This is a genomic window from Massilimicrobiota sp. mt181 (genome assembly GCF_055420065.1).
This window is the reverse complement of sequence record NZ_JBVAYN010000010.1, coordinates 1-90,472: the sequence shown is the minus strand read 5'-3', so window position 1 is coordinate 90,472 and position 90,472 is coordinate 1. Positions and strand designations below refer to the sequence as shown.

Here is a 90,472-nt window from a genome sequence, read left to right as displayed (position 1 = left end):
TAGCTGCTTTTTTCATATCAATCATCTTCCTTTCGCCTTATACAATAAATCATTTTGTATAAATATCCAATCGATTCCCTAAATCAGGAAATCGAAAATCAATTATTAAAAAATAAAAAAGTTGTACCGACATAGACTCATATTTTGATGTCTATTCGATACAACCTGAAATATTATTTATAGTGACTTACCTCTTTAATTAAATCTAATAAATTCTGATCTGTAGTAAGAACAAGATTCAATAGATTATATTGATCTTCAATTGTTAATCCTGATTCCAATAACAAATTGATAAATGATTTTAAATCATCTGTCACAGTCAATTCATAAGATATCTGAAAATCATATTGATGATTATCGATGGTATGAACTTCAAGAGTGATTTGCGCAGAATCAAAACGAACGCCCGTAGAAATTCCATAACACACCTTGATTGATTCTATGTCAGAATATTTTATAATTATCTCAGAATCTTTCTTTTTTAACTTTTCATATAAACTTAAGTGATCATAATAGATGATGACCTGTTTATGATTATCAATCAAGCAACCATGTTTTTTATTACCTACTAATGCGAAATCTGCCATATTCTCTCCTCCTCACTTTATGGCATATTCTATACTTTTAGTATAGCATAATATAGATAAAATGATGGCTTTTATAGGCTGATTTTTTAAAATATTTATATAAAGAAAAACCAAAGGTTGCCCCTTGATTAGTCTTTAAAAGGTTTTACATCTTTAACAGCTTCCTGTAATGATATTTCCTGATCATCATGATCAATATCGATAAGTTTGTATTTATCATTTCCCATAGATAATTCTTTCATATAAGTTAATTGACGTAATCCATGACGTGTTTCCATTCTTTCTACAAGATCATGATGATCTTCTTCTTTCATAGCATAAACAAGATCGACTGAAGCCTGATCAATTGCCAGAATATCTAATGAAGCCAAAATACCAACATTTGGTGTCACAACTGGTGCTGCAGCTGTTCCTTCACAATCACAAGACACAGACATATTACGCATCACATTGATAAAGACAATCTGATCTCCAAAATGATCAACAACAGCCTTTGCTGATTCTGTCATACGTTCCATAAATTCCTCTTTCGCAATATCCCACATATCATCAGAACCAGGCGTTGTATGTATCATAGCTTTACCAATACGCCCATCAGCACATCCAATACCAATATTCTTATTAGATCCACCAAATCCACCTTGTGTATGTCCTTTAAAATGTGTTAAAACAAGCATAGAATCATAATTCATGATGTTCTTTCCCATCGTCATATGGTCGAACCATTTTCCATTTTTCACTGGTAAATCAACAGTTCCATCAGCATCCATAATATCTACTGGACAGAATGTCCATCCATTGACTTTTAAGGTTTCAAGATGCTTGTCTGTTGTATAACGATCTCCTTCATAATACGTATTTGTTTCCACAATCGTCGCTTCTGGTAATTTTTCATCAACAAGTTTTTTGACCCATGGACGTGGAATAATATTAGGTCCATGTTGTTCACCAGTATGTAATTTAATGGCCACTTTTCCTTTGACATGTTCCTGAATACGTTCATAAATTTTCACAAGTCCTTCTGCTGAAAGATCTCTTGTGAAATAAACAATAGATTCTTTTCCACTTCTTTCTTTGTAAGGAACATAATGATCTCCATTTGTTCCGGGAATAGGTTTTTGATTTGACATTTTCTGTCCTCCTTTCAATATTTCATTAATAAAATTATATCACTCATAAAAAAGAGAAACAAGATACGAAAAAAGTTCTAAATAATTCTTATTAACTTATTAGGCAACTCTTTGTCAATTTAAACCCAAGTTCATTTTTATTAATATCTTTAAACCAGATTTTGTAAAATCAACTCAGATCTTCACCATTCGTTTCTATAACCTTTTTATACCAATAAAAAGATTTTTTCTTGATTCTTTTAAATGTACCATTTCCTAAATTATCTCTATCCACATATATAAACCCATATCTTTTTTCCATTTCACCTGTTCCATTAGAAATTAAATCTATACAACCCCATGTCGTATAACCAAGAATGTCAACCCCATCATCTTCAATTGCTTCTTTCATTGCTTGAATATGTTTTCTTAGATAATCAATACGATAATCATCTTGAATTGTTCCATCTTCTTCAATAATGTCTTTTGCACCTATTCCATTTTCTACAACAAATAGTGGTTTTTGATAACGATCATAAAGTTCATTGATTGTAATTCTAAATCCCAATGGATCAATTTGCCATCCCCATTCACTAGATTCTAAATAAGGATTGAATACCGAAGCAAATATATTACTTTCTGTTTGCTTTCCTTTTTCTGGAGAAGCACTGCTTACACGTGAAGAATAGTAAGAAAAACTAATAAAATCAACAGTATTTTTTCTTAATATTTCTTTGTCTCCCTCAACAAAAGGAACACTTGCATTTTTACTTTCTATCCATTTTAAAGCATATGCAGGATAATATCCTCTTGATTGGACATCAATGAACATGTAGCTTTCTCTATTATCACACAAAGCTTTCCAATAATCTTCTGGTCTACACGTTTCAGGATAATACGATCCAGCAGCCAACATACATCCTATTTGATTTTCTGGATTAATTTGATGGGCCATCTTCGTTACTAGAGCACTAGCAACTAATTCATGATGAGCAGCGGTTATCATTGCCTGATATTGATTTTCACCTTCTTCAAATCTTAATCCCGCAGCTACGAAAGGAAAATGTAATATCATATTAATTTCATTAAACGTCAACCAATATCTTACAAGTTCTTTATATCTCCTAAATAAAACTTGAACCAATTTCATATAACAATCTATCATTTTTCTACTGCGCCAACCACCAAACTTATTGATAAGATACATAGGACAATCAAAATGATTAATTGTCACCAATGGCTCTATACCATATTTTTTACATTCTTTAAAAATATTTTCATAAAATTTCAATCCTGCTTCATTAGGCTTTTCTTCATCTCCATTAGGAAATATTCTTGTCCAGGCAATGGATAAACGAAATGTCTTAAACCCCATTTCTGCCATTAAAGCAATATCTTCTTTATAGTGATAATAAAAATCTACTGCTTGATGACTAGGATAATACACATCTTTTTCAATACAATTACTTATTTTCTTTCCAGTTCCAACTAAATAACGCTCTTTACCATATGGCATCAAATCAACATTTGCCAATCCTCTTCCATCTTCAAATACTCCACCTTCAACTTGATTAGCAGCTGTTGCACCGCCCCATAAGAATCCTTCTTTAAATCCCATTTTTTCTTCCTCCAGTATCTTATATTAATTGTTGACTTAATTGATAAAAACATGGTTTAAAATCAAATACGTAATCGAGACTATTTTTGAAAAAATTAATAATTGCTCCATTTAATAATGTCATGATTATTGTTCCTACACCAATACCAATAAATCGTTGAAACAACAACCCTGATAACAATAATGCTAATAATAGAAATAATAAATCAAATAATGTTTTTACTTTTTTTATTGGTAGATGATATTTTTCAACAATTCCTTTAACAAAGAAATCATAAACCTGTGGACATAAATAAGTTTGATAAAATAATGCTATAGCAAACGCTGATAAAAGCATTCCAACCACATAGAATAATATTCTAGTTATAATACTTGTAACAACTATATTTTGAAATAATATCTTTTCCCACAAATCTAATATAAACCCATATAATATGCCAGTAACAAAAGACATTAAATAAATCATTTTAAATTTTTTTACTATCAAACAAAATATAACTAATAAAATAGCTTGAATGATATATTCTACCTGTCCAAAAACTGGTATTTTTTGACTTATTGTATATGCTAGAAGCACAATCACTGACATCCCATAATCAGCAACTTCCATCATATTGATAGATAATGATAATATAATAATAGCCAAAACATATACAAATTCACTTTTTACTTCAATTTTTTTCATGTTTTTACCTCCTACCGTTACAGAATAAAAAAAACATGAAAAGAAATCAAAAAAGTTTCCATAATGGAAACCTAGACACTTATTTGTAAATTCATAATTAATATATTTAAAATATATGTCATGATCAATTCATTGTATTGAATGTTATTTGATGGAATATACAATTGTTGTTTGCAAAACACAAGAGAATCATGACAAGTAATCAGCCATTTGTTAACATTCATTTCTTTTAATTTTTTTATTTTTCGTCTTTCATATCTAAATAATTGCCCATTTGTACTCAAAACAATAAGTATATCATTTTCATGGAATTCATAATTTTTAGAAAGTTTTTCGTCAAGTATTATAACAGAAATATCCAAATACTTTAATTCTCTTTGAATGTCATAACAATTACCTCTAACATCGCCATGCCCATACAAATACATATAATGACAAGATAACATATCTTGTGTGAGTTGCTCTAATTTCAAATAATCTATTTTTTTTATAGTATAATTTAAGCATTGTTCATAATTTTCTGTTACTGTATAAATATTTTGAGTTAGATTTTTTCTTTTGTTAAACAATGGAATTTTACGTATTAGAGAATCTTTATATGACTTACAATCAGTTTTAAATTCAGCAAAACTATCATACCCCAATTGTCTAACATATTTGGATATTTGCCCTTTTGATACATAACAACCTTCTGCAATTTGATTAATATTCATGTTACTTATTTCACTTATGTTATCTTTTACATAAATGCAGAAATCTTTTAATGAATGATTCTCACCATAGCTATTGATTATATCATTTAATTTATCAACAATCATAATTATCTCCTGTCTTTTTCATCATTATACATTGTAAAATACAGTGTTATAAAGATTAAAAATCTAATCTCCCAAAATTTTCATATAAACACAAATAATTATCTCATGAAGAAAATTAATTGACAATATAAATCAAAAGTGTAATTTTTCTTTAAGACGAAAAAAGTCCGAAATGATCGGACCTATTTTCTCACAACACTGATTCTTTGTTGAATATGATTTCCTTTTTCGATTTCATCTACCATCGCAATAGCATAATCAGCATATGAAATAATGCTTTCTCCTTTTTCATTCAATGTCAATTCTTCTCCACCTAAAATATATTGACCTGTTCTTTCTCCTTCTGCTTGGAAATCTCCAGCTGGACTGATATATGTCCATGTGACATCATTTCTTTGTCTTAATTCACCTAACGCTTTGGCCATAGCGGCTGCTAATGGTTTAAACATTTCTGGGAAATCGGCTCCATCTGATACACATAAGGTATGTTCCTTATTGACATATAAACTTCCTGCTCCACCAACAATACATAATCTGATATCTGTTCCTGATAAAATATCACATAAATGTTTTAATGATGTACTATGTCCTGGAAGTTCTTCAGGAGCCCATGCACCAAAGGCATCCACAACAACATCAAAACCTGCTAAATCTTCTTTTGTGAGATCATATAAATCTTTCTTAATGACATGAGGAGCTACACTCTGATTGTCTTCTCTAACAACAGCTGTCACATTCATTCCTCTTTCTACAGCTTCCCTAACAATAAGCTGTCCTGCTTTTCCATTTGCACAAACAACCGCAATTTTCATATTCTTTTCCTCCTTTATTTTGTTGTAACTTTTCTTATTACAACTTCATTATATATTTCTTAAGTTGTAATGTAAATAGTTACAATAAAATAATTTTATTATTTTTCCTATCAAAAAAACATGAAATGTATTACATCCCATGTTCTTCCTTTTTATCTAAACTTTTTAAAGCATGATAAATACCATCATGATTATAATCCTGAGTGACTCTTCCGATTTTCTTTTGAATATCTACGGGGGCATTTCCCATCGCCCAGCCATATCCAACTTCCATCAACATATCTAAATCATTATACTGATCGCCAAATGCTACAACATTTTTTAATGGTATATGCCATAATTGACAAAGCTTTTGAACTGCTTTAGCTTTATTGATCCCTAAATCTACAATTTCAATCAAAATATCAGAAGAGCGAACAATTGTACATTGAGGAAAAGCATGTTGGAGATGTTTTTCGATGGTGAAAATCTCAGATGAATGACAAATGCAAAGAATTTTATGAACTGTTGATAATGTCTGTAAGTCTTCTAGAGTCGCTTCTAAAGATTGTGCTTTCACAATGCTTTCTTCTCTTAAAATACGCTCATCATGACGACTTTTAACAAACCATTGATCAAAAGAATAAACACACCAGGCAACATCAAATGCTTCTAGTTCTTTTAAAACTTGTAATGCTGTTGTCGTGGCCATACCTTTTTCAGCTAAAATATGTCGCTGCTGATCCATAATTAAAGCTCCATTATAGGCAATAATTGATGCTTTCAATTGATAATCTTTAAGTATAGGGAAAATACCTGATGGACTACGTGCTGAAACCACAACAAAAGGAATATTTCTTTCCATCAATTGATGAAGAGCTTTTTGTGTCAATGGTGTGACTTGATGATTTTGATTTAAAAGTGTTCCATCAACATCACTAAAAACAACCTGATACATAATATTTCTCCTTTATACAAAAAGGGATTGTTTAATAACAATCCACTATTTGATCTGATTAATGATTTTTTGAACGTTATCATATCCGTTTTTATAGCCAAGTCCTACAAGAACACAAGAGAGGATGCTGATAATCAAAAGTATAACTCCTAGAACTTGTATAAATGGATGAATGGATGAACCAAATAGAACAAGAACGAAAGAAATTGAGGAAAATATAATAAGATTTCTTAACCATTTTTTTAAATGATTTAACATTTTTGTTTGATATTGTACTTCTGCTATATATGCTTTTTTCAGTTTGGCATCCATGATATCGTCTCCTTTGATTAATATTGTAAACCTGGATTAAAGAATCCAACTAATACACCAACAAATGCAATCACAACAAGTAATAACATAACTTTGATTGGTGACATTTTTCTTTTAGCAAGTAAATACCAGCAAAGCATAACAAATGCTGCCGTTAAAAATCCTGGATAAACACTATCCAAAGTTTTTTGTAAATTCAAGTATGGTTCTGTGGCCCCTTCAGCTGTCAAAGTAAAACTTGTTGAAACTGATACCCAAGTTGCTGCTACAGCCCCAATAACAATACCACCTAACATTGTAATTGACTCTCTTAAAGCCTCTCCTTGAGGTCCAACTAAGAAATCAACGGCTTTCCCACCTAATTCATATCCTTTGAAATATAAGAATTTCATTCCAAAGTAAGCAAATAAGTTCCAAACAATGATATAGAAGATAGCTCCTAAAGGTGATCCCCCATCAGACATTCCTAATGCAACGCCTAATAAAATAGGAATGACTGTACCAACAACTAATGAATCTCCAATTCCGGCTAAAGGTCCCATTAACCCAGCACGTAAACCATTAATTGTTTCATCATCTACATCATCACCATTGGCACGCGCTTCTTCCAAACCAGCTGTCATACCAACAATGACTGAACCAATTTGTGGTTCTGTATTAAAGAAAGCTGTATAAGTTTGCATAGCTTTGGCTTTATCTTCCTGTTTGTCATACAATTCATTAACAACAGGAAGCATTGAACATAAATATCCAAAAGTTTGCATATGTTCCTGAGAGAAACATGTTAAGTTTCCATAATACCAATTATGAAATGACTTTGTCAGAGTCTTTTTTGTTAATTTCTTTTCCATCTTAAATATCCTCCTCGTCATCATCATCAGTTTCTGATGCAGCTGCTGGCTTATTGATTGCTAACATTTTAATACGATAGTTAATTAAAGCAAACATTCCGGCAATCACTGTTGCAGATACAAGGTTAATACCTAATGCTGCTGCTAGAGTAAATCCAAAGAAGAATGGAATAAAGTCAACTGCTTTTGTTGCAATCTGTTTCAATAAAATCGCAATTCCAACACATGGAAGTAATGATCCAACAGTAAATAATGTCATCATTGCAATACCATCCATTGGTAAATAATTTTTAATTAATTCTACCATTGGAGCTCCCATCTTACACATAATCAAAGTTGGGATAAATGAACAAAGAATATGTGAAATCCAAGGTAATCCCATATTGACAACATATAATTTATTGAAATCACCTTTTTCTACAGCACGCCATCCAATATGTTGCCATACAAGATTGATTGTTGCTGTTCCATAAAACAAAACAGTTCCTAAAGTTCCAACCATTGTTCCAAATGAAGTTGCCATAGCTTGTCCATCTGCACTTCCGGCATCTAAACCATAGCTCTTTAATGCAATCATAGCTAGTGGAATTCCAATGTAACTTACAGCACGAACGTCAGCTGAAACAGTTCCTCCAGGTGTAACTAAAGCAATATAAACGACTTGCATCGCTACCCCAACTAAAATACCTGAATAAATATCTCCTAAAATAATACCACATACCAATCCACCAATTAATGGTCTACCTAAAGTGTAGTTACCAATTGATGTTCCACCTAAACCTGGCATACTTGATAAACAGGCAAAGAGTCCAAGTAAGGCAGCTTGAATCCAACTAATTTCCATAATAATGAAACCTCCCCTTTATTTTTTAATATCCAAATTTTCCTTTAAAATCATCCCATGTTCCAATAGAAACATCTGGTAATAAGGCAAATTTGATTTTATAACCAGCTTTAGCAATTTTCTCGAAAGCATCTGCTTCTTCTTGTGTAATAGACTGGTTATTTCCTAATTTGACTGCCCCTTCTCGATCATTACATGGTCCAACAATGACTGTATCAATACCACATTTGAACCCTTGATCCACTAAAATTTTACACATATCAACTGGGTTTTTAGTAATCAAGAAATATCTTGTATCACTATCTAAAACCTTTTGTGCCTTTTTTTGAAAGTCATCCAATGTCCAGACAAATGTTTTCTTTCCACTGGCAGCTTTATAAGCAGCTTTTAACACATCATTTTTAGCTGCTTTATCATTCACAGCAATCAATCCATCACATGGATATTCACGAGCCCAACGTGTACATGTTTGCCCATGAATCATACGATCATCAATACGAATAAATGAAACTGACATATTATTCTCCTCCTTTAAATATCATCTTCATCATCATTAACAACTTTAAATTCTTTTAAAGCACTTTGTGCTTCATTTAAAACTTGTACAACAAGGTCATCACGTGCCATTGTATCTTTCATCAATACTGTTGTTAAAGCAAGTGGTAAATTCATTCCACCTATTGTTGTACAATGTTCACTTAATCCTTTTTCAGCGATTACATTCATAGCTGTTGTCAGTGGAGATCCACCAATCAAATCACCTAATAAAATGATTTCATCATCTTGATGAATACCCTCAATAACATGTGAAAATTCTTCAGCGAATTCATCAGCACTTTTTCCATTTTTTAAACCAGCTGATAAAACATCATCACGTTCTCCTGCTAACATGGAAAGTGCATCTTTTAATCCATCAGCAAATTGTCCATGACTTACCAAGACTAAGTATTTCATTTCTTTTTTCCCCTCCTCTTTTTGACACCATTATTGTATCAATTAAGCCCTTTCATTCCATCTGTCTATTGTCACATTTTTATCATGACAGATGATAGAAACAAATATGACATTTGTCATGCTTTTTTAATAAATTGCTTTTCTTAACAATTAACTCTTGTACTCAATAAAAACATATAGCAAAATTATCCATAAGAAGAATGAATTGTTATTATAGAATGGGATATTTTATCAATATAAATCTCATCATGAAATATTCAAAGTAATTAACAAGAAAGATGAGAAAACACTTATATTTATACAACAAGATGGAGCTATGTTATTGCTGTCATAAATGACTTTCCACATAGATAAGTTTTCAGTATAGTTTTATTATTATTAACTCAGTTGAAAAGAAAGGAACAGATCATATGACGAAAATTATTTTATATCATGGAAGTCCTCATAAAATGATTAAACCTACTTATGGCTATAGAGAAGATAAGCATGATTATGGTAGAGGATTTTTTACCTAACTGATAATTTAGAATTAGCTAAAGAATGGGCTGTATGTAGGCCAAATGACAATAATGGCTGGGTTCATACATTTGAACTTGATACTACTGGATTAGATATTATCAATTTTCAAAATATAAATGTATTATCATGGTTGGCTGAACTAATGAAACATAGAGATGCCGATAAATCTAGAAGATATTCATTGCTATCAAAAAAATTTATTAAAAAATATGGTATTGAAACAAATCATTGTGATGTTATCGTTGGTTATAGGGCTAACGCTTCATATTTTTATATTGCTAAAGCTTTTGTAAGAGATGAAATAGATATTGATCTATTGGAAAATCTTCTATCATTAGGGGGATTAGGTATCCAGTATTGTATCAAATCACAAAAAGCCTACTTGCAACTTGTAGAAAATGAAAATAAACTTATAAGCGTTGAATATAATCAATATAATGAAAAATATAATCAAAGAGATGTTAATGCAAGAATGAAAATGAAAGAACTTATCAATTCTGATAAAAATAAACTTAACAATGTTTTTAGTGACTTAATAAGAGGTGATGAATAATGCATGCATATTCGGAAGCTTATGTAGATGATGTTGTTGAAAATCAAGGAAGATTATTTGACTACTTCGCTCAAACATATCCAAATAAAAGTACAGAAGATTTTATAGTCACTTATATGAAAAGTAAAACAAGAAAAAGTATTGACGATTCAAAAGCATATGTTATGACTATGGATTTTGAAGAATTGTGGAATTATTTTTATACTACAGAAGATGTTGACATAAAAGATGGTGAAACTATCCCAGGATTTATTCCTGATTGGATTGGCGAGTTTTATGCCTATTATCAATGGTTTTATAATATCCCTAGTTCTTTAATCGTAGAAAAGATTCCCGTAAATTATCTCATTCACGCATATCCTGGTCTTCATGATTTAGATTTAGAATTAGCAGTCAAGAAAGTGGGTGAATACTAATATGGATTTTGTTTTCTTTCATAACCCAGATGAAGAAAATGGATATTTAAGCAATTGGTACATATCACAGTTTACTATACATGATATGTCCTTTTCTTCTATGGAACAATACATGATGTATATGAAAGCTAAATATTTTCATGATCATGAAATAGCTGAAAAAATACTATCTACTGATAATCCTGCCACTATCAAAGCGTTAGGAAGAGAAGTTTCCAATTATAATGAATCTTATTGGAATGGTATCAGGCAAATTATTATTTATGAAGGTTTATTAGCTAAATTTTCACAAAATGAACAATTAAAAATAGAATTATTAAACACACAAGAAACTATATTGGCTGAATGCGCTGTTGGCGATAAAATCTGGGGTATTGGTTTGTCAATGAATGATAAAAAAAGATATGATATGTCTTATTGGAAGGGTAAAAATTTACTAGGATATAGTCTTATGATGGTGAGAAACAAAATAAGAGAAAGCCTCTAATTACAGATACAAAAGAATATAATAATGAAATATAAAAAGAGATTTCTTAAATGATAGCGTAAAATCATTGTTGAAATCTCTTATTTTTTCATGACTCATTATAAATCATAAACAAGTTAGAAAAATATACAATTTTTGATGCTTTATTCTCTTAAATATTCATTAACTTCATTTTGTAAAGACATTAATGATAAATCTAAATCTTCATTATTTTGTATCATCTGTTGTATCTGTGTATCCATCATTGTTAGAGTGGCATTATATTTTCGAAATTGATTTTGATTCATAGCATTTTCCATAACATCATTCAACAAGCTTAAATCAACTTGCGTATCTCCTAAGGATTCTTCGTTGAGTAGACTTAATGCTTCAGTTGATTGAATAACAGTTTTTAAAGATGATATTCCCTGTGAATAGCGAAAAAGACTTTCTTGCGTTTCTTGATCATATGTTAGTAGTTTTAAAAAATCCCAGGCCCGCTGTCCATAAGATGTACGAGCAGAAATACCCATCAATAATGAAGACACTTCACTACGACTTTCTGTCATCCCAGGCATAGGAACACAATCCCATTCAAACTGAGAATATTTTTGAACACGATAAGGATAAGGCTTATAAGTACGATATTGTGCAAAAGGCATCGGAGAAAATGCCACCTTCCCTGTATCAAAATCCTGAGAAGTCACTGTATAGCCTTTATTCAATTGATTCAATCTCTGAATGAAAGCAATCGCATTTTTTACAGGTTCCTGGTTTAAATAACATGTCTGACCTGTTTCATCAAACAAACTAACTTCATGACTATAAACAGAGTCTAACCAATCATAATTATAACAACCATATTGGTCAATCTGTCCATCATTATTCGTATCTTTTGTTACTTGTTGACAGATATTATAAAAATCATCTAAAGTCCAGTCATTACTTGGAAGATCTATATTTTCTTTTTGCAGTAATGTTTGATTCACAAACATTAATGTTGGATTACTTTCATAAGGCAAAGCATACTGATGATGCTGATATTGCCCTGCAAGCAAGGCGTTTTCATAGTAATCATCACTATGAAACTGACTATCTTTTTGCATAAAATCATCTAAGTTCTTTAATGCACCTAGCGCACTTAAAGTATTAAAATCTTCACTTAAGACCATAAAGATGTCTGGTTCTTCTCCTTTTAAATATTGAGCAGATAACCATTCTGAATAATCATCTTTTAAAATACCACTTTCATATTCAATATGAATATCAGGATTTTCCTCTTCATATCTTTCAATAGCCTGATCAATAATTTTATAACAATCACCATTAGGTACATCCCAGTTACTTCCAGCAAAAATACCAACTTTTAAAGTTATGCGTTGAGGGCGCCAAACAACACATAAAAGACATCCCAATACAACCAGTATACAGACTATCTTTTTTCTACTCATCGCTAAAATCCTTTGTCGTAATACCTGTTTGTACCGCCCATATTGCCAGTTGTGTACGATCTCTTAAATTTAATTTAGATAAAATCGAACTTAAATAATTTCTTACTGTTCCTTCTGATAGAAAAAGCTTTTGTGCTATTTCTTTATTGGATAATCCAAATGCAACTTGTTGAATCACTCGCCATTCAGGATGACTAATATCTTGAATAGCCTCTTCATCAACCTGAATTGCATAATTATTTTGTGTCATTTTAGAAAACATGCTGAAAACTTTCGTGGCAATATCGGGATTAATCATAGCTCCACCACTATTCACAGTGACAATAGCCTGATAAAGCTCATCCATTCCTACACCTTTCAATAAATAACCACTCGCTCCATATTTAAGCGCACTAAATACGAAATCGTCATCATCAAATGTTGTCAAAATAATAATTTTTGTTTGAGGATATTTTTCCTTCACAATTTTTGTACAGTGAACACCATCCATTCCTGGCATACGAATATCCATCAAAATGACATCAGCTGTTTCTTGTTCAAGAATATGAATCACTTCAAACCCATCCGATGCAACATCTACAACCTGGATATCTTCATGTGTCCCTAATACAATTTTTAAAGATTCTCTAATCAATTCCTGATCATCTGCAATAATCACTTTAATCATTATCTGTCCTCTCCTCTTACTTATACTGGTATTTTAGCGATTGTCAAAAAGCCATGATGACCATCAAACTCTACCTGACCATTAATAACCGCAAGACGTTCTCTCATTTGTGTTAAGCCAAATCCATAATGGACATGATCACAACCAATTCCATTATCTTGTATTTTGAGATATAAGAAATGATTTTCCTGATAAAGATGAATATGAACTTCTGTCGCATGTCCATGACGCAAAGCATTCGTAATAGATTCCTGTATAATTCTAAATAAAATATCTTCTTTTGTTTTTTCCAGATCTATATTTTCTAGTTCATACTCTAATGCAATCGTCAGATCACTTACACTGGAAAATTCTCCTATCATACGTTCTATAGCTTCTTTTAAACTATGTTCTTCTAAAGCTCCTGGTCTCAACTTATTTAAAGAATTACGAACATCTTTAATGCCCTGCCTGACAACTTTTGAAATAACTTGTAGCTGCGCTTTCGTTGCTTTAGGATTTTGATCAATCATCGCAATACAAGCATCCACTCCTGCTGCTATTCCCGTCAAGGCATGACCTAAAGTATCATGAATTTCTCTAGCCAGACGTTTTCTTTCATTGTTTTCTCCAATTTTTTCGGTAATGGCTGCATAATTTTCTAATTCTTTATTCACCTGATGCACCATATCCAATTCTTGAGAAATATACTGATTCTTTTGTATTTCATCTACCAGATAAACAATCATAAAAGCAATAAACAATATCATATTGAGCGTTTCTAAACATGACTTACTCATCATAAAGATACCATTAATTTGTGATCCATAGATTTGAAAATATTCATTTATACTTGTCAATGGAAAAATAGCCGAAAAAACATCATAACTAGATATTAAATAAGCCACAACCAAAACCCAAATAAACCACTTAGAATATCTTCCATCTCTTAAATGAAATATACAATCACAAAAAACAAGCAACAAGATACCATTATATTCCATATACAGAAAATATATTAAAGTAAAACTAACAATCATTTCAATAAAGCTATAAACAAAATTAAGTCCTTTATGTGCAGTCACTTTCTCACTACGACTATACATGATAAAGATAAAGATACCATACAATATCAATGAACCAAAAAATGCAGCAATAGGCTGATGTGGTAAGTGAGTAATACGATCTAAAAAATCTCTAGATAAACGTGAGGAAACAATATATTGTGTTGTCAAAAGGATAACTGTACCATAAAAAACAATAATCAGCATATTCAAAATCGTCATTGCATTTCTTAAAAATGATAATAAACGCTGATAAGAATATTGCATTATTGCCACCCCGTTTCATCATACATTTGAATATTATTTTCATTAATCAGTTGAACAGGTATGACAACTTCATTTTCAATATCTTTTCCTGCTAAGTATTCATACATTTTTTCTGCTGCCAGATGCCCAATAGAAATAGGTGATTGAGCGACTGTTCCAGCTATCATTGCATGACTACCTATAAGTGTTTTCATATCAGGTGTTCCATCAACTCCATAAACAACTGTATTTTCCTGATGATGTGCTTCCAATGCAGCCAAAGCTCCTAAAGCACTTGGATCATTCAATGCCATGACAACATCAATATTTGATTGACGCTGTAATATATCTTCCATTAAAGGCATCGCCAGTTCTACCTGGCCTTCACACTCACCTTCATCTACAACTTGATATTGTGATAATCCATCTATTGTATCTAAAAAACCATCTATGCGATCTTTCGCAGATTTGACATTTGTATGTTTCAACAAAACAATGCGCGCAGAATCAAATCTTTTCATCATATCATTGGCACATTGTACCCCTGCATCATAATTATCTGAAACAATTGTACAATTCACAAGTTCTTCATTTTTAACAGGTGCATCCACAACAATAACAGGTATTCCAGCTTGATGAGCCGCTTCTAATGCTGGTGTAATTTTCTCAGAATCAATGGGATTAATAAAAATACCATCTACATGATAATCAATAAATGAGTATATCTGTTCTATTTGTTTATCCACATCTAAAGCAGGATCTCTGACAAGAAGCTGATCGCCATTGTCTTCTATTGCTTTCAATAACTCATTGTTGATAACTTCATAAAAAGGATTATTCATTGTCATGTATGTCACACCAAATATGCGATTTTGTGTATTAGGATATTGATAATGATAATAAATAATTCCTATCATCAACGCACCAATGATGCCTAAAATCACTATTAATGATTTTAAATTGTTTTTAACCATGATTTCACCACTTTTCCCATAATTCTATCTTATCTATTTTTTCAAATATTCTCAATAATAAATATTTTCAAGTCTATGATTTTTTACAAAAAAAGCTCCAAGAAAATCTTGGAACCTCTTTTTAATATTGTATTCTCTTTTTGATTAATCTAAATCTTCACCATTAGAAGCAATGACTTTCTTATACCATTCATAAGAATCTTTTTTGCTTCTTTCTAATGTTCCATGTCCTTCATTATCTCTATCTACATAAATAAATCCATAGCGTTTTTTCATTTCTCCTGTTGTAAATGAAATACAGTCAATACATCCCCATGGTGTATATCCCATTAAGTCTACTCCATCTTCTTCTACTGCTTTCTTCATTTCTTCAATATGTGCTCTTAGATAATCAATACGGTATGGATCATGGCATGAACCATCTGCTTCTTTAACATCTATTGCGCCAAATCCATTTTCTACAATGAATAATGGTTTTTCATATCTTTCATAGAAAATATTCAAGGCATATCTTAATCCTTCTGGATCAATAGCCCATCCCCAGTCAGAAACTTTGACATATGGATTTTCTACACTGTATTCACTAGAACCATCTGTTGCCTTAGAAACATCTTTATGCGCTGTTGAATCTACAGTGTTTGTCATATAATAACTGAATCCAATATAATCCACTGTTCCCTCTGCTAAGATTTTTTTATCCTCTTCTGTAATATCAATATCAAATCCTTTTCTTTCAAACATCTTTAAAGCATAAGCTGGATAATGTCCTCGACATTGGACATCACAGAATAACCAGCGATCATGCATCATTTGTACTGATAACACCATATCCGCAGGACGACAAGAGTATGGATAAATAGGAACCATGGCTATCATGTTTCCAATCTTGAAATCAGGATTGATTTCCTTACCTGCTTTGATAGCTAGAGCACTGGCAACTAGGGTATGATGAGCGCATTTATACATGGCTTCCTCTGGATTATCATAATCTCCAAAATGAGCTCCACTGTTTGTCCATCCGAAGATATCATTCTTATAATTCATCTGATTGTTGATTTCATTGAAAGTCATCCAATATTTGACTTTATCTTTATATCTTTCAAAGCAGACCTTTGCGAATTTCACAAAGAAATCAATTGTCTTTCTGTTCATGAATCCACCATATTCTTTGGCTAAATGATATGGCATTTCAAAATGAGATAAAGTAATGACTGGTTCAATACCATATTTTAATAATTCATCAAAAACATCATCATAGAACTGTAATCCTTCTTCATTAGGTTCTTCTTCATCACCCAATGGAAAGATACGTGTCCAGGCAATAGATGTTCTAAAACATTTAAAGCCCATATCAGCAAACAGGGCAATATCTTCTTTATAATGATGATAGAAATCAATCCCAACATGATTAGGATAGTATTTTCCTTCAATCACACCATCCGTAATTTCTCTAGGTACGCCATGTGCTCCTGCTGTCATGACATCTGCCACACTTAAACCTTTTGATGTTTCTAAAACACCACCTTCAAATTGATGGGCAGCTAAAGCTCCACCCCATAAAAAATCCTTACTTAATACCATCTTCTTTCTCCTTTCCTCATATAAAATATAAGCTTATAATTTTATTATAAGTATATTTCTATTGATATCAATGTCTTTTCATCTTATTGGTTTTTTAAGCCCAACAAAACCATCTTTAATGGAAATATTTGATAAGATGAACACATAATTTTAACAAAATAACAGAAGAAAATCATATAAACATATATTAAATTATGATTATTACGCATCGTTAAAAACATCTATACAAAAATACTTTCTAAAGTATGATTAACATTTCCTGTCGCAAAATCCATAGCTTCTACTTCCATAACCTTTTTGCCAAACTTTCTTTTTAAACTTGGATACATATAAGCCACTTGAGGTGCTAATAAAATGATATCATAATCATTTGCTACCTCTTCTACATTCATTATTGGATAAGCATCCACAATGATATTTTGTTGAGTCTGTTGCATTAAAGAAGCATAATAATGACTTGTTAAACCTGATGTACAACAGATTAATATTTTTAAAGAAGAAAGTTTTAAAGAGGAATTTACTTTATTGTGATGATTCTCATCTTTTAGAAATTGGAAGAAAGAGAGAATGTTTTTTCTGGTTGATAAAATATCCATCATTTCAAAATGTAAATAAAACACATTCTTTTCAGTCCATTTATCCTCAATAGATAATTCCATCATGTTAAACTCTTTATAAAATATGATATGAGCATGATACTTATCATTACAAAAACACACAATATTCTTGTCATGACAGATATGTGCATTTTTCATTGTGCTCACCCAGCGATAAAAATAACGAAATAAATAATCACGACTCATGATTCCATCTCCTTTTCTATGAATCAAAAACTTCTGATACTTCTTTGAGTAAAGATATAATCTCTAAGTGCTGTGGACAGACACTTTCACATTGTCCACATGCAATGCAAGCTTTAGCGGGTTGATAATCTCCTGTGCTATGATCTTTATAGTATGTATCATAACGTCTATTTTCGCCATACATTTTGGCACTGTTATAAGCTGTAAATAAATCCGGTATTTGAATATGCATTGGACAGCCTGGTGTACAGTAACGACATTTTGTACATGGAATAGTTGGATATGATAAGACTTGATCTGTAACTTGCTTGATCAATTTGGCTTCTTCATTATTGATTTTTTCAAAATGAGTCATCGTATCCAGATTATCATTCATCTGTTGTGCATTCGACATACCTGATAAAATTGTCATAACACCATCTAAGGATGCAACATAACGCAAAGCCCATGATGCTATAGATTTTTGAGGAGCGTAATCTTTATATATTCTTTCAATATCATCAGAAAAGCTTGCCAGTGTTCCACCTTTTACAGGTTCCATCACAACAATGGGTTTATGATGTTTTCTAGCTACTTCATAATTTCTTCTTGATTGAATCACTCCATTTTCCCAATCTAAATAGTTAAGTTGTAACTGTACAAAATCTATTTCAGGATGCTCTGTTAAAACTTTGTCTAAAAAATCAGCATCATCATGAAATGAGAATCCCATATATTTGATTTTTCCCTGCTTTTTCATTTCTTGAATAAAATCAAAACATTGATATTTTTCATATGTTGGATAATGACTCTTTTCAACACTATGCAATAGATAGAAATCAAAATAATCAACACCCGTTCTATTTAATGATTCCTGAAAAATCCTTTCAACATCTTCCTGACAAGTTAATTTCCATGCAGGAAGCTTATCTGCTAATGTATAAACATCTCTAGGATACTTTTCAACTAAAGTTTGACGAATAGCTTCTTCACTTCCTTCATACACATAAGCCGTATCAAAATAGTTAAATCCTCTTTCCATATAAGAATCAACCATTCTCTGGACTTCATCTAACTTGATTTGACCTTGCTTGTCTTTTGGTAATCTCATTAACCCAAAACCTAATTTTGACTTTGATAACATACGATTCCTCCTTATCATTTTTATAAGCACTTTTATCATATTGATTTTAGATTCATTAAACAATGGTATTTCATTGAAATAAAACTCCATTTACAAATAAGTTGTTTTTAATACGCAATTCTGTAAATTCATTTTGAATCTTTGGGTGATTCTAGAGTCCTTAAAAAAATTATGCTATGATAAAAATGAGGTGATATCCATGTTAATTAGAGAACGATTAGAAAGATGTGACTTTTCTCATAGCGAAAGAGTCATTATTGATTTTATTTTAAAAGAAAAAATGAAAATTAAGGATATGACAACCAAGGATATAGCAAACGCTACATATACTTCACCTTCTACTTTAATCAGAATTGCACATAAGATGAAATTCAAAGGATGGAATGAATTAAAAGAAGCTTATTTAAAAGAGGAAGAATATCTGGAAACACATTTTTTAGATGTAGATGCAAACTTTCCATTTACCAATGATGATACAATTATGTCTATTGCTTCCAAACTTGCGACTTTAAAGAAAGAAGCCATTGATGATACATTATCACTTGTGACTCATGATGATTTACAAAAAGCTGTTCAAATCATTCGTAAAGCGTCTTCTATTTATGTTTTTGCAGTCAGTAACAATGGTCTGATTTCACAGGAGTTTGCACATAATATGTCTAGAATCCAAAAGAAAGTCACTATCTGTCATCTGCAAGGAGAACTGGTTTATAGTGCTATGAATGCTGAACCTCAATCTTGTGCTATTATTGTTTCTTATTCAGGTGAAACACCCATTCTTTCAAGAGTCATTCAAGCTTTAAAAGCCAATGGCATTCCCATCATCGCTTTAACAAACATCGGTGAAAACACTGTTTCTAAACATGCAGATGTGGTTTTAAGAATTTGTACAAGAGAAAAGCTTTATTCAAAGATTGCGACTTTTTCTACTGATATTTCTTTTGAATATATATTAGATTTACTTTATTCCTGCATCTTTGCATTAAACTATGATCAAAACGTAGAAAGAAAAACAAAGATTTCTTCAATGATTGAAAAAGGACGTTTTTCAACCATTGATATTATGAAAGAAGATGAATTTTAAAAAAAGATATAGCCATTGCGCTATATCTTTTCTATCCCTTATATTCCCATCCATGTTCTCCATGATAAATCATCTGTTTTGTCATACCACCATCAATACAGATGTTTTCACCTGTGATAAAACTGGCTTTATCGCTACATAAAAATAAAACCATATGAGCAATATCTTCAACTTTGCCAATACGTTTAACAGGATGTTGTAAAACATCTGCTCCCTGATAAACTGTCTGGTCTGATTCTGTTTGAATCCATCCAGGTGAAATAGAATTCACACGCACTTTTCCAGCTAAGGACATGGCTAAACTATGCGTTAAGGCATGAATACCACCTTTAGCCGCACTATAGCTTTCACTTTGAGGCTGACTCATCCCATCTCTTGATGAAGAAATATTGATAATACAACCTCCTTTATGAAAATCATCTTGAAACAATTTCGTCAAATAAAACGGACCAGTGACACCAACAGATAAAGCATATTGAAATTCATCATAACTACATTCTTCAATTCCTTTAAACAGTGGTTTTGCATTATGAATCAAATAATCTATATGTCCATAATCATCAATCACTTTTTGATGAAACTGTTCTAAAATATCTTGACTGCCAACATCACCCTGAAAATAATCATTCTTTTCAGTATCAATAATGCAAACATGTGCTCCTTCTTTTTGAAACATTTCAGCAATGCATTTCCCAATACCTTTAGCGCCACCTGTCACAACCACAACCTTATCTTGAAATTCCATAAAAAACCTCCTAATCAAATAAATGTTGATGATTTCCACTTGGTATTCTATAAAAGATACAAATCACCATACCCACTATAGATAATAAACATAGAATTAAATAAAATATATCATATGAATAAAAATCAATCAAATATCCAGCAACAAACTGAAATACAATAGAGCCAAAATTACGACATGTCTGAACAAGGGCTAAGGCACTCATCTGATGTTTCATATCCACAATCGTTGCGACAATTTTTAAATTCAACATGATAAATAACATTGTGGAAACTGCTTTTGTACATATTGATACAATGATTACAATCATTGCCTGTTTTATAAAGGAATAAGTAAAAAACTGTATTGTTAATAATAAAAATATACCGATAAGTAATTGTTTATTGGTTAATCTGTTCATATAATACTGTGAAAAATAAATAATCGGTAGTTCAGAAAGAGTCAAAATAAAAATCACTGTTGATATTGTATTCATTGATAATCCCAAATTTTGAAACATAGCTGGTAAATAGGTTGTATTGGTATTTGTTATAGCATAGAACAGACATACAATGATTAAATAAATGATAAAGTTTTTTTGAAATAAACCTGTTGTTTTTTCTTTCTTTAGGGTTTTGATCTGTTTTACATTTTGTGTGCCATAAATACCTATGACACATAAAATCAATCCTATCGTAAAGAATGCATACATAGCTTCTGGTGAAACATCATCATAAATAACACCTGATATCTTAGATGCAACCGCATAACCAATCGTTCCCCAAATTCTAATCTTTCCATAGGAAAAACGTGATAATGTTGCCATATTCTCAATAACAGGATTAGCCGCATTAAATAATCCTAAAGCTAAACTATAAATCAAAGCAATCATATAAATATTTTGAGCATAAATAAATATGATTCCTAAAACTGCTGCTAATAATAAAATCAACATATTTAATCTTTTTTGAGAATAATGATCATTGAAATAACCGACAATAGGTTGAATAATCATGGATAAAATAAATGAACATGAGACAACCATAGAAACTTGTGAAGCATGATAACCTTTATCCATCAAATAAACAGATATATATCCAGAAAAAACAGCTAATGAAAAGAAATAAAAGAAATACATGAGTAAATAACTGAAATAACTATTTTTATAATGTATACGCATAGACATTCTTCCTTAAAAATCAAAATGGTCTGGATCAGGTCCGGTTCTTTTATTTTGATTCAGTGCATTCATGATCTCCATTTCTTCTTTCGTTAATTCAAAATCAAACAAATCAATATTTTCTTCAATACGTTCTTTATGAACTGATTTAGGTAATACAACAATATGTCTTTGTAGCAACCATCTTAAAATAATCTGTGCTGTTGATTTATGATATTTATCAGCAATCATTTGAATAGCAGGCATATGTAAACAGGCTCCACTTCCTAGTGGTGACCAGGCTTCCAAAACAATTTTATTGTCCTGACAAAACTGTATAGTTTCTTCATCCTGCATTTGTGGATTGATTTCTATTTGGTTCACTGCTGGAATCTTATGAACCTGAGATAATAAATTTTGTAAATGTGATTTTCTAAAATTAGATACACCTATACTTTTGACAAGTCCTTCTTCTTTCAGTTTTTCCATTTCTAAATAAGCTTCAACATAACCTTCTACAGGCCAATGAATTAAATATAAATCTACATAATCCATCTGTAATTTCTGTAAACTTGTTAATAAAGCCTTGCGTGTATTTCCAGCTCTGATATCATCATTCCATAATTTCGTCGTGATAAAGATATCTTCTCTTGGTATTCCACTTTCTTTGACAGCCTCTCCAAGAGCTTCTTCATTACCATAACAGGCTGCAGTATCAATATGACGATAACCCGCTTTTAAAGCATCTAAAACAGCCTGTTTTGTATCTTTTCCACTTTGCCATACACCTAAAGCAATAATAGGCATCTTTTGACAACAACATAATTTGACTTTTGTATTCTGATTCATTTTCATCTCTCCTTATTCTTCTCTTATTTCCAATTTCTAACTAAATAATCTTTTTTCATTTCCTCGATCAATCTTAAAGGAAATAACTAATAATAAACTGATCACCATGCAAATCAGACAAATCATATAAAGATAAGAATATGAGCTCATGTCCAGTATGTATCCAGCTGCATTTTGAAATATAATCGAAACTAGATTTTTTAATGTCGCAACAATGGCTAAAGCAGTTATTTGATGTTTTTCATCAATTAATGTGTTCACAACTTTAAGATTAATCATTATAAATAACATTCCAGCAGGATGCTTGACTAAAAAAGTGACAATCACAGTCATCCACATAGGCATGTCTAATCCATATACACCACATTGAACACAGACCATTGTCGTCGCAATCATCAATAATGTCTTATTAGATAAACGATCCATAAAATGAGCGGATAATAAAACAATAGGTGCTTCACAAAATACAGCAATAGACAAGACTGTTGAAGCTGTTCCAACATCTAATCCTTTGTCTGTTAACATAGATGGAATAAATGTATTAGACATATAAGTCACACCATAAAACAGACCGCAAATCAATAAATAATATAAGAATTTTTTATTTTTTAATATATCTCTTGTTTTGACTTTCTCTACATTTTGAGATTGTTTTTGCATTTGAGGTTGTGTTCCTAACAAACCAAGAATACATAAAAACATAGTCAAAACAAAAACAATAAAAATAGCCTGTGGAGAAATACGCTCATAAAGAAGGCCTGCTAATTGTGATCCTAAAGCATAACCTATTGTTCCCCAAATTCTAATTTTTCCATATTGATAAGGCGAAGCTGTCGCAATTTTTTCCATGATAGGATTCACACCATTAATCATCATCAATACGACACTATAACTCATCATAATCATGATCAGACTTCGTGATATCATAAAAATAAGGCCACCCACAATTGCAATGATAAATAAAATGGTATTGACTTTTTTAAGATTGTATTGGTCATTCCATTTTCCAATAATCGGTTGTGTTATTAATGATGTTAAAAATGAAGCTGAGACAACCAATGAAACTTCACTGGCTTTAAATCCCATCCCCATCAAATAAACAGAAATCAAGGCACTGAATAATGCCCATGATAAATAATAAAAATTATACATGAGAAAGTAACTTAAATAACTATTCTGATAACGTTGCCAGAGACTTTCCATTTTATAATTTCTGATACTTTCCATATTTTCTCTCCTTTCTGCTTCTAATTTAGCAAAAAGGATTTCGTGATAAAATACTTGAAGGAAAATTTCAAAACCTGTTTGAAAAAATAAAATAGATTGATTGATATTTTGTAAATAAAATTTACAAATACTTTTCCTGAGATATAGAAAATATTTTTCCACAAAATAGAAAATATCTTGTTTTATGGAAAAATATTTGTCATATCTATGATTTTCACTTTTTATTTCATATTTTTTTGATAAACTAGACATAAAGACAGGAGGGATTTTATGCTTTGTGATTATCATGTACATACTCACTATAGTGATGACAGTGAATATCTTATGGAAGATGTTGTGAAAGATGCTATCAAGAAAAATTTATCAGAAATTTGTTTTACTGATCATGTAGATTATGGAATCAAATATGACTGGGATGATCCAAGAGCTTTTCAAACAAGAGATGGCATGTCTTTTGCGAATGTTAACTATCCAGAATATGAAAAAGAAATTCTTGATTTGAAAGACAAGTATAAAGATCAAATCACATTAAAAATGGGATTGGAGTTTGGTATTCAGACACATACAATAGAAAAATATCAGAAATTATTTCATCAATATCCATTTGATTTTATTATTCTTTCTATTCATCAGGTAGAAGACAAAGAATTTTGGACACAGGATTTTCAAAAAGGCAAAACACAGCTAGAATATAATTTACGTTATTATCAGGAAATGCTTGAAGTCGTCAAAGCATATAAAGATTATAGTGTTTTAGGACATATGGATTTAATTACTCGCTATGATTTGAATGGTGCTATTGACTTCACTTATATACAAGATATTGTGAAAGATATTTTACAGATTGTTATCAAAGATGGTAAAGGCATTGAAATCAATACTTCATATCATCGTTATGGCTTAAAAGATATGACCCCATCTCGAAATATTTTAAAGCTTTATAAAGAACTGGGTGGTCAAATTATTACAATTGGTAGTGATTCACATCAACCCGATCATCTCGGTGCTTATATTGAAGAAGCCAGAGAAGAACTTAAAAAATTAGGCTTTGAATATTATTGTACTTTTGATAAGATGCAACCTATATTTCATGAACTTTAAAAGCTAACCCCAGGGTTAGCTTTTAAAATAACTATTTGATATCAATTTTTAAATCTTTAAAGAAGGCTTCTGTTCCAATATCTACAAAAAATCCAACTGAACCTTTCAAATCTTTCCCATGTTTCATATCTTCTACAACAAGAATCAGCTTATCATTGATATAAAATGAAGCATGTTCATCTTCAATAACTGCTTTTAATTGAATCCATTCATTCAAATCAATATCAACAGGTGCTTCATATTGTGCAATCTGATGATTTCTAAAATATTCAAAAGTATATTTTGGATATGAAAAATACTGACATCCATGCGTTTTTCTCATAGGATCTTGACATTGTTTACCATTTGTTGGTCGTACATAAAATGACTCAAATTGCTTGTCATCATCTGTAATACGATAAGCAATACCTATAAATCCTCTTGCGAAATCTGGTGCATCAGGTAATAGACGACTTAACATTTTCACTTCGATTGTTCCATTATGAAATGAAAAATCTTTTAGTTTTGCATAAGTATTTTCATCAAATTCCATTATCTTTTCTGCTTTAACAACTCTCAGCACTTTTTCTCCATCTAAAATCACATTCTCAATATTTGTATGGACTGGTATTAAAGTCTCTTTGTTTAAATTCATTTGTTTTTCCATTGTTCTTCTCTCCTCTATCATAATATACTATAAAATCCATTGGTTTGTCAGTAGGCACCTTTTGGTAAGAAATAAAAAAATCCCATACAAAATTGTATGAGAGATTATTGTGATGAAGTTTTCATCACCTTATGTAATTGTTTTTTTCCACGTATAATCATAAAAAGTGCAATACAAATCACAACAAAGAAAACAACAAACCCTGTCGTCATATTCATTAATCTTTGTTGCATATAGTCATTCCCAAAGGCTGCAAACATTGATGTCTGCAAAGAATAAACAGAAATCAATGCAGTAGATAATGTAATCATTTTGCTGGCATGATACATTGGATTTGATGATTGACGATATTTGACACTGTTTATAATTGCTGAAATAAAACTATAAAAGGTATATCCAGCAGCGGCATATATGATATGACCTGGATATGTGGAAGCCTCTCCCTCATGAATCATATATACACTCATACCAATAATGGCTATGGTTAATGTGAAAAGCAAATATCCACATAAACAATATTTCTTTAATAATGTGATTTCATCATTATCTTTTTTTCTTACATGATGTAAAAGAAGAAAACGTTCCACACTTAAAATAATATAATAAAAAGCAACTGTTCCAAACCATAATGAATGATAATAGATTCCAGCAAATGCTTTATATACTGAATAAATGATGTTAATTCCTAAAGACAGATATAAAGATACTTCTGCTTTAAATGCTAGATCTGTATTGTAACGATGATATAAGCTATTCTGATCCAATATGTTTTTAAGTTTATTGATTTTTGTAGAGACAGCTAATATATCAATAATCAAAGAATATGCAGAAAAAAGATAAATAACATAGGCAATGATGGTATGATTCATATGATGAGAAAATATTATAAATAATAAAAGGAAAGTCAACCCATTTAACAAAACTAAATATTTCTTTTGAGGATAGAATATATTTTTAATGATTGTCTTGAGATTATTCATTGTCGTCAAATTTAATAACAACATTCAATGATGAATAAACATCTCCAGCAGTCTGAAGTGCTTTTTCTAATTCGTTCAATGAGAACTCATGTGTAATGATAGATTCAATATCCCAATGATGACTTGCCATGATTTTCATAACGTCTTCAACATCTTCAGGAAAATATCCTCCACTTCCAATAAGTGCCTGCTGAGCATAAGTCATATGAAGAATGTCCACTGGTCTTTCTCCTGCTTTTACTGCAACCACGACAATACGACTGAGTATTTTCCCCATTTCATGATATGTTTCTAAAATAGAATCAACTCCTGCAGCATCAATATAAATATCCACATCTGCAGTTGCTCCCTGTAATGAAGGTGCTGTTCCAAAATATGCCATAGCTTTTGTTTTCAAATCTTCTGAAGCTGTATTGCAAACTTCAAACCCCAATTTCTTAACAATATTCAATCGATAATCTGAAATATCGCATACCATAACTTGCTTGCATCCAAAATATTTTAACGTAATCGCTGCCGCAATACCAATAGTCCCCGCACCAAATACAATTGCCTTTTCATCTTTCTTCGGTTCACTTCGACGTGCTGCTCGACATCCAACAGTAAATGGCTCAATCAAACAAGCTACTTTATCAGAAATCTTTTCATCTACACTATACAATGAATGATTGCGTTTTGCATTAGGAATTTTTATATATTCTGAAAATCCACCAATTGTTCCAGCTCTTTTTGTATCACCTGTCGCAAAAAGGGGATATGGATAAACACGTTCTCCTACTTTAAAATCTGTCACTTGATCACCAACTGCAACAACACGTGAAACTGTTTCATGTCCAAATTCCTCACCAATCGTTACTTTATGTCCAGTATTGGGTCCATGATGATAAACAGCAACATCTGTACCACAGATGCTAGAATAAATATTTTTGATTAAGACATCATGTGCTCCAATTGAAGGTATAGGGACTTCCTGAATTTCAATATTTTTTTGTCCCATATATATTGCAGATTTCATTTCTATTTCACCCCTTTACATAATGGAATAAGACAAAGAAGTAAGACAATTCCTATCATTCCAACAATGATTCCTGGAATCATCAATCCTTCCCATACCATTGTCATACACATTCCAACACCCAAAACCAATGCCCCAACAATTCCAAATATAATAGTTCCTATAGCTTTAGCATTCCATTGAATGGCTGGTTTTCCTTGCATTTTTCTACGTACAACCATCATGATCATCAAGATAACAATTCCGATAGCTCCTACCACAATACCTTGTTGAAAAGCATTCCATTCAGTAATTAAACACATACACATACCAATCGCAAATAAAATCATTCCTATAGTTCCTAAAATCAAAGATATAAAATTTTCTTTTTTCATTTTCATGCCTCCTATTTGATACAAAAGGTTGATTTCCCTTCTTGCAGTATTTATTATGAGTCGATATAATAGAAGAATCAATCATCAATATTCCAATATGTGTTGGAATAATAAAGGAGTATCGATTATGAACAAGAAAAATAATCAAAGATTTAAAGATACGGAAATTTCTATGGAAGTTGCGATGTTGAATTTAATGAAAACAACGGAATTTAAAAAGATAACAGTTAAAAAAATTTGTGAAAAAGCAATGGTCAATCGTTCAACATTTTATGCACACTTTATAGACATCTATGATATGTTAGATAAAATGGAAATAGAACTCAGAAAAGAACTCTTAAATAGTTATGATCATTCTCAAAACAACATCGCTTTTTCTGAACAATCTTTTATTCAATTTTTAGAGCATATCAAAAAACATCAATATTTCTATAAAATCAATTTACAGACAAGAAAATCATTTCCTTTAAAACAGGGTTATGAAGAGCTTTGGAAAATTATTCAAACACGTTGTCAAAAAGCAGGAATTGATAGTGATGAAGAAATTATGTATTACTTCATTAATTTTCAAGCTGGTTTTACAATGACGTTAAAACACTGGGTCGACAATAATTGTCAATTGCCAACGCAGGAAATTGCCCGTATTATTAAAAACTGTATTCCTCAAATTTGGCAAACAAAATAGATATGAATAAGATTGCTTTTTAAAAATAGACATTTTATAATATGTAAAGTTAATAAAAATATATAGCCCTATCAATATGGGAGGATAGCTTATGATTAAAAAAGAAAATTTACCTGAATGTCCTGTTGCTACAACTGTTCAACTCATTGGCAGCAAATGGAAGCTCCTCATTTTACGAGATTTAATGACAGGAAAGAAACGTTATAATGAGCTTAGAAAATCGTTAGATGGAATTTCACAAAAAGTTTTAACTGCTACATTGAAATCTATGGTAGAAGATGGTATTGTCATCAGAACTGCTTATCCTGAGGTTCCACCTAGAGTCGAATATAGCTTAAGTGAGATAGGAGAATCACTTCGTCCTATTATCGATATTATGGGGCAATGGGGAACTCAATATAAAAAAACAATACAAAACTAAAAAAAGGACAAAATAAATTTTGTCCATGGCGATTAATCATCTTTGATGATTATCGCTTTTTTGTATTGTATAATCACCTTAGATGGTGTTCTTATGATTGATCTCTCTACTCCTGATACTCTTTTATACGATTCTGCTGTCTTATCTTCTTATATAAGAAAGAATACTAAAGAATCTTTTGGTTATATTTTTTTTGATAATATCGATTATATTACTAAGCTTTACAATGACAATAGAATGCGTGATGTGACTTATAAGAATATTCTCGATACTATCCTCTGTGGTTCCGTCTATCTTGGTTTTGATACGTATGAATGTCCTGACTGCGGTTTTGAAACGACCATCCCTCATACCTGCAAATCCAGGTTCTGCTCTAAGTGTGCCGCTAAATCAGCTAAACAGCGTTCCATTTCCATCTCTGCCATGACTTTCTCCTGCAAGCATCGCCATATCGTTTTTACTGTCGCCCAAGAGCTCCGTGATTATTTCATCAGAGATCGTTCTCTCCTCGACCTTTTATTCATCGCTTCCAGAAATACCATCAGCGCTCTCGCCAACGATGCTAAATTCAGAAAAAACAAAAGACTCGAAAAACACAGAAAGCTCCAAAAATCCTCTTCCCCCTATCTCTATAAGGATACAAAGGATAATGTTGTTTTTGGTGCCATCTCTACCCTTCATACTTTTGGCAGACCACTTGAATTTAATCCTCATATCCACATGCTTGTCTGTCAGGATGCCCTCAATCTCAGGAAGGACTGCATTAAAAGCCTTGCCTATATGGATTTCAATAAGCTCAGAAAAACCTGGATGTATCAAATCCTTGACCTTCTTGACAGGAAAATCAACACAAGACAATTCCATGCACTTAAAAATTACCTTTATAAAAACTATCCCGACGGTTTCTATGTCTATGCCAAAGAGCCAAAAAAAGACCAGAGCGAAGATGATGTTGATGATACCGTCGCATATATAACACGCTATACCAACAGACCTGTCATGGCAGAAAGCAGAATTGTAGAATATAATGACACGATCAAAATGATTCATTGGTTCTATAATCGTCATGAGGACGACAAAAAAATCGATGTCACTGAAAGAGTTGAGAGATTCATCCAAAAAGTCATCAGACACTGTCCGGATGAAAACTTCAAGATGACTCGCTACTATGGATTCTATTCCAACAGGTCGACCAGACATTACAATAGAATGGCTGAGCTTCTGGCTCATAAGCAGAAAAAGGAAACACAGTACAAGAAGGAAAGACAGGCCATCGCAAAAATTCAAATCCAGAAGACACATTTCCGTTATTTTATGATACAATCATTTCAGAGGGATCCCATCAAATGCAGATGTGGAATGATCATGAATTATGCTGAAACATATAATCCCTTTGAAGGAGGACGGAAGAATGACATCCCGTACAAAGAAAGATGCATCTACACATCAAAATATCTCAGAAGTCAAACCATTAACGCCAGAAGAAGTTGATGAAATGCTTCTCCATGATGACACATATGAATCAGATAAGGTACTTATGAAATGTGACAGATGCGGATGTGAAATGGAACTTGACGGATACATATTAAGTGAAATAGCGGAGGCTGATGGAGATGATGAACTGTCATGCATCTGCATGAAATGCGGAAAAGGAACAATGCACCAGGTCAAGAAATGATATATCTGGTTACGTTTTTGCATGCAGAAAAATAGAGTAATGATGGTGCATTACTTTTTATTTTGCTCATTGTTAATGTTTGCTTTAAGCATTTATCAACCAAACGAAACCAAATTCCTATAATACTAAAAAAGAATCGTATAATTTCAATTTACAGAAATCATATTTATCAATGCAATGAATATTAAGCCTTTGTTTGACTCCAATTTTCATTTACTGATCAATATATTCTGTATCAAAGATTATCTTATCATCCTTTTCAGGTATGATGAAATAATAGAGTTCCAATATGTTCCTCTAACAAATTGATTTGTTTCATAACAGCATTTATCAATATATATAATTGTCCAGCTGTTTTGGAAATCTTCCCACTTCAGCAACTTTAATAAAAGTATCTCATTGATGGTTATACATGCTTGATCATCTTTCCATTGTATATCAAATCATATAGCGAGATAGAAAATGATACAAAATATCATTAGTTGTATGGTTAATCTTTTGATCCTCTACCAACTGATTTAATGGTTCCTGTAAATTACATTCTCCACAAATATCTACACCTATGACTTCTTGATTTTGAAAAACTTCTTTTAAAAGCATTTCTAAAGTACGAATAGACATATGTCCCTGATTCCAGTTTGTTCTTGCCCAGTAGCGATCAAGAACATCTTTATCAATAGAAATATAAGCAGGAACTGACATATCTATTTTTTGAATTTCTTTTTGAGCAGAATCTTCTTCAATTTCATTGATGCTGATACATACCAGTTTCTTTTGAAAATCTTCAGGAATTTCTTTGATAGTTTTAGGACTTGGTCCAATCAATATCAACTGTTTTAAATAAGTGTTCTCTTGTAGCATTTCAGCTGCCCAACTCCCACAACTTGTTAAATCATGTATTAAAGGTTGCTGCATATCATTATGATGATCAAATAATACAAGAGAAAAAGGATAATGAATCTTTTCTGTAAATATTTTTGTCATATAATGATAGTTTCCATTATCTAAGAAATGAATCCCATGTGGTCCATAATGAGCAAGCCTTTTTTCTATTTCCTGCTTTGCTTCTGGTGAACAATACATTGTTGTTCCAGTTAAATCACTTAAATCTATTCTTTTGAGATTTTCAATATTTTTTTCAATACCCTGAGGATAGGTATGAGAAAAATCTAATAATAAATTTTCTACTTTTTCTTTCATGATGATCACCACCTATATTTGATTTGTTTCTTCTAATATTTTCTGAAATCCTTCAACGAAATTCAATATTTTTTGTGATGGATATAAAGGATACATTAACCCATAGGGAACATAATACTTTGTTTTTAAAGGAATGTTTACTAGTAATGGGTGTACATTTTTCCATAAATCAACTGACAACATTAAGCCATTCATCTGGTTGCATAAGTTAAATGTATCAATATCGTAAGCAGAAACATTCATGATTTCAATACCTGGATACTCATTTTCTATTTCATTACGTAACTCATCAATATAATCTGTATCTCCTCTTTCAACAATCATGACCTTATATCCATTCAAATCTTCTAAAGTTAAACTTTCTTTAATGGCGAGAGGATGGTTAATAGAGGCACTGATACACAATGGATAATTTCTTATATGTAGAATATGTGCACGCTGTTTAAAATGAGATGAAGGATAAATTCCAAAAAAGCAATCAATATCATCACCCAAATGATCTAACAAGTTATCAAAATGTTCTCTTTAATCACTAAATGAAACAATATTCATATTGAAATCCTGATATTGAGATTTCAATGCTTTAATCGTTTGAATATAAGGTGTGAAATGACGTAAAGGTGATGTTCCTATCACAATATCTTCAATACGATGCTTTTTCAATTCTTTAGCTTGTTTCATCACTTCATCACAAAATTGCATTAAATATTGAGCTTTTTCATAAATATATTTTCCTTCTTCTGTTAAAGTTAGTCCTCGATGACTCCTATCAAATAAAACAATATCCAAGTCTTCTTCTAAATGATTTATTTGTTTCATAACAGCATTTGGTGAAATATAAAGCTTTTCAGCTGCTTTAGAAAAACTTCCACAATTCGCCACAATAATAAAAATAGATAGATACTTATTGTACATATTGATTCTCCTCTTTTAACTAAAAGGTTAATACTATTATAGCATATTTGTACTTCTATGAATTCATAATTCCATATATAATTTTATTGAAAACAAGGAATAAAACATGGAAAAAAGAATGATTGGACAATTAGAAGTATCACCGATTGGTATGGGCTGTATGGGATTTTCTCATGGTTATGGTCAAATTCCAGATCGAGAATACAGTATTGAAGCCATTAGAAAGGCTTATGAATTTGGTTGTACATTCTTTGATACTGCTGAAACATATGGTCGTGATTTATATTGGGAAGGTCATAACGAAGACATTTTAGGTGAAGCTGTAGAGCCATTTAGAAATAAGATTATTTTGGCTACAAAATTACACATTCATGATGAAGAAGTTTCTGAAAATATAAATCTTTATGATTTGATTAAGGGGCATTTATTAAAATCATTAAAAAGATTAAGAACGTATTATGTTGATTTGTATTATTTACATCGTATTAATGAACTCGTTCCTATTGAAGATGTCGCTGTGGTGATGGGAAAACTCATTAATGAAGGTCTGATCAAAGGATGGGGATTATCACAGGTGGATGTGGATACTTTGGATAAAGCGCATAAGGTAACATCAGTGACTGCTGTACAAAATCTTTATAATATTTTAGAAAGAGACTGTGAAGAGAAAATCTTTCCTTATTGTTTAGAAAACAATATTGGTGTTGTACCTTTTTCTCCTATTGCATCAGGATTTTTAAGCGGCAAGATTACAACACAAACAGAGTTTGAAAAAACGGATGATGTGAGAAACTTTGTTCCTCAGTTATCAAAAGAAAACATTATTGGCAATCAACCTATATTAGATATATTAAATAAGTTTGCAAATGTAAAGAATGCAACTCCAGCCCAGATTTCTTTAGCATGGATGTTAAAAAAATATCCAAATGTAGTACCAATTCCTGGTTCTAAAAATCAGGAAAGAATTATCGAAAACTTAAGTGCATGGAATGTAGAATTAACTGATGAAGAATTTAATGAATTACAGAGTGCACTAGATCAATGCGAAATTCATGGACATAGAGGTATTGTAGAAACACAGCATCAAACTTTTTCAAATAACTGGAGAAAAGAATAATGAAGAGTATGTAAAAAACAGCAGTGATGCTGTTTTTTAATCATGTATTTTTCTATCAAGTACAGTTTTCACAAACTCCGGATCAAAATGTTTTGTTCTGGGACCTGAATATCCCATGTCTAATGATGCAATTTGTTTCATTTCATCGTCATTTAATTGAAAATCAAAAATATCAATATTTTCAATAATTCTTTCAATATGTGTTGACTTAGGAATCACAACAACACCTCTTTGAACATTCCATCTAAGTAATACTTGTCCAACAGATTTTTGATATTTTTTCGCAATCCCTAATAACATTTCATTTTCAAATGGGTTATATCTTCCTCCACCTCGTGGTGCCCAAGCTTTAGGAATGACATCATAATGTTTCATTGTTTCTAAAGCTTTTTCCTGTGTAAAGTAAGGATGTAATTCAACTTGATTGACCATTGGTTTGATTTTGACTGTTTCGCAGAAGTTTGTTAAAACATGGGGATAAAAATCAGAAACACCAATAGCCTTTAATTTTCCTTCTTTATAAGCATCTTCCATTGCTCTCCATGCTGAAAAATAATCACCCATAGCCTGATGCAATAAATATAAATCGATATATTCTAAACCACTCTTTTTTAATGAAGCATCAATTCCATAACGGGCTACATCATAGTTCTTCATATCTTGAACCCATAATTTAGAAGTAATAAACAAATCTTCTCTTTGACAGATGCCTTCATCAATAGCCTGTCTGACGGCTTGTCCTACGGCATCTTCATTTGTATAAGAAGCTTGCTGTATCTATTAAACGATATCCTACCTTAATTGCCTGATATACTGATTCCTGACATTCTTTTTTATCAGGAACTCTAAAAACACCAAAACCAACCATAGGCATTTTTAATCTGTTTGTTAGTGTGACATATTCCATTATTTCCACCTCTATTCTTCAAAATTACATTTTGTAGTTGCTAATCTGTGCAAAGATTCTAGTGTCACTTTATAGAATGGCTCATGCTTATTCACTTGCGCAATTTCAGCCATATTTTCATCAGTTAAAGTAAAGTCAAAAATATCAGCATTATCTTTGATATGTTCCTGTGAGCGACTTCCAGGTACTAATCCAAAGCCCATTTGTGTATGCCATCTTAAAATAATTTGAGCTGGTGTTTTATGATATTTGTTTGCTAGATCAACAAAAACTTTATCATTCAACATATCTGTATTTCCATGTCCTAAAGGATACCATGACTGTAAGGCTATATTGTGTTGATCACAAAACTCTTTTACAGCTTCAGCTGGATAATAAGGATGACATTCTACCTGCATAAGTGCTGGTACAATTTCACATTGATCTAATATTTCCTGGATTTTTGTTAGAAATTCCAATAGCTTTCATTTTTCCCTCTTTATATGCTTTTTCTAGCATTTTATAAGCATAGATATAATTATTCACTGGGTGATGCAATAACATAACATCAATATAATCCACACCTAATCTTTTTAAAGTCTCATCAATAGCTTGATCATTTTCATATAATGTTGGACCTAATTTTGTTTCTATAAAATAGTCTTCACGTTTTTTACCAGATTTTTTAATCCTAATCCAACTTCAACTTCATTGCCATATCTATTCGCTGTATCAATAAGCTGATAGCCATGATTTAAAGCAAAGCTTACATTATCAATAATTTGTTCTCCTGATTGATTAATTGTTCCAAAACCTAGTTTTGGTAACTTCATGTTGTTATTTAAAGTTAAATATTCCACTTTTACACCACATTTCTATTTCTTTAAATATATTTTAAGAAATTCATTGTGAAAAGTACAATATCAAAATTTAATACTGTTATTCTATAAACGCATAGTCAACATGAAAACAGGTTTTCTAAGGAAATATAGCCTAATTAATATAAAATAGGATAAAATAAATTTTGTTCACAGCGATTAATCAACTTACGTTACGTAATGTAAGTTGTTTTATATTATAATTCCCTTAATTTTATTAAACTTATTAAATAAAAAGTTATAACTTAAAAATTTCTGTTCAAATATAATTTTTTATTATTCTATCATCTTATTAAAATATTTCTAATAACTCACTAATATTCTTAATAACAAAATCAGCTTTGATTTTTTCATTTCCTTTAACGCCCGATTCTCCTCTATTAACTCAAATTGCTTTCAAGCCATAACTTATCGGTACTACAACTTCCCATAAATAGTGATCCCCTATCATACAGGCTTCACTAGGTTGAACATGAAACATATTCAAAACATTCTCATATGCTTCTTTTTCAGGTTTTCCTACACCTTGTTCTCCATCAATAAAAATACCATCAAACAACAATTCCATATCAAATCTTTTTAATTTTTCTCTTTGGAAGGCACTATCTCCATTAGTCAGCAATGCTAACAAATACCCTCTTTTCTTTAATTCCTTTAATGTATCAAAAACATCTTCAAACACATAAATAGCTTTATGCTTATAATGGGAATAATTTGAAACAAGCCATTCAACTATCTCATTATTATTGATTTCAAAATGCTTTAGTGCTTCACTTACAATCGACTTTCTTAATTCGTGAAAGGAAAAATTACCTTTTGGTCTTTTCTTTTCATCTTCCCATATAGAATTATTAACTTTGATAATTTCATCTGACATTTTTATAGCATTTATATTAATTTTATATTCTTCTATGCATTTTTGACATGTTAATTGCCATGCTTTTTCTGTAACACCACCATAATTAATCAATGTATTATCTAAATCAAATATTAATAATTTTACATCATTCATTTTGCCTGTTCTCCTTTTCTTGCTTTAAACATTCCTGCATGTGTTGTTAAATAAAATTTTTTGTTTTTGTTGAAATAGTCCTTTAAATATTCATAAAACTGTAATTTCTTTTTATAAAGTGGTTCTAAATTAGGACTTAAGCCTTTTCCACTCAATATAAACTGATAAAACAAATCTACATCTGTAATTTCATAAATTTCTTTTCTATCAAATAATTCTATGTTACAAAAATATTGACCAAGCTTTTCTTTACCATTTTCATATCCAAAACGGTTATACAATATTTTCTGATCAAATGATATTTTAGAGTCAAAATGTCCTATCATTTCATCTCTTTCTTTCATCATATCCTTCGCAATGGTTGAGCAATACAAAGTTCCATTCTTTTTAAGTACTCTATATATTTCTTTTAATGCTTGTTCTAAATTTTCAAAATACATTAAGACATGGTTAATGATAATAATATCAAAACTTTCATCTTTATAAGGTAAATGAAAACAATCAGCCAATTCATAAGATTTTATTTGTGAAATATTGTTTAGTTTTAAATAGCTTTCATCTACCATTTTTTGTGATATATCACTTAAAGTTATTTCAATATCTTCAGGAATTTTACTTTGATTACACTGCCATAATGTTCCATCTCCACATCCTATTTCTAATACTTTATCACCTGTATGAAACAAATAATGATTAAACATCCACTCATGAAAGTTTTCATCAAAATGAGTATGTTTATGATGAAACAAAACTCTTGTCTTTAATCCTTCTGGTGTTTCAAATTGAAGCTGTAAATTCTTTCTATTTTGGATTTGTAAAAATTTGCTATATATATCTGAAATATTTGTAATATCTCCATCTTGCAGTTCATCTATAAGTGATAACATTGTTTTGATATTCGTTAATTGAATATTTAACAAATCTTTTTGCATAACAATCTGTTCTTCAATGTTTTTATCCCTTATAATATGTTTTATTTCTTCTAATGTATAACCTGCCTTCTTTAAAAGTACCATTGTTTGCAGTTGAATAAAATAACTTTCATCAATATATTTTTGACCATTTTCAATAACAGGATGAATGATGTCGATTCTTTCGTAATATCTTAAAATTCTTATTGTTGTATGACTTCTATCAGCAAATTCTCTAAAACTATATTTTTTCATTTTCTTCATCTCCTGATAAAATTATAGTTTGAAACGTAACGTTACTGTCAACAAAAATTTTTTGATAAAAATAAAAAAGAAGCTAAGTCTTGTATGAGAATCATGCAAAGCTCCTTATGGTTTTGTATTGACTATTATTTATCTTTAATATTGTAGTATTTCTCTATATATTTGCTTTGATTGATATATAACTGTTCAATAATGGGTTTACCATCTATATAGTTCCATCTTTGAATAAATGTTGGTTTAACAACAAATAACTTTTCAGACTCTAATGATGAATATGATTCAAAAGATGAAATGAAATATTTCTTAAAATCATTTATAAATATTTGATTATCCAAAGGATGTCCTATTTCTTCACATAATCCTTCTATTTGAATGTTATCAATGCACAAAGCAACATAATTATTTTTCTTAATATCTTGATATTTACGAGAAGTATCATCTGTCTGAAAATAAAAATATTGATCATTTATAATAAAACTCATTTTTCTAGCAGAGACTTTATTGTTGTAACAAGTTGCAAGAACAATTTTAGCATGATTGCCTATTTGTTTATAGACTTGCTTTAACTTTAATTCGAATTGATTTTCCATACTATCTTATTATTCCCCCATGAAACAAACACTCATATATTTTTTGTGACTGATAATATATTTTCTCATTGCCACTAAAAGAAGTTATATCTCTCTCAATATCAGAAACATAAATGTATTCTCCTCTTTTATAAATTTCCGGTCCTCTATAAGGTCTTTTCTCACTCACCAGCAACAATGCTTCTTTTAAAAAATCACCATTAAAACGATTAGCTAAAACCTTTCCGTAATAATTCATTGACCAACATACCTTGTCCTTATTATAAACAATTTCTTGACCACTAAAAGATGATACTCCAAAGAAAGAATCACAATACCTATACTCGCCTTCTTCAAAAATGTAATCATGAGCTCCTTTTCTTAATGACTCTATCTTATTTTTCTTACCAGCATATGTTAATTTCTTTGCTTTAACAATAAAATGAGTTAGTGAATCAGAAGTCAAACTCTCATGTGCTTCACTTATACAATCATCTTCTTTAATTAACGTATCAATTGTTATGCCAAAAATATCTGATAAATCAATAAGATATTCCAAGCTAGGTGAAATAATTCCAGCCTCCCATTTTGTGATAGTTTGTCTTGAAACACAAATCTTTTCAGCTAGCTCCTCTTGAGTTAACATATTCTTTTTTCTGTAATAAGCTATCTTTTCATTATACATTTTTTATGACCTCCTTTTTGAAAATTTTATTATGATTTACATAAAGATACTAGCACTTATAGTTTACTTTTCTGCTACTTTGAGGTATTTTTTTTATCTTTCGATAAACTTTATTTTCATATACATTTTATAATCATAACCTTTTCAATTTTATTCTGTACCATTATAAGATAATATGAAGTCATCCCCCCCAAGTTGTTAAATCGTTAGTTTCACTTCATAATATTTCATTATTTATAATTCCAATATTCAAAATGATCATTTGTTATCGATAATCTTCGCAGTGACTCTTAAGGCACTCTATAAAATAACTTTATCAACTTTACAATAGAATTTATATTTCTCACAAATCATCACTATAACAACAAGGCGAAAAAACTTTATAAAAATTTCTTTATATTGCAAAAATCAAAAAGCATAACGAATTTGATTAAACAAAGGTTATGCTTTTTTGAGTATTATTATTTATTTATACTGTAATAGTAACAAAAAATCAAAATCATTTCATTTGGAGTTGTTAAGTGTACTGTAAGAGTTATTACTTCATGATGCTTTCAATTCCATTTGCGTTCCACGTGTTCCATTTGTGTTCCATTTGCGTTCCAATAATGAATTAATTTATTTTTTTATACTTAGTTGCAGTACTTTTTCCTATCATTTCAAGAACTCCTTCATCTCTCATTTTTTTGTAAAAGTAGATGCTTGCTTTCGTGTACATCTACATAAGTCTCTTATAGTTTCATTATTAATAGTCTCGTGATTCTCTAAATATTCTAAAATTAAGCTTTTCGATTTTAGGTAAGTGATGGCTTGATCTTGTGTATATTTAACATCAGATTTGACTTGTTGATAAGAGATTGATGTTAACATATATACTCGACCAGATAGCTCAATGAGATTATATTTTTTCAAATGATTAAAAGCACGCTTAACTTCGTTCTCAGATTGTTGTGTGATTTTCTTAGCAGTAGATAAATTAATTGTTTTATTTTCAAACAAATATCGTAATATCATAAGCTCAGCCAACGAAAAAGTTTTCATTAATTTATCTTGTGTTTTTGTTATAAATTTTACGAAACCTTCATCTTCTAATACACTATATAACGTTAAACAAATAGCATCATCATAGACAGTATACTCAGGGTATGGTTTCCCCATCGTGACCATTTCTCGATACATGATATCAATACCTTGACCCGATCTTTGAACATAATGTAATTGTTGCAAAGTTTCTGCTATTAATTTGTTTCTTGGTAATGATGGATGAGTAATTATATTGTCAGATGTAATATCAGCCATAAAGCCACCCGGACTTTCGATAACTAATTTATCAGTATAATGTTTAACATAAATTGACGCAGGACTATCATAACGACGATGAGTATACGCATTCAAGATTGCCTCTTGAAAAACTCTTTCAGATATAGAATTCACTTTAGATAGTGTGGGAGTTAGAAAGTCAATAATAATATGTTATAAGAAATGAAAAAAGCACAAAAAAGTCTAAAAATACTGAATAATCAAGTATTTAATAGACTTGTATTTATTTCAAGCTATTTCAATTATTCACCAATGCATGATAAGCTTTATTTTATAAGTATTATTTTTGCTGATTTTTAACTTATTTATTATACTTTTTTATTAAATTTATAGCTATTATTATTTACAACATTTTTGAGTGTCAAAACGATGTCATCATATAAATTAATATTTCTCATATAATCTCGACTAAATCTCGACTAAATCTCGACTAAATCTCGACTAACTTACTTATTTAAAATCCAAGAAGTTCTATCTTCGGAATCTGTCTTTATATCACCATTCTTTCTCAAAGAAGCTAATAAATTTCCAATTTTTCTTTCTTTTTGATTATCGTTTAATACATCTGGTAACTTATCCCAAAGCAATACTCTTAAATCTTTCTTCTTTGCTTTTTGATATTCTTTTAAATAATTAATAATCAAATCTTTATAATACTGATCATTAAATGCTTTATTCTTTATATACTCAGCTTCATGATCTATATTCTTTGATATTGAAGCAGATAAATATAAATTAGATATTCTTCCCTCAACTAATTTTAGTTTTCTAAGATACGATGCACTTTCTTTTGAAATTTCTAATCCTTTTTGAACTCTATCTAATAAAAATACTGTTTCCAAATCTAATTCAGGATGTTCATATAATATATGCATGTATTCATCATTTAAGATTTTTCCGTATACCGTTACAGATACTTGATTATAAGTATTGAAATCATAATCAGGTAAGGGAAAATATTTATCTTTTTGTATCTTAAATACTTTTCTTATTCCCATAGTTGCAGTATCTATCATATGAAATTTTACCATAGTTTCAGCTAATAGTTGATTTCTATAAAATGGCGGATTATAACTAATCTGTAAAACTGTTTCTATATTTTGAGGTATAAAATCGCCCGGATTTGTTATTTTGATTTGATCTTCAAATTCATTAATATATATTCTTCCTCCTAATTGAAAATTAGAATGTGCTAAGCAGTTATTGAGTAATTCTCTTAAAAGCCAAGTATCATACTGTTGTGTTTCTATTGGAAATAATGTAAGTTGATTCGGTATATAACGATATGTTAAATTTCTTATTTTTGAAAATATTTTATCAATAACATTTATAAAGGGAATTGTAAAAATTTCGTAATCTTTCACTTCTCCCTGACTTCCATAAAGACGCCACATAAGTGTAGGAGGTCTAGATATCAAATAATCATAATCTGAATGACCTAATAATAACATAGCAGCATTTGTAACTTTCCCATCATATAATAATTTCATTTTTGTTAAAAATTCTAAATCATCCATATTGTCTATTTCTTCAACAATATGTTTTTTATCCATTTTTTCTTTATATTTTGTTCTTGCAATTTGAATAGCATCTTTATCTAAGTGGCTAATAGAGGCACCTTTGACAATTTGTTTAGACCAATCTAATCGTTCTTGTGAACGAATTTCATCAATTTTGTATTGTTGCAAAGGTATAAGGCTTTCACCAGATCTTGCATAATACTGATTTTTCCAACTGGTAGGAAACCCTGTTACTGCTGCAGGAATTTTAAACATGAGAACTCTATATTCTTTTTCATTAACAATTGGTTTTAATTCAATGATTTCAATGAAACTAATATTATCATTGGTACTTTTAGATATTTCATACTTAAATTTTTCTAATAAACCTGATCCATTTTTAAAATTTGTACCAACTATTCTCTTGTTATGATTTTCACTAATTCCAAAAATTAATCAGCCATATTGTTGTCTTTTCAAATTAGCTTCATTACTTATTGCTGAAAAATATTGTCCAATTTTATTAGTATCATATTGTCCTTTTGCTTCTTTAAATTATACAATTTCATTTTCCCAATGATTCATTAATTCCATAAGAATCTCATAATACTGTGCTAATAAACCAGATTTGTCATAATTAAAAATTTCCACGATTTTGCCTCCTTTCCTAGATTAATATATTATACCAAATAAAAAAATAAGTTAAAACTGCTTTATCAATTTTACAATAAATTCTTTATTTCTCATAAATTATAAAAAACGATGACAACAAAAAAACCTTGAATTCATCAAGGTTCTTTAATCGTTATTATTCACCAACGTATGATAAGCTTTAAAATATTTTAGTTTTATTAAGTATTTTTATGGCTGTATTTAGTGTAATTTTATCTTAGTTTCTGCAGATTATTTTTATTTACAGAACATCTTAGTACCAAAATAGTACCATTAATTAATATAGTATTAGTTGCTAGATATATCATTAATTCTTTAGACCAGAAATTACCCAATAACTAATACAACTTTAAAACTTTTTATCTTATCCGAACTCAACTTTTGCAAATCGTTCCTTCTTATATCATATTGCATTTTGTTAATTTTATCCAATATTAGCAGATTATACCCATTTTTGATTTTTTAAATTACATAATGTACTCAAAATATACTCAGATCGAGTATATAATTCAGCATCCATTATAAAGTTAATAATGATAACATTAAAACAACACTCTAAAATCTTACGATGTGTAAAAATTGTACAATCAAATTTTTCAACTGTTTTTGAGAAAAGAATTTCCAGTAGATTTACAATAACACGCTATCTTTTCACATTTATTTTTAAAGAAAAATTTAAATTGGAAATACAGTTATGTGTCTTACAGTTGTATATAGTGTTACTATATACATAAACTATATTTTCATACATCTTCGATTAATATAATATCTGTACAGTCTTGTACATCCGAGGAATTATCTGTTATTCTATAACCCAAAATTAACATTTTACCCAATACTTCTTCCGTATATTTTATTGGATTGTCAGTTGAAATTATTTTTCTCGTTAACTCGCTAAAAATATTTATTAAATCATGACCATTACAAATATATTCGCTGGCATATTTTTTTTCAAGTAACAATTTAACTTTTGAATAAATATCTTCTCTTTCTTTATTAAGATTCATTCTTGCCACAAAATACTCCAAAAACTTTTCATCATCATTATTTAACAATTTCTTATAATCGAGGCCTTCAAAACAAAAATTATATTTTTCAATATCATTTAGTAATCTTAGAATTCCTAAAATATACGCTTTTTTATATAAAATATTTTTTAATACATCATCTTCTAATTTCTTATTTTCAGAAGAAATTAACGTATTCACCTCAGAAAATACAGAGGATTGAATCAAAACATTTTCTAAATCAATATATTTATAATAGTACAAATTATCAATGCTCTCTATTTTATCCCTGACAAAATCATAATCTAAATCTATCACACCAACTACATTATTTTTCTGCCTTCCATTCATTATAGAAATAACTTGCTTTACATACTCCTTATTTCCTGAACATTGTTTTTTATTTGCTACTCTAACCAGTCTTTTTTTTAACCCACCACAATGTAAATGTTCCCAAAAATATTTATCACTTTGTCCTTCAACAATTAAATACTCTTTGCTTATCATAGAAAGCTCGGTTGCCAATTCATCAGGAGACAAACTCATTTTTTCTTTAGTACTTTCTTTCATTTATTCATAATCTCCTAAAGTATCCACTAACTCCCAATTATCATTGATTATCTGTGGAGAATGAGTTGCAATTAAAATAGAAAATCCATTCATTTGAACAATTTTTTTCATATCATCCAAGAATTCTCTTTGCCAACAAACATTCAATGAAATTTCTGGTTCATCAATTAAAATTAATTTTTCTTTTTCACCCTTAAAAATAAGATTATATAGTAGAACTAATTCCTGTTGTTCCCCTGAAGATAACAATCTCAACTCTAAATTTTTATTTGACTGTTTTTGTAATACGACAATTCCATTATCTTTACTAATAAAAATCTCCTTATTAATGCCAAATTTATTGGTTATCATATTTTTAAATAATACAATCCTATCCGATATACTATTAAGTGATTCGAGTTTTATTTTCGTATCTTGATAATATACTGATAAAATTGCAGCTGTACTTTCATCCAAACTTTTAGGATTTACATTAACATTGAGAATTTTGTCATTACTCTCTTCCAATACCCCTGCCTCTACATGCTTTTTTCTTAACTCATCTATTTTCTGCATATTATTTTTTAATTCTTCTACTGAAAATTGTTTGTGTTTCTCTATTGCCTTTAAAATCTTGGATGGAAATTGTTCGTCAAGTTTTTGGGAAGTATTGGCATACTCTGACAAAATGTTTTTAATATTATTACGCAATTCTTCAGAACAATACTCTACTGCAAATTTCTGTACAAATTCACTTCTTCTATCTTCATCATATGGATAAATTCTTTTCAATCGTTCAGTTGTTATTAACTCTATCTGTATATCAGAAATTAATTCTTGCACTTCATGAGGTATTGTAACAAGGTCATTCTTTACTTCTTCTGGTAGTTCATCAAAATATGTATCTATTACTTCAGATAAAGTTAGCACTTCTCCCCCTCTCATATCGTAAATCATATTTCCTGGTCTTCTTCTTAATGAAGGAATGGCTCTTATCCAAAATATAGGGGAATTTATTTTACTATTTTCTCTATAACATTTTTCTAATACTTGTGAATCCACATGATATTTCAAACTTTTTATTGTTATTTCTTCATCTTCAAGATATTCATTAATTACTTCGATTTTTAATACATGACTTGATATTATTAATTCGATATAATCAAATTGATATTGAAAAAGATGGCTATGATTCTTGGAAAAAATTGCATTTAGAATATTCAACATTGTAGTTTTCCCACAACCATTTTGTCCAACAACAACCGTAATTCCACCATCTCTGAAATTTATCTCATTATCAAATAAACCAAACAGTTTCTTTACAAAAAGTTTTTCTAACATAACAATCTCCTTTAATTTATATATTTTCAAACTATTTCAAAACATCAACAATCATTTCTAACTTCGCTGATTCCCTATGTTTCAATTCTTCTACCGTATTAAAAACAACATACATCGATAAATCAAATTATCTCGTTACTGATTCTATATATGCAGTATATGTACCCTAAAATCATATTTTTCTTCTCTTTAATTCATAATCATCATATATAAGTCACTCTTTTAACTTGTAACATTCCACTCTCTTCATAATCTTATCTGACAAAATTTCATCTTAATATTCTCTAAAATCACCTTTTGTATTGTTGTATCCATCTAGTTTTCGGCGAAAAAAACACTGCCGTCTCCATATGTCTTGTTTAACAAAAAATATAACTTTTTTATATGTGTGATGTAAGTATAATTCATTGAATGACACCTACTAATTGCCTGATACTATTCGAACTCCGAAATAAAATGATTATAGTGAACATATTTGTTAACATTAAAAGCGTAAAATCTCATTTTTCTATCAGATTATTTCAATTTTTACAATAAACACTTTATGTTGGTAGCATAACGGTATCAGGTTTTTTATACTCCATCCTTTTTAGAGAGTAATTCCAGCAAATCAGTGTCGTTTCTCAAGCTTTCTATCAATTCAACTAATGTTGATCTATATAATTCTAACGAACTATCAGAACAATTAATTTGATATTCAAAATCATCTTTCATATCAACTATTTTCTCTGACAAAGTAACTAAATTATCAAAATTCATTAGTTGATTTTCTGATCCATCTACATTAAAGAAAACATTCTCTTTTTCTTTTAAAATATTAATCTCCATATTTCAAAATACCTCCATAAATTTGATATCTCTTCTCAATATTTTGTTTTCCTCCATCCAATATTCGTGCAACTTCATCAGTTCCTACTTTATTGCATTCTGTATATTCTAATGGATATGACATATAACTAATTTTATTATCTTCATCAACATCTGCTTGTATTATCATATTCGCATCTGCATTCACTGTTAATATTGCATCATGTGAAGTAATAAAAATCTGTGATACCATTTTCTTATCTATTAAAAATTTAGCTAATGTTTGGGTTAAAAATTCTTTATCTACATCATTTTCAGGTTGATCAATGAAAATAATATCTGGTTGCTCAGTTTTTATAATATCGTTAAAATAATGTTCCATAGATACTTTTGCTATTGTTCCTTGATTAATTGCTGTAGCTTCTTTCCAATTCCCATTTACATTTAATTCAAGAGATAATGGCAACTCATTTTTGATGATATTATTAATATCCAAATTTACTTTTTTAAGTTCATTTATAAACAATTTAATTGATTGATCATCTAAAAAGTCAATATATTTTATTGGTAATTTTCGTAACTTTGTAGAAACATTTTTTGTTTCAATAAAATCACTATCATCAGTTAAAACATGTTTTAAACTTTCTTTATCAAAAGATAATGTAAATCTAGCCAATTCATTTGCATTCTTTGTTTCAATTGTATTTTTTATTTTATCAAAAGGATATTTCAAATGAACACTTTCAAGTTCTTTATTAATTTTCAAAACATTTTTTATACAATTAATCAAAGTTGACTGATTATTAGATAATAATTCTTCTCTCTCTTTGAAGATTTTTTCTTTTTGACCTAGTTTGGTTGAAGAGTTGCGGATAGCTATATTTAATAAATTTTGTATCTGCTCCAGTACTTTTTCTTTAATCTCTCTTTCTTCAAAAGCATCAATTTTATCATTTATCCTATCTAATAAAAACAAATATTTATTAATAATTTCTTCTACTATTTCTTTAAATTCAAAATCCAGCGTTTTATCAATGTCATTAAAATATTTTAAAATTTCATCTTTTTTTAAAATTATTTTTCTATCATTTTCTATAATTAAATGTGTTTTTAATGAATTTGGATTCGTCATATTCTTGGGTTTTAATTTAAACATGCTCTTTTTAACTGGATTAGCATTTAAAAATTCAATACTTGTGAAAATATTTCTTAAACTTTCGCTTCCTAATTTTTTCTCATCTTCCAAATCAGACATTAATTCACTATATTTATTACAATCTAAAATGAAGTCACTAATCAATGAATTCACATAAGATCTATTAGAGATTTTGAACACATCTCCTAATTTCTCATGATTATTTACATATTTCATTATTTCAGTATAAATATTTGGTATTTCTACAACTTTGAATTCTTTATAATTATTGGGAACTGATTTAATTTCTAAAAGAGCCCCCTTCCCAACTTTAGAAAAATATGCACTTTCTCCCTTTTTCTTGCTGTTATTTTTGACATCTTTTAAATCATTTCCTGTAATGCTCCTGAATATTTCATTAAGTAATAATGTTTTTCCAGATCCTGATCCACCAATAATAACATTTAATGCTGGAGATAACTCTAATGTCATATCGTTTCTAAAATTCTTATTATTATGTATCTTAATTGATTCTAAATATTTACCTCTGGATATTAGTTCAGATTCATGCGCCATTCTTGTTTTATGATTTCTAACAGAAATCTCTAACCCTCTATATGTTGGCTCCGAAAAAATATAATGTTTAACTCTATCAATAGCAACTTTTCTTCGTTGCACATCATTATCAAACTTATAATCTGACCCAACATAACAAGCGGGATACTGATAATCATCTAATAAAAGTTCTTCGATTTTACCATAAATTGAATATTTATTATAATTCTGTGTGTTCTCAAATATGACTGGAACAGAAATTCCATTTTTTATCATATTAATCACCCAGTCTTCCGCTTCTTCCACTGGTTCTATATCTTTTGACGGATAAATCCCTTTGTTTTTCATTACATGAGGAATAAAAATAAATTCCATATTTTCATGTAATCTCGCAAACTCATCTTTATCTAAAAATTTTTTTTGAGATTTATTAGTAATAATTTCATTTAGTCTATATGAAAAACATACTATATCATTTTGTGGATTCAAGATTGTAATTGCATGCACATCTTTTGTATCAAATAAATAATCTATTTCCACTCCTGGTAAATAGTTAACATTGTTTTTCTTACATATTAATGCATGTTTAATGTGATCAACAATATTCAAAGTATTATGATTAGTCACCGCTTTTAACTCAACACCTTCTTCTATCAAAACATTTTCAAATTTTTCATGAGTATACAAACTTTTAGGTTCTTTACCATCATATGTAATCTCATGTAGTGTATGTTGATGTAAATCTATTTTGTGCCATCCTTTCATTTTTTCACCCCTTAAAAACATTATCATTTTTAATTATGAAATTCATTTTCTAATAATATAACGGTATATCACCATTCTGTATTATTTCCTTCAAATAATAAATTAATCTATTGTACAAACTTCATGGAATGTTTCTTATATTATCAAAACAGTACATCATTGTTATAAAAACAAACCGCTATCTAATCCGTTTGTTAAGAAACACTCTCATTTTAACAAATTTCATTAATTACTTTTTTAATATTTCCAATCCAATAATTTATGTTTTTTTATCTCATCAAAATCTATTCTATATATTGTTAATCCTATGCCGAGAAGTTCAGTAATTTTTTGTAATTTAATCGACAAAGATACCTTAGAGTTAGTTCGTTCATCCAATCACTCATTAATATCTTTTAAAGATATACCAGAGTCATTTTTCCAATCGATATTCCCGTTACTTGTACGGCCAAGAATCACTGCAGAGGCGGCTGAAGGTGCATTAAATTCATAATCTTTTTCAAAAATATCATTTACAATAATTCCATCATCCACTAATTTATTCCTTAAATTGAAATAAGATCTTCCTCTTAATTCAAACGAAGAAACCATGTGATCAGATACTTTCGATCCTTTTAAAACTGTAAATCCACCAGAACTAACAAATCCTTTAGCATTTGCTCCACTTCCTTTACAATACAAATACACTGTTTTTTCGTCTGCATGTGGAACTGGTTCAAGAACTTTATATCCTAATGTATTAATAATTATCTTTACATTATCAATAAACTCTTCCATAGAAGCAATCTGAGATTCTTTCATCACTGTATTCTTATATGTATTTTTAGTTAATATCTGATAACGACCACATTCTCTTGCTATCTCAACAAATCTATTTTCTAAATAACGTATCAAAGCTTTATTTAAATCCCTTCCTGTAAAAACAACAGCTGAATTCCAATAGTATTTTTCTTTATCAGAATTATAATCTCTTAAATGTTGATTTAGTCTATCCAACACATTTTCAGCTTCTCCTATGTAAACAGAATCTATATCAGAATCTTCCTTACAAAATAAGAAATATACTCCCGCATTTCTAAGATCCTCACGATTACATTGTTGAACTTCTGTTCTAGGGATTTTAATTGCTTTACCATTCCAATTTGATAATTCAGCAGTTACTAAACTCTCTGCGGTCCCATTTACTAAAAATAACTCTATTGCTTTTCCATGAACCATAATATTACACTCCTATCAATCATTGGTTATCAGCCCACATCTCACATTGCATCATGACAGTTTGAACTGCATCATCCATTCCATCAGGTGGATATCTATGTATCTTTAATAATCTCTTAATCTTCATCCTCATATTTGCTCTTGCTGATTCTCTCTTCTGCCAATCAATAGTACTGTTTTTACGAAGTGTATCTGCTAGTTCCTTAGTTATTGCAATTAACTCTTCATTCTCATAAAAATCTTTAATTGCTTGTGGCTTTGTTAATGCATCATAAAAAGCTAATTCATCAGCTGTAAGACCTAACTTATTACCTTCATTTTGTGCATCAGTAATTTGTTTTGCTAATGTTAAAAGTTCTTGTATTACTTCCTCATTTGTAATCATTCCGTTAATATAACGATTAAGTGTCGCTTTTATAATTTCGCTAAATTTTGCAGATTTTACAACATTGGTTCTCTTATATACAGCTACTTGATCTGCTATTAATCGTTTTAACAACTCAATAGCTAGATTTTTTTCTTTCATTTTTGCGACATCTTCAAGAAATTTAGGATCAAACAATGAGAACTCTTCCTTGATCGATGAAAAAAGATTGATTACTCCATCACTTTTAATGCTTTGCTTTAATAATTCATTTATTCTTTCATTAATATCTGGCAAGGATAGCTTCTGACCATTACCATTATTCATTAATCGATTTACCATGACACGAATTGTTTCAAAAAAGGCTGCCTCAAAACGATTTTCTTCATTCACAATAGATGAACACAATGATAATGCTTGATGCATTAATAATGCTTCCTTCACAAAAATATCTTTATCTTCTTCTCTTACTGGATCAATAATGAAGTTTACTGCACCAGAAATTACTTTTGCTCTTTGTAATTCTGTTCCAGTTTTAAATAAACTATAATCATAACCATAGAACAAATCTTGGCAAACTGATAATTTTTCCAAGAATTTAGGATATGCTATATCTACGATATTCATATCTCCATAATTCTTTTTATCTCTTGTTGTATAATCATTCATTGCTTGTTTTAAAGCTCCTGCAATACCAATATAATCAACAACAAGTCCACCTTCTTTATCTCCAAAGACACGATTAACTCGTGCAATGGCCTGCATCAAATTATGTCCACGCATTGGTTTATAAACATACATTGTTGCTAATGATGGTACATCAAATCCTGTCAGCCACATATCCACAACAATTGCAATTTTCAAAGAACTACTATTATCTTTAAATTTCTTAGCTAGTTCTTCTTTATGCGCTTTATTTCCAATAATTTCATGCCATTCTTCAGGATCTTTATTCCCAGAAGTCATTACTACAGCAACCTTTTCTTCTTGTTTCCAACGAGGTCTTAATTCAAGTATTTTTTCATAAATCTTCATTGCAATCGGTCTAGAATATGCAACAATCATGGCTTTACCTGTTAATAAGTGTTCACGATTTTCTTCATAATGATAAATGATATCATTTACCAAAGAATCTATCGTACTATCATTACCAAGAATAGCTTCCATTTGTCCTAGTTTTTTCTTACTCTTTTCAATAACCACTTCATCAGCATTACTAGCCATTAAATCATATTCATCATCTATAATTTTTAAAGTATCTTCATCCAAATTTAATTTTACAACACGGCTTTCATAATACACTGGTCTTGTTGCTCCATCTTCTACCGCCTGTGTCATGTCATATATATCAATATATTTACCAAAAACTTCCGTAGTATTACGGTCTGCTGAAGAAATAGGAGTTCCAGTAAATCCAATAAAAGTCGCATTAGGTAAACTGTCACGAATAATTCTAGCAATTCCTACTGTACGTTTTGCTATTTCTTCGCCTTGTTCATTTTTAGTCATTTTTATTTTTTCAGTTAATCCATATTGCCCACGATGTGCTTCATCTGCCATTACAACAATATTTCTTCTATCAGACAATGCAACACCATATTCTTCAAACTTTTGCATTGTTGTAAAGATGATTCCATTAGCTTGTCTACCTTCTAATAATTGCTTTAAATGATCTCTGCTTTCTGCTTGAATAGGAGTCTGTCTTAAAAAGTCTTTACATTTACTAAATTGTCCATATAGCTGATCATCTAAATCATTTCTATCAGTAATAACAACAATAGTTGGACTATTTAATGCTCTTTGTAATAAATGGGCATAGAATACCATGGATAATGATTTTCCACTTCCTTGTGTATGCCAAAATACTCCTGCTTTTCCATCGGTTTGTGTTGCATTTTGTGTCGAAACAATGGCTTTTTTTACTGCGAAATATTGATGATATCCAGCTAATATTTTAAAAGTTTTAATTCCTTCATTTGAAAAACAAATAAAATTTTTAATAATATCTAACAATCTTTCTTTTTCAAAAATTCCTTCAAAAAAAGTATCGAATTGAGCAAACTTATCATTTACTCGATTTCCATCTTTGCTCTTCCATTCCATAAAACGATCTTCACCCGAAGTAATCGTTCCTGCTTTTGATACAAGATGATCACTCATCACACAGATGGCATTATAAATAAACATTGAAGGAATCTCATGCATATAGTTACGTAATTGACGATAAGCCTCTGAAGCATCTGTTTCTTCTCTAGAAGGAGATTTTAATTCCATTACTACTAGTGGCAATCCATTAATAAACAATATAATATCTGGTCTTTTATTACTACTCTCAATAAACGTCCATTGGTTAGCCACAATAAATGAATTATTATTTACATTATCATAATCAATCAAATAAACAATCGAAGACTTATCTTCACTACCATCAAAATAACGAACAGGTATGCCATTTTGAAGATAATCCATAAATACCATATTCTTTTGAACCAATTCACCATTTTCAAAGTTTTTTAACTTATACAATGCATCATCTATTGCAGTATGAGGCAATCCATTGTTAATTCTTTCAATTGATTCTATTAAGATATCTTCGTATAAAGGGCTATAAAAATTTCTTTCGATATTTGGTCCGTAAACATGTTGATATTGTAAGTCATTTTCAAATAAATCTATTATTGAATTTTCGTAACTTTCTTCATTATATCCTTGATACATGATTCTCACTCCTTTATTCTCAGATATTTTTCAATTTTTTCAAAGACGAGCTTATCTTCCATTTCTTTAATCCTATTTAAAAATTCATTTTTTACTTTTTCAGTACTATCTGAATCAAAAAAATATTTTTCAAATTCAGGATTACTTTTAAATGATGAAATATCATTATTTTTCAAATCACTGCCCATTAATATTTCTATCATCAATTTATAATACACATCAGCTATTCTCGTTAATATATATTCACTATCTCGATCAAGCAATAATGAATACTGTTTGATAATTCTTTTTTGTCTACCAATATAAGTTATAAAATTTCTTTCATACTCGTCTAAATCACTATCTTTACAATCAATAATCTGATACCCTATCAACTGTTTATGTTCATCATAGATATTCTTTATATTTAATCCAATTTTCTTTTGTATTTCTTCATCACGATCACCGCTATACATAAAAACAATTAAATAATGTCTAGATTTTGTTATAATACTTAATTCGTCAATATCTGATTTTTTTATTTTTGAAAGTGCATTCCCAAAATCTTTCAATTCAGATACTATTTCACGCAATTCCCAACGTTTTTCAAATAAGGAAATATCATTTTGACTTTTAGCAATTTTTTCAGGAACTTTAATAGCAACAATAATTGCTATTAAAGAAGTAAAAACTCCAGTCCAAGAAGCACATACTGAAAGAGCATCCCAATTATTATCTAAAGAAGGATTATATGAAATTTGAAAGCCAAAAATATATGACATAACTATTCCTATTATTATTACTAAAACTATCATAAATATAGATTCAATTATTTTCTTTTTCATATATTCCCCCATTTTTTACATCAATGATGTGTTTTGCTTTATACTCAAAATTGTTTTTTTCTCTTCTTGATTTTCTAATTAATATTTTATTAATTGCAGTATATACAATATAATACAAACATTGTTTGAAAGTATCTATCTTCAAATGTATTAACTTGTGCATCCGTTATATCGTTTATTAATATTTTTGAATCATAGATATCATGGTTATAAAGATTCATTACAGTATAAAAAACCAAATCCATTATCCACCAACAAACTATTTCTTCATCTGTATCTATAGAAGATAACTTTTGATCTTGCCATACATAATCAAATGGTGGTTTTGGTTTACCAATACATAAATCTGATTTGTCTATATACAAATTAAGATACTCATTAATATAATTTCCAATATTTAACTTGCCATCTGTAAAACAAATCTTTGAAAATTGTTTAAATTTATTGACCGGTTCAAAAATTCGTGGAGTTCTTTCCCATTTCTTTTCCTTATAATGTTCAAAAGCTCTATGAAAATATTTTGCGTTATCATACAAATAATCACGTTGAGCCAATTGAAATTTTTTAATATCGTTTCTTAGTGACTCTATGGCTTTATCTATCCAATTTATATCATCAATAGTACGTATATTGTATTGTTCAACACGCATTATTTCATTTTGTAATTCTATAGAACATTTACAAAAATTCGTGTATATTTTACGAGTATGTTTTTGATGTCTAGATAAGTTACTAGCAATAACACACCAAGGCAAATAATCAATCTCTTCTGCATTATCTATTAAAAACCTATGTGCTTCTTCCTCTAATTTTCTTTTTTGTTCATTTTCTTCCATCATTTCTATTTCCTGTTCATGTCGTTTTTGTAACCAATATATTCTAAACGAAACAAAAATTGTTGCACCCAAAGAAAGTAAACCTATTATAATTTGTATTACATTACTATATTTATCTACCCATTCAATCATTATAAACTCCTTTTGTTTTTATAAACAATAATTTAGCGGCTTAAAGCTCAACATCAGACACATTAATCTCGCCGGACATTAGCTTTGGTAATAATGCGTCTCTAAGTGCTATCAAATTATCTGTTTCGATTTGATTTGCCTTAATCTTTGCAAACATTGGTGCGGCGAAGTCGTGAAACTCTTTCAATTCAACATCGGTAGGTACAACAAATGGCATACCTTTGATTATTTTTGAATTTACAGCTGTTGCGATTGAAGATGTACTACCCATAGTTTGATAGTTAAAGCATTTCAAATAACAATAGAGATATTCATTTATTTCTTTCTTGTCAGTTTTGAAATGTGCAATCGCTTCATTGGTGGTCATCTCACCGTTTGTAATTGCAATTCTGCCAACAGTAAGCTTGAAGCTGAGTAAAACCGTGTTATCAGGTACTACTTTAACATTATGACGGTCAACTGCTTCTTTCGTAAGTTGTTCAGAACTACTATTTATATAAAGACCGCAATTACCCATATCAGAAATAGATACCCAAGTGACATCTTGAGGATTAGTGCTAAACCATTGCGGCTCCTTCCTCGGTGGGGTTTTACCGATAGAAATATCAAAATATTCGTCAGCACGACAAATTCTTCGCTCATCGTTGATGGTATCAACAAATCTATTTCGATATAAAGTTAGAACTTGCTGCTCTAAATTATTGTTTATGTCTATATTATTTTTTATTTTCAAATCAATAGAATCTAATATACTAACAACTTTATTTTGATAATTTCTCGGAAATACCGGGATAGGCAAAGTACCGTATGTTTTTGCATTGATATTGCCACGTGTGCTACCAGTATTAAAAGAATGAATCCAGTCTTTATAGGCTTTAGATTGACAATAATACTTAACAAATTTTGGATTGACTTTTTTAACGTCTAAACTAAATTTAATCAAAAAACCAGCATAAACCAATTCTCCATCCGTTTCATCATAAAAATAATTCCTTCCTGTGCTTGCTCCTGTTCTTGCAAATACAATATCATTCTTTTTTAAAGTATAGTTATACGCTTTTTTATCAGCCACTGACATTAAATTTGATTTATCCAAATTCCCGTCATCTTTAATATCGGTAATTCTTAAATAAGTATATAACTCATCAGAATATGGAACTGCCGAAGCTGCAATACCGTATGATCCTTTTCCGTCTAAAGATAGCTCATTTAATGTTTTTATTTCGTAATTCATTATGTAAACTCCTATCCTATATATTTTTTATGTGCAATTTTTACATTACTTTGTTTAACCATTGCATATTGCAATGTTGTATCGATCTTTTGATGTCCTAATAATTTTTGTAATTGTTCAATGGGCATTCCTTTATCAATTGCCTTTGTTGCTAACGTCCTTCTAAATTTGTGAGGATGTGCTTTATGGATATCTAATTTTCTTCCCATCTCTCTAATTCTTGTTTCTATTCCACTAATACTAATACGATTAAATGGCTTTCTTAAAGTAACAAATAATGCATTATTATCATCACTTCGACTATTTAAATAATTTTGTAAATGTACTTTTGTTCTAGCATCAAAATAAACGATACGCTCTTTATCACCTTTACCAAACACCACACATTCTCTTTCATCAAAATTTATGTCACTTTTATTTAACAACACTAATTCTCCAACACGCATCCCAGTTGAAGCCAAGATATCAATTAAAGCTAAATCACGCAAATTATCACAATTATCTCTCATTAATTCTAATGATTCATCACTATACGTTTCTTTAATAACAGAAGCAGATTTAACTTTATGTATTCTTCTAACAGGACTTTTTATAATAAAGTCTTCATCCTCTAACCAAGAAAAGAAACTAGATAATATTCGTCGTATGTTATCAATTGTCACTCTACTTGATCCATGTTTTTCCTGATATTGTGTTAAATAATTTCTTAAATCATTAGTTGTAACATTTTTAATAGATTTATTTATTGAATTAAGTACTATCTCAATAGTTGATTTATAATATTTAAGTGATTTTTCAGAGCATCCTTCTAATCTTTTAGCTGATAAAAATGAATCTATATAGTGCTGATTCGTTTTGTCATTTGTTTCACTTTGAATCTCTTCAATTTGGTAATTAGACAATACTTTTATAAGTGTGCAATTTAATTTTTCATATTGGTTATCATCTAAGCATGTAACCATATCATGTAATATCATATTTTTTATAATTTCATTCATATATATTCTCCTTTTTCGAGAACACATAAAGAGTGGCTGTTCTTCTATTAACCCTTGCCACTCACAAGAGCTTTACATATATAAACAATAATTTAGAGCAGCAAGCTCAGGCTATCTTTTCAAATGAGTTTTTAACTCTTGAAACGCTACCTGATGGTTGGAAGCAAGCCAGTTTGATAGATATTGCAGACTATCTAAACGGTCTTGCTATGCAAAAATATCGTCCAACTGTTGACGAAACAGGCATTCCGGTTCTTAAAATCAAAGAACTTCGTCAAGGCTGTTGTGATGATAACAGCGAACTGTGTTCTCCAAACATTAAAAGTGAGTACATCATTCACGATGGCGATGTTATCTTCTCTTGGTCAGGCAGTCTGTTAGTTGATTTTTGGTGTGGTGGTATCTGCGGCTTAAATCAGCATTTATTCAAAGTTACATCAAACAAGTTTGATAAGTGGTTCTACTATGTTTGGACAAAACACCATCTTGATCGCTTTATTGCCGTTGCTGCCGATAAAGCTACAACAATGGGACACATCAAGCGTGATGAACTTTCAAAAGCAGCGGTTCTCATACCCACCGAAGCAGACTACAAGCGAATTGAAGCTTTGCTTCAGCCAATTTACGATTTGATTATCGCAAACCGAATAGAGAACAAAAAGCTTGCTGAAACAAGAGACACGCTTCTTCCAAAACTTATGAGCGGAGAAATTGATATATCGGAGGTAGATTATGAATAGGAAAGACCTCTCAATACCTTTTAATGCACCGCTACATTCACAAGACACAGAACTGCAAACATACGGTTGCATAGCTAATAATCCGGATATATGCGGAAATAACGGATTACCGAATATCTGCGCCTTTTTCTCGGAAGATTGTATTTGTAAAAAACCGTCACGATCTTGGAAAAAGCAATATGCCAAACTTAAAGGCTAAGCCGCTAAATTATTGTTTATCTTCTCATTCTCTTTGATTTTTTCATCAATAGAATTTAACACCCCAACTATTTTTCTTTGAGTTTCCAGTTGAGGTAACCTAATTGGTATTTGTTCGATAACATTTCTTTTTGCAATATTTACTTGCACAGAACCACTTGAACGAGAAACAATAGCGTTATATCCAACCTTTGATGAAAAAAAATATTTCAAATAAAGAGGCAATACTTTGTCTGTATCTACTCTAAGTAACAGCAGTGCTTGACTAATAATTCCGTTAGGATCATCATCCTTAATAATAGAAACTTTACCTACAGTTCCTGAACAACTAATTATCAAGTCATCTTTTCTCACCTGAAATCGTTTCATTTCATTAAATTTTTGTTCATCAATATAATATCTAAATTCTCTACTATTATAGATAGCGTGTTGTTGTTCATAAACGGGTATACCATCTTCTTTCATATCTCCTCTTTTAAGAGCAGAACCAAAGGGACCTCTTATGTATCCTTTATCTACTAAAACTTCAGAAAGGATTGTCTCATTCCATTCATTCATAATTGTTATTCTCCCTATTACATATATTTTTTAATCAATCTAACAATTCCATATTTTTACACTACAGACTTTAAGATTGTACTTAATCAACATTGTTATAATCCATTTAGATAGAACTCTAAAATTATATTTTATATCCAATTGCCCCCAATTTCTTACGAATTTCATCTTCTAACTCGTGGGACTTAGCAAACATAACTGATAATTCAGAAGTAAGACGTTTCATCTTATCATCAAATGGTTCACCATCATCTTCTTGTTCCTCAATACCTACATATCTTCCTGGAGTTAAAATATAGTCTTGTTTTGCTATATCTTCTGTAGTCGCTATGGCACAAAATCCTTTTACCACTTCTAAGGTACCATTTTGAAATGATTCAAACGTGTCAGCTAGCTTTTTAATATCTTCAGTAGTAAAGTCTCTATGTTTACGATCTACCATATATCCCATTTTGCGTGCATCAATGAAGAGAGTTTTTCCTTTTTGTGTTTTATTTTTACTAATAAACCATAATGTTACAGGGATTGTAACACTATAAAATAATTGTGTTGGTAATGCTACAATTCCTTCGATTAGATCTGCTTCTATAATATTTTTTCGAATTTCTCCTTCTCCTGATGTTTGAGATGATAATGCGCCATTAGCTAATACTAAACCTATTTTTCCATTTGGTGCTAAATGGTGAATCATATGTTGAATCCAGGCAAAGTTTGCATTTCCTTCAGGTGGTAAGCCATATTTCCAACGAACATCATCTTTTAATTTATCCTGTCCCCAGTTTTTCAAATTGAAAGGGGGATTTGCCATGATAAAGTCTGCTTTTAATGTTTTATGTAAATCATTAAAGAATGTATCCGCATGATATGGGCCAAAGTCTGCATCAATACCTCTAATTGCCATATTCATCTTAGCCATTTTCCATGTATCAGCGTTTGATTCTTGACCATAAACCGATATTCTATTTCTATTACCAGAATGTGCTTGTAAGAACTTTACACTTTGTACAAACATTCCCCCTGATCCACAACATGGATCATACACTCGACAATCTTCAAAAGGTTTCAATATTTCAACAATTGTTTTGACAATACTAGAAGGTGTGTAAAACTCTCCACCTTTAGTTCCTTCATATGCTGCAAACTGTGCTATGCAATATTCATATGTACGACCTAATATATCTCGATCTCCATCAATATCTTCCATATTCACTTCGTTTGTAAATAAGTCAACAACTTCTCCTAATACTCGTTTATCTAAATCAGGGCTACCATATATCTTTGGTAATACATTTTTAAGGCTCTTATTTTCATCTTCGATTGCTCTCATTGCATCATCTAATACAGTTCCAATTTCAGGTGTATGTGCTGCAGAAGCAATTACATTCCAACGTGCTTTTTCAGGTACATAAAATATATTTTCTTCTATATATGCATCTTTATCATTTTCAAAACCATAACCTTCTTCTACTAGTTCATTGTATCGTTTTTCAAATGCACTAGAAATGTATCTTAAAAATATCAAGCCAACAATCACTTTACGATAATCTGCTGCTGGAATATGCCCCCAAAGAACACAGGCTGCATCCCATATTTGTTTTTCAAATCCTATTTTTGTATTGTCTTTTGCCATCACTATTTCTCCTTATCTTCTGATATAAATTCAAGAATATCATCTATCTTACAGTCTAAAGTACAACATATTTTACCTAATACATCTAATGATACATTTTTATTTCGAGAAAGTCTCGCCATCGTATTTTGACTAATACCTGCCATCTTAGCAAATTCCATTTTTCTAATCCCTCTATCAATCAATAATTTAAAAAATTTGTTGTAACATACTTTCATAGATTATCCTCCATATTATTTATAATTATATATTTTATTTGTAATCATTTATATATTTTTCTTGCACTTTTACAAGTTTTTTATCAATTTCGATAATATAATTACCATTACTACACTTTAATTTAGTCAATTCTGAGACAAATGACTAAATTGAAGACCAAAATGATTAAATTAAAAGAAGTAGGTTCCCCTACTTCAATCCATTTCATTCCAGATAATTTCTTCCACACAATTTTTGATATTATTCATCTCTTGAACCCATTTCATTTGGTCTTGTTCTTTCAATTCTTCAGTTATGTTTTTTGATACTTTGTATTGTTCAACAGGGGTTTCATATCGCTGGTTTAACTCTTTATCCATACGAATCAGTTCTTCATTTAGCTCATCTCTTGCTCGTAAGGCTAGGTAATGTCCTGGATGTTTTTCCTTTAATATTCTTAAATATTCTCTTCCAAATCTAGATAAATTTGGTAAAGGTCTTTCTTCTTTTAATGACGGAAATTCATAATCCCCTACTGTGTTATACTTGATTTCTTTCATGATTTTATCCTCCTATCTTGCACCTCTTTGTTTAATTTTCTTTTGTGCTATTCTTTCGATATCTTTATCAAAACTACGATTCCTGATGTTCTCACACGCTTTGATTTGAAGCCTTAGTTTCTTTATTTCTGGTGTAAATAACTTTGCTTTTGCTGACCATTCTTCTTTTTCACCCATCGTTCTTGATCGTTGTCGTTGATAATAACAACCTTGTCTTTGTTTTAATAAGTCATTCAGTTCATCTTGTTTTTGTTGTTGATAATTATTTAATTGATCAATATCTTCTATCTTGTTCTTGGCAAGAAGTTCGATTTCTCTAGAGTATTGATCCATTTTCTTGAGTGCTTGTCTTGCTTCTTTAGAGATATGTTGCTTTCTTGTAGGTAAGATATTAATTGAAATAAGATAAGCAACATGGATTCCTGCTAGCTTAGGTAACTGTTTTCTTTTATAAAGTTGATAATATTCCTTACAACGATAATAACTTTGTGTATGTTCAACGTTTTGAGGAAGGATCCATTTGTCAGTCAATCTTTCTTCAATTTCATCAAGATGATACTTTTCTCCTAACAATTTTAGATAGATTGGTTCATTACAATATGGATGATAAACGACATCTTCTCCATCGATTCTTTCGAACTCATACCCTTTCTTTTTCATATTACCCTTTAAATCTTTAATACAATTACTCTCTTTTACAAGAGCATCTATATCCTTTTTTATGTCATTCATATAGGTTTTCATGATATGATAATTCAACTTTTTTGAATCGTATGATGGATCTTCAATGATAGATAATCCATATTCTTTGCATAATTCATCAGACGTATTTCTCATGTTCCAGTAATCTTTTTTTGTATTACAGAACCGTTTTCCATCGATGAATGAAGTTGAATTTAATAAGATATGATTGTGAATATGGTCTTTATCTAGGTGTGTGCTAACGACAACTTCATAACGATTTCCAAACACTTTTTGTGCAAGTTTTACTCCAATTTCATGTGCAACATTTGCATCGACCTCATCTATTTTAAATGATTGATAGCCATGAAATGCTACGATTCTTTTATGATCATGGAATAATTTCTTAGTCAACTGCATCGATCTTAATGGATCAAATGCATCGCAATTAAGACAAGTTACATACTGTTTTTGTTTAATCTTATTATCTTGGCTGATGTAATCCAAGACCGTTTGCATCGTCTTTTTTTCATCTTCGACATATTTGATGACATTATCCAAACGATCTCGGATAGCCCAAATTGACGTTACTGCTTTAATCAGCCCCTTACTTTTTCATCAAGATTTTTTATCATTTGTCTTAATTCCTCGATTGTTACCTCAATGATTTTTGAAGATATTTCTTGTCTATTATTCAACGTTCTAGCAATCTGATTTAAGTTATTACCGATATGATTGAACTCATTTTTTAACTTATAATACTCTAAATCAGGTGGTACTTTTATCTCTTTACCTAATATACAAGCTCTAGAAAATGCTTCTCTACTTAATTTTGTTTTTCTTAATTTCTTAACCAATATTTCAAATTCATCTTCATTGAATCGTATCTTAATTTCATGATTTCTTTTCATATGAACCTCCAATCTTGCTGGTCGTACCAGCTTTTGATTTTGTATTTTGGGGACAAAATACGTTGCTTGCTAATACATAAAATCTTAAATTTAACTTATTTAAGGAGTGACGGTGTGACGGTCAAAAGGTATTGCCCGACAATCGTCACATCGTCACTAAATTTCTTCATTTCCGTGATAGCGAAGACATATCATTCGTGCTTTATTTGTTCGTGGACGTTTCTCATAAGAGATGAACGTAGTCTTCAACAAGTCCTCATTCTTTGCTAATAACACTTGCAATTGCTTTCCAGTTAAAGCTAAAGAAAGTAGCGAGGATAACTCTTCATGAGAACCAATAAATTCTTTTTTTCGAATGATAAAATTAATAACTTTCATAACATTCTCATCAACATCACCATCATCCTCATTTTCAGTGATTTCTAAAATCATACTATCATTTTGTAATAGTGTCATTTCATCATCTGGTATATCTTTCCCTTGTATTGCTAACTGTCGTGTCTTAGATAAATGGTTTTTCTTATACATAACAAGGATTGAATCAGACCCGGCTGTTAAACCTCTACTTCCATAGATTGAATCAAAAGGATGGTTGATATCTACCTCTTTTTTTACATGTGTTATTAAAATAATCGCAATATGATATTTACAAGCTAATTCATGATAAGCTGTCGCTTCAGCATACTCACTATCATAATCTCGATCTTTTGATTTTCTTATCTTATGGAATGTATCAACCACTACAAGTTTTAAATCTGCATTTCTTTGAAGCTCTTGTTCAATTCTTAATTCTAAATCATACAAATGATTTGGCTTTAGAATATCAATAAGAAATTTATCATTTGGGTCTACTTGCATTCTTTGCAATCTTTTTTTGATTTTTGTCTTTTTATCTTCAAAAGCAAGATAGACCGCTGTTCCTTTTTGTACTTTCCTCCCTAAGAAATTTTTACCTTCTGCAATAGCATCACATAGCTGCAATCCAAAAAAAGTTTTTCCTGATTTTTGTGGTGCACCTAAAAGAGTTAGGCCTACCGATATCATATTTTCAACAATATCATCTTCATCATCATCTTTAGAAGCATAAAGTTGTGTTAAAGTAAAAGATTTTTCATACTCAATTTCGTTTCGTAATTGAACTATACCTTTTTTATATTTTAGTGTACTTTGAATAATACGTTCTATTTCTTGAATTTCTAATGGTGGTTGGCATTTCACTTCATTCTCTTTCTTAATACATTCTTTGATGGCTACATCACTAAAACCCTTTTGTTGTAAGAAACACGCCATACGAAATAGATAATCGTTCCTACATCCTTCATTAATGACATTTTGGCTCATAAATGAACTCTCTCGGTTTTCTTTATGTCTATTTAAAAAGTTTCGTACTGCATCATTTATTTTAGAAACCGGTTCTTTATTAATAAACTGATATTTATTGCCATTTATCATACTAGGTGGTGCTACAATGTAGCCACCTTTTCCTCGTATATCAATACCATCATACAATCCTGTACGTGTTTTAACTTCTTGGCGATCATCATAATAGTAAAGATGAAATCCCCCTGAGGGAGATTTCACCATTTTTGTGGTAGGTAATTCTTTTCCATATTGTTTTAAAGATTCAATTCCATTATGTTGGTTTTTTATATCAACATCTATAACAAATAGTTTTTCGCCCGTTACGATACCAATATTATATTGTGGATTTGTACCCCACCAATATTCAATAGTATCTGAATTCGTGGTTGCTTCTTCTATCCATGAATGAAGAACTTGCTTTCCTTTACTGTCTGGCGCCAGTGGAAAGACTCGTAACCCTTCTTTAGCATAGGCTAGTGCACTTTCTTTTAAACTAGGCATGTGTTCCACCATACCACTTTTCATTAAAATATCTTGCAGGGACTTTACCAGAAATAACTAAATATCCTTGTTCTTCTAAATAATCATTCATCTCTCTCATCACTGCATAAGCTTTACTTTTACTAACTCCTAATAATTTAATTACATCGTATATATCATAATAACTTTTTTCAATTTCCATAATTTCTATTCTCCTTCTTTTAATATACTATCAATACTTACATCTAACGCATCAGCAATCTGTCCGATAGTTTTGAGTTGCCCAATCCTTTGACCTCTTAATATTGCAGAGATCGTACTATAAGACAAGTTGTTGATTTTACAAAACTCCTTTACTGATAATTGACGTTCTATCAGTAAGATTTTAATTCTTGTTGAGTCAACTTTCATATTCCCACCTCCTTTTATACTCAATTTGAGTTATTTTCAATTAAATAATAGCATATATTAGGTTGTTGTCAATATAAATAACTCATTTTAAATAATTTTCATATATTTTTATTCAAAATGAGTTATATTTATTTACAAGTTGTACAAATTTGATATAATTAACTCAAGAAAGGAGGTTAAATACATATATATGGCTACTTTTTCAGATATACTAGCAAGAGAACGTAAGAAAAAAGGTCTATCTAAAGCCGAGTTAGCCAGACGGCTCAATATCCCTTATACAACTTATCAAAATTATGAAAATGGTCGTGAACCAAAAATAGATGTTATCAAACAAATATCTGATGAACTATCTATTTGTCCGAGCATATTTTTTGACTTAGAGAATACTGATTTTCTTTTTGATCATAGCTACCATCCTGTACAACACGACGAACTAAATGATATTTTATTGTACGATTCTGGTAAATTCTTTGACATGAAAGAAAATTTTGATAAAGAACATGAAAAAATAGAAGATTATGAGATAGATATTTACACAAATTTTGATGAATTCTATACATTACTAAAGGATTTTCGTAAACTCTCTTTTGTTTCTGTTGATCAGTCTCAATTTGAACAATTGCGTAATGATGCTTATCTTCTCATTAATAGAAGTTTACAAGATGCTCAATACCAATATCAAAAAGTTGTATATGAATCTCAATTTATGAATGAAGAAACAATTAATCAATATAAAGCAAATAATCCAAATTATAAGAAAGATATTATTTACAAAGTTCTCTTTACAAACAAAGAATTAGACCTTGATTTAGAAGATGATCAATCAATTGATACGATGTATCGTGTCGCATTAAAAAAATATTACAGTAAATAAAAAAAGCACTCCAGCGCCAACTAGAGTGCACAGCATGAAAAAGAATTACCTACCACAGCAATCATTTTTCATGCTCCAATTTTAACATGAAAAGGAGCTAAATACAATGCCAACATATTATGATAAGAAAACCAAAACTTGGTTTTGTAAGTTTTATTATACTGATTATAAAGGTGAGAAAAAGCAAAAGAAAAAAAGAGGATTCAAATTACAACGTGAAGCTAAAGAGTTTGAACGACATTTTCTAGAACAACAAAGTGCAGATCTTAATATGTCATTTGAAAACTTTGTAAGACTTTACCAAGATGATATGTCGCCTCGACTGAAACCAAAGACATTACATGTTAAAAACAATATTATTGAGAAAAGGATTCTTCCTTTTTTTAAACAATATCAAATGAATGAAATTACTGCCATAATAATAAGACGATGGCAAAATGAGCTTATAAGCCAAAACTATTCTGAAGCATATTTAAAAAAGATGAATGGAATACTAAATGCCATTTTTAATCACGCTACAAAATATTATGACTTAAAAACGAATCCTTGTACTAAAGCCGGAAGCATTGGTAGCCATAAAAGCAAAAAAATGCAAATTTATACTATCGATGAGATGAAAACTTTATTAGAGAACGTACAGGACTATAATGATTACACTATATTCTCTACTCTTTTTTTCACAGGTATGAGAAAAGGTGAATTGTTTGCATTACAAAAAAAAGATATAGATTTAGATAAAGGAGTTATTCACATTACAAAATCATATCAACGTATTAATAAAAAGAATGTCATTACATCTCCTAAAACGCACAATAGCTATAGGGATGTTAGTATTCCACAATTCCTTGTAGATATTATTAAGCAATATATTGATAATCTCTATAAGCCAAAGGATGATGATTATATTTTTATGAATCATTACACAAAAGCAAGAGGGCGATTGAAATACGCACAAAGCAGAGCCAATCTTAATCCTGAGTTTACTCTCCATTCCTTTAGACATAGTCATGTTTCCATGCTTATTGAATTAGGTTATAGTGCACTCATGATAGCAGAACGTATAGGTGATACCGTTGAAACAACATTAAAAACTTACAGTCATTTATACCCTGATAAACAAATTCATCTCGTTAATAAGCTTGACGAATTAAACAATAGTACCAAATTAGTACCAGAAACTCCTCAAGAAACAAAAAAGCCTTGATTTTATCAAGGTTTTTTAATCACTATTATTCACCAACGTATGGTAATAAAGCCATTTGTCTAGCACGTTTAATAGCAACTGCTAATTGTCTTTGGTATTTAGCACTTGTTCCAGTTACACGTCTAGGAATGATTTTACCGTTAGCAGAAACAAATCTTTTTAATAATTCAACATCTTTGTAATCGATGTAATCAATCTTGTTCTTTGTAAAATAGCAAACTTTTTTTCTTGGTCTTTGTCTTTTGAATGCCATAAACCTTTTCCTCCTTAAAATTGAATGTCATCTTCCATGATATCAAATGAATCAAAAGAATTATCAAAATCTTTTTCTAATTCTACTGTTTTCATATCATAGAAGTTATCTTGTGATACTTGTGGTTGTTGTTGCTGTGCTTTTTCTCTAGCAGCTCTTGTTTCCAAGAACTGTACACTGTCACAAACAACTTCAACAACATACACTTTTTGTCCTTGTGCGTTGTCATAACTACGTGAACGAAGTCTTCCTTCGACACCAACTAAAGATCCTTTTGAACAATATTTTTCTACATTTTCAGCAATTTTATTCCAAACAACACAGTTAATATAATCTGCTTGTTGTCCATCTGCTGAATTATAGTTACGATTAAGTGCTAAAGTAAAACTTGTCACTGCAGCACCACTATTTGTTCTTCTTAATTCTGGGTCTCTTGTCATTCTTCCAACTAATACAACACGATTAATCATCAGAACTCACCTTCTTATTTAGATCTTCTAAGAGTCATATGACGGATAACGTTTGCATTGATACGTGATAAACGTTCAAATTCAGAAATATTTGCTGGAGTTGTTGTTGTATCAATTACAACATAGTATCCTTTCTTATAATCCTGAATTTCATAAGCAAAATCACGCAATCCCCATTCGTTGACATTATCTACAGTTCCTTCACCATTTGTTAAAACATTTTTGAAGTTTTCGATTAATGCATTTCTTGCTTCTTCTTCAACATCAGGTTTTACAATAAACATGATTTCGTATTTATTCATCTTTTTACCTCCTCCTATGGTCTAATGGTCTATATTTAAAATATAGACAGGCAGTAAATTTATTACATGCTTATGTAATATATCATATCTTTCCACTTTTGTCAATTGAATAGAAAAAATTACCTTAAATTCAATATTTTTTAAAATGAACAAAAATATCGATGAATGTCATCACCGATATTTTTATAAATTATTTTGCTTCTTTCTCTGCAACCTTATTAGAAACAATAACGAATGGTGCATAAATGGCAACACCTACAACAATAATAACTAATTGAACAATGGCTCCTCTAATATCTCCTGTTGATAAGAATCCAGATAATAGCGGTGGTGTTACCCATGGGATTGGTACCATTGTATATCCAACTAAACCTAAAGCAGTTGCAAAATAAGCAATTAATGTTGAACAAATTGGAACAATACAGAATGGGATTGCGTAAATTGGGTTATATACAACTGGTAAACCAAACATAATTGGTTCAGAAATATTGAATATACTAGGCACAACTCCAATTTTAGCAACACTTCGTTCATCAGCACGTTTAGAGAAGATAAACAATGCTATAACCAAACATAACATTGTTCCTCCACCACCCATGTAAACAAAGACATCTAGGAATGATTGAGTTACGATATTTGTTGGTGCTAAACCTGCAGCAACAGCTGCACTGTTTTCTGTTGTAGCTTGTAATAAAATTGGTCCTGATATAGCTCCAAAGACGAATGCTCCATGAACACCAAAAATGAATACAAATGTTGCCAAGAAAACATACAATAATATTCCTGGTAAAGATTGGAATCCTGATTGTAATGGTGTTTGTAAAAATTTAACCATCACATCAATAATTGTAGATCCTGAAATCCAGCGTGTTGCAACTTCTAAACATGCAAAGATACTAATGACAATAACAGCTGGAACTAAACCATTAAATGCTTTAGCTACTCCTGTTGGAACACTTTCCGGCATTTTAATTTTGATTGCATCAATTGTTTCTAATTTACACATTAATGTTGCACAAATTAATGCTGCCACAACTCCAATCAACATTGCTGATGAACCAGTCACTGATGATTGTAAAACACCTGTTGTTGTAATAGTTGCAGTCGTATCAACAGCATCTGTTAAGCTTACTGAATTAGGTGCTAAAGCAATAAATGATGCTACTGAAATGATACCTTCTAATGGTCCATCACAATCATATGTTTTTGCTGTATAATATCCAATTAAAAATGTGACTAAAACACATAAGAAATCTAAAGTTCCTTTACTGACTTGAGTTCCAACTTCCATCAAAAACTTTCCAAAAGTTGTTGCTGATAATCCTGGAATTTGTCCAATAATAACATTATTAACAACTAAGAAAAATGCTGCTGCAATTGTCACTGGAATTGCAGAGGCAAATGCATCACGAATTGCACGAATATGTCTCTGATTAGAAATCATACCAGCGACTTCAACAAGTTTATTTATAAAACGACTATTTTCCATCATACTTATGTTCTTTCCTCACTTTCTATACTATATAGATCATATAAAACATCTAGCCATTTTCCGGCTAATCCTACCCATACTTCTTTATATGTTGCATTTGTAAATTGTGGCCAATAAGGCTCATCATCATTTTCCCACGTTTGAATTCCTACTGGTATTTCTCCTACCATCTCACCAGTTAATACACTATATTGACTGGCATAATGATGACCCTCGCCATATATCAATGATTGTCCAAATGGATTAAAACCAATAAGCCATTGCAATTGTCCTTCGGCAATTTCCATTAACTTTTGATCATGAAAATATTTTCCAATCAATGATGCTGCTTTTGCTTGTGAAAGAAGTATAGCGTTATTACCCCTAAACGAAAACCACACTGGGAATCGTTTTAAATAAAGATTCTGACTAATATGTTCACCTTGATAAAGCTGTTTGACATAATTTTCTTTTGCTTCATCACCAATTAATAAATGTTGACGTTGAAAACTTTCATCATCCTGATATTCATCATGCAGATAAACCCCACTAGATAACATCGGATAAGGTTGTGTATATTTTGATAAATAAACAAGATAATCTCCATATAGTTTTAAACGATTTTCATAAATGTCTTTATTCTTATCATCAACATGACATTCTAATACTGCAATTAAAGCACAAATATATAAATGTTCTCTTGATTGATGATTAAAATGTTGAATAACTTGATGTTTTTCATCTCTATAAAAGAAACCTTTTAATAAAGTTTGATCATATAATGGAATTCCATCTATTTCTTGGCATTCCAATAAATCTTTAACCCATTTTTTAACATATTCCTGATAAATATCAGAATATGTTAAACGATATAATTGACACCCACTCCATACCATTGTCGCAAGAAATAAACTCTTTGACATGTTATAAGTATGTTCCCAAAAGATGGGGTCATGTTTAAATCCATGTTTTTCAAATTCTATCAATGCAAATTGAAAATCCTCTTCAGCAATTTCTCTTGTCCTTGGATAAAGCCTATCATTCTTTCCCATTACACAAGCCATACTTGCTTCTATTCCAGCCAAATAGAAATTTTCATAAGCATTGTTGTGAACTCGACAAACTGTGTCATCTTTGTTTCCAATCAAACAATCTGACCAACGTGTGACTCCTGCACTCGTTGCACGATATCCGTCCTGAAATCTTGTTTTCAAAATAAAATCCAATCCCCATTGAGCTTCTTCTTCCAATCTCAATGATAACTGTAAATCTTCATCTTTAACTTTTTGACTCATTTGAAATAGTGCGAGAGTGACTTCTGCTGTTTGAACAAGCTGTTGGGAGACATCTCCTGCATCATGCCATCCACCATTGAAAATAATAGATACACCGTTATGATAAGCTATAATATCTTCATGGCAACTCCCATGCAAACCAGGAACAGGACAACCACATCTTTCACAAAAGATAAAATTTAATACGCGATAAATAGATTCATGCCATCTATGTTGATAAGAATCTATGGAAAATAATGGAGTTTGATGATTCCCTATTTTGATTCTATAAACCCCTTTTTTCTCTATTGAAGAAAAGTCTAACACAACATACTTTCCAATTGATGTTTCTATTCTTTGAATATCCTGAGAGAAAACTGTTTTCCCTTGTTCATCAATAATTTCAAAAAATTCTTGGTCAGTATCATTCATAATGGCAATTTTTCGAGCACTGACTTCATATCCATCGTGACTATAAATGATTTCACCCATTAATGGTTGCCATCCTTTATCAATAGTTGGGTAATCAGATTCTACAAGTTGAATTTTTTCAATGATATATTTTAAATGATTGACTGTCCCTCGATCATTACCATTAATAAGTACCGAAAAGGTTATTTCACTTATCGCATCTCTAGGTAATGAACTTATATCTATACTACATTCATTCCATTGATCATGAATAAGATTGGCCGTATGATAGCCTTCACGATTATATATGTCAGGCACCTTAATTTTGCCGTCATTTTTTATGCTAATCATAATATGTGGATTGACCATCCCAGGGCATATAGGTTTAATTTTTATATAAATACGATTATATTTTTCAATATTGAGATGATTAAGTTGTAATGTTACTCCTACCTGTCCATAGTTAGTATAATCTCCATCATCAGGAGCCCCTTCTGGCCAGGAATCATAAACTTGTGAAGATTCAAAAATCATTTGTGAATCTTTAATATAGCTTTTTCCACGCCCATAATGTTTCCATTGATATGTTTGATGTTCGGGAGAAAATAAAACTTCTTTTGATAAAATCTGGGCCTGTTGATCCATGGCTTCTAAAGATTTTGATGAATCTATTCTTAATTGTCTATGAATATAACCAGAATTTATAACATCCTGATAAAATTCTTTTTTCAATCTTTCACCCCCTCTATGACTAACAATCCAGCTCCTTTTAAGCCAATCGTTTCAACATCTTGTTGACATGGCTGGATACCCTCTTTAATAAATCTCATTGTCTGAGGATTTAAATATGTTTTGATGTGTTGAATAAACCATTCATTACCACCAATACTTCCACCTAAAACAATTGCTTGAGGATCGCAGACTCTTACTAAATTCATAATTGTTGCACTAACTGCCTGAAAAGCACGATTTAATATGAATTCACATAACTCATCGTGTTGATCATAACCACGAAACAATTCTAAAGCTGATATACGTTGATTCTTTACTGGTTTTTTGATACATGAATTTGGATATTGATCAATGACATCCATAGTACAGTTATGAAGTCCAAGTCCAGAAGCTAATGTTTCAACACATCCATGATTTCCACAAATACAAGGTACTTGGCTATTCATATCCACACACATGTGACCTATTTCTCCAGCATCAAAATGTGCTCCTTCTAAAATTTTTCCATCAACAACTAATCTTGCAGCAATGCCTGTTCCAATATTCATATAGATAAAATGATTATAGTTTTTCCCAATTCCATATCTTTGTTCTGATAATGTTGCACAATAAACATCATTTCCTATAAAACATGGCAACTGAAATTCTTTCTCAATCAAATCTTTAACGAATATTGATTCTGATAGTTCTGGATGAATTTCGATCCACTCACCACTTTGTCTATTGACTCTACCTACAAGACCTATTCCAATGCCTTTCAAATGACCTGATAATGAGGTTGTATGAAAGAAATCATGTAAACTTTCCACAATACATTGAACTGCCATTTTTTGTGAAGTTACATTTGAGGGATAAAGCTTTTTGGAAAGAACTTCCCCATCTAACGTGAGTTCTCCAATCAAAATCTTTGTTCCACCCAAATCAACCCCTATAACTGTTTCCATGGGCCTCCTTTCTATTTGGTAACGTTACCAAATTAAATTAAAAATAAATTTTCTCTATTTTCTATCATTTTTTTCGAGTGTAACCCTCATAGAAAATGAGATTTCCTTCATTTTTTTTATAAACATCGATGTATTTCGGATTACATTTTCAGTATATTCCATAAAGAAAGCGTTGTCAATACTTAAAACTAATTTTTGGTAACGTTACCAAAAATAGCTTGATTTTTATATTTGAGTAGTATACACTATATTTGTAACGAAAGAGGTGAATATAAAATGTCAAAAAAAGCTGTTACAATTAAAGAAATAGCTAAATATTGTGGTGTTTCAGTGTCAACAGTTTCTCGTGTTATTAATAATAATCCATCTGTCAATCCAGAAAAACGTAGAAAAATACAAGATGCCATTGAACAATTAGGTTTTCAACCAAGCATGCTTGCACGTGGGATGGTTTCTAATGAGACGAGAACCTTTGCAGTTGTTGTTCCGGATATTACCAATCCATACTTTACATCTTTAATATATGAAATTGAACATCATTGTAAAGAACAAGGATATTCATTATTGCTTGTAAATACAATGTCGGCAGGAAAAAATAAAGATGCAGAATCGTGCATATATGAAATTGATCAGTTTAAAAAATTAAAGGAAAAACAAGTTGATGGCGTTATTGTTTTAGGTGGTGAAATTGATAAGATGGATGTTGATGCCAGATATATCAAAACACTCAATCAGTTAAATAAACAAATGCCTATTCTGATTGTCAGTCAAAAAGAAGAGGATTGTGACTGCACCTTCATTGAAAGAAATCAAGAAAAAGGGGTTATTGCTTTAACGCAACATTTACTAGCACTTGGACATCGAGATATCGCGTTTCTTGGTGGTGAACCAGGTGTTAAAATTACTGAAACGCGTTTAGCCGCCTTTAAAAGCACACTTTCTATCTATACTCAAATCAATGAAAAACATATTATCCTGACTGACTATTATACCAAAGATGGATATAATGCAATGCGCCAATTAATAGCACAAGATGAACCATTACCAACTGCAGTTATTGCGATCAACGATAATGTTGCAATGGGGGCTATTCGCGCTCTTGCTGATGCTGGTTTAGAATGTCCAAGAGATATAAAAGTTGTAAGCTGTGATTATTTTAATAACAGCGAATTTAATATCCCTAGATTAACGACAATTGATCAGCATAATGAATTCTTAGGTGAATTCATTGTTAAAAAGCTCATTGCGCTTGTTCAAGGAGAAAATACAACACTTGAATTCCATCATGAACCTGAATTAATGATTAGAGAATCATGTGGAACTTATATGGAGAAAAACAATGGATAAGTATTTAATATGTAGTGATATCGATGGAACATTAATGTCCAGTAAACAAAAAATATCTCAACAGACAATAAACTATATTCAGAAATTACAAAAACAAGGGCATCTCTTTTTTGTTGCGACTGGCAGAATGTATTTGTCAGCCCAAAAAACTGCTCAAATGATTAGCCCTGAAACAGGTATTATTGCTTCAAATGGAGGCATTTATTCATTACAGGAAAATATGACAACTCATACATTTGATAGAGATGCTTTACAATTTGTTTATCAGCAATCTTTAAAAAAGCAGCTACCACTATTCCTTTTTACCAGTCAAGCAATATATTATAGCTTATTTTTACCTGATTATTTTCAAAATGATACAGACAAAGGAAGAGTTGATAGTGGAAAACAAGAAAGTTATATAAAAATTAGGGATTTAAGAGATTTGATAAATCATAAAGATGAATATATAAGTGCTATCATTATTGAAGAAAAACGTTTAGATGAATTAAAACAATTTAAAGATGAACTCATGAAACAAAAACATCTTTCTATCTCTTCATCATTTTTTAACAATATTGAAATTATGCCACATGGTATCTCTAAAGCAACCGCTATTCAGGATATCCAAAAACATTATCAAATACCTGTTGAACACACTATTACTTTTGGTGATGGATGTAATGATATTGATATGTTTCATGTATCAAAATATAGTGTAGCTATGAGTAATGCTCATGAGGACGTCAAAAAGGAAGCTCAATATCAGACACAATCAAATGATGAAGATGGTGTTTATCTATTTTTAAAAAATTTTTTTGAAGGAGAATAAGATATGGAAACAAAACCAACAATGTTAAGCTATATTTATCAAGAGCAGGATACAATGTTAAAGATTTTAAATCAATATCCACATAATGTTGAACCCACAACGTCGTTTATCAAAAACAATGATACAGAATGGTTAATTTTAGGGACTGGATCAAGTATTAATGCGGCTAGAAGTGCCAAATACTATATTGAAAAACAAGCAAAAGTTAGAATTGATATTCAAGAACCTTACAACTATTGTAATTATGAAACAATCAATCCACATTTACAATTGGTATTAGGTATTTCTCAAAGCGGTCAAAGCACTTCAACAATTGAAGCATTAGAACGTATTCAAAAACAATCAAAAATCATGACCATTGCTGTAACAAGTATTCCAGACAGTGAAATCACGCAGTCAACACATGCAACTTTAGATATTGGTTGTGGTCGTGAACGTGTTGGTTATGTGACGCTTGGTTTTACAGCAACCGTTCTCACATTAATGTTATTAGGACTACGATTAGGAGTCAAAAAAGGACTAATCACGCCAGAGAATGAAGCTCAAGAAATTGAACATCTTAAAAAAGAAACTTTAAAAATTTCATCAATCATTCAAAAAACAGAGACATTTGTTGAAAAGAATATCAATGATTTTAAAGATGCATTTCGTATTACAGGAGTCGCTTTTGGTTCATTGGTGGGAACAATTAAAGAATTTGAAACAAAGTTCTGTGAGACTGTTCGTGTCCCTACAACTGGATATGATTTAGAAGCTTATATGCATGGTCCTTATCTTGAAGTCAACAAAGAACATCGTATTTTCTTTGTTGAAACACCTAGTCCAAGACTTCATAAATTGCATTTGTTGAAACAATATGAATCTCAACATTGTTCGCATGTTTTTACAATAACAACAGAATCAACATCAGAAAACGATTATACTTTAGCCCTAGATATTGATTTAGATGAATACTTAGCTCCTTATCTTATGGTAATACCATTTCAAATCATGGCATGGTATATTGCTAAAAGTAAAGGGATTGATTTAACCCATAGAATTTATACTGATTTCTCACAAGCTGTCAATAGTAAAACACAAGTTCAAGATTATGTTTAAAGTACTGATTTCTTTCAGTGCTTTTTCTATTTAACTATCTCAAATTTACCTTTTCTTCTATCACACATTTTTGATAAATTTATGAAATATTAAGAAATTATTTATACATTTGATATGTTATAATGGCATAATGTGAATACGAGGTGACGAAAATGAGAAAACGAAGACAATTAAAAAAGAAACCCTTTATTTTTATGCTCATCATTCTATTGGCTGTTGGAATAGGATCTTTTTATGTATCTACATCCTATAATGATATTGAAGAATATCAAGTTGATAATCTTTCAATCCAACATCAGTTTTTAACTGTCAATCCTTATTCACGTAGTGGAAAAACATTACGAAGAGTCAATGGCATCGTTATTCATTATACTGCTAACCCAGGCTCTACCGCTCAAAATAATAGAGATTACTTTGAAAATCTTAAAAACACAAAAACAACTTCTGCTTCAAGTCATTTCATTATTGGCTTAAATGGTGAAGTGATTCAATGTATTCCTTTGAATGAAGTGGCTTACGCTTCTAATAATCGTAATCGAGATACCATTGCTATTGAATGTTGCCATCCTGATGAAAGTGGTCAATTCAATGAAGAAACTTATCAATCCTTGCAAATTCTTGTACGTTCACTTATGAATACTTATCATCTTACAAGCAACGATGTGATAAGACATTATGACATTACTGGTAAAATATGCCCTAAGTATTTTGTCGATCATGAAGATAAATGGCAGGAGTTTTTAAATACATTATAAAAAGAATTCATGAAGAGAATATCTCTTTTTGAATTCTTTTTTATGGGGTATGCCCTTTTAGCATTTCTTCTAGCTCCTTTTGTCCTGCTTCACTCAATAGTGAATCATAATGAAATAAAGAAAATCCTTTATATCCATTTTCATATAAAAGCTGAATTTGTGAAGAAATATTATCACTTCTTTGTGCCCAGCCATAATCCTCATCAACAACATCTCCAGCACGATATAAAGCCAACCCGGCATATAACATCACACCCTGTCTTCTTGGCAAATCAGCAAATTGCTTACAACGATCAGTAAACATCGTTGTTTTTTGATCCTCTCCATACTGATCACTCCAATAAATTTGTGGCATCAGATAGTCTATGAATCCTTCTTCTTTGAGCCATGTATCAATATCCGCTCCATCACTTAAACAATTTTCATAATTCCCTTGAGGACTAATGCCAAAGACAACATTTTCATCAATAGCCTTAATACTTTGATAAACATCTTGAATTAACATATTGACATTATCTAAACGCTGATTTTGCGTTGTGCCATCATGTGTCCCTGGCACATAAAAATAATCATCAAATTGAATGCCATCAACATCATAATTTTGAACAATTTCCTCAACACCATCCACAATATAATCTCTCACAGATTGACTTCCTGGATTTAAGATATATTGATATGTGGCATATCCAATTGTTTGGGTAGAATCTTCTAACCATGCATGATGTGGTGAATCATTCAAAAACTGCTCAAAGCTTTCCTGATTTAAAGAAATACGATAAGGATTAACCCATGCTTCAATAGACATACCTTGTTGATGTGCAATTTCTACCATCACTTCTAAAGGATCAAAAGATAATGATTCCTGATGTGTAATGACTCTTGAAAGAGGAAAGAGTTCTGATTCATACAAAGCATCACTAAAAGCACGAGCTTGAACAATAATTGTATTGATTTTATATGTTTTTACATTTTCTATGGCCTGTTTAAAATCTTCTTGAAAGGCTTCTTTTGACTCGTATGAAAATTTTTCTAAGTTTCCATACGAAAACCAGACAGCTCTTTTATCAAATGATGATAAAGAACATGGGGGATGTGGAAGAAATATATAAATGAGAAGGCATATACATAATAAAATAAGAATCACAATGAAACTATGCTTTTTCTTTTTCATGAAACCACCCCATTGATTATATTCAAAAATATTATTTTAAATCCTCTGCTGTCGTAATTTTTATGTTTTCATAATCTCCTAAAACAACATAAACTTTTTGATTGGTAAATTGTTCTACCATTTGAGCATCATCAGTCGCTAAATAATGCTCTTGTATAGCTTTGGTATAAGCATTTAAGATTAGCTCTGTATGAAAAGCCTGTGGTGTCTGTGCCTGCATAAGTTCCTGCCTATTTAATGTTTCTACAACAACACCATCAACAACTCTTTTAATCGTATCTTTACATGGAACCATTAGCAGACATGCTGAATGCGTTTTTAAACATGTCAGTAAATCATCAATCTGTTGCTTTTTTAAATATGGCCTTGCTCCATCATGAATCAAAACATTTTCACATGTCACACGCTGTAGTCCTGCAAAAACACTATCTTGTCTTTCTTTTCCCCCATCAACAAATTCTATGCGTTGATCACTGCAAAGTTGTTTAAATTCTTCTCTTTCTTCAGGTCTTGTCACAACAATTATCTGTTGACAACGTGAATCTTCTATAAATATTTCTAAAGTCATCTCATAAACAGTTTTTCCATGAAAGGCATATAACATTTTATTATAATTTAACCCTGTTCTTTTTCCTTTTCCAGCACATAAAACAATAACACTATACATTTTCCTTCACCCTTTCATGATGATTTTTATAATCCAACATTTTTTTCATTAAATAATTGATACAAATATGCATCTGCAATCTTGTGTCTAAATTATAACCTTCCTCTTCTTCAGAAGCACACATTAAGACATAGTCCGCTAAATTCTTCATTTGACTTTTTTGTCCTTGTGTTATCAGTAACACTTTCCCATGACTCACTTTTGCATTTTTTATGATATCTAAAATCTGTTGTGTATTTCCATCTCTAGAAAAAGCAATTAAAAGATCATTTGAACTTAATTGACTTGCTTCTAAAAAAGCAATCCAGGGATCTTCTGGAAAACTGACTTTTTTACCCATTAAGCTTAATTTGGTTGCTAAAATTTTTGCGATATTATTATTCAAACCGCTTGATGCAATCAAAAGAGAATGACTTTGATCTATACATTGTAATAGTGGTAACAAGTCAATATTTTTTAAGTAATTTAAAGTTTCTAAAAATTGTTCTTTCATCTGTTCTTCAATGTTATCTATGGATTGATTATGAATAAATGATTTTCTTTTATGATAGACTAAATCATAACTAAATTCTTTAAAAGACGGATATCCTAGTTTTTTAACCATTCGATAAATTGTTGTTGTAGATACATTTAACATATCGGCTAAATATTGAATTGTAATTGTTTTCTTATCTAAATCCATTTTTAGTATTTCTTGAAAACACTGGTTTTCTATATCACTTAAAACATCTACATTTTTCATAAATTGATCTAACAAAGCCATATTCTCACCCCACATTATGTAATATTGTAACAGATAATAGAAAAACAGGGAAGAATTATCCCTGTTTACTTGTATAATAATGTTATAAAATCTTGTGATGAAATATATGGAATTGTAATGCAATGCTGATGAATTTCTAGTTTTTTGATTTTTTCTTCTTTCACATTAGATAAATAACATGTTTGAACCTGTGATGGTACTCTTAAAACGATATCACTGACATCTTGAGAAGAACCATTCAGTAGTCTTACAACATTATATTGTCCATCTTCACTTTTTTTCATAGCCATCATTTCTACATGTTGATGCACTTCAAAAAAGCTTTCTTCCCATTTCAGATGCCCAGAATGAGATTCTAAATGATTCACATGTCTGAATTGTACTGGTGAATTATATATTTGTGTTCTTCTATATAAATCACCTTCATCCACGATTTGGAATGCTAATGCAAATTCATTTTCAACTCTCTTCAATATTTGTGAACTAGGTGCATCTAAACGATAACCAGATGATCTTCCAGGACGGATTTTTAAATCAGCTTTACCAAATTTACCAACACTTCTTAACAATGTTAATGCAATTTGTTGATCGTCAATAATCTCATATTCACAAGCTCCTTTTGTGATCAATGCTAATGAGGAATCAACAAGTCGTACAAACTTTTGCATTGTATATAAAGGTAAAACTTCTTCTGTTGCACCGTTTTCTAGACCTACCTGATTTAATATCTGATTATGTCTGATAGTATAACCAAAATGATCTTGTGATTGGTTATATGCTTGGCTATCAATATCTCTAATCATCGCTCTAAGACGGTGATCTTTTGCCTGGTTATCAATAATTGTTTTTACATCTATTTGCTGAGAATGCTTTTTTAATGAAATTATCACAGAAAAAGCAGATTGTACTGTTTCTTGACTACGATAATGATTCTGACATTCCTTTGGTGTTTCTAATAAATAAGAAAGACGATAAGCCACTTCTATTTCATTATCTTCAATACATTGAATATCAGGTTTTAAATTTCTTGTATCAATCACAATATCTTGATATGGTGGTGAGTAATTATATTCATCCCCATCATCTCCATTTTCTATGAAATAAAGAACATCTTGATAATTTATTTGATTCACTTTATCATAAACATCAATATGTCCTTGTGAATTAATAGATACTTGTAGATATTCATTTTCAAAAGTATTGTTTTGATGCTGTAAATCTGTTTGAATAGCTTCTTTTTGAAGTGTTTGATATGTTAATTTTAAAATTTTATAACCCATCGGCGGTAATAATGCAGCATCCAATTCGATTTGTACAGTATACTTTGTACCTTCTAAAACTTCCCCACCATCATGAAAATTAACAATACCATTATATGTTTCAATTTCCTGATTAATTTTTTCATGTGTTTGATGAATCACATAAGGTATAACTTGTCCTTGTTCATCATATAAAACAAAATCTTTTGATTTTAAAATCATACTCACAAATATACTGTCGTCTCTTTTATATGGTAAAGGATTATATAAAATCAATGCTTCTTCATCTTCTTTTAACGAAGAAAAATCAACATGATCTCTTAAATATCTTAGATTCATCCATAAAAGTTCATTTAATCCATGTCTTAAATTCAATAAACGATTTTCAACAGTTTGATTAATTGTATCTGGTGATGACGAATAAGCGGAATCATGGAATTGATTTTTGAAAATAATTTTCCAAAAATATGTCATTAATTCCTGATAATTTTGACCACCTAAATAAGATGTACAAACACTCCAAGGTTCAATCACTGTTGCCAGCATATTTTCATAGTATTTCATAGCATTTTTAATATCTATTCTCGTTGAAGAAATACCAGCATGAATACGCCCTAAAGCAGCAGATCTCGCTTCTCCTTGATAAACTTGAACATTTCTTTGATTTTTATTTAAAGATGCTTTGACTTCCTGCATATATTTTTCTGGATTTGACATTTCAATATCATATCCATCTTCATGAAGTTGCTGACGAATCGATTCAATGGCTTGAGGTATATGGTTTTTAGGAACAGCATAATCACTTCCTCCCATAAATAGAATCTGCTCATCTTTAAATCTATCTTTTGTTTTATCAATAGTCTCACAGATATCTTCATATGCTTTTTGGGCATCTAAAGGTAAATAACGATAATATCCATATCCTAATGGAAAATGTACAGTTAAAAGTGTATCACCATTAGGTGCCTGCCACTTAAAAATGCTATCATTAATATTTTCGTAATCAAATCCACGCCATGCAAAAATACCATCAAACCCAAATTTATGAAATAATTGAGGTGTTTTTTCAATTTGTCCAAAAGCATCTGGAATCCATCCGACATTCATACAATGTCCCATACTTTCAGCAATACGACTACCTATCAAAAGATTTCTTATTAATGATTCTCCACTAGCCAAAAACATATCTGGCTGTGTATACCATGGGCCAATAAACAAGCGTCCCTGAGACACATACTTTTGAATATAAGGTTTTCTATCAGGACGCAGCTCTAGAAAATCTTCTAAAGCTGCTGTCTGTCCATCAAAAGTAAAATATTTATAATCTGGATTATTTTCCATAATAGATATAAGCTGTTCAAACAAATAAGTTAATTTGATTCTTGAAGCATCTGATGATCTTAACCATTCTCTATCCCAATGAGTATGAGAAATAAAATGTACTTTTTTCAATCAAATCCCCTACCCTTTTTGATTTTGTTTGATAACCATCTTTGCAAATGGTGCATATAATACCATATCAATAACAAATAAAATCATCATTAAAATAACTGGACTTAATGTAAAGGCACCAAGTACCCATGCATTAAAGAAGATAGGCTCTTGCCCTGAATTCAAAACAACCATTGGATTAACAAAATGCATACTAACTGCAAAGTAAGCAATAACTGCATTCACAACTGGTATAAATACAAATGGTATAAACATCATTGGATTTAAGACAATTGGTAATCCAAAAATAATTGGTTCATTAATATTAAAAATACCAGGAACTAATGACATTTTTGCAATTTCTTTTTCTGCTGATTTTTTAGGTGCTAAAATCAATAAAACAACAATTAATGCTAATGTTGATCCTGATCCACCTAACATTGCATAAATATTCGTAATTGTATTTGGAGCCACTTGTGTGATTGAATCAAAACTTTGTGTTTTCGCAAAAGTATCAATTTGTTCCATAAATAATGGTAACCAGATAGATGAAACAACTCCCCAAATAATTGAAAAACCATGTAATCCAAAGAACCATAATAATTGCATCAATAAAATAACAATAATAATTGCAGGTAGTCCTGTTCCCACATTAGATAATGGTGTCACAATAAATTGTGCAATAACTGCCTGTAATGATGTAAAACCACATAATACAACAATTTCTTTAACAATTGAGAAAATAATTAAAATAATTGAAATTGGAATTAAAGCTAAAAATGAATTTAATACTCCTGTTGGTACTGAATCAGGTAATTTAATTGTAAATTTAGATTGAACAAGTTTTGAATAAAGCCATGCTGTTGATAAACCAATTAATAAACCTGTAAACATTCCTTCATAGTTAAAGTAATTTAAAGCGAATCCTGATAAAGTTTCACTTTCTCCCATAACTTCCCAAGGGATTGTCGCAAAATAAGAAACTAATGCTAATAAAGAAGTCATTAACGGAACAACTTTATTATTCTTTTCTCTTAATCTTTGAGCATAGAAATATGCTGAAGATAATACAATAACAATTCCCATTAATCCCATTGCTACTGTTCCGACATTTCCTAAGACATTAATAAGACTTCCTAAGAATCCATCTAAGGAAACTCCCGCCTGTGTTAACCAATATTCTAATTGTGATTTGATTAAGCCACAGATTGAACCCACTACTGTAAAGGGAATTCCTAAAATAAATGCATCTTTAATAGATTGTAACAAATGATTACTCGCAACCATTTGTGAAAATGGTGTTAAATATTTTTCTAACACATTCATAAATTTATTCATATTTTTCCTCCTCCTATTGACTTTTTCATTATAAATAACAAGAAAAGTCTTTACCATTACAGAAAGAGTAAAAATTTTACTCTTTCATCAAAAAAAGAACTCATATCAACATTTCTTATATGAGTTCTTTCAAATACCAACATGAATCAGCTATTGATTTCCATTTCTATCAATGTATTATTTTTTCTTTATAAACATTTGCATACCATGTCCTGATAAATCATTAGGAATCTTCACAAAGCCTAAGCTTTCATAAAACTCTTCTTTTCCTTTTGCAGCAATTAACTGAATTGAGCAACGTTCATCACTTTGTAAATGACGATAAACATATTCTATCATCTGTTGAATGATTCTTGTTCCAATACCTTGTTTTTGATAAGACGGAATCACAGCCACATCACAAATCAGATAGTAAATACCATCACCTATCAATCTTCCCATCGCAATAGGTTGTTCACACTCTTTAACAACAATACTATAAACTGTCATATTTAAAGCCTGTTGTAGTTGCTGATCTGTAAACATTTTCCAGTGCACACTTTCTCTTATCGTTTTGATATCTTCAATATTTAATGTATTCTCTTCATATATGATCATTGTTCATATCTCCTTTTTACTTATTTTCAATAAAATCTTATAAGAACACCTTCAAAACCATAGCCATGATAACTAAAATAATGAGATAAATACAATTTTTCTGAGTAAACTCAGTAAAATAAGATGTTTTATATTCAGGATAAATACGTGCAATATATTTATATGATATTAATGAAGCCATAGAAGCAATCAAAGTTCCTAAACCACCAATATTCACACCAATCAATAAATCATAAACATTTTCTGTAAAGCCTGATAATAAGATGGCTGTTGGTACATTGGAAAATGCTTGTGAACAAATCACACTGACGATTATTTCATAACCGTTCACAATCTGATTTAAAAATTGGGCTATCATTTCTATATTCTTTAAGTTGCCTATAAAAATGAAGAAACCAACAAATGTTAATAATAATAAGTAATCTACTTTTAATATTGTCTTTTTGTCTATAAAAGCACATACAATACATATAATCGGCAACAAATAAAAAATATTTAAAAAATGTAAAACACTCAATAAACATAAAACAAATAAAAATAAATATATCCATAAATAAGTTATATTGGTATCTTCTTTTTGATAAATCTTGGGTGCCTCTATGTGTTGATTAGAGTCTTTTATAATATGTATCAGTAACAGTATCAACGATATAACAACAAATGGTAAAATCGTTATGATAAAATCAAGCAAAGACATATCAAAATAAGTATATAAGAAAAGGTTTTGTGGATTTCCAATAGGTGTACACATACTTCCTAAATTGGCTGCTAATGTCTGTAAAACAACAATATGTACCACTCTTTCTTCCATGTTTAATTTTTTTAAAACGACTATTGTTAATGGCACAAAAGTAATAAGTGCAACATCATTAGTAATAAACATACTTAAGAAGAAACATAATCCTACCAATAACATATCTAACTGTCTTGTCGATTTCATTTTCTTCATAAAAAAGATAGCCATCTGTTCGAAGAGTTTAATATTTTGTAAACCATTCACAATGACCATCAAACAAAATAATAATGCCAGTGTTGTATAATCAATATATCCTAAATAAGATAAAGATGGTTTAACAAAAAAGCATGATAGAATAGCCAAAATCCATGCAATCATTAATACTGTATCTTTTTTGATGATTCCCCATATTTTCTTCATCAATCTCACCTCATGAAATCCTATTTTAACATAAATGTTACAAGTATCAATCTCTTTTCATACAAAAAGTGCCAATTCAATGGCACTATGATCGATTTTTAGAAACCAGATATTTTTTCATTTCCTTCAACAAAGTTCTCGCACCTTGTTTTGTATCATAATCTTTTAAAATATCTTCAACCATGCTGTTGGTTAAAGGAACAGGTGTTTGGTTAAATAAGATTTGTTGGAGATGTTGTTTTTGTAATGTCTGATATTCTATGATTTCATCTATGCGATTTAAAAACTCTTTAGAAAAATAATCTTCAAGATATTGATGCGATGATAGTTTCTTTTTGAATCCAACAACGGATTGATTTTGTCTTGTCACATTTGAAGTCATCATGATAATTGTATCTTTAAAAGAAATGATATGATGGTGATTATCTTTAAGTATGCCTTCATCAAAAACTTGTAAAAATAAATGCATAACTTGAGGATGCGATTTTTCAATCTCATCTAATAATAAAACACTATCTGGATATAATATCATGTCATGAAATAAAGAAGATTGCTGGTCATAGCCTACATATCCTGGTGATGAACCAATGAGTTTATTTACGCTTGTCATATCGCTATATTCTGACATATCCAGCTTAATAAAATGCTTATGCATAATTTTTGCTAACAGTTTTGCCGTTTCTGTTTTTCCCACACCACTTGGTCCTGTCAATAAATAAACACCTCTAGGTTTATGAGCATGTGGATATTGGGATAATGATTCAAGCGATTCCACAAGCTGATGAATAGCTGCCTTTTGACCGATAATGTGCTGATTGAATTCGTTTTCCAGTTCATCATACGATGGCTGTTTCAAACTTGTCCCTGAAATCTCTTCAATGACTTTTTCTATATGTTCTTTTTGTAATATTTCACTATGCTGAAAGGTGGCTTTCACACAGGCCAGATCTAAAACATCTATTGCTTTATCTGGGAAAACACGTGTGAGAAGATATTGCTCACAATAATTAATAATATCTTCAATACGTTCATCTGGTATTTGAATATGATGATAGTTCTCGTACTGTTTTTTTAAACCTAATAAAATATCTTTCGTTTCATCTTTTGTATTTTCATTAAGTTTAATAATGGAAAAGCGTCTATTCATAGCCTGATCTTTTTCAAAATATTTATAATATTCCTCAATCGTTGTTGCTCCAATAAGAGTGAGATCTTTTCTTGCTAAAAATGGTTTTAAGATATTAGAAGCATCAATGGCTCCTTCTGCTCCTCCAGCACCAATTAAATTATGAATCTCATCAATAAATAATATAGCATCCTTAGCCTGAATAACCTGATCTATAATTTTTTTAAACTTCTCTTCAAATTCACCACGATATTTTGTTCCTGCTACAATACCTGATAAGCTCAATTCATAAATCACTTTATTTTGTAAAAGCTGAGGCACTTCCTTATGATTAATTTTGTATGCCAGCTTTTCTACCAAAGCTGTTTTTCCTACACCAGCCTTTCCTATTAATAAAACATTATTTTTCTCTTTTTTACAAAGGGTTAGAAATAATTGTTCTAACTCTTGTTCTCTTCCAATCATCAAACGATTTTCTTTTTGCACAAGCTTATTAAAATTCACTAATTCATGAATTTTATCTAATTCATTGAGTAAAGATTTTTCTTCATCTAAAGTCTTTTTGATTTCATCAAAAGAAACATGATATTTATTTAATAATTCTACAGCTACACTCTCCTGTTGTGATAACAAAGCCATACATAATGTATTTAATGTCACTTTGGCTTCCTTTTTTTGATGTGCCAATGTCATCGCATCATTTAAAATTTTTTTGACAACATCACTATATTCCATATAAAAAGGTTGAATATCCTTCTCACCAAACAACCTTACAATATCTTTATATATGACTTCATCATCAACCTGATATGTTTTCAACATCTTTGTTAAAGGGATATCCTTCATTTTTAACAATGATAATAAAAGATGTTCACTTCCTACATTGCTATGACCTAAATCAAACGCTATACTTTCAGCTATGACAATCGCTTTTTGCGCTTGCTCATGAAATTGTGTAAGCATATGACACCTCTTTTCCTTTCTATCATATGAACTCTATTTGAAATTATTAACGTTTTCTTTATATTTAATCAAATTATTGATTTGCATTATTTACCAATATACTCAATCTTTATCTTCATCAAAAAAAGAATTACAACAATTCATTTGTCATAATTCTTTATCAACACTATTCACTTTTGACATTTTCTCTTAGCTGTCCATAAACAACATATCGGTTTTCAGTCCCACTATAACAAGTACTTAACATAATCATATTCGTCTGTTCTTCACTTACATTCTGATAAACAGAAGCTTGACTTTTGACCTGATTCATATAAGAAGAATAATCTATACCTTTTTGATATAAATCACTTGTTGCTTCAATAATTGTTGAAGCGACAGCCTGATAAACATTAATACTTCCATCAGGTAAATAGATATAAATATTTTGATGTTCATCAAAATAGTCTTTTTCTACAAAATATCTTAAATCATGAAAACGTGAGCCATTCTTCATATTATGTCCATATATGATAGTATTATCATCACTAAAATCTCTTGAATTTATTTCATCAATAAATAAATTACCCGCTGTATTAGATTTCATATATAAGTCCGTACGCAAATAAGTATCATTATTCTCGCCTTTTAATATAGGCTCATCTATTTGAGTCCCCGGAATATATAACCATCCAATCACATCAGAATTAATGTTTTGAAGTTCTGTAAAGTTAATCACACGATGAAGAGGATCTTCAACCTCTTCTTCAGGTTCTTCAACATATTTTGTAATAAGTTCTTCACTTTCTTTTTCAATTGTATAATAATTATAAAAGATTTTTCCTAATTGAAAAGCTGAAAACAGAAAAACACAGACACATACAAAAAGTAATAATCTTCTAATATTCTTTTTCATTAAACATTAAACTTGAAGAACATAATATCACCATCATGCCCTACATATTGTTTTCCTTCCTGACGAATTTTTCCAGCCTCTCTTAAAGCATGTTCACTCCCATATTCCATTAAATCATCAAAACTATATGTTTCTGCTTTGATAAATCCTTTTTGGAAATCTGTATGAATAATACCAGCCATTTCTGGTGCTAACATTCCCTTTTTAAAAGTCCATGCTCTGACTTCATCAGCACCAACAGTAAAGAAAGTATTTAAACCAAGCAAAGCATAAGCTTCTTTAATTAACTTATCCAAACCACTTTCATCAATACCTAAATCATCTAAGAACATTTGTTTTTCCTCTTTATCAAGTCCAACAAGTTCACTTTCAATTTTGGCGCAGATTGGTACAACATCACAATTTTCTTTTTGAGCATATTCCTTAAGTTCTACATAATAAGGATTACTATCTGGATTTTCTAAATCTTCTTCTCCAAGATTAGCCACATAGATGAGTGGCTTCATTGTTAATAATGTATACTGTTTGACAATATCCATCTCTTCCTTAGAGAAAGTCATCACTCTTGCAGGTTTTCCTGCTTCCAAAGTTTCCTTTAATGGCGTTAAAACATCCATTTCAGCTTTTGCTTCTTTATCCCCAGATTTAGCTTTCTTTTCAATTTTTCCAATACGCTTTTCCACAGTCTCTAAATCTGCAAAAATCAATTCTAAATTGATTGTTTCAACATCACGAACTGGATTCACATCTCCATCAACATGAGTAATGTCCTTATCTCTAAAACAACGAACAACTTCACAAATTGCATCTGTTTCACGAATATTAGCTAAAAATTTATTTCCTAAACCTTCGCCACGGCTTGCCCCTTTAACAAGTCCTGCAATATCTGTAAATTCAAATGTCGTTGGAATTGTCTTTTTAGGATTAAAAATCTTTGTTAGTTCATCTAATCGATAATCAGGTACTTCTACAACTCCCACATTAGGATCAATAGTCGCAAATGGATAATTGGCAGCTTCGACCTGTGCGTTTGTTATTGCATTAAATAATGTTGACTTACCTACATTAGGAAGTCCTACAATCCCGGCTGTTAATGCCATTTTTTCATCACTCCTTAACTCCATTCCATTTTAACCAAAAATAATCAAAAAGGCAATCTTAATATATAAAATACACATCTTTTCCAAAACATAGTGATACTCTATGGATAAGGAGGAAGATATGATGATTATCACAACAACACCTTCTATTGAAGGTAAAGAAATTATTGAATATAAAGGAATTGTCTTTGGTGAAGTCATTTCAGGTGTCAACTTTTTAAAAGACTTTACAGCTGGTTTATCTAACTTTTTTGGTGGAAGATCTTCAACATATGAAAATGAACTTTTACAAGCGAGAGAAGATGCCCTTCGTGAACTAGAAGAACGTGCTATCCAAAAAGGGGCCAACGCAGTTGTGGGAATTGATGTGGATTATGAAGTTTTAGGAGCAGATAATGGCATGTTGATGGTGACTGTCTCTGGAACAGCAGTTGTCGTTAAATAAAAAAAAGTGGTTAACCCACTTTGTTATCAGTATTGAAATTTATTATGTGGAGAGAAACTCTGATAACCGATTCTAATATAATCTTATTTTGCTAAATCCACAAGTCAAATTATCTAAAATTTACTTTAAAAATATGTAAAGCAGGGATTTCTCCCTGCTC

General features: G+C 30.4%; 92 protein-coding genes and 1 pseudogene. 18 read left to right on the top strand and 75 right to left on the bottom strand.

The genetic code is table 11. The annotated features are described in order from the left end of the window. Positions 1-173: 173 nt before the first annotated feature. The 12 genes from ACZYT4_RS07485 to ACZYT4_RS07430 form a co-directional block, all read right to left on the bottom strand. Positions 174-587: a hypothetical protein gene (locus tag ACZYT4_RS07485; protein ID WP_463784185.1), complete on the bottom strand. Its 414-nt coding sequence runs from the start codon at positions 585-587 to the stop codon at positions 174-176. Positions 588-715: 128 nt separating this feature from the next. Continuing rightward, a complete protein-coding gene (locus ACZYT4_RS07480; protein WP_463784183.1) occupies positions 716-1,717 on the bottom strand; it encodes a DUF362 domain-containing protein in 1,002 nt (333 codons plus the stop codon). Between the two features lie 169 nt (positions 1,718-1,886). Then, the gene (locus ACZYT4_RS07475) at positions 1,887-3,314 is read right to left on the bottom strand and encodes a 6-phospho-beta-glucosidase (protein WP_463784182.1); all 1,428 of its coding nucleotides are present in this window, start codon (positions 3,312-3,314) and stop codon (positions 1,887-1,889) included. Positions 3,315-3,333: 19 nt separating this feature from the next. After that, on the bottom strand, positions 3,334-3,999 hold the full coding sequence (locus ACZYT4_RS07470) for a DUF6198 family protein (RefSeq protein WP_463784180.1): 666 nt from the start codon (positions 3,997-3,999) through the stop codon (positions 3,334-3,336). A gap of 71 nt (positions 4,000-4,070) precedes the next feature. Then, positions 4,071-4,817, bottom strand: a complete 747-nt coding sequence (locus ACZYT4_RS07465) for a MurR/RpiR family transcriptional regulator (protein WP_463784178.1) — start codon at positions 4,815-4,817, stop codon at positions 4,071-4,073. A 182-nt stretch (positions 4,818-4,999) separates the two neighbouring features. Continuing rightward, on the bottom strand, positions 5,000-5,629 hold the full coding sequence (locus ACZYT4_RS07460; RefSeq protein ID WP_463784174.1) for an NAD(P)-dependent oxidoreductase: 630 nt from the start codon (positions 5,627-5,629) through the stop codon (positions 5,000-5,002). Between the two features lie 130 nt (positions 5,630-5,759). Further along, positions 5,760-6,566, bottom strand: a complete 807-nt coding sequence (locus ACZYT4_RS07455; RefSeq protein ID WP_463784170.1) for an HAD family hydrolase — start codon at positions 6,564-6,566, stop codon at positions 5,760-5,762. A 45-nt stretch (positions 6,567-6,611) separates the two neighbouring features. Further along, the gene (locus ACZYT4_RS07450; RefSeq protein ID WP_087244270.1) at positions 6,612-6,878 is read right to left on the bottom strand and encodes a hypothetical protein; all 267 of its coding nucleotides are present in this window, start codon (positions 6,876-6,878) and stop codon (positions 6,612-6,614) included. A 17-nt stretch (positions 6,879-6,895) separates the two neighbouring features. Then, entirely contained in the window at positions 6,896-7,729 is an 834-nt protein-coding gene (locus tag ACZYT4_RS07445) for a PTS system mannose/fructose/sorbose family transporter subunit IID (RefSeq protein WP_087936073.1), read from the bottom strand. Position 7,730: 1 nt separating this feature from the next. After that, complete coding sequence (locus tag ACZYT4_RS07440) at positions 7,731-8,573, bottom strand: PTS mannose/fructose/sorbose/N-acetylgalactosamine transporter subunit IIC (RefSeq protein WP_087297519.1); 843 nt, start codon at positions 8,571-8,573, stop codon at positions 7,731-7,733. 25 nt (positions 8,574-8,598) lie between these two features. Then, positions 8,599-9,090, bottom strand: a complete 492-nt coding sequence (locus ACZYT4_RS07435) for a PTS sugar transporter subunit IIB (RefSeq protein ID WP_087244267.1) — start codon at positions 9,088-9,090, stop codon at positions 8,599-8,601. A 14-nt stretch (positions 9,091-9,104) separates the two neighbouring features. Next, positions 9,105-9,527, bottom strand: a complete 423-nt coding sequence (locus ACZYT4_RS07430; RefSeq protein WP_087244266.1) for a PTS sugar transporter subunit IIA — start codon at positions 9,525-9,527, stop codon at positions 9,105-9,107. A gap of 502 nt (positions 9,528-10,029) precedes the next feature. Here ACZYT4_RS07430 and ACZYT4_RS07425 point away from each other — a divergent pair. The 3 genes from ACZYT4_RS07425 to ACZYT4_RS07415 are packed head-to-tail and all read left to right on the top strand — an operon-like array spanning position 10,030 to position 11,502. Next, entirely contained in the window at positions 10,030-10,599 is a 570-nt protein-coding gene (locus ACZYT4_RS07425; RefSeq protein WP_463784189.1) for a DUF3990 domain-containing protein, read from the top strand. Beyond that, positions 10,599-11,015 carry a hypothetical protein gene (locus ACZYT4_RS07420; protein WP_191341275.1) on the top strand — a complete coding sequence of 139 codons (417 nt, stop codon included), beginning with the start codon at positions 10,599-10,601 and terminating at the stop codon, positions 11,013-11,015. The genes ACZYT4_RS07425 and ACZYT4_RS07420 overlap by 1 nt, the downstream gene beginning before the upstream one ends. A gap of 1 nt (position 11,016) precedes the next feature. Beyond that, the gene (locus tag ACZYT4_RS07415; RefSeq protein WP_168081917.1) at positions 11,017-11,502 is read left to right on the top strand and encodes an NADAR family protein; all 486 of its coding nucleotides are present in this window, start codon (positions 11,017-11,019) and stop codon (positions 11,500-11,502) included. Between the two features lie 143 nt (positions 11,503-11,645). Here ACZYT4_RS07415 and ACZYT4_RS07410 read toward each other — a convergent pair whose 3' ends face one another. The 7 genes from ACZYT4_RS07410 to ACZYT4_RS07380 all read right to left on the bottom strand — a co-directional run bounded on the left by ACZYT4_RS07410 (position 11,646) and on the right by ACZYT4_RS07380 (position 19,369). Further along, a complete protein-coding gene (locus ACZYT4_RS07410) occupies positions 11,646-12,932 on the bottom strand; it encodes an ABC transporter substrate-binding protein (protein WP_463784162.1) in 1,287 nt (428 codons plus the stop codon). Then, positions 12,925-13,599, bottom strand: a complete 675-nt coding sequence (locus tag ACZYT4_RS07405; protein ID WP_087244262.1) for a response regulator transcription factor — start codon at positions 13,597-13,599, stop codon at positions 12,925-12,927. The genes ACZYT4_RS07410 and ACZYT4_RS07405 overlap by 8 nt, the downstream gene beginning before the upstream one ends. A gap of 20 nt (positions 13,600-13,619) precedes the next feature. Next, positions 13,620-14,909 (bottom strand): sensor histidine kinase, encoded by a 1,290-nt coding sequence (locus ACZYT4_RS07400; RefSeq protein WP_463784159.1) that lies wholly within the window; start codon positions 14,907-14,909, stop codon positions 13,620-13,622. After that, positions 14,909-15,862 carry a sugar ABC transporter substrate-binding protein gene (locus ACZYT4_RS07395; protein WP_463784157.1) on the bottom strand — a complete coding sequence of 318 codons (954 nt, stop codon included), beginning with the start codon at positions 15,860-15,862 and terminating at the stop codon, positions 14,909-14,911. The genes ACZYT4_RS07400 and ACZYT4_RS07395 overlap by 1 nt, the downstream gene beginning before the upstream one ends. Before the next feature lie 144 nt (positions 15,863-16,006). Beyond that, positions 16,007-17,443, bottom strand: a complete 1,437-nt coding sequence (locus tag ACZYT4_RS07390; protein WP_463784153.1) for a 6-phospho-beta-glucosidase — start codon at positions 17,441-17,443, stop codon at positions 16,007-16,009. A 221-nt stretch (positions 17,444-17,664) separates the two neighbouring features. Next, positions 17,665-18,246, bottom strand: coding sequence for a PTS sugar transporter subunit IIB (locus tag ACZYT4_RS07385; RefSeq protein ID WP_463784151.1), 582 nt, complete (start codon positions 18,244-18,246; stop codon positions 17,665-17,667). 16 nt (positions 18,247-18,262) lie between these two features. Then, the gene (locus ACZYT4_RS07380; RefSeq protein WP_463784149.1) at positions 18,263-19,369 is read right to left on the bottom strand and encodes an aldo/keto reductase; all 1,107 of its coding nucleotides are present in this window, start codon (positions 19,367-19,369) and stop codon (positions 18,263-18,265) included. A 199-nt stretch (positions 19,370-19,568) separates the two neighbouring features. Between ACZYT4_RS07380 and ACZYT4_RS07375 the strand changes: the two genes are divergently transcribed. After that, a complete protein-coding gene (locus ACZYT4_RS07375) occupies positions 19,569-20,453 on the top strand; it encodes a MurR/RpiR family transcriptional regulator (RefSeq protein WP_168081905.1) in 885 nt (294 codons plus the stop codon). 31 nt (positions 20,454-20,484) lie between these two features. On the opposite strand, the gene ACZYT4_RS07370 is transcribed toward ACZYT4_RS07375, so the two are convergent. The 4 genes from ACZYT4_RS07370 to ACZYT4_RS07355 are packed head-to-tail and all read right to left on the bottom strand — an operon-like array spanning position 20,485 to position 24,412. Further along, a complete protein-coding gene (locus ACZYT4_RS07370) occupies positions 20,485-21,198 on the bottom strand; it encodes an SDR family NAD(P)-dependent oxidoreductase (RefSeq protein ID WP_463784145.1) in 714 nt (237 codons plus the stop codon). A gap of 10 nt (positions 21,199-21,208) precedes the next feature. Beyond that, on the bottom strand, positions 21,209-22,357 hold the full coding sequence (locus tag ACZYT4_RS07365; RefSeq protein WP_463784143.1) for an MFS transporter: 1,149 nt from the start codon (positions 22,355-22,357) through the stop codon (positions 21,209-21,211). Positions 22,358-22,369: 12 nt separating this feature from the next. Further along, positions 22,370-23,185, bottom strand: coding sequence for an aldo/keto reductase (locus ACZYT4_RS07360; RefSeq protein WP_463784138.1), 816 nt, complete (start codon positions 23,183-23,185; stop codon positions 22,370-22,372). Positions 23,186-23,221: 36 nt separating this feature from the next. Continuing rightward, the gene (locus ACZYT4_RS07355; RefSeq protein ID WP_463784135.1) at positions 23,222-24,412 is read right to left on the bottom strand and encodes an MFS transporter; all 1,191 of its coding nucleotides are present in this window, start codon (positions 24,410-24,412) and stop codon (positions 23,222-23,224) included. A 270-nt stretch (positions 24,413-24,682) separates the two neighbouring features. Here ACZYT4_RS07355 and ACZYT4_RS07350 point away from each other — a divergent pair, with 270 nt between their 5' ends. Next, positions 24,683-25,513: a histidinol-phosphatase HisJ family protein gene (locus tag ACZYT4_RS07350; RefSeq protein ID WP_463784133.1), complete on the top strand. Its 831-nt coding sequence runs from the start codon at positions 24,683-24,685 to the stop codon at positions 25,511-25,513. Positions 25,514-25,544: 31 nt separating this feature from the next. Here ACZYT4_RS07350 and ACZYT4_RS07345 read toward each other — a convergent pair whose 3' ends face one another. The 4 genes from ACZYT4_RS07345 to ACZYT4_RS07330 all read right to left on the bottom strand — a co-directional run bounded on the left by ACZYT4_RS07345 (position 25,545) and on the right by ACZYT4_RS07330 (position 28,528). Further along, positions 25,545-26,159, bottom strand: coding sequence for a hypothetical protein (locus ACZYT4_RS07345; protein WP_463784129.1), 615 nt, complete (start codon positions 26,157-26,159; stop codon positions 25,545-25,547). A 104-nt stretch (positions 26,160-26,263) separates the two neighbouring features. Next, a complete protein-coding gene (locus ACZYT4_RS07340; RefSeq protein WP_463784127.1) occupies positions 26,264-27,163 on the bottom strand; it encodes a hypothetical protein in 900 nt (299 codons plus the stop codon). Continuing rightward, positions 27,132-28,154, bottom strand: coding sequence for a zinc-dependent alcohol dehydrogenase (locus ACZYT4_RS07335; protein ID WP_463784125.1), 1,023 nt, complete (start codon positions 28,152-28,154; stop codon positions 27,132-27,134). The genes ACZYT4_RS07340 and ACZYT4_RS07335 overlap by 32 nt, the downstream gene beginning before the upstream one ends. 2 nt (positions 28,155-28,156) lie before the next feature. Further along, complete coding sequence (locus tag ACZYT4_RS07330; RefSeq protein ID WP_463784122.1) at positions 28,157-28,528, bottom strand: hypothetical protein; 372 nt, start codon at positions 28,526-28,528, stop codon at positions 28,157-28,159. A gap of 127 nt (positions 28,529-28,655) precedes the next feature. On the opposite strand from ACZYT4_RS07330, the gene ACZYT4_RS07325 reads away from it, so the two are divergent. The 4 genes from ACZYT4_RS07325 (at position 28,656) to ACZYT4_RS07310 (ending at position 31,312) form a co-directional block, all read left to right on the top strand. Then, the gene (locus ACZYT4_RS07325; RefSeq protein WP_463784120.1) at positions 28,656-29,213 is read left to right on the top strand and encodes a TetR/AcrR family transcriptional regulator; all 558 of its coding nucleotides are present in this window, start codon (positions 28,656-28,658) and stop codon (positions 29,211-29,213) included. Positions 29,214-29,304: 91 nt separating this feature from the next. Beyond that, a complete protein-coding gene (locus ACZYT4_RS07320; RefSeq protein WP_463784118.1) occupies positions 29,305-29,634 on the top strand; it encodes a winged helix-turn-helix transcriptional regulator in 330 nt (109 codons plus the stop codon). Positions 29,635-29,727: 93 nt separating this feature from the next. Next, on the top strand, positions 29,728-31,125 hold the full coding sequence (locus ACZYT4_RS07315) for an IS91 family transposase (protein ID WP_463784116.1): 1,398 nt from the start codon (positions 29,728-29,730) through the stop codon (positions 31,123-31,125). Continuing rightward, positions 31,046-31,312: a hypothetical protein gene (locus ACZYT4_RS07310; protein WP_087936652.1), complete on the top strand. Its 267-nt coding sequence runs from the start codon at positions 31,046-31,048 to the stop codon at positions 31,310-31,312. The genes ACZYT4_RS07315 and ACZYT4_RS07310 overlap by 80 nt, the downstream gene beginning before the upstream one ends. A gap of 438 nt (positions 31,313-31,750) precedes the next feature. Here ACZYT4_RS07310 and ACZYT4_RS07305 read toward each other — a convergent pair whose 3' ends face one another. From ACZYT4_RS07305 to ACZYT4_RS07295, 3 genes are read right to left on the bottom strand one after another with little or no spacing between them, the layout of a single operon-like run. Continuing rightward, positions 31,751-32,512, bottom strand: a complete 762-nt coding sequence (locus ACZYT4_RS07305) for an arginase family protein (RefSeq protein WP_463784113.1) — start codon at positions 32,510-32,512, stop codon at positions 31,751-31,753. A 12-nt stretch (positions 32,513-32,524) separates the two neighbouring features. Then, positions 32,525-33,019: a type 2 periplasmic-binding domain-containing protein gene (locus ACZYT4_RS07300; RefSeq protein ID WP_463784111.1), complete on the bottom strand. Its 495-nt coding sequence runs from the start codon at positions 33,017-33,019 to the stop codon at positions 32,525-32,527. Between the two features lie 18 nt (positions 33,020-33,037). Continuing rightward, on the bottom strand, positions 33,038-33,427 hold the full coding sequence (locus tag ACZYT4_RS07295; protein WP_463784108.1) for a LysR family transcriptional regulator: 390 nt from the start codon (positions 33,425-33,427) through the stop codon (positions 33,038-33,040). A 106-nt stretch (positions 33,428-33,533) separates the two neighbouring features. On the opposite strand from ACZYT4_RS07295, the gene ACZYT4_RS07290 reads away from it, so the two are divergent. Further along, a complete protein-coding gene (locus ACZYT4_RS07290) occupies positions 33,534-34,544 on the top strand; it encodes an aldo/keto reductase (protein ID WP_463784106.1) in 1,011 nt (336 codons plus the stop codon). 36 nt (positions 34,545-34,580) lie between these two features. On the opposite strand, the gene ACZYT4_RS07285 is transcribed toward ACZYT4_RS07290, so the two are convergent. From ACZYT4_RS07285 to xerA, 20 genes and pseudogenes are all read right to left on the bottom strand, one after another. After that, positions 34,581-35,252: an aldo/keto reductase gene (locus ACZYT4_RS07285; RefSeq protein ID WP_463784187.1), complete on the bottom strand. Its 672-nt coding sequence runs from the start codon at positions 35,250-35,252 to the stop codon at positions 34,581-34,583. A gap of 43 nt (positions 35,253-35,295) precedes the next feature. Further along, the gene (locus tag ACZYT4_RS07280; protein ID WP_463784104.1) at positions 35,296-35,451 is read right to left on the bottom strand and encodes a hypothetical protein; all 156 of its coding nucleotides are present in this window, start codon (positions 35,449-35,451) and stop codon (positions 35,296-35,298) included. An 11-nt stretch (positions 35,452-35,462) separates the two neighbouring features. After that, positions 35,463-36,084 (bottom strand): annotated as a pseudogene (locus ACZYT4_RS07275) (aldo/keto reductase). Then, complete coding sequence (locus tag ACZYT4_RS07270; protein WP_463784101.1) at positions 36,081-36,290, bottom strand: aldo-keto reductase family protein; 210 nt, start codon at positions 36,288-36,290, stop codon at positions 36,081-36,083. Before ACZYT4_RS07270 ends, ACZYT4_RS07275 begins: the two are co-directional and overlap by 4 nt. A gap of 403 nt (positions 36,291-36,693) precedes the next feature. Further along, the gene (locus ACZYT4_RS07265; RefSeq protein WP_463784099.1) at positions 36,694-37,320 is read right to left on the bottom strand and encodes an HAD family hydrolase; all 627 of its coding nucleotides are present in this window, start codon (positions 37,318-37,320) and stop codon (positions 36,694-36,696) included. Further along, positions 37,317-38,486: a MerR family transcriptional regulator gene (locus tag ACZYT4_RS07260; protein WP_463784095.1), complete on the bottom strand. Its 1,170-nt coding sequence runs from the start codon at positions 38,484-38,486 to the stop codon at positions 37,317-37,319. Before ACZYT4_RS07260 ends, ACZYT4_RS07265 begins: the two co-directional genes overlap by 4 nt. Positions 38,487-38,620: 134 nt before the next feature. Beyond that, positions 38,621-39,085 carry a pyridoxamine 5'-phosphate oxidase family protein gene (locus ACZYT4_RS07255; protein WP_463784092.1) on the bottom strand — a complete coding sequence of 155 codons (465 nt, stop codon included), beginning with the start codon at positions 39,083-39,085 and terminating at the stop codon, positions 38,621-38,623. A 1-nt stretch (position 39,086) separates the two neighbouring features. Beyond that, on the bottom strand, positions 39,087-39,749 hold the full coding sequence (locus tag ACZYT4_RS07250) for a DUF5680 domain-containing protein (RefSeq protein ID WP_463784089.1): 663 nt from the start codon (positions 39,747-39,749) through the stop codon (positions 39,087-39,089). Between the two features lie 678 nt (positions 39,750-40,427). Further along, the gene (locus ACZYT4_RS07245; protein ID WP_463784087.1) at positions 40,428-41,183 is read right to left on the bottom strand and encodes an ATP-binding protein; all 756 of its coding nucleotides are present in this window, start codon (positions 41,181-41,183) and stop codon (positions 40,428-40,430) included. Positions 41,184-41,515: 332 nt separating this feature from the next. Then, positions 41,516-42,844 (bottom strand): ATP-binding protein, encoded by a 1,329-nt coding sequence (locus ACZYT4_RS07240; protein ID WP_463784085.1) that lies wholly within the window; start codon positions 42,842-42,844, stop codon positions 41,516-41,518. A 1,139-nt stretch (positions 42,845-43,983) separates the two neighbouring features. Further along, positions 43,984-44,817, bottom strand: a complete 834-nt coding sequence (locus ACZYT4_RS07235) for a hypothetical protein (protein ID WP_087297501.1) — start codon at positions 44,815-44,817, stop codon at positions 43,984-43,986. Continuing rightward, positions 44,818-46,137 carry an AAA family ATPase gene (locus tag ACZYT4_RS07230; RefSeq protein ID WP_087297500.1) on the bottom strand — a complete coding sequence of 440 codons (1,320 nt, stop codon included), beginning with the start codon at positions 46,135-46,137 and terminating at the stop codon, positions 44,818-44,820. Between the two features lie 573 nt (positions 46,138-46,710). Continuing rightward, the gene (locus ACZYT4_RS07225) at positions 46,711-46,965 is read right to left on the bottom strand and encodes a hypothetical protein (protein WP_087297499.1); all 255 of its coding nucleotides are present in this window, start codon (positions 46,963-46,965) and stop codon (positions 46,711-46,713) included. Next, the gene (locus ACZYT4_RS07220; protein WP_463784078.1) at positions 46,955-49,399 is read right to left on the bottom strand and encodes a hypothetical protein; all 2,445 of its coding nucleotides are present in this window, start codon (positions 49,397-49,399) and stop codon (positions 46,955-46,957) included. Before ACZYT4_RS07220 ends, ACZYT4_RS07225 begins: the two co-directional genes overlap by 11 nt. Positions 49,400-49,777: 378 nt before the next feature. Then, a complete protein-coding gene (locus ACZYT4_RS07215) occupies positions 49,778-50,617 on the bottom strand; it encodes a GIY-YIG nuclease family protein (protein WP_463784076.1) in 840 nt (279 codons plus the stop codon). Positions 50,618-50,636: 19 nt separating this feature from the next. Beyond that, on the bottom strand, positions 50,637-53,699 hold the full coding sequence (locus ACZYT4_RS07210) for a type I restriction endonuclease subunit R (RefSeq protein WP_463784073.1): 3,063 nt from the start codon (positions 53,697-53,699) through the stop codon (positions 50,637-50,639). 5 nt (positions 53,700-53,704) lie between these two features. After that, positions 53,705-54,523, bottom strand: coding sequence for a hypothetical protein (locus tag ACZYT4_RS07205; RefSeq protein WP_463784069.1), 819 nt, complete (start codon positions 54,521-54,523; stop codon positions 53,705-53,707). 89 nt (positions 54,524-54,612) lie between these two features. Continuing rightward, positions 54,613-55,491: a hypothetical protein gene (locus tag ACZYT4_RS07200; RefSeq protein ID WP_463784066.1), complete on the bottom strand. Its 879-nt coding sequence runs from the start codon at positions 55,489-55,491 to the stop codon at positions 54,613-54,615. 40 nt (positions 55,492-55,531) lie between these two features. Then, positions 55,532-56,725 carry a restriction endonuclease subunit S gene (locus ACZYT4_RS07195; RefSeq protein WP_463784064.1) on the bottom strand — a complete coding sequence of 398 codons (1,194 nt, stop codon included), beginning with the start codon at positions 56,723-56,725 and terminating at the stop codon, positions 55,532-55,534. 11 nt (positions 56,726-56,736) lie between these two features. Next, positions 56,737-57,723, bottom strand: a complete 987-nt coding sequence (gene xerA / locus ACZYT4_RS07190; protein WP_463784062.1) for a site-specific tyrosine recombinase/integron integrase — start codon at positions 57,721-57,723, stop codon at positions 56,737-56,739. A 32-nt stretch (positions 57,724-57,755) separates the two neighbouring features. On the opposite strand from xerA, the gene ACZYT4_RS07185 reads away from it, so the two are divergent. Then, complete coding sequence (locus ACZYT4_RS07185; protein WP_463784060.1) at positions 57,756-58,463, top strand: restriction endonuclease subunit S; 708 nt, start codon at positions 57,756-57,758, stop codon at positions 58,461-58,463. A 195-nt stretch (positions 58,464-58,658) separates the two neighbouring features. Here the strand turns inward: ACZYT4_RS07185 and ACZYT4_RS07180 are convergent, their stop codons facing one another. From ACZYT4_RS07180 to ACZYT4_RS07140, 9 genes are all read right to left on the bottom strand, one after another. After that, a complete protein-coding gene (locus ACZYT4_RS07180; RefSeq protein ID WP_463784059.1) occupies positions 58,659-59,219 on the bottom strand; it encodes a restriction endonuclease subunit S in 561 nt (186 codons plus the stop codon). Positions 59,220-59,343: 124 nt separating this feature from the next. Continuing rightward, positions 59,344-60,849: a class I SAM-dependent DNA methyltransferase gene (locus ACZYT4_RS07175; RefSeq protein ID WP_463784056.1), complete on the bottom strand. Its 1,506-nt coding sequence runs from the start codon at positions 60,847-60,849 to the stop codon at positions 59,344-59,346. Between the two features lie 2 nt (positions 60,850-60,851). Continuing rightward, complete coding sequence (locus tag ACZYT4_RS07170; protein WP_463784053.1) at positions 60,852-61,067, bottom strand: helix-turn-helix domain-containing protein; 216 nt, start codon at positions 61,065-61,067, stop codon at positions 60,852-60,854. Positions 61,068-61,262: 195 nt separating this feature from the next. Continuing rightward, positions 61,263-61,607, bottom strand: coding sequence for a TnpV protein (locus tag ACZYT4_RS07165; RefSeq protein WP_463784050.1), 345 nt, complete (start codon positions 61,605-61,607; stop codon positions 61,263-61,265). A gap of 12 nt (positions 61,608-61,619) precedes the next feature. Beyond that, the gene (locus tag ACZYT4_RS07160) at positions 61,620-62,849 is read right to left on the bottom strand and encodes a relaxase/mobilization nuclease domain-containing protein (protein WP_463784047.1); all 1,230 of its coding nucleotides are present in this window, start codon (positions 62,847-62,849) and stop codon (positions 61,620-61,622) included. A gap of 38 nt (positions 62,850-62,887) precedes the next feature. Beyond that, the gene (locus ACZYT4_RS07155; protein WP_463784044.1) at positions 62,888-63,199 is read right to left on the bottom strand and encodes a plasmid mobilization protein; all 312 of its coding nucleotides are present in this window, start codon (positions 63,197-63,199) and stop codon (positions 62,888-62,890) included. Between the two features lie 156 nt (positions 63,200-63,355). After that, the gene (locus ACZYT4_RS07150) at positions 63,356-65,062 is read right to left on the bottom strand and encodes a bifunctional DNA primase/polymerase (RefSeq protein ID WP_463784042.1); all 1,707 of its coding nucleotides are present in this window, start codon (positions 65,060-65,062) and stop codon (positions 63,356-63,358) included. Next, on the bottom strand, positions 65,055-65,243 hold the full coding sequence (locus ACZYT4_RS07145) for an ICEBs1 excisionase (RefSeq protein WP_463784039.1): 189 nt from the start codon (positions 65,241-65,243) through the stop codon (positions 65,055-65,057). The genes ACZYT4_RS07150 and ACZYT4_RS07145 overlap by 8 nt, the downstream gene beginning before the upstream one ends. A gap of 5 nt (positions 65,244-65,248) precedes the next feature. After that, positions 65,249-65,452 (bottom strand): helix-turn-helix domain-containing protein, encoded by a 204-nt coding sequence (locus ACZYT4_RS07140; RefSeq protein WP_256197581.1) that lies wholly within the window; start codon positions 65,450-65,452, stop codon positions 65,249-65,251. Between the two features lie 190 nt (positions 65,453-65,642). Between ACZYT4_RS07140 and ACZYT4_RS07135 the strand changes: the two genes are divergently transcribed. Together ACZYT4_RS07135 and ACZYT4_RS07130 are read left to right on the top strand one after the other, a co-directional pair. Then, positions 65,643-66,329 (top strand): helix-turn-helix domain-containing protein, encoded by a 687-nt coding sequence (locus ACZYT4_RS07135; RefSeq protein WP_463784036.1) that lies wholly within the window; start codon positions 65,643-65,645, stop codon positions 66,327-66,329. A 106-nt stretch (positions 66,330-66,435) separates the two neighbouring features. Next, positions 66,436-67,533 (top strand): tyrosine-type recombinase/integrase, encoded by a 1,098-nt coding sequence (locus ACZYT4_RS07130; RefSeq protein WP_463784034.1) that lies wholly within the window; start codon positions 66,436-66,438, stop codon positions 67,531-67,533. Between the two features lie 25 nt (positions 67,534-67,558). Here the strand turns inward: ACZYT4_RS07130 and rpsR are convergent, their stop codons facing one another. The 6 genes from rpsR to ACZYT4_RS07100 form a co-directional block, all read right to left on the bottom strand. Continuing rightward, positions 67,559-67,786, bottom strand: a complete 228-nt coding sequence (gene rpsR / locus ACZYT4_RS07125) for a 30S ribosomal protein S18 (RefSeq protein ID WP_087244237.1) — start codon at positions 67,784-67,786, stop codon at positions 67,559-67,561. A 14-nt stretch (positions 67,787-67,800) separates the two neighbouring features. After that, a complete protein-coding gene (gene ssb / locus ACZYT4_RS07120) occupies positions 67,801-68,256 on the bottom strand; it encodes a single-stranded DNA-binding protein (protein ID WP_463784031.1) in 456 nt (151 codons plus the stop codon). 14 nt (positions 68,257-68,270) lie between these two features. Continuing rightward, positions 68,271-68,558, bottom strand: a complete 288-nt coding sequence (rpsF, locus tag ACZYT4_RS07115) for a 30S ribosomal protein S6 (protein ID WP_463784028.1) — start codon at positions 68,556-68,558, stop codon at positions 68,271-68,273. A 190-nt stretch (positions 68,559-68,748) separates the two neighbouring features. Beyond that, positions 68,749-70,050 (bottom strand): PTS sugar transporter subunit IIC, encoded by a 1,302-nt coding sequence (locus ACZYT4_RS07110; protein ID WP_463784024.1) that lies wholly within the window; start codon positions 70,048-70,050, stop codon positions 68,749-68,751. Positions 70,051-70,052: 2 nt separating this feature from the next. Next, a complete protein-coding gene (locus ACZYT4_RS07105) occupies positions 70,053-72,446 on the bottom strand; it encodes a glycoside hydrolase family 9 protein (RefSeq protein WP_463784021.1) in 2,394 nt (797 codons plus the stop codon). Continuing rightward, positions 72,443-73,390 (bottom strand): ROK family protein, encoded by a 948-nt coding sequence (locus ACZYT4_RS07100; RefSeq protein WP_463784016.1) that lies wholly within the window; start codon positions 73,388-73,390, stop codon positions 72,443-72,445. Before ACZYT4_RS07100 ends, ACZYT4_RS07105 begins: the two co-directional genes overlap by 4 nt. 276 nt (positions 73,391-73,666) lie before the next feature. Here ACZYT4_RS07100 and ACZYT4_RS07095 point away from each other — a divergent pair, with 276 nt between their 5' ends. From ACZYT4_RS07095 to ACZYT4_RS07080, 4 genes are all read left to right on the top strand, one after another. After that, complete coding sequence (locus tag ACZYT4_RS07095) at positions 73,667-74,737, top strand: LacI family DNA-binding transcriptional regulator (RefSeq protein ID WP_463784014.1); 1,071 nt, start codon at positions 73,667-73,669, stop codon at positions 74,735-74,737. Then, positions 74,730-75,548 (top strand): HAD family hydrolase, encoded by an 819-nt coding sequence (locus tag ACZYT4_RS07090; RefSeq protein WP_463784012.1) that lies wholly within the window; start codon positions 74,730-74,732, stop codon positions 75,546-75,548. Before ACZYT4_RS07095 ends, ACZYT4_RS07090 begins: the two co-directional genes overlap by 8 nt. Positions 75,549-75,551: 3 nt before the next feature. After that, entirely contained in the window at positions 75,552-76,646 is a 1,095-nt protein-coding gene (locus ACZYT4_RS07085; protein WP_463784009.1) for an SIS domain-containing protein, read from the top strand. A 152-nt stretch (positions 76,647-76,798) separates the two neighbouring features. Further along, positions 76,799-77,401: a peptidoglycan recognition protein family protein gene (locus ACZYT4_RS07080; RefSeq protein ID WP_463784007.1), complete on the top strand. Its 603-nt coding sequence runs from the start codon at positions 76,799-76,801 to the stop codon at positions 77,399-77,401. Positions 77,402-77,441: 40 nt separating this feature from the next. On the opposite strand, the gene ACZYT4_RS07075 is transcribed toward ACZYT4_RS07080, so the two are convergent. The 10 genes from ACZYT4_RS07075 to ychF all read right to left on the bottom strand — a co-directional run bounded on the left by ACZYT4_RS07075 (position 77,442) and on the right by ychF (position 89,867). After that, positions 77,442-78,572 (bottom strand): glycoside hydrolase family 10-like protein, encoded by a 1,131-nt coding sequence (locus ACZYT4_RS07075; protein WP_463784005.1) that lies wholly within the window; start codon positions 78,570-78,572, stop codon positions 77,442-77,444. A gap of 31 nt (positions 78,573-78,603) precedes the next feature. After that, positions 78,604-79,239: a 2-C-methyl-D-erythritol 4-phosphate cytidylyltransferase gene (ispD, locus tag ACZYT4_RS07070; RefSeq protein WP_463784003.1), complete on the bottom strand. Its 636-nt coding sequence runs from the start codon at positions 79,237-79,239 to the stop codon at positions 78,604-78,606. Beyond that, a complete protein-coding gene (locus ACZYT4_RS07065) occupies positions 79,232-80,002 on the bottom strand; it encodes a MurR/RpiR family transcriptional regulator (RefSeq protein ID WP_463784001.1) in 771 nt (256 codons plus the stop codon). Before ACZYT4_RS07065 ends, ispD begins: the two co-directional genes overlap by 8 nt. A gap of 65 nt (positions 80,003-80,067) precedes the next feature. Continuing rightward, a complete protein-coding gene (locus ACZYT4_RS07060) occupies positions 80,068-82,713 on the bottom strand; it encodes a glycoside hydrolase family 38 N-terminal domain-containing protein (RefSeq protein ID WP_463783999.1) in 2,646 nt (881 codons plus the stop codon). Between the two features lie 9 nt (positions 82,714-82,722). Continuing rightward, positions 82,723-84,030 carry a PTS sugar transporter subunit IIC gene (locus ACZYT4_RS07055; RefSeq protein ID WP_463783997.1) on the bottom strand — a complete coding sequence of 436 codons (1,308 nt, stop codon included), beginning with the start codon at positions 84,028-84,030 and terminating at the stop codon, positions 82,723-82,725. 177 nt (positions 84,031-84,207) lie between these two features. Continuing rightward, positions 84,208-84,627 carry a GNAT family N-acetyltransferase gene (locus ACZYT4_RS07050; RefSeq protein ID WP_463783995.1) on the bottom strand — a complete coding sequence of 140 codons (420 nt, stop codon included), beginning with the start codon at positions 84,625-84,627 and terminating at the stop codon, positions 84,208-84,210. A gap of 37 nt (positions 84,628-84,664) precedes the next feature. Next, positions 84,665-85,783, bottom strand: coding sequence for an SLC13 family permease (locus ACZYT4_RS07045; RefSeq protein ID WP_463783993.1), 1,119 nt, complete (start codon positions 85,781-85,783; stop codon positions 84,665-84,667). Positions 85,784-85,868: 85 nt separating this feature from the next. Continuing rightward, positions 85,869-87,872 carry an AAA family ATPase gene (locus ACZYT4_RS07040; protein ID WP_463783992.1) on the bottom strand — a complete coding sequence of 668 codons (2,004 nt, stop codon included), beginning with the start codon at positions 87,870-87,872 and terminating at the stop codon, positions 85,869-85,871. A gap of 166 nt (positions 87,873-88,038) precedes the next feature. Beyond that, a complete protein-coding gene (gene srtB, locus ACZYT4_RS07035; RefSeq protein ID WP_463783990.1) occupies positions 88,039-88,767 on the bottom strand; it encodes a class B sortase in 729 nt (242 codons plus the stop codon). Then, on the bottom strand, positions 88,767-89,867 hold the full coding sequence (ychF, locus tag ACZYT4_RS07030; protein ID WP_463783988.1) for a redox-regulated ATPase YchF: 1,101 nt from the start codon (positions 89,865-89,867) through the stop codon (positions 88,767-88,769). The genes srtB and ychF overlap by 1 nt, the downstream gene beginning before the upstream one ends. 124 nt (positions 89,868-89,991) lie before the next feature. Between ychF and ACZYT4_RS07025 the strand changes: the two genes are divergently transcribed. Continuing rightward, entirely contained in the window at positions 89,992-90,312 is a 321-nt protein-coding gene (locus ACZYT4_RS07025) for a putative heavy metal-binding protein (protein WP_463783986.1), read from the top strand. Positions 90,313-90,472: the final 160 nt, after the last annotated feature.

What these genes read in the sequence shown, in the direction of transcription:
- ACZYT4_RS07485 (WP_463784185.1), bottom strand. Translation starts at nt 587, where the DNA reads ATGGCAGATTTCGCATTAGTAGGTAATAAAAAACATGGTTGCTTGATT.
- ACZYT4_RS07480 (WP_463784183.1), bottom strand. Translation starts at nt 1,717, where the DNA reads ATGTCAAATCAAAAACCTATTCCCGGAACAAATGGAGATCATTATGTT.
- ACZYT4_RS07475 (WP_463784182.1), bottom strand. Translation starts at nt 3,314, where the DNA reads ATGGGATTTAAAGAAGGATTCTTATGGGGCGGTGCAACAGCTGCTAAT.
- ACZYT4_RS07470 (WP_463784180.1), bottom strand. Translation starts at nt 3,999, where the DNA reads ATGAAAAAAATTGAAGTAAAAAGTGAATTTGTATATGTTTTGGCTATT.
- ACZYT4_RS07465 (WP_463784178.1), bottom strand. Translation starts at nt 4,817, where the DNA reads ATGATTGTTGATAAATTAAATGATATAATCAATAGCTATGGTGAGAAT.
- ACZYT4_RS07460 (WP_463784174.1), bottom strand. Translation starts at nt 5,629, where the DNA reads ATGAAAATTGCGGTTGTTTGTGCAAATGGAAAAGCAGGACAGCTTATT.
- ACZYT4_RS07455 (WP_463784170.1), bottom strand. Translation starts at nt 6,566, where the DNA reads ATGTATCAGGTTGTTTTTAGTGATGTTGATGGAACACTTTTAAATCAA.
- ACZYT4_RS07450 (WP_087244270.1), bottom strand. Translation starts at nt 6,878, where the DNA reads ATGGATGCCAAACTGAAAAAAGCATATATAGCAGAAGTACAATATCAA.
- ACZYT4_RS07445 (WP_087936073.1), bottom strand. Translation starts at nt 7,729, where the DNA reads ATGGAAAAGAAATTAACAAAAAAGACTCTGACAAAGTCATTTCATAAT.
- ACZYT4_RS07440 (WP_087297519.1), bottom strand. Translation starts at nt 8,573, where the DNA reads ATGGAAATTAGTTGGATTCAAGCTGCCTTACTTGGACTCTTTGCCTGT.
- ACZYT4_RS07435 (WP_087244267.1), bottom strand. Translation starts at nt 9,090, where the DNA reads ATGTCAGTTTCATTTATTCGTATTGATGATCGTATGATTCATGGGCAA.
- ACZYT4_RS07430 (WP_087244266.1), bottom strand. Translation starts at nt 9,527, where the DNA reads ATGAAATACTTAGTCTTGGTAAGTCATGGACAATTTGCTGATGGATTA.
- ACZYT4_RS07420 (WP_191341275.1), top strand. Translation starts at nt 10,599, where the DNA reads ATGCATGCATATTCGGAAGCTTATGTAGATGATGTTGTTGAAAATCAA.
- ACZYT4_RS07415 (WP_168081917.1), top strand. Translation starts at nt 11,017, where the DNA reads ATGGATTTTGTTTTCTTTCATAACCCAGATGAAGAAAATGGATATTTA.
- ACZYT4_RS07410 (WP_463784162.1), bottom strand. Translation starts at nt 12,932, where the DNA reads ATGAGTAGAAAAAAGATAGTCTGTATACTGGTTGTATTGGGATGTCTT.
- ACZYT4_RS07405 (WP_087244262.1), bottom strand. Translation starts at nt 13,599, where the DNA reads ATGATTAAAGTGATTATTGCAGATGATCAGGAATTGATTAGAGAATCT.
- ACZYT4_RS07400 (WP_463784159.1), bottom strand. Translation starts at nt 14,909, where the DNA reads ATGCAATATTCTTATCAGCGTTTATTATCATTTTTAAGAAATGCAATG.
- ACZYT4_RS07395 (WP_463784157.1), bottom strand. Translation starts at nt 15,862, where the DNA reads ATGGTTAAAAACAATTTAAAATCATTAATAGTGATTTTAGGCATCATT.
- ACZYT4_RS07390 (WP_463784153.1), bottom strand. Translation starts at nt 17,443, where the DNA reads ATGGTATTAAGTAAGGATTTTTTATGGGGTGGAGCTTTAGCTGCCCAT.
- ACZYT4_RS07385 (WP_463784151.1), bottom strand. Translation starts at nt 18,246, where the DNA reads ATGAGTCGTGATTATTTATTTCGTTATTTTTATCGCTGGGTGAGCACA.
- ACZYT4_RS07380 (WP_463784149.1), bottom strand. Translation starts at nt 19,369, where the DNA reads ATGTTATCAAAGTCAAAATTAGGTTTTGGGTTAATGAGATTACCAAAA.
- ACZYT4_RS07375 (WP_168081905.1), top strand. Translation starts at nt 19,569, where the DNA reads ATGTTAATTAGAGAACGATTAGAAAGATGTGACTTTTCTCATAGCGAA.
- ACZYT4_RS07370 (WP_463784145.1), bottom strand. Translation starts at nt 21,198, where the DNA reads ATGGAATTTCAAGATAAGGTTGTGGTTGTGACAGGTGGCGCTAAAGGT.
- ACZYT4_RS07365 (WP_463784143.1), bottom strand. Translation starts at nt 22,357, where the DNA reads ATGCGTATACATTATAAAAATAGTTATTTCAGTTATTTACTCATGTAT.
- ACZYT4_RS07360 (WP_463784138.1), bottom strand. Translation starts at nt 23,185, where the DNA reads ATGAATCAGAATACAAAAGTCAAATTATGTTGTTGTCAAAAGATGCCT.
- ACZYT4_RS07355 (WP_463784135.1), bottom strand. Translation starts at nt 24,412, where the DNA reads ATGGAAAGTATCAGAAATTATAAAATGGAAAGTCTCTGGCAACGTTAT.
- ACZYT4_RS07350 (WP_463784133.1), top strand. Translation starts at nt 24,683, where the DNA reads ATGCTTTGTGATTATCATGTACATACTCACTATAGTGATGACAGTGAA.
- ACZYT4_RS07345 (WP_463784129.1), bottom strand. Translation starts at nt 26,159, where the DNA reads ATGGAAAAACAAATGAATTTAAACAAAGAGACTTTAATACCAGTCCAT.
- ACZYT4_RS07340 (WP_463784127.1), bottom strand. Translation starts at nt 27,163, where the DNA reads ATGTTGTTATTAAATTTGACGACAATGAATAATCTCAAGACAATCATT.
- ACZYT4_RS07335 (WP_463784125.1), bottom strand. Translation starts at nt 28,154, where the DNA reads ATGAAATCTGCAATATATATGGGACAAAAAAATATTGAAATTCAGGAA.
- ACZYT4_RS07330 (WP_463784122.1), bottom strand. Translation starts at nt 28,528, where the DNA reads ATGAAAAAAGAAAATTTTATATCTTTGATTTTAGGAACTATAGGAATG.
- ACZYT4_RS07325 (WP_463784120.1), top strand. Translation starts at nt 28,656, where the DNA reads ATGAACAAGAAAAATAATCAAAGATTTAAAGATACGGAAATTTCTATG.
- ACZYT4_RS07320 (WP_463784118.1), top strand. Translation starts at nt 29,305, where the DNA reads ATGATTAAAAAAGAAAATTTACCTGAATGTCCTGTTGCTACAACTGTT.
- ACZYT4_RS07315 (WP_463784116.1), top strand. Translation starts at nt 29,728, where the DNA reads ATGATTGATCTCTCTACTCCTGATACTCTTTTATACGATTCTGCTGTC.
- ACZYT4_RS07310 (WP_087936652.1), top strand. Translation starts at nt 31,046, where the DNA reads ATGACATCCCGTACAAAGAAAGATGCATCTACACATCAAAATATCTCA.
- ACZYT4_RS07305 (WP_463784113.1), bottom strand. Translation starts at nt 32,512, where the DNA reads ATGAAAGAAAAAGTAGAAAATTTATTATTAGATTTTTCTCATACCTAT.
- ACZYT4_RS07295 (WP_463784108.1), bottom strand. Translation starts at nt 33,427, where the DNA reads ATGTACAATAAGTATCTATCTATTTTTATTATTGTGGCGAATTGTGGA.
- ACZYT4_RS07290 (WP_463784106.1), top strand. Translation starts at nt 33,534, where the DNA reads ATGGAAAAAAGAATGATTGGACAATTAGAAGTATCACCGATTGGTATG.
- ACZYT4_RS07280 (WP_463784104.1), bottom strand. Translation starts at nt 35,451, where the DNA reads ATGGAATATGTCACACTAACAAACAGATTAAAAATGCCTATGGTTGGT.
- ACZYT4_RS07265 (WP_463784099.1), bottom strand. Translation starts at nt 37,320, where the DNA reads ATGAATGATGTAAAATTATTAATATTTGATTTAGATAATACATTGATT.
- ACZYT4_RS07260 (WP_463784095.1), bottom strand. Translation starts at nt 38,486, where the DNA reads ATGAAAAAATATAGTTTTAGAGAATTTGCTGATAGAAGTCATACAACA.
- ACZYT4_RS07255 (WP_463784092.1), bottom strand. Translation starts at nt 39,085, where the DNA reads ATGGAAAATCAATTCGAATTAAAGTTAAAGCAAGTCTATAAACAAATA.
- ACZYT4_RS07250 (WP_463784089.1), bottom strand. Translation starts at nt 39,749, where the DNA reads ATGTATAATGAAAAGATAGCTTATTACAGAAAAAAGAATATGTTAACT.
- ACZYT4_RS07240 (WP_463784085.1), bottom strand. Translation starts at nt 42,844, where the DNA reads ATGTTTAAAATTCCTGCAGCAGTAACAGGGTTTCCTACCAGTTGGAAA.
- ACZYT4_RS07235 (WP_087297501.1), bottom strand. Translation starts at nt 44,817, where the DNA reads ATGAAAGAAAGTACTAAAGAAAAAATGAGTTTGTCTCCTGATGAATTG.
- ACZYT4_RS07230 (WP_087297500.1), bottom strand. Translation starts at nt 46,137, where the DNA reads ATGTTAGAAAAACTTTTTGTAAAGAAACTGTTTGGTTTATTTGATAAT.
- ACZYT4_RS07225 (WP_087297499.1), bottom strand. Translation starts at nt 46,965, where the DNA reads ATGGAGATTAATATTTTAAAAGAAAAAGAGAATGTTTTCTTTAATGTA.
- ACZYT4_RS07220 (WP_463784078.1), bottom strand. Translation starts at nt 49,399, where the DNA reads ATGAAAGGATGGCACAAAATAGATTTACATCAACATACACTACATGAG.
- ACZYT4_RS07215 (WP_463784076.1), bottom strand. Translation starts at nt 50,617, where the DNA reads ATGGTTCATGGAAAAGCAATAGAGTTATTTTTAGTAAATGGGACCGCA.
- ACZYT4_RS07210 (WP_463784073.1), bottom strand. Translation starts at nt 53,699, where the DNA reads ATGTATCAAGGATATAATGAAGAAAGTTACGAAAATTCAATAATAGAT.
- ACZYT4_RS07205 (WP_463784069.1), bottom strand. Translation starts at nt 54,523, where the DNA reads ATGAAAAAGAAAATAATTGAATCTATATTTATGATAGTTTTAGTAATA.
- ACZYT4_RS07200 (WP_463784066.1), bottom strand. Translation starts at nt 55,491, where the DNA reads ATGATTGAATGGGTAGATAAATATAGTAATGTAATACAAATTATAATA.
- ACZYT4_RS07195 (WP_463784064.1), bottom strand. Translation starts at nt 56,725, where the DNA reads ATGAATTACGAAATAAAAACATTAAATGAGCTATCTTTAGACGGAAAA.
- xerA (WP_463784062.1), bottom strand. Translation starts at nt 57,723, where the DNA reads ATGAATGAAATTATAAAAAATATGATATTACATGATATGGTTACATGC.
- ACZYT4_RS07180 (WP_463784059.1), bottom strand. Translation starts at nt 59,219, where the DNA reads ATGAATGAATGGAATGAGACAATCCTTTCTGAAGTTTTAGTAGATAAA.
- ACZYT4_RS07175 (WP_463784056.1), bottom strand. Translation starts at nt 60,849, where the DNA reads ATGGCAAAAGACAATACAAAAATAGGATTTGAAAAACAAATATGGGAT.
- ACZYT4_RS07170 (WP_463784053.1), bottom strand. Translation starts at nt 61,067, where the DNA reads ATGAAAGTATGTTACAACAAATTTTTTAAATTATTGATTGATAGAGGG.
- ACZYT4_RS07165 (WP_463784050.1), bottom strand. Translation starts at nt 61,607, where the DNA reads ATGAAAGAAATCAAGTATAACACAGTAGGGGATTATGAATTTCCGTCA.
- ACZYT4_RS07155 (WP_463784044.1), bottom strand. Translation starts at nt 63,199, where the DNA reads ATGAAAAGAAATCATGAAATTAAGATACGATTCAATGAAGATGAATTT.
- ACZYT4_RS07150 (WP_463784042.1), bottom strand. Translation starts at nt 65,062, where the DNA reads ATGCCTAGTTTAAAAGAAAGTGCACTAGCCTATGCTAAAGAAGGGTTA.
- ACZYT4_RS07145 (WP_463784039.1), bottom strand. Translation starts at nt 65,243, where the DNA reads ATGGAAATTGAAAAAAGTTATTATGATATATACGATGTAATTAAATTA.
- ACZYT4_RS07140 (WP_256197581.1), bottom strand. Translation starts at nt 65,452, where the DNA reads ATGAAAGTTGACTCAACAAGAATTAAAATCTTACTGATAGAACGTCAA.
- ACZYT4_RS07135 (WP_463784036.1), top strand. Translation starts at nt 65,643, where the DNA reads ATGGCTACTTTTTCAGATATACTAGCAAGAGAACGTAAGAAAAAAGGT.
- ACZYT4_RS07130 (WP_463784034.1), top strand. Translation starts at nt 66,436, where the DNA reads ATGCCAACATATTATGATAAGAAAACCAAAACTTGGTTTTGTAAGTTT.
- rpsR (WP_087244237.1), bottom strand. Translation starts at nt 67,786, where the DNA reads ATGGCATTCAAAAGACAAAGACCAAGAAAAAAAGTTTGCTATTTTACA.
- ssb (WP_463784031.1), bottom strand. Translation starts at nt 68,256, where the DNA reads ATGATTAATCGTGTTGTATTAGTTGGAAGAATGACAAGAGACCCAGAA.
- rpsF (WP_463784028.1), bottom strand. Translation starts at nt 68,558, where the DNA reads ATGAATAAATACGAAATCATGTTTATTGTAAAACCTGATGTTGAAGAA.
- ACZYT4_RS07110 (WP_463784024.1), bottom strand. Translation starts at nt 70,050, where the DNA reads ATGATGGAAAATAGTCGTTTTATAAATAAACTTGTTGAAGTCGCTGGT.
- ACZYT4_RS07100 (WP_463784016.1), bottom strand. Translation starts at nt 73,390, where the DNA reads ATGGAAACAGTTATAGGGGTTGATTTGGGTGGAACAAAGATTTTGATT.
- ACZYT4_RS07095 (WP_463784014.1), top strand. Translation starts at nt 73,667, where the DNA reads ATGTCAAAAAAAGCTGTTACAATTAAAGAAATAGCTAAATATTGTGGT.
- ACZYT4_RS07090 (WP_463784012.1), top strand. Translation starts at nt 74,730, where the DNA reads ATGGATAAGTATTTAATATGTAGTGATATCGATGGAACATTAATGTCC.
- ACZYT4_RS07085 (WP_463784009.1), top strand. Translation starts at nt 75,552, where the DNA reads ATGGAAACAAAACCAACAATGTTAAGCTATATTTATCAAGAGCAGGAT.
- ACZYT4_RS07080 (WP_463784007.1), top strand. Translation starts at nt 76,799, where the DNA reads ATGAGAAAACGAAGACAATTAAAAAAGAAACCCTTTATTTTTATGCTC.
- ACZYT4_RS07075 (WP_463784005.1), bottom strand. Translation starts at nt 78,572, where the DNA reads ATGAAAAAGAAAAAGCATAGTTTCATTGTGATTCTTATTTTATTATGT.
- ispD (WP_463784003.1), bottom strand. Translation starts at nt 79,239, where the DNA reads ATGTATAGTGTTATTGTTTTATGTGCTGGAAAAGGAAAAAGAACAGGG.
- ACZYT4_RS07065 (WP_463784001.1), bottom strand. Translation starts at nt 80,002, where the DNA reads ATGGCTTTGTTAGATCAATTTATGAAAAATGTAGATGTTTTAAGTGAT.
- ACZYT4_RS07055 (WP_463783997.1), bottom strand. Translation starts at nt 84,030, where the DNA reads ATGAATAAATTTATGAATGTGTTAGAAAAATATTTAACACCATTTTCA.
- ACZYT4_RS07050 (WP_463783995.1), bottom strand. Translation starts at nt 84,627, where the DNA reads ATGATCATATATGAAGAGAATACATTAAATATTGAAGATATCAAAACG.
- ACZYT4_RS07045 (WP_463783993.1), bottom strand. Translation starts at nt 85,783, where the DNA reads ATGAAGAAAATATGGGGAATCATCAAAAAAGATACAGTATTAATGATT.
- ACZYT4_RS07040 (WP_463783992.1), bottom strand. Translation starts at nt 87,872, where the DNA reads ATGCTTACACAATTTCATGAGCAAGCGCAAAAAGCGATTGTCATAGCT.
- srtB (WP_463783990.1), bottom strand. Translation starts at nt 88,767, where the DNA reads ATGAAAAAGAATATTAGAAGATTATTACTTTTTGTATGTGTCTGTGTT.
- ychF (WP_463783988.1), bottom strand. Translation starts at nt 89,867, where the DNA reads ATGGCATTAACAGCCGGGATTGTAGGACTTCCTAATGTAGGTAAGTCA.
- ACZYT4_RS07025 (WP_463783986.1), top strand. Translation starts at nt 89,992, where the DNA reads ATGATTATCACAACAACACCTTCTATTGAAGGTAAAGAAATTATTGAA.